Here is an 86,990-nt window from a genome sequence, read left to right as displayed (position 1 = left end):
AACAGCCTGCTGCCGGTGCTGCGCCCGCTCATTCCGCCCAACAACACCATCAACGTGAACCCGGGCAACAACTCGCTCGTGATCACCGACTACGCGGACAACATGCGCCGGCTGGCGCGCATCATTGCGGCGCTCGACGTGCCCAATGCGTCGGACATCGAGGTGATTCCGCTCAAGCACTCGGTCGCCACCGACATGCTGCCCCTGATCTCCCGCCTCGTGGACGGCAGCGGCTCGGGCACGACACCGGGCGCAGCGGCGCCGGGCGCGGCCGACGCGTCGTTCCGCACCACCCTCCTGGCCGATCCGCGCAGCAACGCGCTCATCCTGCGCGCGGCCAATCCGGCGCGGGCCTCGCTGGTGCGCACGCTGGTGGAGAAGCTCGACCGCGCCCCGGTCGAGACCAGCAACGGCGCGGCGGGCAACATCTACGTGGTCTATCTGAAGAACGCCGACGCAGTCCGCCTGGCGGCCACGCTGCGCGCCGCCATGGCCGCGAACCAGTTGCCCGGCATCCCGGGCACGCCGGGCGCCGCGGGCGGCGTTGGCCAGGCGCAGCAGCAACAGTCCAACATCCCGCAGACCATGCAGCAGGCCAGCCTCGGCGGACAAAGCGGCTCGCCCGCCGCCAATGCGCCGCTGAACAATGCGAACCAGCCTTCGACCGGTGGCCAGATCCAGGCCGATCCGTCGACCAATTCGCTGATCATCACGGCGCCCGAGCCGCAGTACCGGCAAATGCGCGCGGTGATCGACAAGCTCGACGGCCGGCGCGCCCAGGTCATGATCGAGGCACTCATCGTCGAGGTCAGCGCCAAGAAGGCCGCCAACTTCGGCGTCCAGTGGCAGAGCGCGCTCGGCAACAACGCGGTCATCGGCACCAACTCGAGCCTGGCCAGCGCCAACATCCTCGCGCTGACGCAGGCCCTGGCCACGCGCGACGTGGCCAACGTGCGGCCRTCGACGGGCCTKAACCTGGGCATCGCGGGCAAGATCGGCGGGCAGTACATCCTGGGCGCCATCGCCAACTTCTTCAACAGCGACGGCGATGCCAACGTGCTCTCCACGCCCAACCTGCTGACGCTGGACAACGAAGAAGCCAAGATCGTCATCGGCCAGAACGTGCCCTTCGTCACCGGCCAGTACGCGAGCACYTCGGGCTCCGTGGGCATCAATCCGTTCACCACGGTGGAGCGCAAGGACGTGGGCCTCACGCTGCGCGTGCGCCCGACCATCAACGAGAACGGCACCGTGAAGATGACCATCTTCCAGGAGACCTCGACGGTCGACCAGAACACGGTCAACAACCCCAACGGCCCGACCACCAACAAGCGCTCGATCGAGTCCAGCGTGCTGGTGGAAGACGGCGGCCTGGTGATGCTCGGCGGCCTGCTCTCGGACGACTACAACAACACGATCGAGAAGGTGCCCCTGGCCGGCGACATTCCGGTGTTCGGCAACCTGTTCAAGAACGAAGTGCGCTCGCGCACCAAGAGCAACCTGATGATGTTCCTGCGCCCGGCCGTCATGCGCGACGGCGCCTCCACCGAAGCGTTTTCGTACGACCGCTACGACGAGATCCGCGGCATGCAGCAGCGCGCGCAGCCGAACACCGACAACATCATGCTGCGCGGCGTCGACTCCGCGCCCGTGCTGCCGGAAGCACCGCTCCTGTTCAAGAACGAAGTGCGCTCGCGCACCAAGAGCAACCTGATGATGTTCCTGCGCCCGGCCGTCATGCGCGACGGCGCCTCCACCGAAGCGTTTTCCTACGACCGCTACGACGAGATCCGCGGCATGCAGCAGCGCGCGCAGCCGAACACCGACAACATCATGCTGCGCGGCGTCGACTCCGCGCCCGTGCTGCCGGAAGCACCGCCGCCGCGTTCGGCCGACCGCACGAGCAGCAGCAGCGAGCGCATCCAGGGCACGCAGCTTATTCCGCCGCCGCGCCCGCCGGCCGACACGCGCACCCTGCGCCCGAGCCCGCTGCGCGGCGCCCTGCCGCCCACGGCCGACCCGACCACCTCGCGCGAACTGCCCTGAGGCCATCCCGCCGCTCCGACGAACACGCACCGCTCACTCCGCCCATGCGCCACCCCCTGCCTTACGCGTTCGCACGCAGCCAGCAACTGCTGCTCGAGGAAGCCGACGACGGCCGCTGCACGCTGTGGATGTCGAACCACCCTTCGCGCAGCGCGCTCAGCGAGGTCACGCGCAAATACGGCGTGCAGGCCTTCGAGGTGCTGGCCGACGGCCCGCTTGCGCAGCGCATCAGCGCGGCTTATGCGCAGGGCGAGTCGAGCGCTGCCGCGGTGGTGAGCGAGGTGCAGAGCGATGCCGACCTCTCGCGGATGATGCAGGAGCTGCCGGCCGTCGAAGACCTGCTGGAAAGTGCTGGCGACGCGCCCATCATCCGCATGCTCAACGCACTGCTCACGCAGGCCGCGCGCGACGGCGCGAGCGACATCCACATCGAGCCCTACGAGCGCACCTCGTCCGTGCGTTTTCGCATCGACGGCACGCTGCGCGAAGTGGTGCAACCCAACCGGGCCCTGCACGCCGCGCTGATCTCGCGCCTGAAGATCATGGCCGATCTCGACATCTCCGAGAAGCGGCTGCCGCAGGACGGGCGCATCAGCCTTCGCATCGGCACGCGCGCGGTCGACGTGCGCGTTTCCACGCTGCCAAGCGCCCACGGCGAGCGCGCGGTGCTGCGCCTTCTGGACAAGACCGAATCGAAGCTCACGCTCGAATCGGTCGGCATGCAGGGCGACACGCTCGAGCGCTTCGAGCGCCTCATTGCGCAGCCGCACGGCATCATCCTGGTGACCGGGCCCACTGGGTCGGGCAAGACCACCACGCTGTATGCCGCGCTGGCCCGGCTCGACGCGGGCCGCAGCAACATCATGACCGTGGAAGATCCCATCGAATACGAGCTGCCGGGCGTGGGCCAGACGCAGATCAATGCCAAGATCGAACTCACCTTCGCAAAGGCCTTGCGCGCCATCCTGCGGCAGGACCCGGACGTGATCATGATCGGCGAAATCCGCGACTTCGAAACCGCGCAAATCGCCATCCAGGCTTCGCTCACCGGCCACCTCGTGCTGGCAACGCTGCACACCAACGACTCGGTCAGTGCCGTCACGCGCCTGACCGATATGGGCGTGGAGCCTTTCCTGCTGAGCTCGTCATTGCTGGGCGTGCTCGCGCAGCGCCTGGTGCGCAAGGTCTGCACCAGCTGCGGCGGTGCCGGCTGCGAGGCCTGCGGCCAGACCGGCTACCAGGGCCGCACCGGCATCTTCGAACTGCTGGTGGCCAATGACGAAGTGCAGGCGCTCATCCATGGCAAGGCCGCCGAGAGCAAGCTCTTCGAAGCCGGCGCGCGCGGCGGACTGCGCTCGATGCGCGAAGACGGCGAACGGCTGGTGCAGGCCGGCATCACCTCGCGTGCCGAGCTGTTGCGGGTCACGCGCGAATAGTTTTCCCGCTCTGCCATGCCCGCCTATTCCTTCGAAGCCATCGATGCCAGCGGCCAGTCGCGCGAAGGCGTGCTGGAGGCCGACACCGCGCGCAGCGCACGCAGCCTGCTGCGCGCGCAGGCACTCATTCCGCTGTCCGTCACGCCGGTCGGCAGCAGCCATGTCAACGGCACCGGCAACGGCGGCCTGCGCCGGTGGCTCGGCGGCGGCGCCAGGATATTCAGTACCACCGGACTCGCGGTGTGGACGCGCCAGCTCGCCGGCCTCGTGTCCTCCGGCCTGCCGCTCGAACGCGCATTGACTGCGCTCACCGACGAGGCCGAGACCGAGCCGCAGCGCAACCTGGTCGCGTCGCTGCGTGCCGAAGTCAACGCGGGCTCGCCCTTTGCACGCGCGCTGGCGGCACATCCGCGCGAGTTCTCGCCCATTTACACCGCGGTGATCGGCGCGGGCGAGCAGAGCGGCAATCTCGGCCTCGTGCTCGACCGGCTCGCCGACGATCTCGAAGAGCGGCAGGCGCTGCAACAGAAGTTGATTGGCGCCGCGCTCTATCCGGCGATCGTTACGCTGGTGGCGATCGTGATCGTGATCTTCCTCGTGAGTTATGTGGTGCCGCAGGTGGCGCAGGTGTTCGCGGGCACCAAGCGGTCGCTGCCCTTTCTCACCACCGTGATGCTGTCGCTGAGCGCCGCGGTGCGCAACTACGGGTGGTGGATGCTGGGCGGCGCGGTGTTTGTCGCCATCGCCGTGCGGCTCGCGCTGGCGCAAGAGGCTTTCCGGCTGAAGTTCGATGCCGCCTGGCTCAAGCTGCCGCTGGTCGGCAAGCTCGCGCGCGGCTACAACGCGGCGCGTTTTGCCAGCACGCTGGCGATGCTCGCCACGGCCGGCGTGCCGATCCTGCGCGCGTTGCAGGCGGCCTCGGAAACGCTCGGCAACCGCGCCATGCGCGCGGATGCGCTCGATGCGCTGGTGCTGGTGCGCGAAGGCGCGCCGCTGGCCTCGGCGCTGGCGCAGAAAAAGCGCTTCCCGGGACTGGTGTCGATGTTCGCCCGCCTGGGCGAGCAGACGGGCACGCTACCGCTGATGCTCCAGCGCGCGGCCAACCAGCTTGGCGCCGAAGTGCAGCGCCGCGCGATGCACCTGGCGACCATTCTCGAGCCCTTGCTGATCGTGGCCATGGGCGGTGTGGTGATGCTCATCGTGCTGGCGGTGATGCTGCCTATCATCCAGCTGAACCAGTTCGTCAAGTAACGCCGCCAGGAAACACCGCACCCCATGCCCGTCACGCTCGAAGACAAACTCGTGGTCGCGATCTCCTCGCGCGCGCTGTTCAACCTCGAAGAAGAAAACAGGATCTTCGAGGCCGGCGACAACGAGGGCTACATGAAGCTGCAGCTCGACCGCATCGACGTGCCGGCCGCGCCGGGCATCGCGTACTCGCTGATCCGCAAGCTGCTGCGCTTCAACGACGACGGCGTGCAGCGCGTCGAGGTGGTGATCCTCTCGCGCAACGACCCGGTTTCGGGCATGCGCATCTTCCGCTCCAGCGCGGCCGCCGACATCAAGCTGCAGCGCGGCGTGTTCACGCAAGGCCGCCCACCCTTTGGCTACCTGCGCCCGCTGCGCGCGCACCTGTTCCTGTCGGTCAACGCAGAGGACGTGCGCGAGGCCCTTGTCGCGGGCTTTCCGGCCGCGCGTGTGCTGGTCGAATCGGTAAAAGCCAGCGATGCTTGGCCCAACGAAGTGCGCATTGCCTTCGACGGCGACGCGGTGCTGTTCTCCGACGAAGCCGAGCGCGTGTTCCAGGCGCAAGGCCTCGACGCCTTCCAGGCCCACGAACTCAGCAAGGCCGACCTGCCCTTGCCCGAAGGGCCTTTCAAACCTTTGCTGACCGCGCTGCATCGCCTGCAGATGGCCGGCAATGCGCAGATGCGCATCCGCACCGCGCTGGTCACTGCGCGCAGCGCGCCCGCGCACGAGCGCGCGATCCGCACGCTGATGAAGTGGAACATTCGCGTCGATGAAGCCATGTTCCTCGGCGGCCTGCCCAAGGGCGAGTTCCTGCGCGAATTCGAGCCCGATTTCTTCTTCGACGACCAGACCGGCCACGTCGACGCCGCGGCACGCCACGTGCCTGCCGGCCACGTTTCCAGCGGCATCAGCAACGAGCATTGAGCCTCGTCGAGGGCGGGCACCTTCGCAGTGCTTCCCTCCTGGCGCCTGCGGCGCCTTTGCCTTGTCATCGCTCGTTCATGGCGATGTAACGGGTTCTCCCTAGTCTTGTGACCGCCCGGTGCGCGGTGCCTTTGGTGGCGCCATTTTTTTGCCGCATCGAGTGCCGACACGCGACAACTCCTAGGAACCCACCATGCGACTTTCTTCCCTGCCCGTGCGGCTCGTGCCCGCATTGGTCCTGGCCTTCGCCCTCTCCGCCTGCGGTGGCGGCGACGGCGGCGGCTTCTCCGGTTTCCTGCCTGGCGTGGCGGCTCCGACGCCGACCACCCCCGCCGCACCGCCGACGGACACCAGCGTCAAGCCCGAGATGCGTTGCGCGCCCTGAACACCACGTAACGCCAGAACAACACCATGAACTCACGCCGCAAATTTCTCGCAGGCACGGCCACCACCGGTGCCGCCGCGCTCGCCATCGCCGCCTTTCCGCCAAGCATTCGCCGTGCGCTGGCCATTCCCGCCAACAACAAGACCGGCACCATCCAGGACGTCGAGCACATCGTCATCCTGATGCAGGAGAACCGGTCGTTCGACCACTACTTCGGCACGCTCATGGGCGTGCGCGGCTTTGGCGACCGCTTCACCATTCCGCTGCCCAAGGGCCGCAGCGTCTGGCAGCAGGCCGATGCCACGGGCAACCCGGTGCTGCCCTACCACCTGGACAGCCGCAAGGGCAACGCACAGCGCGTGAGCGGAACGCCGCACTCGTGGAGCGACGGCCAGAACGCCTGGGACGGAGGGCGCACCTACCAGTGGCCGCGCTACAAGACCAACGCGGCCATGGGCTACTACAAGGAGGCCGAACTGCCCTTCCAGTTCGCGCTTGCCAACGCGTTCACCTTGTGCGACGGCTATCACTGCAGCATGCACACCGGTACCAATTCGAACCGCATGTTCCTCTGGACCGGCACCAACGGTCCCACCGGCGCGAACGTAGCCTCGGTCAACAACGAGTGGGACTCGATCGACAGCTCGGCCAAGGGCTTCGAGTGGAAGACCTATCCGGAGCGGCTGCAGGAAGCCAAGGTGAGCTGGATCGTCTACCAGAACATGCCGGAGAACTTCGGCGACAACCCGCTGGCCGGCTTCAAGCAGTACCGGCTCGCCAACGAGGCCTCGGGCAAGCCCGTGAGCAACGACGTGGCCTCGCCGGCCTACGACCCGGCCAGCGACGACGCTGGCAATCCGCTTTACAAGGGCATTGCCAACACCATGCCCGATGGCGGTTTTCTCGGGCAGTTCCGCCAGGACATCAAGAACGGCAAGCTGCCGCAGGTCTCGTGGATCATCGCGCCGGCCACCTACTCCGAGCACCCCGGCCCGTCGAGCCCGGTGCAGGGAGCCTGGTACATCCAGGAAACGCTGGACGCGCTCACCTCCGTGCCCGACGTATGGAGCAAGACCGTGCTCTTCATCGACTTCGACGAGAACGACGGCTACTTCGATCACTACCCTTCGCCCGCGGCGCCTTCGCTCAATGCCGACGGTACGGCCGCCGGCAAGACCACGCTGCCCGAATCGGACGTCGCCTTCGAGCGCTTCAACCATCCGAACCCGCCCGGCACCACCGACCAGCCCGCACCCGACGGCCGCGTCTATGGCCCGGGCGTGCGTGTGCCAATGTACGTCGTGTCGCCCTGGAGCCGCGGCGGCTGGGTCAACTCACAAGCCTTTGACCACACCTCGGTGATCCGTTTCGTCGAAGCGCGCTTCGGCGTGAGGGAGCCCAACATCGGCGCCTTCCGCCGCGCGGTGTGCGGCGACCTCACGAGCGCCTTCAACTTTGCCAACCCCAACAGCGAGGCACTGCCCACGCTGGCGGGCCGCAAGAGCAAGGCCGAAGCCGACCAGCTGCGTGCGGACCAGGAGGCACTGGCGCAGGTTGCGCTGCCGCTCGATCCGCAACTGCCGCGCCAGGCCACAGGCACGCGCCCTTCGCGCGCACTGCCCTACGAGCTGCACACCAGCGCCCGCGCCGATGGCGTCGGCGGCAAGGTGCAGCTGCTGTTCGCGAACACCGGCAAGGCGGCGGCGGTGTTCCACGTGTACGACAGGCTCAACCTCGACCGGCTGCCGCGCCGCTACATGGTCGAGCCCGGCAAGACGCTCGACGACGCATGGAACGCGACCACGGACAACAGCGGCTTCTACGACCTGTGGGTGCTCGGGCCCAACGGCTTTCACCGCCACTTCAAGGGCGACCTCAACCGGCTGCGCGCCGGGGATGCCGCCGCGCCCGAGGTGCGCGTGTGCTACGACATCGCCAACGGCAACGTGTACCTGGAGATGCTCAACGGCGGCAAGAACACCTGCAAGTTCACCGTGCGCGCCAAGGCCTACCGAAGCGACGGCCCGTGGACGGCAACCGTGAAGGGCGGCGCCAAGGCCGAGCTGCACTGGGATCTGGCCTCGAGCGGCGCGTGGTACGACTTCGAAGTGGCCTGCGATGCCGACGCGGCCTACGTGCGCCGATTTGCGGGCCGCGTCGAAACCGGCAGGCATACGGTGAGCGATCCGGCGATGGGCCTGGCCGATCTCTGACGGCGCTACGTCGCGGCGGTGCGAAGCTGAAGATGGCGGACCCTGAACAGCAGCATCGCCGCGATGCTCACGTTCAGCAAGTTCCATCCGATGCCGTTCAAGAACGCCGCGTGGTAGCTGCCGGTCAGGTCGAACACCTTGCCCGACATCCAGCCACCCAGCGCCATGCCGAAGAGCGTGAACATCAGCACCGTGCCCACACGCGCGCCCGCCTCGGCGGGCGGAAAGTGCTCGCGCACGATGATCGCGTAAGAGGGCACGATACCGCCCTGGAACAGCCCGAACAGCGCCGAGATCACGTACAGCGGCACCAAACCATCGAAGGGCAGGAACAGCAGCAGCGCCACGCACTGCAGCACGCCGCCCAGGAGCAGCGTGCGCAGGCCGCCGATGCGGTCGCAGATGGCGCCCGACACCAGTCGGCTCACCACGCCAAAAGCCAGCATCAGCGACAGCATCTGCGCGCCACGCGCGGCCCCATAACCCAGGTCGCTGCAATAGGCCACGATGTGCACCTGCGGCATCGACATGGCCACGCAGCAGGCAACGCCGGCCACGCACAGCAGGCCTTGCGCAGTGCCCATGCTGAGGCCGAACGGCCGCGTCATGTCGCGCTGGCGCACCGCTCCCATGGCAGGCGCCAAACCGGCAGGCTCGACAGCGATGCCCGGCGGGCGGGCTCGCATGAAGAGCGCAAGCGCCGCCATCGCCAAGCCGCAGAACACACCCATGCCGATGTAGGTCTGCCGCCAGCCCACCGTCTCGATGAAATGCTGCGCGATCGGCGGCCAGACCGCACCGGCCACATAGTTGCCGCTCGCACACACCGCGACCGCAATGCCGCGCCGCTTCACGAACCAGAGCGAGGTGTCGGCCACCAGCGGCGCAAAGGCCGCGGCACTGCCAAGCAGGCCGACCAGCACCGCCTGCGCCACAGTGAAGGCCACGATGCCGTCGGCCATGCCGCAGGCGACGTATCCAAGGCCCAGGCTGACGGCACCGCCCAGCAGGGGCCACATCACGCCGAAGCGATCAGCAAGGCGCCCCATCAGCACGCCGCCGATGCCAAAGCCCAGCATCAGCAGCGTGTAGGGCAGCGAGGCATCGGCGCGAGCGACGCCGAACTCTGCCTGCACCGCGGGCAGCATCACCGAGACGACGTACATGCCGCTGCTGCCCACGGTCATGATGAGCAGGGTCAGGCCCAGCCGAAACATGGCGTAGCGTGAATCGGGCTGGTGATCGGTGCGAGGCGATGCCTTCATTGGTGATTTGCGTGCAATGCACGCAAGGAGTGTCTCCGCATCGAGGATAACTCCGTCACCCGGGACGCAGCGCCCCGCCGCGTCGCATGGGACGCGGAGGCCTGCCAGACGCGCAAAGCGTCAAAGCGACTGCAACGCGTGAACCGCCGAAGCCTTCGGCAGCGGGCCGCCGGGCTTTGGCTTTTCGTTGCAGCCGGCGGCCAGGAGGCCGAGGCAGAACAGAAGAACAAGGGTTGCGCTTCTCATGGAGCGCAGGCTACGCCCGGGCGGGCGCAGGTCAAGTCGGACGCGGCGCCATTCTGGCTGGAGATTGCGAAAACCCCGGGCCCACGAGTAATGCACCGCGGTTGCCGTTTCAGCGCCGCTTAAGGTTGGCTCGCTCCGAGCGGGCTACGATGCACGCGATGCGCCGTCCGGCGCGCTTCGCCCCACTTCATCGCCATGGCCAACGACTCCCGCATTGCCCAGACTTTCTCGACCCTGCGGCGCATCTTTGCGCTCGCGGCCCCCTACTTCCGCTCCGAAGAAAAATGGCGCGCGCGAACCATGCTGGTGGGGATCGTTGCGCTGAATCTCGCCTACGTCTATGCGCTGGTGCTCTTCAACCAGTGGTACGGCCGCTTCTACGATGCACTGCAAAACAAGGATGCAGGAATCTTCTGGCGCGAGGTCGGCGTGTTCGGGTGGCTGGCATTCGCCAACATCGCGATCCAGGTGCTCAAGTTCTATGTCACGCAGCTGCTGCAGCTGCGCTGGCGTGCCTGGATCACGCGCAGCTATCTGTCGCGCTGGATGGCCGATCGCACCTTCTATCACCTCGAGCTGGCGCGCTACGCGCAGGACGAAGGCCGCACGCCGGACAACCCCGACCAGCGCATCCAGGAAGACATGCAGATGTTCACCGATGCAACGATGACCCTGTCGATGGGCCTGCTGAACGCCGTCGTCACGCTGGTGAGCTTCGTGGGAATTCTCTGGGGTCTCTCGGGCATCGTCGATTTCACGCTCGGCGGAACCACCTATCAAATGGCAGGCGCGATGGTCTGGCTGGCGGTGGTGTACTGCGTGGTCGGCACCGTCATCACGCACTACATCGGCCGGCCGCTGATCGGACTCAACTTTCGCCAGCAGCGCTTCGAGGCCGATTTCCGCCATCACCTGGTGCGCGTGCGCGAGTACAGCGAAGCCATTGCGCTCGATCATGGCGAAAAGGTCGAGCGCGGCCAGCTCGACCTTCGCTTTGGCGCAGTGCTGCGCAACTACCTGCAGCTCATCAAGCAGCAGAAGAACCTGGTGACCTTCACCGCCTTTTTCGGCCAGGCCGCCGTGATCTTTCCGTTCATCGTCGCCGCGCCGCGCTTTTTCAGCGGCGCAATCCAGCTCGGCCAACTGATGCAGATCTCATCGGCCTTCGGCAAGGTGCAGGATTCGCTCAGCTGGTTCGTCGACAACTACGACCGCGTGGCCGTCTGGCGCGCCACCACCGACCGGCTCACCAGCTTCGACGACGCGATGCGCGCCCATGCGGCCCGAGCCCAGCAACTGGATCGCGATGGCGCTGCGCCAGCGCTGCAGACCGGCGACCTCGCCGTGGCATTGCCTAACGGCACACCGCTTCTGGCGGGCGCGGCGCTGGCGGTGAAGCCGGGCGACAGCGTGCTGCTGCAAGGGCCTTCGGGCAGCGGCAAGTCGACGCTGTTCCGCACCTTCGCCGGCATCTGGCCGTTTGCGCGCGGCCATGTGAAGGTGCCGGACGGCGCGGTGTTCATGCCGCAGCGGCCCTATGTGCCGGACGGCACCTTGCGCAATGCGCTGGCCTACCCCAATCCGGTCGAGAACTACAGCGATGCCGAGCTGCGCCAGGCCCTCGTGGACGCGATGCTGCCTGACCTGGTGAATCGGCTCGACGACAGCGACGTGTGGAGCCAGAAACTCTCGGGCGGCGAGCAGCAGCGCCTGTCGATCGCGCGCGTGCTGCTGAAGAAGCCGTCATGGCTCTTTGCCGACGAGATCACCAGCGCGCTCGATGCCGAGGCCGAGGGCGTGCTCTACAAGCGGCTTTCCGACCGGGTGAAGGCCGCGGGCGGCGCCATGGTGTCGATTGCACACCGCGCGGCGGTGGGCGACTTCCACAACCAGCGCTGGACTCTGGTCCCCCAGCCGGACGGCGCACCGGCCGGCGGTGCACGCTACCGGCTCGAAACCTCAGCCTCTCCGGCCGCCTAGGCGCGGGACGCGTAGCGCTCCCAGCCCTTCTTGCGCAGGTCGCAGGCAGGGCATTCGCCGCAGCCGTAGCCCCAGGCTTGGCGATGCTCGCGGTCGCCGAGGTAGCAGGTGTGGGTTTCCTCGATGATGAGGTCCACCAGCGGCTGGCCACCCAGTCGGTGCGCCATCTGCCAGGTCTCGGCTTTGTCGATCCACATCAGAGGCGTCTCGATCACGAGACGGCGCTCCAGCCCCAGCGACAGCGCGAGTTGCATCGCCTTCATGGTGTCGTCTCGGCAATCTGGATAGCCCGAGAAGTCGGTCTCGCAGACGCCAGTGACGATCACCTGCAGGCCGCGACGGTAGGCCAGCGCACCGGCCAGCGTGAGAAACAGCAGGTTGCGTCCGGGCACGAAGGTATTGGGCAGGCCGTCGGCTTGCATTTCGAACGCCACCTCTTCCGTCAGCGAGGAGCCGCCGAGCTGCGCCAGCGCCGCCAGCGTGAGCACGTGGTCTTCGCCCAGGCGCGGCGCCCAGTCGGGAAAGCGCTCGCGCATTTTCGAGAGGATGGTGCCGCGCACGTCGAGTTCGACACGGTGTCGCTGGCCGTAATCGAAACCCAGCGTCTCGACGCGCTGGTACTTGGAAAGCGCATCGGCGAGGCAGGTGGTCGAGTCCTGGCCACCGGAAAACAGGACGAGGGCGGTGGTGTGCAGGGGCATTTCGCTTCAACGGAGGGCCGTTGCCGGTTCAAAAGCTGCGATTTTCGCAGCCTGCGCGGTACGGCGTCCGCCTTCGCCTGCTCGCCCAGCCCGGCTGTTTGCTAGAGAAAGCGCTCGAGCAGCTTGCGCGAGGCGCGATCGAGCACCTTCACATCCGGAATGCGGAACTGCACGCCATGCGCGCTGGCGATCAGCAACGCGCCTCCTTCGAGCCGGCGGATGTCTTCCTCAGCCTTGAGCACGAAGCTGGTGTCGCCGCGGTCGGTGCTCACCGTCCAGGTGCTGGGCACGCCGAAGCTCGAGACGGCGTGCAGCTTCAGCAGCGTGGGCGCGAAATCGCGCACCGCCAGTTCTTCCTCGATCAAAGTGCGGGTCTGCGGCGGGAGCGCTTCGACGCGGTCGATCCAGATCAGTTCGCGGCCCTCGCTGCCGACCAGCGACACGCCTTCGCCGGGCGCGCTGAGCGGAAAGGCCCGCACCGGCGTCACGCCGGCGTGGCGCTCGCCTTCCGCATCGGTCAGCACCAGGCGGCCGAAGCTGTCGCGTTCCAGACCGAAAGCGGGAATGGGGGTGTTGTCGTCGTTGCTCATCACACGTCTCCCGCCGGGTGGGCCGCATGGCTGACCAGCGGCAACTGGGCGCCGGCGCGTTCGTCGATCGCACCTTCGCTCGCTTCTTCGTCGGCCTGGCGCAATTGCGCCTGGTAGAGCCGCCAATAAGCTCCCTGCTTCGCCATCAGCGTGTCGTGCGGACCCACCTCGACCACCTCGCCCCGGTCCATCACCACCAGCCGATCGGCCTTGCGCAGCGTCGACAAGCGGTGCGCAATGGCGATGGTGGTGCGGCCCTGCACGAGGTTGTCGAGCGCCTTCTGGATCTCTTTCTCCGTCTCGGTGTCCACGGCCGACGTCGCTTCGTCGAGGATCAATATACGCGGGTCGATCAAAAGGGCGCGCGCAATGCTGATGCGCTGGCGCTCGCCGCCCGAAAGCCCCTGGCCGCGCTCGCCCACGAGCGAGTCGTAGCCGTGCGGCAGACGCAGGATGAAGTCATGCGCATGCGCGGCGCGCGCGGCCGCCACCACTTCCTGGCGCGTGGCGTCGGGCTTGCCGTAGGCGATGTTCTGCGCAATGGTGCCGAAGAAGAGAAACGGCTCCTGCAACACCAGCCCGACGTGGCGCCGGTAGTCGGCCACGGCAAAGCGGCGGATGTCGGTGCCGTCGACCTTGATGGCGCCATCGGTCACGTCGTAGAAGCGGCAGATCAGGTTGACCAGCGTGCTCTTGCCCGAGCCGCTGTGGCCCACCAGGCCGATCATCTCGCCGGGCTCGATGGTCAGGTCGAGGTCGCGGATCACGGCGCGCGACCCGTATCGGAAGCCCAGGCCGCTCATTTCGATGCGCCCCTGCACGCGCTCGATCTTCACCGGGTTGGCCGGCTCAGGCACGTTGCTCACGTGGTCGAGGATGTCGAAGATGCGCTTGGCGCCGGCCGCCGCTTTCTGCGTGACCGACACGATGCGGCTCATGGAATCGAGCCGCGTGTAGAAGCGGCCGATGTACGCGATGAACGCGGTGAGCACACCCACGGTGATGCTGCCGCGCGCCACTTGCCAGATGCCGAAGCCCCAGACCACGAGCAGGCCGATTTCGGTCAGCAGCGAAACGGTGGGCGTGAACAGCGACCAGGTGCGGTTGAGCTTGTCGTTCACCTGCAGGTTGTAGGCGTTGGCCACGCGAAAGCGCTCGGCCTCGCGGCGCTCCTGCGCAAAGGCTTTCACCACGCGGATGCCGGGAATGGTGTCGGCAAGCACGTTGGTCACCTCTGACCACACACGGTCGATCTTCTCGAAGCCGGTGCGCAGGCGGTCGCGCACCACGTGGATCATCCAGGCAATGAAGGGCAGCGGCACCAGCGTGACCACCGCGAGCAGTGGGTTGATAGAGACCAGGATGACCGCGGTCATCACGATCATCAGCACGTCGTTCGCAAAATCGAGTGCGTGCAGCGACAGAAAGACGTTGATTCGGTCGGTTTCGGAGCCGATGCGCGCCATCAGGTCGCCCGTGCGCTTGCCGCCGAAATAGTCGAGCGGCAGCGTCAGCAGGTGTTCGTAGGTAGTGGTGCGAAGGTCGGCGCCGATGCGCTCCGACACCAGCGCCAGCAGATAGGTGCGCGCCCAGCCCAGGCCCCAGCCGACCAGCGCCGCGCCGAGCAGCCCGCTCAGATAGAGGCCCACCCGCGCCGGATCGATCTTCTGCCCGTTCTGGAACGGAATCAGGATGTCGTCCATCAGCGGGATGGTCAGGTAGGGCGGCACCAGCGTTGCGGCGGTGGAAATCAGCGTCAGCAGAAAACCCGTGATCAGCTGCTTGCGATAAGGCTTGGCAAAGCGCCCCAGCCGCAGCAGCACCCAGGTCGAGGGAGGTTTTTGCAGCTCGGCGTCAGCGCCGGCCATCTCGTCGCCGTCGGGCTCAGCTGTCACCTCGGCGACAGTGCCGTTTTCGCGCTGGCCAAAAAGCTTGAGCAGGCGCAGCGCGGCCGGCTGGTTGGCGAGCGTGTACCGCCAGCGCGCCAGAAGCCCGTTGGCACCCACCAATTCGAGCGTTCCGACGCCCGAATGGTCGCTCAAATGCACATCGAGGGTGGAATCTGATAGTGTCCACTCACACCACTGGCCGCCCGGTTGCAGCGCGAGCAGGCGCCGATCCGTGAGGGCCACGAGCCCAAAGGTAAACAGAAGTTCATCGTCGAGGTCAACCGGTAATGTGACCAGAACGTTTTCCGCGGCTGCGAGCCGGCTTTTCAGCGCGTCTGAGGCCGCCTCGGTTTCGCCCTCCCGGGCGCCGACTGGATCGTGATGTTGCATTGTGTTTCTTTGACTCTTGCCCGTCGCGGGCCGCATGGACCGCTTCATGGTGTCCTTAGTCGGGCGCCGATTCTGACTGATCATCATGGGCGCGCTTGAAGGCGCCGTGGTGCTCGGCCAAAGCACATCGAACGTTTGCATGACCCGTTTCGACGACATTCGCCTGCTGCGCATCAATTATTTGCGCGGTCCCAACCTCTGGACCTACCGGCCCGTGCTGGAAGTCTGGCTCGACCTGGGCCAGCTGGAGGACTACCCGTCCAACAAGATCGACGGCTTCACGGACCGCCTCACGGCCTTGTTGCCGGCGCTGATCGAGCACCACTGCGGCGTGGGCGAGCGCGGCGGCTTCATCGAGCGGCTGACCGAAGGCACCTGGTCGGGCCACGTGCTCGAGCACGTGGTGATCGAACTGTTGAACCTTGCCGGCATGCCGACCGGCTTCGGCCAGACCCGCAGCACGTCGGAGCACGGCGTCTACCGCATGGTGTTCCGGGCGCGCGACGAGCAGGTGGCCCGGGTGGCGCTGGCCGAAGGCCACCGCCTGCTGATGGCCGCCATCAACAACGACCCCTTCAGCGCCAATGACGTGCAAAAAGCCGTCGATTCGGTCAAGGCCAAGGTCGAAGACTGCTACCTCGGCCCGAGCACCGCGGCCATTGTGGCCGCCGCCACCGACCGCGGCATTCCGCACATGCGGCTCAACCAAGGCAACCTGGTGCAGCTGGGCTATGGCGCCAACCAGCAGCGCATCTGGACCGCCGAGACCGACTACACCAGCGCCATCGGCGAATCGATTGCCAGCGACAAGGAACTGACCAAGTCGCTGCTCGCGAGCTGCGGCGTGCCGGTGCCCGAGGGCCAGGTGGTGGCCAACGCCGAAGAAGCCTGGGAAGCCGCCGAAGACATCGGCCTGCCGGTGGCCGTGAAGCCGTCGGACGCCAACCATGGCCGCGGCGTGTCGCTCGAGCTCACCACGCGCGAAGAAGTCATGGCCGCTTTTGCGGTCGCCGAGCCCGAAGGCAGCGACGTGATGGTCGAACGCTTCATTCGCGGCCACGAACACCGCCTGCTGGTGGTGGGCGGCGAGGTGGTGGCCGCTGCGCGCGGCGAGATCATCACCGTCACGGGCGATGGCAAGAGCACCGTCGCCGGGCTGATCGAAAAGCAGCTGAACAGCGATCCGCGCCGCGGCGCCGAAGAGGAGTACCCGCTCGACCTGATCGTGCTGGACACCGACGCCAAGCTGCAGCTCGAACTCAAGCGCCAGGAACTCGACGGCGCTTCCGTGCCGGCCGCCGGCCGCGTGGTCACGATCCAGCGCAACGGCAACATGGCCAACGACTGCACCGACCTGGTCCACCCCGAAGTCGCGCATGCCGCCGTGCTGGCCGCGCGCGTGGTGGGCCTCGACATCGCAGGCATCGACCTCGTGGCGCAGGACATCAGCAAGCCGCTCGGTCCGCAGCGCGGCGCCATCGTCGAAGTGAACGCAGGCCCTGGTCTCCTGATGCACCTGAAGCCGGCCGTCGGCTCGCCGCGCCCGGTGGGCCGCGCGATCTGCGACCACCTGTTTCCCAATGACGCGCCGGGCCGCATTCCGGTGGTCGGCGTGGCCGGATCGCAAGATACCGCCGTGCTCGCGCGCCTGGTCGCCTGGCTCATCAACCTGGGCGGGCGCCACACGGGCCTGGCCTGCCGCGACGGCCTGTTCCTGGAGCGCCGCCGCGTCGATGCGCGCAACAGCGCCAACTGGGACGCCGGCCACCGCCTGCTCGTGAACCGTGCCGTGCAGGCTGTGGTGATCGAGAACGGCGCCGAGACCATCCTGCGCGACGGCCTCGCCTACGACCGCTGCGAAGTCGGCATCGTGACCGACCTCGAAGGCGCAGAAGCGCTGGCCGACTACGACATCACCGAGAGCGACCAGTTGGTGAAGGTGCTGCGCACTCAGGTCGACGTGGTGCTCGGCGAAGGCACGGCCGTGCTGAATGCGGGCGATCCGCGCGTGGCCGGCCTGGCGCCGCTGTGCGACGGCGCCGTCATTCTTTACGCCGCCGATCCGCAAGCCGCCGCGCTCACCGCGCACCAGGCCGCCGGCGGCAAGGCCGTGCTGGTGCGGCAAGACCGCGTGGTGCTGGCCAACGGCAGCAGCGAATCCTTTTTGCCGGGTCTCGGCCGCCTGACCATTTGGCGCGCCACCCACGCGGGCGTCAGCCTCGAGAGCCTGCTGGCCGCCGTGGCCGCGGCCTGGGCGCTCGGCATTCCGCTGAACCTCATCGGTGCGGGTGTCGAGGCTTTCGAAGCCGACCTGCAGGCGGCGCTGGCTTCGCTGCAGCTCTCGCAGACGCAGCCGCTTTCGTCCCAACCACAATTTGCCTGATGCGCGCCGCCCCATGAAAGTCACCCGTACCCGAGCCCTGCGCGGTCCCAATCTCTGGAGCCGCCACACCGCGATCGAGGCCGTGGTTGCCTGCGAAGGCAACGAGAACGCCATCGGCCGGCTGCCGGGCTTCGAAGCCCGCCTGCGCGCGCGGTTTCCCACCATCGGCGAATTGCATCCGATGGTGCTCGGCCAACCGCTGGCATTGGCTCACGTGCTTGAAAATTCGGCCGTGGCGCTGCAGGCGCAGGCCGGCTGCGCCGTCAACTTCGGCCACACCGCGCCCACCGTCGAAGAAGGCGTCTACCAGGTCGCCTTCCAATACAGTGAAGAAGCTGTCGGGCGCCGCGCGCTCGAATTGGCCGAAGAGCTGATCGCAGCCGCGCTGGCCGACACCGTCTTCGACGCCACCGCCGCCATTACCGAGCTGCGCGACCTCGACGAATCCGAGCGCCTCGGCCCGAGCACCGGCTCCATCGTCGATGCTGCCGTGGTGCGCGGCATTCCGTACCGCCGCCTCACCAGCGGCAGCTTGGTGCAGTTCGGCTGGGGTTCCAAGCAGCGCCGCATCCAGGCAGCTGAAATCGACAGCACCAGCGGCGTGGCCGAATCGATCGCGCAGGACAAGGAACTCACCAAGCAGTTGCTCAATGCCGCGGGTGTGCCCGTGCCGCTGGGCCGCCCCGTCTCCGATGCCGAAGATGGCTGGGCCGCCGCCATGGAAATCGGCCTGCCCGTGGTCGTGAAGCCGCAGGACGGCAACCAGGGCAAGGGCGTCACGGTCAACATCACGACGCGCGAACAGCTCACGGCCGCCTACGACTCCGCCGCGGCATACGGCGAAGTGATGGTCGAGAAATTCCTGCCGGGCTTCGACTTTCGCCTGCTGGTGGTGGGTGACCGGCTCGTGGCCGCCGCGCGGCGCGACCCGCCGAACGTGATTGGCGACGGCAGCTCCACCGTGCGCCAGCTGGTGGACGCCGTCAACCTCGACCCGCGCCGCGGCGAAGGGCATGCCACGTCGCTCACCAAGATCCGGCTCGACGACATCGCCGTCGGCCGTCTCGAAGCCCAGGGCCTCACGCCCGACAGCGTGCCCGAGCGCGGCCAGCGCGTGGTGCTGCGCAACAACGCCAACCTGTCCACCGGCGGCACCGCCACCGACGTGACCGACACCGTGCACCCCGAAGTCGCCGCGCGTGCGGTCGATGCGGCGCAGATGGTCGGGCTGCACATCTGCGGCGTCGACATGGTGTGCGAGAACGTGCTGCGTCCACTCGAAGAGCAACATGGCGGGGTGGTCGAGGTGAATGCCGCGCCAGGCCTGCGCATGCACATCTCGCCTTCGTTCGGCCGCGGCCGCGCGGTCGGCGAGGCGGTCATGGACACGCTCTTCGCACCCGGCGACGACGGCCGCATTCCGGTGGTGGCCGTCACCGGCACCAACGGCAAGACCACCACGGCGCGCCTCATCAACCACCTGCTAGCATCGAGCGGCCTGCGCACCGGCATGACCAACACCGACGGCGTGTACGTCGACGGCCGCCAGACAGACAGCGGCGACTGCAGCGGCCCCAAGAGCGCGCGCAACGTGCTCATGCACCCCGACGTGGATGCGGCCGTGTTCGAAGTGGCGCGCGGCGGCGTGCTGCGCGAAGGCCTCGGCTTCGACCGCTGCGAGGTGGCCGTGGTCACCAACATCGGCAGCGGCGACCACCTGGGCCTGAACTACATCACCACCGTCGAAGACCTCGCGGTGCTCAAGCGCGTGGTGGTCCGCAACGTCGCGCCCGATGGCTATGCGGTGCTCAACGCCGCCGACGCCAACGTCGCCGCCATGGCCGCGGGCTGCCCCGGCCACGTGATTTTCTTCGCCGCCGACCGGCAGCATCCGGTGATGGCCACGCACCGCGCGCAAGGCAAGCGCACGGTCTATGTCGACCAGGACACGCTGGTGGCGGCCGAAGGCTCGTGGCGCGAGCGCATTGCGCTGCGCGACGTGCCCATTACGCGCAACGGAACCATCGGCTTCCAGGTCGACAACGTGATGGCCTCGGTAGCTGCCGCGTGGGCCGTGGGCCTCGACTGGGACACTATCCGCAGCGGACTTGCGAGCTTCATGAATGACGCGGCCGGCGTGCCGGGACGCTTCAACGTGATGGACTACCGCGGCGCCACCGTGATTGCCGATTACGGCCACAACACCGACGCCATGCGCGCGCTGGTGTCGGCCGTGGACACCATGCCGGCCAACAAGCGCTCGGTGGTGATCAGCGGCGCAGGCGACCGGCGCGATTCCGACATCCGCGACCAGACCGCCATCCTGGGCCAGGCCTTCGACGACGTCATCCTGTACCAGGACGCGGCCCAGCGCGGCCGCGCCGACGGCGAGGTGATGGCACTGCTGCGCCAGGGCCTGCAGGGCGCGGCGCGCACGCGCCAGATCGACGAGATCCGCGGCGAGTTCGTTGCCATCGACACCGCGCTCGCCCGGCTGCAGCCTGGCGACCTGTCGCTGATCCTGGTCGACCAGGTCGAAGAAGCGCTGGCGCACCTCGCGCAGCGCATCGCGGCGGGCTGACCCGCCACGGGCCGGCCACCGCCGGCCCCATGCCGGACACGTCCCACACACATGGGCGAGTCTGGCCGGGTCTGCTGTCTGTGCAGTCCCACACCCCGCAGGGGGTGCACCGGACCACACTGCGGGTCCGGTCGCGCTTTCGGAGGGCGCGCCTCAATCAGGAGCACCCGATGACAACAACAGTTCGTTCCAGCCTTTTTGCTGCCGCGCTTTTTGCAGCAAGCAGTTTTCTTCTCTTGCCCGGCGCATCGTTTGCGCAGGCACAGGCACCCGAGCCAGGTTCCGCCGCGCGTGCGCAGCAGGAGCGCGCCACCTGCGACGGCGTGCAGCAGGACCGCGCCGCATGCCTGCGCGAAGCCGGCGCCGCGCGGCAGGAGGCCGCCCGCAATGGCCTCACCAGCGTCGGCCCCGGCCGCGCCGATGCCAATGCCATGGCGCGTTGCCGCGAACAGCCAGCGGCCGACCGCGCCGATTGCGAAGCCCGCCTGCAGGGCGGCGCCCGCACCAGTACCGAAGGCAGCGTGATGGGTGGCGGCATCATCCGCGAAACCGTGACCCCGCTGCCGCCGCAACCCGTGACACCCACGCGTTGAACATCGGCCGCGCGGAATTTTGGCGCGGCCTGCCCGGTCCAACAAATTTGTCTTGGTTTCAGGTCACTCCAAGGAGCACACCATGAACAACACCACCCGTTCGATCATTGCCGCCCTGATTGCCGTGGGCGGTATTGCCGCAGCCACGACGGCCTCGGCCCAGCCGCGCCGCGGTGATTCCACCTACCAGCAGGAACTCTCGGTCTGCGGCCGCAACCAGCAAGACCGCGCTGCCTGCATTCGCGAGGCCGGCGCCGCACGCCATGAGGCTGCGCGCGGCGGGTTGACCAGCGCGCCCGACTACCGTCGCAATGCCCTTGCGCGCTGCAGTTTGCAACCTCCTGCTGACCGCGCCGACTGCGAAGCCCGCGTGCTCGGCGGCAGCGGCAACACCACCGGCAATGTCGATGGCAGCGTGATGGGCGGCGGCGTGATTCGCGAGTCCGTCACCACCGTGGTCATGCCCGCACCCGCCGTGATGCCGGCACCGGAACCGGCGCCTTCAAGGGTGCCGCCACCGGCCATGGCGCCGATGACACCTATGGCACCGATGCAGCCAATGGCTCCCGCGCCGATGCCGGCGCCGATGACGCCTGTTCGCTGATGCACAGGGCTGCCTGTTCAATCAGCACCGCCGTCCCCTGGTGAGGACGGCGGCGTGCGTCCCACGCGCTGCGTTCCGCGATGACCCTGCTTGTCACGGAACTGTCATAAAGCACGGCCGCATGCTAGCTATAGTTCCCGGTCTCTGCCTACCGAGGAACTCTTTTTCATGAATGCCATCAAGGTCGCTCGCCGATTCATTGAAACGGACCCGGCCAACGAATCGGCCAAGATCCTGGCGCAGCTCGTGTTGGCGCTCGAATCCGAACGCAGCTTCGAGCTGGTCACGCTCTACAACCTCGACTACAAGAGCTTCGAACTGGCCATGGACATCCTGAAGGAATGGCGGCTCGATCGCTATTACGCGAGCAAGTCGAAGCTGTTCGATCTGTCGCTGCAGGTCAGCGAACTCGAGAAGAGCTGAGCGCTCTTCTCTTCCATTTCTTTTTCCTTCAACGCGCCCAGCGCAGCACCAGCGGGTCGAGCCGTTTCGCGGTTTCGATCAGCCCTGCGCGCGTGTCCGGGTGCATCGCCGGCAATGGGTGCCGCGGTGCCTCGCAGGCAATCACGCCGCCTTCCTTCATGAGCGACTTGCAGGCCAATAGGCCGGCTTGGCGGTTCTCGTAGTTGATGAGCGGCAGCCACTGCTGGTAAAGCGCGAAAGCCTTGTCGCGATCGCCTGCACGGTGCGCCTCGATGATGGGACGGATGCCATCGGGAAAGCCGCCGCCCGTCATCGAGCCGGTGGCGCCCGCATCCAGGTCGGGCATCAGCGTGATCGCTTCCTCACCGTCCCACGGACCTTCGATGGCATCGCCGCCGAGGCGGATCAGCTCGCGCAGCTTGGACGCCGCACCGGCGGTCTCGATCTTGAAGTACGCGACGTGCTCGATCTCCTTGGCCATGCGCGCGAGGAACGGCGCCGACAGCACCGTGCCGCTCGCCGGTGCGTCCTGGATCATGATCGGAATGTCCACCGCATCCGAAAGGCCGGCATAGAACTCGAAGATCTGCGGCTCGGGCACACGGAACGTTGCGCCGTGATAGGGCGGCATCACCATCAGCATGGCGGCACCCATGTCTTGCGCGCGCCGGCTGCGCTCGGCGCAGATCCGGGTGCTGTAGTGGGTGGTGGTGACGATCACCGGCACGCGGCCCGCCACATGCTCGAGCGCCGTGCGCGTGAGCACCTCGCGCTCTTCATCGGAGAGCACGAACTGCTCGGAGAAGTTGGCAAGAATGCACAGCCCGTCAGAGCCCGCATCGATCATGAAATCGAGACAGCGCTTCTGACTCTCGAGGTCGAGCGCGCCCTGTTCGGTGAAGGTGGTGGGCACCACCGGAAAGATGCCGCGGTATCTGGGAGTCATGTTGAATCAGTGTGAATGACGGGGAACGGCGGAGCCTCTGCACCCCACCAGAAAGTCGAAGTCGCAGCCTTCGTCGGCCTGCAGCACGTGGTTGACGTAGAGCTTCTGATAGCCGCCGCCGCGCGTGCTCATCGGCTGCGCGTCGGTGCTGGTGAGCGCAGCCAGGCGCGCCGCCAGTTCTTCGTCGCTGATGTCCAGGTGCAGCCGGCCCGCATCGCAGTCGAGCTCGATCCAGTCGCCGTCGCGCACCGCCGCCAGCGGTCCGCCGTCGGCCGCTTCGGGCGCCACGTGCAGCACCACCGTGCCGTAAGCCGTGCCGCTCATCCGCGCGTCCGAGATGCGCACCATGTCCTTCACGCCCTGGCGCAGCAGCTTGGGCGGCAGGCCCATGTTGCCGACTTCGGCCATGCCGGGGTAGCCCTTGGGGCCGCAGTTCTTCATCACCATCACCGAGCTGGCGTCGATCTCGAGGCTTTCATCGACGATGCGTGCCTTGTAGTGCTCGAGGTTCTCGAACACCACCGCACGGCCGCGGTGCTTCAGCAGTTCGGGCGAGGCGGCGGAGGGCTTGAGCACGGCACCGCGCGGTGAAAGATTGCCGCGCAGGATGCGAATGCCGCCGTCGGCGATCAGCGGCTTGTCGAGCGGGCGGATCACCTCGTCGTTGAGGCTCGGCGCCTCGCGCACGTTGTCCCAGATCGATTGCCCGTTGACGGTGAGCGCGCCCGGGTGCGGCAAGAGGCCGTTCTCGCCGAGGCGCCGCAGCACGGCCGGCAGGCCACCCGCGTAGTAGAACTCTTCCATCAGGAAACGGCCCGAGGGCAGCAGGTCGACGATGGTCGGCGTGTTGCTGCCGATGCGGGTCCAGTCTTCCAGTTCCAGCTCGACACCAATGCGCCCCGCAATCGCCTTCAGGTGGATCACCGCATTGGTCGATCCGCCGATGGCCGCGTTGACACGAATGGCGTTCTCGAAGGCCTCGCGCGTGAGGATCTTCGACAGCGTGAGCCCCTCCTTCGCCATTTCGACCGCGCGCATGCCCGACATCTGGGCGAGCACATAGCGCCGCGCATCGACTGCCGGAATCGCGGCGTTGTGCGGCAGCGAAGTGCCCAGCGCCTCGGCCATGCAGGCCATGGTCGAGGCCGTGCCCATGGTGTTGCAGGTGCCCGCAGAGCGCGACATGCCGCCTTCGGCCGAAAGGAACTGGTGCAGGTTGATCTCGCCGGCCTTCAGCGACTCGTGCAGCTGCCACACGGCCGTGCCTGAGCCGATGTCCTTGCCGTCGAGCTTGCCATTGAGCATCGGCCCGCCCGTGACCACGATGGCCGGTATGTCGCAGCTTGCCGCGCCCATCAGCAGTGCGGGCGTGGTCTTGTCGCAGCCCGTGAGCAGCACCACCGCATCGACCGGGTTGCCGCGGATGGCTTCTTCCACGTCCATGCTCGCGAGATTGCGCGTGAGCATGGCCGTGGGCCGCAGGTTGGATTCGCCGTTGGAGAACACCGGAAACTCGACCGGAAAGCCGCCCGCTTCCGAAATGCCGCGCTTCACATGCTCGGCAATCTTGCGGAAGTGCGCATTGCAGGGCGTGAGCTCCGACCAGGTGTTGCAGATGCCGATGATCGGCCGGCCATCGAACTCGTGGTCCGGTATGCCCTGGTTCTTCATCCAGCTGCGGTACATGAAGCCGTTCTTGTCGGCCGAACCGAACCATTCGGTCGAGCGAAGCTTCTTCTTGGGGTTTTGGTCCGGCATGCGGAAGTTTCCTGAAGGCGAGAGAGATAAAAAGAAAAAGCGTCAGCGCCGGGGCGCACGCGAAGTAAAGAAGCGCTGCAGCAGGCAGAACACGAAGAGCAGTGCACCCACCACGATGCGGGTCCACCACGAGCTGAGCGTGCCGTCGAAGGAAATCAGCGTCTGGATGATCCCGAGCATCAGCACGCCGAAGAGCGTGCCGGCCACATAGCCGACGCCGCCCGTGAGCAGCGTGCCGCCGATCACGACTGCCGCAATGGCATCGAGCTCCAACCCGAGCGCATGCAGTCCGTAGCCCGACAGCATGTAGAAAGTGAAGATCACGCCCGCCAGCGCCGAGCAGAAGCCGGACAGCGTGTAGACGCCGACGAGCGTGGAGCGCACCGGCAGGCCCATCAGCATGGCCGAATGCTCGCTGCCGCCAATGGCGTACACCGTGCGCCCGAACGGCGTGCAATGCGCAATGAACACCGCCGCCAGCAACACCACGATGGCGATCACCGCGCTGATCGACAGCGAAGCCTCACCCCAGATCGGAATGCGGATCTGCGAGACCTCGGAATAGAACGCGTTGGTGATGCTGATCGAATCGATGCTGATCAGGTAGCAAAGGCCGCGTGCCAGAAACATGCCCGCCAGCGTGACGATGAAGGGTTGCAGCCTGAACCGTTCGATGAGCAGTCCCATGAAGGCGCCGAAAGCCGTGCCCATGGCCAGCACCAGCGGAATGACCACGGCGGGACTCCAGCCATGCTTCTCGACCAGCGAGGCCGAGACCATCGTGGTGAGCGCAATCACCGAGCCCACCGAGAGATCGATGCCGCCCGAAAGAATCACGAAGGTCATGCCCACGGCCACGACGATCAGGAAGGCGTTGTCGATCAGCAGGTTGAGAAATACCTGCGCCGAAAAGAAGCCGTCGTAGAACACCGAGCCCAGCGTCGCCATCAGCATGAACAGCGAGATGGTCGCCGTCAACGGCAAGTACTTGGGATTAAGCCCCGCCTTGCCCCCTCTCCCGCGCGCGGGAGAGGGTTGGGGTGAGGGTGCAGTCTCGATCACCGCGCTCATTGGATAACCTCCGTGCTGCGCACTGCGGTGCGAGCCCCCTTCGGAACGGCCGGGCGGGGGCTCATGAACTTGCTCCCTCATGCACCGGCCGCTGCACCAGCGTTCTTACTTCCGCCCTGAACTCCGGCGACTGCAGCAGCATCACCGCAAACACCACCACGGCCTTGACGACCAGATTGATCTCCGGCGGCACCCCCAGCGAGTAGATGGCATAGGTCAGCGTCTGGATGATCAGCGCGCCGATCACGCTGCCCATGAGGCTGAAGCGACCACCCGTGAGCGCCGTACCGCCCAGCGTCACCGCCAGGATCGCATCGAGTTCGAGCAGCTGGCCTGCGTTGTTGCCGTCCGCGCTCTTGACGTTGGAGCTGATCAGAAGGCCCGCAATGCCCGCGCACACGCCGCAGAACGCATAGGCACCGACGACGAGCCGGCGGGCCTGCACGCCCGCCACGCGCGCGGCCGTCGGGTTGATGCCCACGGCCTGGATGAACAGGCCGAGCGCCGTGCGGGTGATGGCCAGGTACAGCAGCACGAACACCGCCGCCACGATGAACAGCGAGAACGGTAGGCCCAGCAGATAGCCGCTGCCCAGGAAAAAGAACGGCTTGTAGTAGATCGTGATGATCTGCCCGTCAGCGATGAGCTGCGCAATGCCTCGCCCCGCCACCATGAGAATCAGCGTTGCGATGATCGGCTGCATGCCGACCTTGGCAACCAGCAGTCCGTTCCACAGGCCGCACAGCAGCGCGATGCCAAGGGCGGCCACGATGGCCAGCCACATCGGAAAGCGACTGACGTCGCTCGCCACGGAGCCGCCGATCATCCAGGCAGCCAGTGCCGCCGCGATGGCGACCACCGCACCCACCGAAATGTCGATGCCGCGCGTGGCAATGACAAGCGTCATGCCCAGCGACACCAGCACCAGCGGCGCCGCGCGATTCACGATGTCGATCAAGCTGCCGTAGAGGTGGCCGTCGCGCCATTCGAGGTGCAGGAAGCTGGCGTTGAATGCGGTATTGACTGCGAGTAGCAGTAGCAATGTGACGATGGGCCAGGCGAGGCGATGGCTGAGCGCACGGGCCAAGAGATTTCTGGCATTGGTCATGTCAGGCTCCATCGAACACAGCGCAACGCATCGGTCTTGCTCCCTCTCCCGCTTGCGGGAGAGGGTTGGGGTGAGGGTGCGGCCCACGCAAAAGCCTGTGGCTTGTCGAAGGCCTCTCCCCTCACCCTAGCCCTCTCCCGCAAGCGGGAGAGGGGACAACACGGAGACAGCGCGTGCATCATCATGCTGCTGCAATCATTTCGTACACCTCGTCTTCGGTCGAACCGCCCGGCAGCTCGCCCACCTTCTTGCGATCGCGCAACACCACGATGCGGTGCGCCACGCGCACCACCTCGCTGATTTCAGAAGAAATGAAGACCACCGCCATGCCCGCGCGTGCGAGCCGCAATATCTCTTCCATGATTTCCTGCTTGGCCGCCACGTCGATGCCGCGCGTCGGCTCGTCGAGGATCAACAGGCGCGGTTCGGTCGCGAGCCAGCGCGCGATCATGGCCTTCTGCTGGTTGCCGCCCGAGAGCAGGCCGATGGGTGTTTCCACACTCGCGGTCTTGATGCCCAGCGACTTGACGAAGCGTTCCGCCATCGCGGTCTGCTCTGCATGCGAAAGGAAGCGCCGCGTGCCGAGACGCGCCTGCAGTGCGAGCGCGATGTTTTCGCGCACGGACAGCTCGGCCACGATGCCGTCGGTCTTGCGTTCTTCGGGGCACAGGGCAAGCCCTTCGCGGACTGCGTCTGCGGGGTTCGAAAAGCTGACCGTCCGGCCGTCGATCTTCAGCACACCGCGGTCGGGCGTTTCCAGGCCGAACAGCAGACGTGCAAGTTCGGTACGCCCCGCGCCGAGCAGGCCCGCAATGCCGACGACCTCGCCGGCGCGCACACGCAAGTCGGTTGCCTGCAGCTGCCCGGCCTGCCCCAAGCCCTCTGCCTGCAGCAACGCCTGCGCCGTTTCGTCGAGCTGAGGGAGCGCAGCAGGCCGCGCTGACTGAGCCGCGAGCTCCCGCCCCAGCATTGCCGCGATCAGCGCCTGCGGTCCAAGATCGGCGGCACGCCACTCGCCCACCCAGTTGCCGTTGCGCAGCACCGTGATGCGATCCGACACCGCATACATCTGATTGAGAAAGTGCGTGACGAAGACAATGGCGAGCCCTTCGCCGCGCAGACGCCGCAGCACCTCGAACAGCTTCTCCACCTCGTCGTCGTCAAGGCTCGAGGTCGGCTCGTCGAGGATCAGCACCTTCGACGACACGCCGAGCGCACGCGCAATCGCCACCATCTGCTGCACTGCCACCGAATAGCTCGACAGCAGCCGGGTCACGTCGATGTCGAGCCCGATGCGCGCCAGCAATTCCTCGGCGCGGCGGTTGACGGCCGCCCAGTCGATGCGAAAACCCTGCGCCGCGCCGCAGCGCGGATAGCGGCCCGCAAACACGTTCTCGGCCACCGAGAGGTTCGGGCACAGGTTGACCTCCTGGTAGACCGTGCTGATGCCGAGCTTCTGCGCTTCGAGCGGCGAGGCCGGATGAATGGTTTTTCCGTCCAGCCATGTCTCTCCGCCGCTCGACGGCAGCACGCCCGTCAGCACCTTGATCAGCGTGGACTTGCCCGCGCCGTTCTGCCCCATGAGCGCATGGATCTCGCCGGGGTAGAGCCGCAGCTGCACGTCGCGCAGGACCTGGATGTCGCCAAACTGCTTGTGGATGCCCCGCAGTTCGAGCACGGGTGAAATGCTGCCGCCCGTCATGCGCTTACTTGTTCTTGTTGTACACGTCGATGAACACAGCGGCCAGCAGCACCAGGCCCTTGATGACCTGCTGGTAGTCGATGCCGATGCCCAGGATCGACATGCCGTTGTTCATCACGCCCATGATGAAGGCGCCGATCACCGCGCCCATCACGCGGCCCACGCCGCCTGAAGCCGACGCGCCGCCGATAAAGCAGGCCGCGATCACATCGAGCTCGAAGCCGAGGCCCGCCTTGGGCGTGGCGGTGTTGAGCCGCGCTGCGAACACCAGCCCCGCGAGCGCGGCCAGGGCGCCCATGTTCACGAAGGTCAGGAAGGCGAGCCGCTGCGTCTTCACGCCCGACAGCCGCGCTGCCTTCTCGTTGCCGCCCAGCGCATAGATGCGCCGGCCGATGGTGGTGCGGTTGGTGACGAAGTCGTACACCACGATCAACACCGCCATCACGATCAACACGTTCGGCAGGCCCTTGTAGGTCGAGAGCAGGTAGCTGAAGAAAAGGATGATGGCCGCGAAGAACAGGTTCTTCACCAGGAAGAACGCATAGGGCTCGGTTTCCATGCCGTGCGCCGCGAGCTTGGCCCGGCCGCGCAGCTTGAAGAACACCAGCGCCGCCGCGGCCAATGCGCCGACCACCAGCGAGGTCGTGCGCAAGGTGTCGCCGCCCAATGGATCGGGAATGAAGCCCGAGCTCAGCCGCTGGAACTCGACCGGGAACGGCCCCACCGACTGCCCCGCCAGCAGCGCCAGCGTGAGCCCCTTGAACACCAGCATGCCCGCGAGCGTGACGATGAACGATGGGATCTTGCGGAATGCGACAAACCAGCCCTGCGCCGCGCCGATGACCGCGCCGGCGGCAATGCTGATGATGGCCGTGGGCACGAAATGCCATTCGTACTCGACCATCAGGACCGCCGCCAGTGCGCCGATGAAGCCGCAGACCGAACCCACCGACAAATCGATGTGCCCCGCCACGATCACCAGCAGCATGCCGAGCGCCATGATGACGACGTAGCTGTTCTGCAGCAGCAGGTTGGTGAGGTTCAGCGGCCGCAGCAGCGTACCGTCGGTCAGCACCTGGAACAGCACCATGATCGCGACCAGCGAGATCAGCATGCCGTATTCGCGCAGGTTGTTCTTCAGGAAGCCGGCGTGCAGCTTGGGGCCAGCCTCCGAGATGGGGACGGCGGCGTTCACTGCCGCGTTGACTTCAGGCTGCGACATGAACGGAACTCCCCGCGCTCACAATGGCGTGCATGATGCGTTCCTGCGAAGCCTCCGCTGCCGTAAATTCGGCCACGAAGCGGCCCTCGTTCATCACATAGATGCGGTCGCACATGCCGAGCAGTTCCGGCAGTTCGGAAGAAATCATGAGAATGCCTTTGCCCTCGCTCGCGAGCTGGTCGATGATGGTGTAGATCTCGTACTTGGCGCCCACGTCGATGCCGCGCGTGGGTTCGTCAAGAATCAATAGTTCGGGCTTGGTGAAGAGCCATTTGCTGAGCACCACCTTCTGCTGGTTGCCGCCCGACAGGTTGACCACCAGCTGTTCCACGCCCGAAGAGCGGATGTTGAGTGCCTTGCGGTAATCGACTGCCACCTTGAATTCGCGCGCGTCGTCGATCACCATGGCTTTGGAAACCGCCTCCAGGTTGGCCAGGCTCACGTTCTTGCGAATGTCTTCCTCGAGCACGAGCCCGAGACCCTTGCGGTCTTCGGTGACGTAGGCAATGCCATGGTCGATGGCCTTGCGCACCGTGCCTACGTCCACCGGCTGGCCATGCATCAGCACCGTGCCGCTGATGCGCTGGCCGTAGGACTTTCCGAACACGCTCATTGCGAGCTCGGTGCGCCCCGCGCCCATGAGGCCCGCGATGCCGACGATTTCGCCTTGGCGTACATGCAGGTTCACGCCCTTGATCTGCTCGCGATCGGCATGCAGCGCGTGGTGCACGCGCCAGTCGCGCACTTCGAACACAGTCTCGCCGATCTTCGGATGGCGCTGCGGATAGCGGTGCGCCATGTCGCGGCCGACCATGCCGCGGATGATGCGGTCCTCACTGATCGGCTGGTTGCGGCAGTCCATCGTCTCCACCGTCGCGCCGTCGCGCAGCACGGTGATCGAATCGGCCACCTTGGCAATCTCGTTGAGCTTGTGCGAGATCAGGATCGACGCGATGCCCTGCCGCTTCAGCTCGAGCAGCAGCATCAGCAAGGCGTCGCTGTCGTTCTCGTTGAGGCTGGCGGTGGGCTCGTCCAGGATCAGCAGCTTGACTTCCTTTGCCAGCGCCTTGGCAATCTCCACCAGCTGCTGCTTGCCCACGCCCAGGTCGGTCACGAGCGTGGTGGGGGGCTCCTTGAGGCCCACCTTGGCCAGCAGGTCGCGGGTCTTCGCATAGGCGGCAAACCAGTCGATCACGCCGCCACGTGCAATCTCGTTGCCGAGAAAGATGTTCTCGGCAATGGACAGCAGCGGCACCAGCGCCAGCTCCTGGTGGATGATGATGATGCCGAGCTTCTCGCTGTCGGCAATGCTCCTGAAGCGGCGCAGCTCGCCCTCGAAGTGGATCTCGCCGGTGTACGAATCGCACGGATAGACGCCGCTCAGAACCTTCATGAGCGTCGACTTGCCCGCGCCGTTCTCGCCGACCACCGCGTGGATCTCGCCCGCGCGCACCGCCAGGTTGACGTCACTCAGCGCCTTCACGCCGGGAAACGTCTTGGTGATGCCGCGCATCTCCAGGATGCGTAAATCCGCTGCCGCCATTGCCATGCTCACTTGACCTGGCTTTCCTTGTAGTAGCCGCTGTCGACCAGCACCTGCTTCCAGTTGCCGCCGTCCACGCTCACGGGCTTGAGCAGGTACGAGGGCACCACCTTGACGCCGTTGTTGTACGTCTTGGTGTCGTTCACCTCGGGCGTCTTGCCCGACAGCATGGCGTCCACCATGGCCACCGTGACCTTGGCCAGCTCACGCGTGTCCTTGAACACGGTCGAGGCCTGTTCCTTGCGCAGGATCGACTTGACCGAAGGAATCTCCGCATCCTGGCCCGACACCACCGGCATCGGCTGCGAAGCCGAGCCGTAGCCCACGCCCTTGAGCGACGACAGGATGCCGATCGACAGTCCGTCGTACGGCGACAGCACGGCATCGACGCGGTCCTTGGAGTAATAGGCCGACAGCAGGTTGTCCATGCGGGCTTGCGCCACCGCGCCGTCCCAGCGCAGCGTGCCGACCTTGTCCATGCCCATCTGCTTGCTGCGCACCACCAGCTTGCCACTCTTGATGTACGGGTCCAGCACCGACATGGCGCCGTTGTAGAAGAAGAAGGCGTTGTTGTCGTCGGGCGAGCCGCCGAACAGCTCGATGTTGAACGGACCCTTGCCATTCTTCAGCCCAAGCGCCGCCTCGATCGACTGCGCCTGCAGCACGCCGACCTGGAAGTTGTCGAAGGTGGCGTAGTAGTCGACATTCTTCGAGCCCTTGATGAGCCGGTCGTACGCGATGACCTTCACGCCCTTGTCGGCCGCCTTCTGCAGCACGTCGGACAGTGTGGTGCCGTCGATGGCCGCGATGACCAGCACCTTCGAACCCTTGGTGACCATGTTCTCGATCTGCGCGAGCTGGTTCGGAATGTCGTCGTCGGCGTACTGCAGGTCGGTCTTGTAGCCCTTTTCCTTGAAGTACTTGACCATGTTGGCGCCGTCGGCGATCCAGCGCGCCGACGACTTGGTGGGCATCGAGATGGCGATCGGACCCTTGTCCTGCGCGTGCGCGAGCGGCGCGATGCCGACGATGGCCAGTGCGATGCCTGCGAGAGAGGCCTTGAGGAAGTTGCGTTTCATGGTGCGATCCGTTGTTGGAGAGAGCTCAATACTTTCGATTCGGGAATTCCTTGGCGGCGACTTCCATCGGGAAGATCGTCTCTTCGGTCACGATGCGCTTGGGCAGCGCCTTGCCGGCCTTGATGTCTTTCACGGCGCTCATCAGCTGGGGCCCGAGCAGCGGGCTGCATTCCACCGACACGTTGAGCTTGCCGGCGATCATGGCTTCGAAGGCGCCCTTCACGGCGTCGATCGAGATGATCGTGATGTCCTTGGCTGGCTTCAAGCCTGCTTCCTCGATGGCCTGGATGGCGCCGATGGCCATGTCGTCGTTGTGCGCGTACAGCACGTTGATCTTCTTGCCTTCGGCCTTCAGGAAGGCTTCCATGACTTCCTTGCCCTTGGCGCGCGTGAAGTCGCCGGTCTGCGAGCGAACGATCTTGAACTTGGGATCGGCCTTGATGATTTCCTCGAAGCCCTTCTTGCGGTCGATGGCCGGTGCCGAGCCCACGGTGCCCTGCAGCTCAACGATGTTCACGTCCGCCTTCTGGTCCTTCATCTTTTCGACCAGCCAGCGGCCCGCCTTGCGGCCCTCCTCGACAAAGTCGGAGCCCATGAAGGTCACGTAGAGCGAATCGTCCTTGGTGTTGACGGAACGGTCGGTCAGCACCACCGGGATCTTCGCGGCCTTGGCTTCGCGCAGCACCGTTTCCCAGCCCGATTCGACCACCGGCGAGAAGGCAATCACGTCGACCTTCTGCGCAATGAACGAGCGGATCGCCTTGATCTGGTTCTCTTGTTTCTGCTGCGCATCGGAGAACTTGAGCTCGATGCCCGCCTCCTTGGCGGAAGACTTGATCGACTCGGTGTTGGCGGTGCGCCATTCGCTCTCGGCCCCGACCTGGCTGAAGCCCAGCACGATCTTCTTCTGCGCCAGCGCGGTGGCCGGCAAGAGACTGCCCAGCGAGGCAGCGGCGAGTGCGATGTTGAGGGTGCGGCGATTGAGTTTCATGGGAATGTCTCCTTCTTTCTCTGTTTGCTTGCTGATGAAAACCGTCCGTGGTGGTCAGGCCAGCATGTAGCCGGTCTTGACCGTCGTGTAGAACTCCGCGGCGTGGCGCCCTTGTTCGCGCGGCCCGTAGCCCGACCCCTTGCGGCCGCCAAAGGGCACGTGGAAGTCCACGCCCGCGGTCGGCAGATTGACCATCGTCATGCCGACCTCGGCATGCCTCCTGAAATGCATCGCATGCTTGAGCGAGTTGGTGCAGATGCCCGCGCACAGGCCCGAGGGCGTGTCGTTGCACAGCGCCAGCGCCTCGTCGTAGTCGGCGGCGCGCAGCACGCAGGCCAGCGGGCCGAAGATTTCCTCGCGCGCGATGCGGTGCCCGGGCTGGGCCAGGAAGAGTGCCGGGCTCATGTAGTGGCCGGCCGTGGCACGCTTGAGCGGCTCGCCGCCCCACACATGCTCGGCGCCTTCTTCGCGCGCAATGCCAACCCAGGCCAGGCTGCGCGCCAGCCGGTCTTCGTCGACCAGTGGCCCGATGTCGATTCCGCGTTCGAGCGCGTGGCCGATCTTCAACGCCTTGAGCCGGTCGCGAAGCCGCGACACGAACACATCGTGCACGGCGGCCTCGACGATGAGCCGGCTCGACGCCGTGCAGCGCTGGCCGTTGGAAAAGTAGGCACCTTGCACCGCGCAGTCGACCGCGTGGTCGATGTCGGCATCGGCCAGCACCACCAGCGCGTTCTTGCCGCCCATCTCGAGCTGCACCTTGGCGCGGCGCGCGGCGGCTGTCTGGAGAATGCGTTCGCCGTTGCGGGCCGATCCGGTGAAGCTCACCGCATCGACCAGTGGGCTGTCGACCAGCGCCTGGCCGGCCTCGCGGCCGCTGCCCATCACGAGGTTGAACACGCCCGCAGGCAGCGCGGCGCGGCTGATGATTTCGGCCAGCGTCCAGCCGCAGGCCGGCACCAGTTCGGCGGGCTTGAACACCACGCTGTTGCCATGAGCCAGAGCGGGTGCAATCTTGGTCGCCGGCACGGCCAGCGGGGAGTTCCACGGCGTGATGAGTCCAGCCACGCCGACCGGCTCGCGCGTGACGTCGACCTGCACGCCAGCACGGAGCGACGCCATGTTCTCGCCGCCGCCGCGCATGGCCTCGCCCGCAAAGAACTTGAATGTTTGCCCGGCGCGCGTGGCCTCGGCCACAGCCTCGGGCAGCGTCTTGCCGACTTCACGCGCCAGCAGCAGGCCCAGCTCGTCCTTGCGTGCCAAAAGCTCGGTGCCGATGCGGTCGAGCACGTCGGCCCGGCGCTGCGGCGTGCTGTGGCTCCAGTGCGGAAAGGCGTCGGCCGCCGCGCGGATCGCGGATTCGACCTGGCGTCGATCGGCACGTGCGTATTCGGCCACCACTTCGCTGGTGTCCGAAGGATTGGCGCTCACACCAGTGGTCGCGCTGGTTTCCCAGCGGCCGTTGATGTATTGCCGCACGTTCTGATGGATCTCGCCGTGAATCACCGCTGCGCCGACCTTTGTCTCTGGTTTTTCGGAAGTGCGGCGAGTCTAGGAACAGAATTGATATCGATCCAATCATTTTTTCGACAAAATGCATATCAATCGCCGGATTCTGGAAAACCCTCTGAGCCCAAAGCTCTAACAAATCACGAGACATGACCAACTACAACCACTGGTTCATCCGGGCCCGCCTCAAGACCCGGCAGCTGCTTTTGCTGGTGGCCTTGGCGGAGGAAGGCAACATCCACCGCGCGGCGCAGGTGCTCAACATGACCCAGCCCGCCGCCTCCAAGCTGCTGAAAGACCTGGAAGACGTGCTGGAGGTGCCGCTGTTCGACCGGCTGCCGCGCGGCATGCGCCCCACCTGGTACGGCGAAACCATGATTCGCCATGCCCGCGTGGCGCTGGCCAGCCTGAACCAGGCGCACGACGAGCTCACCGCGCTGAAAGCGGGCCGCTTCGGCCAGGTGGGCGTGGGCGCCATCACCGCGCCCGGCCTCACGCTGATGCCGCCGGCGGTGGCGATGGTGAAGCGCGAGCAGCCCGACCTGCGCGTGTCGCTGGAGATCGAGACCAGCGCGGTGCTGATCGAGCGGCTCGAACAGGGCAAGCTCGACATCCTGGTGGCGCGGCTTTTCGCCGAACACGACAAGTCGCAGCTTCGCTACGAAGCGCTGGCCGAGGAGCCGGTGTGCGCGCTGGTGCGCCCCGGCCATCCGCTCCTGGGCGTGAGCGGCCTCACGCTGCGGGACGTGGTGGGCGCCGGCTGGATCGTGCCGCCGGCGGGCAGCGTGCTGCGCCACCGCTTCGAGCTGATGTTCCAGGAAGAAGGCCTGGTGCCGCCGAACAACATCATCGAAAGCTCGGCCCTGCTCTTCATCACGCGCATGCTGCAGCAGAGCGACATGGTGGCCGTGCTCGCCTCCGACGTGGCGCGCTACTACGCCGCGCACGGCATCGTGTCGCTGCTGCCGCTGGACATGCCCTGCCACATGGACGCCTTCGGCATCATCACCCGCACCGACCGGCTGCCGTCGCCGGCCGCGAAGGTGATGATGAAGGCGCTGAAGACCGCGAGCCTCAGCGTCTACGGACGCAAACTCGAGATGGACTGATCAGGTCCAGCCCGCGTCCACCGTGAACTCTTGCGCGGTGCACATCTTGGCGTCGTCCGACGCGAGGAACAGCACCATGCGCGCAATGTCTTCCGGCAGGAGCTTGTCGGGCAGGCACTGGTTGCGCTTGAGCGACTGCTCGCCCTCGTCGTCGAGCCAGAGCTTCACCTGCCGGTCGGTCATCACCCAGCCCGGCGATACGGTGTTGATGCGGATGCGGTCCTTGCCCAACTCCACGGCCAGGCCGCGCGTGAGGCCATTGACCGATGACTTCGCAATGGCATAGCAAGGGTAGCCCGAGCCCTTGGTCTGCCAACCCGTCGAACCCAGGTTGACGACCGAACCGAAGCCCAGGCGCCGCATGCCCGGCACCACCGACTGGATGGCGAACAGGGCGGGCCGTTCGTTGATGGCCATGCGGTTGTCGTAATAGTCGGGCGTGACCGATTCGAGCGTGTGGCGGTCGTCGCTCGCCACGTTGTTGACCAGCACGGCGAAGTCGCCAAGCTCGGCGGCCGCGTCGTCGATGGCCTTCTGCAGCGCGCCGATGTCGCGCACGTCGCAGGTGCGCCACCACGGCGCCGCAAGGCCCTGCTCGGCGATCTGCTGCGCGAGAGTGGCGCTGGCGCTTTCGGCAATGTCGACGAACGCCACGCGTGCGCCCTGCGCGGCAAAGGCCGCCACAATGGCCGCGCCAATGCCGCTGCCGCCGCCGGTGACGAAGACGGTGCGTCCCTTCAGGCTGGGATGTATCGAAAGCTGCGGGGAATCCTTCAAGGTATGGGTCTCCAGTGCTTTGGCAGTGACATTGCAAAATCAATATCACTTGATGCCATATAGTTTGGTTTCTATTATCAATATGCCTTGATACGATCCGCCGCGTCAAGGACCGAGACAACGAAGGCACAAAACAATGACCCAGAACGGCAGCTCCGAATCCTCCCTCCCACCCCTGGGTGCGCCCACCGTCATCGGCCAACCCGAGTGCCTCTGGCCCGCCGGCGCAACGCTTGGCGAGGGCACGCTGTGGTCGCAGCGCGAACGGGCGCTCTACTGGATCGACATCCTTGGCTGCCGCCTGTACCGCCATGACCCGGCGGGCGGTGCGCGGCAGACGTGGCAATTCGACGAGGAAATCACCGCGCTCGCCGAGCGCGCCGATGCGCCGGGGCTGATCGTCACCCTGCGCCGCGGCTTCGCCTACTTCGACCCGGCCGTGGACGCGCAGCCGCGCTACCTGCACCAGCCGGAACTCGACCGGCCCGGCAATCGCTTCAACGATGGCAAATGCGACCGGCAGGGCCGCTTCTGGGGCGGCAGCATGGACTTCGATTGCGTGGCTCCAACGGGCGCGCTCTATCGCTTCGATGCCGACGGCCGCTGCACGCGCCACGACGACGGCTTTGCCGTGACCAACGGGCCGACCTGGTCGCTCGACGAACGCACGATGTATTTCAACGCCACCGTGGAAGGCTGCGTGTATGCCTACGACTTCGACAGCGCAGCCGGCACGGTGAGCAACAAGCGCGTGTGGCTTCGCTTTGCGAAAGGCGACGGCCTGCCCGACGGCATGACGACCGACGCGGCCGGGCGGCTGTGGATCGCACGCTGGGGCGGCCATTGCGTGAGCTGCCACGACCCGGTGAGCGCCGCCGAGCTGTGCCGCATCGAACTGCCCGCGAGCAACGTCACGGACTGCGCCTTTGGCGGCGACGACCTGTGCACGCTCTATATCACCACCGCGCGCAGCGGGCTCACGGATGAAGAACTGAAGGCGGAGGCGCTGGCCGGCGCGCTGTTTTCGGTGCGCGTCGGGAGTCCCGGCCTGCCGGCTGCCGAATTCGGCGCAGCCGCGGTCGAGGCTTAGGTTGAAATCCCGAAGCGGTGCAGCGTGGTGCTGCTGAACGCTTCACCCGGCCGGAGCACCGTCGAAGGAAACTCCGGCTGGTTCGGCGAGTCGGGATAGTGCTGCGTTTCCAGGCACAGCCCGGCGCCTTGCTTGAAGCTTTCGCCGTCTCGGCCGCGAAGAGTGCCGTCGAGAAAATTGCCCGAGTAGAACTGCACCGCCGGTTCAGTCGTGTGCACTTCCATCACGCGCCCTGAGGGCTCGTGTTCGAGGCGCGCCGCCAGCGCCATGCCGGCGGGCTCGCGGTCGAGCACCCAGTTGTGGTCGTAGCCGCCAGCCACGCGCACTTGCTCGTGCGAATCGTCGATGCGCGCGCCGATCGGCGTGGGCACGCGAAAGTCGAACGGGGTTCCGGCCACCGGTGCCAAGCCGAGTGGAATAAGGCCCGAATCCACGGGGCAGAAACGGCTCGCGGGAATCGTGAGGCGGTGATCGCGCACGGCGCCGGCGCCCGCCAGGTTGAAATAGTCGTGATGGCTCAGGTTCAGCACCGTGGCGCGGTCGCTCACGGCGCGATAGTCGATGCGCCAGGCGTTTTCGATGGTGCTTAGCGCATAGCGCACGGTCACTTGAACCTCGCCGGGAAAGCCCTCTTCGCCGTCGGCGCTGGTGTAGCGGAGGTCGATGGCGACCTCATCGCCATCCCCGCTTTGTGTGGGCACTGCATCGATCTGCCAGTAGCGCGTGCCAAAGCCCTGGTGCCCGCCATGCAGCGAGTTGGCGCCGTTGTTCAGTGGAAGCTGATGCGCCACGCCATCGAGCGAGAAGCGCCCGCCCGCGATGCGGTTGGCGTAGCGGCCGACGATGGTGCCCAAGTGCGGATGCGGCTTCAGGTAATCCTCCAGCGTGCGCAGGCCCAGCACGACGTTGCCGCTTTGCCCATGCCGGTCGGGCACCTGCAATGCGGTGACGATGCCGCCCAGGTTGATGGCGCTGAGGCAGAGGCCGCGGCCATTGTCGAGCCTGTATTCGGTCACGGCGCGCCCATCGGGCATGCGGCCGAACTCGTGGGTGGCGATGCGGGGCGCGGGGTGGCTGGTGGTGCTGCTGTTCGGCAATGGCATTGTCTTGAGGTTTTCCGTTGTTATTGAAGCATGGCTTCGCGTGCGCAGAGCGATGCGGTCTTGAGGCCGATGCGGTCCGTCAGGTCGTGATTTTGCGGCGGCTCGGCTGCGTGAGTCTGGACTTCCACGCGATGGCCGGCCTTGGCCACGGCATCGGCAAAACGCTCCTGCAAATCGAAAGGCGTGTTCCGGTCGTCGCGATTGCCGACGAGCACGATGCGCCGCAGCGGATCGCGCGCAATGCCGTCGATGTGGTCGAGCGGATCGTAGAACTGCATGCTGCCGGTGGTGTCGCTACGGCCGTCGCGCGATTGCCCCAGCCGGCGTGCACGCTCCAGAAGGCCGTAGGCGCCGGAGGTCAGCACCGCGCAGGCGATGCGCGTGCGGCCAAGCGTGAGCAGCGCCGCGCCCGCGGTGGCGCCGCCACTGTGGCCGATGATCACGATGCGCTCGATCCGATGCCGCTGCATCAGCGCGTCGAGCGCCGCATCGAGCGCGTGGAACTCAGCCAGTTCGCGGCGCTTGCGGTGGTCGCCCGATGAGCCGTAGGTGCCGGGCCGCGCCATGAAGATCCACGGCACGCCCGCGCGATCGCGGCTGCGCTGGGCATCGAGCATGCGCAGTGCCTCGGTGTTGCCGGGAATGCGCGTGGGCGCCTGGTTCATGACCCCGTCGCGGTCGCCCGAAAACTGCACGATGGCCATGCGCGCGTCGTCGATGTCGCTGCTTGCAAAGTACCGGATGCAAGCCGGCCCTTCGACCGGCTGCACCCACAGGTAGCCGGTGCGGTCGGGGCAGTTGGCGCGCACGGCGGGCTGGTTCCATTGCAGCGTTGCGCCGCCGGCTGCAAGCGCGGGGGGCTGTGGCTGCGGCTCCGGGCCGCCGCGCTGCGCACATGCGGTCTGCGCCAGCGCCAGCAACGCGAAGGGAACGAGCCTCCAGCGCCCGGCCATCACGCCTTCGGTTCCGTTGGAGGTGACGTTCTCGCGCGTCATGCCGCCACACGGTCCGGCCGCGCCGCGAAAGAAACATGCCTCGGCAGCGGGACACGGTCCACCCGGCCGGCAGCACCCACCAGGCCGATCTCGATCTGGAGTTGCGCATCGTGCAGCCGTTCGGCAACGGGTGGCCGCAGGCCATGAAAGTCGCGATAGATGCGGCCGGGCTGCCAGCGGCTGGTGGGCCACATCCAGTCGCAGGGGTCGTGGTCCATCGCGACGCCCCAGGTCGGCATGGTGGCCGGCGCTGGCGGCACGGCACGGATGTCGAGCCGCCAGTCGGTGCCGGTCGTCTCGTCGATCTGCCAGAAGGTCTCGACATACAGCATGGCCCGGCCCGCCATGGCCGATGGCGTGGTCCGCACGCCAAGGAGCCGCAGCGGTCCCAATGACAGAGGCTGTGCGAGCGCCGCTTCGATCGGAACCATCGTTGCCAGCCATTCTTCCCGCGGCTGCATCAGAGGCTGGATCGCATCGAACTTGCGCACTGCCAATGGCAGGATTTGCAATGGCTTTGGCGCTCTGGCGGGCGGGTGCAGGTCGAGCGTGCACCGGCCGTCGGGTGCGCATGTGAAATGGGAGCCGAGCGAGGCGGATTTCTGCTGAAAGCGGTCAGCCGCTGCCAGCGCCCGTTCGCCTTCGAGCTGCAGCGTCTGGCCGAATTCTGTGGCGATTGGCGTGAACTCCACGCGCCGCACGCCTTCGGCGCCCAGGTGCAACGAGAACACGCCGCTTTCATCGCAGTCCTTGCTGCCGCGGCCGATGGCATCGAACAGCAGGTCGCCAGCATCATGAATGATGGGCCTGCCCTTGTGGATCTCAACGCCCTGAACCACATGTGCCGAAGCACCCAGCACCGCGTCGGCGCCGGCTTCGATGATGGCGTGGCCCGCGGCGATCTCTTCATCGCCGGGGCGAGGCTCCCGGTTCCTGCCCCAATGCACGGCCACCAGCACCACGTGGGCTTTGTCGCGCGCGGCGGCGATGCGGGGCGCGAGACATGCCGTCCATTCGGAAGGCGATGACAGCGGCAAGTACGCATTGCCGGCCTTGGTTTTGCCAGCGGCAAAGCGCCGCTGCGTGGCGTCGACGGCGAAGATCGCCACGTTCAGGTGGCCTGCGCGCCGCAGCACGGGCGTGAGCGCGGCATCCAGGGACGGACCGGAGCCTGCGTGCCCGATGCCCGCGGCGTCGAGCAGGCCCGCCTGCTCCGCGAGCGCCTCGGCACCGTAATCGCCGCTGTGGTTGTTTGCGGTGGCCACCACGTCGATGCCGGCCTCGGCAAGCACGCGCAGCATTTCGGGTCGCGCGCGGTAGTAGTGGGGACCGGTCTCGCCTTTCGGCACCCCCTGCTCGCCGCTGCACGCAACCACGCATTCGAGATTGGCGATACGCAGGTCCGCCTCGGCCAGCACCGGCACGCCGCCGAGCACCGAGGGCACGCCGAGTTGCCGCGTCCGGTAGTGCTGCCTGCGGCCGAGGTTGACGTCGCCGCCCCATGCCACGACTACTGCCACGGCTGTGTTTCCATCCGCATGAGCGGCGTCATCGCGGGCGCGTTCGCTCTCCCGCGATTGCAGGAATTTGAGGTAGGACACGTAGCCCGAGAGGTAGTGCTCCACGTCATCGATGCGCACGCGAAAGCTGTGGTGCTTGATGAAGAACGAGCCGGCAATACGGTCCGGGTTGCGGAAGAACATCGCCAGCTCGGGCCAGAAATAGCCGTTGGCCAGGTAGCGAGCCCGGTGCTCGAGCGCGCGGTCGAACTTGCCGCGGTCGAAGCCTTCCAGCAGTGGGCTCAGCGCGGGGTCGGCGGCAAGCCGCGCCACCATGTCCCGCGCGGCCATCATCAGCTCCAGCAGCGTCGGAAAGGTGGTGATGCGCTCGAGCACGAAGTCCAGGTAGTCGGCCACGTTCTGCAGGCCGAAGCGGTAGTAGCGCGTTTCGGGCCGATGGCGCGTCAGCTCGTTGACGCAATAGCTCAGCCAATGGTCGTGCGCGCGCCAGTGCTCCGCGGCAATGAAATGGTCGAAGGCTTTCTCGACGATCGCGAGCCAGCGCGGATCGCGCGTGAGACCGTAGAGGCGCATGAGGCCGAACGCCGCTTCCCCGTCGTAGTAGATGACGCGGAACGCATCCTTCACGTCCAGCGCCGGATGGTTGAGCACGTGGACGAAGCGCCCGCTCGCCGGGTCTTGCATGGCCTGGATCCCGAGCGCGAGTTGCTCCATGAGCGGCAGGTACTGCGTGTCGCCCGTGAGCTCCGTGTATTTGACGAAAGCCAGCAGACACACCGCATTGCCGCCGAGCTTGATCTCATGGCCGACGTCGAGCAGATAGGCGGCGCGGGTGCCGTCCGGCAGCTCGGCCTGGCGGATGAGCCGCGCCGTGAGGAAGCCGAGCGATCGGTCGATGGCCGCCTTCTGCGCCTCGCTGCGGGTCAGCTCCCAGGCTTCGAGCAGCGCATAGGTCGAGCTGGCGTGGCGCAGGGTGTTGTAGGTGGGAATCGCGCGGTCGAAGCACGGGAACCAGCCGTAGTGGAACTCGCCCGTGGGCTTGACCTGCGCGGCGAGATAGTCGCTTGCCGTGTCGACCATGGCACGGACCGGCCTCGCACCCCAGTCGTCCAGCCGGCGATAGCCTGCAGCCTGCCCCTTGGCCGTGAGCGACCAGACACCCTGGGCATCGGCATAGGCGCCCCGGGTCGCAAAGCACCACACCGGCGCCGCATCGTCGGACGGAAAATCGGTCTCGGCGCCGAAGCGCCTCCGGGCATGCAGGCGCAGGTTGCCGGGGTTGGGCTCCGCGTGCTCCACGGTGCCGTTGTAGAAGATCGCGCTGCCGTTGATCTCCTGCGCGAGCAGCGCCACTTCGAACTTCGCGTCGAACGACAGGCCCTGGTTGAAGTAGTTGCGCTTGGTCCGCGAGAGGCGGGCCTTCAGCACGCCCCAGGCCATGGCCTCGACCTGTTCGACGAGCTCCACGCGCACGCGGCTGGGCTGCATGCCGATGCGCTGGACAAGTGCGAGCGCCGAACTGCATGCCTCGCGCCAGGCTTCCTCGGCGCTGCCTCCGCGTCCCACGACCACGCGTGCGCGGCTCGCATGGTCGCCGAGGGCAATGAACACCACGCAGCCGGCTTCGGGCGTGGCGGCGGCGCACTGCAGCGTGCCGCCCGTGCCCGCCAAAACCTGCTTGGCGCGATTCAACAACAGATCGATGAGGGGCGTCGGTTCTTGGGTCATGCAGCCTGGAATGATGACAGGCTGCGCCGCGTCCGCAAATCCCGGGTTACCTCATTTGTGGCGCCACGCGCTAGACCAGCGCGCGATAAAAGTAGGTGGTGTCGCACGGCCCGCCGTCCGGCAGCAATGCAAAGTCCGGGATCACGCCAACGCGCGTCCAGCCCAGACGGGCATACAGCCGCTCGGCCTCGGCACTGGACGTGTCGAGCACGAGCAAGGTCTTTCCGCGTTCGCGGCCGAGCTGCTCGGCGGCTTGCATGAGCATCGCACCGAGACCCTGGCGCCTGGCGCGGCGGTGCACGAGCATCTTTGCCACTTCGGCGCGATGCGGCTGGTTCTCCGGCATTTCGAGCAGGAGCTGCACGGTTCCGACGATGCCCTGCGAGTCTTCGGCCACCAGCAGCAGACGGTCGCCGCGCGCCACGCCCCCTCCCACGCGGCGCCAGAACGCCCAAGCGCGCTCGCGGGTCAGCGGCAGCATGAAGCTGACCGAAGCGCCGCCCTCCACGCAATCGACGAGCACGTCGGCCAGCTGGCGGGCATGCGCGTCGTCGACGCTGGAAAGAACGCGAATGCGTGGCGCAAGGGTTTCGGCGTCGGTCGTCAATGTCATCTCCACGAAGAGGGCGCGGTTGCAATCACGACGGCATAGCGTGCGGCCTGCCGGGTGGGGTTGTAGTAGCTCATGGGGCGGTCGAGCACCAGTGCCAGGCAGTCGCCCGCGCCGAGCCGATGGTGGTCTTCGCCGACGGTGACTTCGATGCTTCCTTCGAGCACCCATACCTGCTGGTGAACCTGGGGTTCCCGCGCGCCGGTTTCGTAGGCCACGCGCGCCTTGGGTGGAAACAGCACTTCGACGATGTGAATCGGCGATGCGGTGCCGCCGGGCGACACGTTCCGACGCACATAGCCCGAATGCGGATCGCGCCATTGCGGCTGGTCGGCCAGGCGGGATACAGGGCCGGCTTCGGGCCGAGGTGCCTCGAACAACGAGGCCAGCGGGACACCGAGGCCCGTCGCCAATTTTTCGAGCAGCACCGCCGTCGGGCTGCTTTCGCCCCGCTCGATAAGCGAGATCATCGAGCGGCTGACCCCGCAATGCCCGGCCAGCGCGTCGAGAGAAAGGCCGCGGTCGGCGCGCAGGTCTCGCACTCGCTGCGCGATGCGTTCGTTCAGGCTCTGTGTGGTTGTTTCCATGATGTCGGATAAATGTCCAACATCATGGATGCAAAGTCAAGGCCGGCTATTTGCCGCTGGGTCGCCTCGGGGTTTCGATGAAGGCTCCCACGAGTCGGGCGTGGTCGCGACCAGCTCCTTGAGGTTGGACCATGGCTTAGCGCCCGGCACGCTGATACCGCCCGCAATCGCCACCTTGGCGAAGGCAACCATCCGCTCGCGAAGGTACTGCCGGTCGGTCTCGGGCCAGGTCTCGATCGAATGCGGACCGCGGGCCACCACGATCTCGCGCGCACCGCGGATGCGGTCGTAGGCGGCGACAGTGCCTTGCAGCGTTTCCGCGCGGTCCCACAGGCCCTTGCCGAAGAATGCGGCCGGCCACGTGTGCATGCCCGCGAGGGGTGCCGAGTTCGGATAGAACACGATGTGATGGTCCGCCGCCATGCCGCCGAGAAACAGGTTGCGGTCAGCCAGGTCGGGCGACGATGGCACGTAGCCCGCGCCGCTGGCAAACGAAGACAGCAGGATGGCGCCCTTGATGTTCGAGAGTCCTTTGGGCGGCACGCACTCGGGCACCGGCATGTCGTAGCTGCACGAGCCCGAGAAATTCTTGGCCATGGCCCATGCGGTGGACATCGAGCCGCGCGAATAGCCGCCGAGCAGGATCGGAATGCGCGTCGAGCCCATGCCGCCGAGCAGCTTGCCGGCGGCGTCCCTGCCTTCGAGCACGCGGCCGTCGGGCGTGAGAACCCGCAGTCCGTTGCCGCTGTCGAACTGCGCCAGCACGCGAAAGACGTCCTCGCCCTGCTCCAGCGTATTCGTGTCGCTGAAGCCACCCGAGATGCCCTCGCCTCGCCGATCGTAGGCCAGCACGTCGAAGCCCGCATGGTTCAGCGCATCGAGGTTCGCGCGCCACCAGCGCTGGCCCATCGTTTCCGTCGTGGCGTTCGGAAACCGGAAGTCGACCGTCTTGCCGGTTGCCGGGTCGATGCGGTAGGCCTTCTCGTCGGGGTGCTGGATCGCGGTGAGCTGCCCGCCGCCGCCCGGCGCCATCACCACCAGCGCGCGCGTCTTGCCGCCCTTGCCGTCGTCGACGCCGCGGCCTTCGATGTACCAGCCGCGCAGCTTGACCGGGTCGGTCATCTTCAGGTCGATGCGCTCGAAGGTGTCGCGCGGCACGGTGAACTCGACGACGAAGGTGCTGGCATCGGCGCGCGCAATGCCTTCTGAGTAAGGCGCCCTCGCGAAGAAGGCGGGACGACGGATCTGCCGCAGATCCACGGGACCCTCTGGATCGATCCTCCCCGAAGGATCGACCGTGCCGGTCGATCGCGTCGAACGCGCCTTGTTCGGCGGCAGCCAGCGCTGCATCTGCGCATCGATGCGCGCGAAGCAGGCGGCGTCGGCCTTGCATGCGCGCCAGCGCTCCTTCAGGCGCGCATCGGTGAACTCTTCGACGTAGTAGTCGCCTGCGGCATACCCTGCGGGCGGACGATAGGCGTTGACGCCAAGCGGCACGCACACGGTCCGGCCATTGGTTTGCAGCAAACGGTAGCCGGGCAGTTCGTGGTTGCGGTCGGCGCCGACCCACGCGCGGCAATCGGTGGCCGGCGGCTCCGGCCTTGCACTGACGGAAACAGGAACCGCATCTCCATGCGAAGCGCAGCCGCCGACGGCCAAAGACGCGAGCACCGCGGCTGCGGCAATTCCGGTGCGAGAGAACGTGCGCATGTTCCTGTCGTCTCCTTCCTTCCGCGCCCAGCGCGTGGCTGCCTCTACAAAAGCATGAATGCCGCCGCCGCAACGGCCGTGGGCCCGAGCGCGCCCAACAGCAGTCCGCCGGCGCCGATGGTCTCGTCGGAGAAGCCGCGCTTCAGAAGCGCAACGCCTGCGGGATTGGGTGCGTTGGCAATCACGGTCAGTCCGCCCCCCGCGACCGCGCCGGCCACGAGCATGTATTTCGACTCTTCCGAGATGGTCGCGATCAGCGAGCCAAGGTAGGTGAGCGCCGCGTTGTCGGTGATGGCCGTGAGGCCCAGCGCACCAAAAAACAGGGCCAGCGGCTCCAAGCTGGAGACCACTGGCTCGAGCCACCAGCGCTGCATGCCGCCGAGCACCACCAGCCCGGCAAGAAAGAAGCCGACGAGCAGCGCCTCCTTGATGATCAACGGGCTCTGGTGGCGCTCATAAGCTTGGGCGAAGCCGAGGAACATCAGGAACAGGCCGAGGAAGGCCACCGGATGATGCGCGAACAGCACGATGCCCGCAAGCAATACCAGGTGCGTCAGTGCGACGGTCGCGGGTACGGGGTCTTCAGCCGGCGTTGCATCCACGGCCGGCGCGGCGATCAGATGCTTGCGCAATACGAAGGTCGCCACGGTGGCATTGATGATGACGGCCACGGCGGCCTTCCAGCCGAATGTGGCCAACATGAAGGCGCTGTCCCACTGCCAGGTCGAAGCCACCATCAGCACCGGTGGCGCGGCATAGGACGTGAGGGTGCCGCCGATCGACACGTTCACGAACAGCACGCCGAGTGCCAGGTACTTGACTGGCTCGGGCAGCTGCGGCTTGAAAATCTGGGGTGCGAGCATCAGCGCCGCAATCGTCATGGCGGCCGGCTCGGTGACCAACGATCCCAGCAGCGGAACCACTGCGAGCCCAAGCCATGCCGCGGCAACCGGCGTCGGCAGCGGCAGTACCCGGGCGACGATAGCCACCCCCGACATGACCGTGCGCAGCACGGGCCGCGAGGCCGCCACCACCATCACGACGAAAACGAACAGCGGTTCGGTGTAGTTGCGCGACTCCGCATAGCCGAGCGCGTCTTCGCCCCCGACCACCAGGCCCATGGCAAGCACGAGCACGATGGCCCAGAACCCGAAGACGACCTCGACCTCGCCCAGCAGGTGGAACAGGCCGGCGTGGCGGGGAAAGCGATGCGACAGCCGCTCGAACTGCTTGGCGGCAAAGGTGTGGACAAGGGCCACCGCAAAGATGGCTGCGGCGATGTACTGGATGACGGGTTCTTGCATGAGATGGGCGTAGCAGGTCCGCGAGGCGGCCCGACCATCGCATGAACCTGCGAGACCACTTGAAAAAACAAGCGGCTCCGCACCCGGTCCCAGTTTAGCTGGCGAGCGCTACGGCTGTTGCAGCCGCAGCAGCAGCTCCGCGCTCGGATACCCGTCCGCGGGCAAGCCGACGCTGCGCTGGTAGCGGCGCAGCCCCTCGCGGGTGGCGGGACCCATCACGCCATCGGCCGCGCCGGTCGCAAAGCCGCGTTGACTGAGCGCGGTCTGCAGCTCGACCACCTGGCTGCGCGAAAGCGCTGCCGTGTCTCTTGGCCACGGCGCCTGCACGCCCGGCCCACCGCCCAGGCGCTGCGCAAGCAGGCTCACGGCGAGCGCGTAGTTGGTCGAGTTGTTGTAGCGCAGGACGGCACGAAAGTTGGGCCCGACCAGGAAGGCCGGACCGCGTGCGCCCGCGGGCAGCAGCACGCTGGCGTCGGCCAGTTCGGGCAGCGGCTGGCCGTCGATGGCGCGCAGCCCCTCGGCCGCCCATTGCGCGCTGGGCTGGCGCACGGCCATGTCGGCACGCCCGTAGTCGAAGCCCGCCGGCAACTGCACCTCGACGCCCCAGGGCGCGCCCGCCTGCCAGCCCGAACGAACGAGAAAGTTCGCGGTCGACGCGACGACGTCGGGCATGCTGCCCCAGATGTCGCGCCGCCCATCGCCATCGGCATCGACCGCATAGGCCAGGAAGTTCGACGGCAGGAACTGCGTCTGGCCCATGGCGCCGGCCCAGGAGCCGATCATGCGTTCGCGCGCGATGTCGCCGCTGTCGAGAATCTTCAGCGCTGCAAGCAGCTCGTGGCGAGCCCAGTCTTCGCGCCGCCCTTCGAAGCCGAGCGTTGCCAGCGCGTCGACGACGGGGGTGTTGCCGTAGTTGCCGCCGTAGTTGCTTTCCATGCCCCAGATGGCGACCACCACGGCGGGCGGAACGCCGTAGCGCGCCGCGGCCGCATCGGCTTCGGCTCGCACCTGCTGCAACTTGTCCTGTCCGGTGGTTACGCGCTGGGGCGTGACTGCGTTGTCGAGATAGTCCCAGGTGGTGCGCGTGAACTCGGGCTGCGCGCGATCGAGTTCGATGACGCGCGGCAGGTACTGGACCTGGTCGAACGCGCTTCGCAGCGTGGCCTCGCTGATGCCTTGCGCGCGCGCGGTGATGCGGAAATCTGCAACCCACTTGGCGAACCGCGGCTCGATCGCCGCGTCGTCCGGGGCGGCCTGTTTTGGCACGGTCGGCGCGGGCCGTACCGCTGTTGTCGATTCCTTCGGCTTGGTGCCTGGAGTGGCCAGTGTCGATGGAGCGGACGCGCAGCCCGCCAGTAGCGCGGCCATGGCCGCCGACACGGCGAGGAGCGCGAACAGGCCACGCCGCGAGAAGGTGATGCTGGATGAATGCATCAATCGATTCTCACCGCTGGCTCGCGCACGCTGTTACGAGACGCTGCTCTTGCCTGGCGGGTCTGCCGGGCGGGCACGGGGCGCACGAATTCGGGCTGGAAACAACGCTGGCTTCCGTCGGCGAATTCGATGGTGACCGAAACCGCATCGGCGCCCACCACGCTGCCGACGCCGTAGCGTGGAACGCGGACGGAAGCGCCACGTGCAAACGCCACGCGCGGCGGTGGCGCCTGCGCCGCATCCGCCTCTGAAACCTGCGCTTGCGCGGCCTGCTCGCGCTCATGCCTTGCAAGCCGCACGCAGTTGTCGCAGGCACCGCAGCGCGCCGCGAGCTCATCGCTGCCGAGACCCGACAGCAGCACCTGCCAGCGGCACATGCCGGTGGTCGCGTAGAAGGTCATGCGCTCCAGCGCCTCGCGATCCTGCTCGCGCTTTTCACGATGGTCTTTCAACAAGGCGTCGAGCTGGGCGTCTTCGAGGGGTGGGTTCTTGCCCCAACGCAGCAATCCATCGCCGTCGCGCTCCACCAGGCCCTCCTGCCGCAACAGGCTCAGCAACACGCGGAGCTTGCCGCGCGGAAGGTGCGCTCGCTGCTGGAGCTCCGCCGCCGACCAGCCCGGCCGCGCATCAGGCGGCGCACTCGACAAGACCTGCTGCAGGGCGCGCAGCTCGGCCGCCTCGGGCAGCCAGCCGGCCAGGAAGAACTGCTGCACGGCTTTGTCTTGCCGCAGGTAGAGCAGCACGCAATCCGCGCGCTCGCCATCGCGGCCGGCACGGCCCGTCTCCTGGTAATAGGCGTCCAGGCTCGACGGCATCTGGTAATGCAGCACGAAGCGGATGTCGGGCTTGTCGATGCCCATGCCGAATGCGTTGGTGGCGACCATCATGCGAAGACTTGCAGCCATGAAGGCGTCTTGTGCTTCGTGCCGCTCACCCGCGCGCAGCTTGCCGTGGTACAGGCCGACGGATTCGCCGGTGCCGACCAGCTTGGCAAAGAGCGCCTCGGCCGCTTTCACGGTCGCGGTGTAGACGATGCCGCTTCCCTGCAGACCCTTCACCAGCGCAAGCGCACGTCGCAGTTTGTCCTCCTCGCGCATCGCGGGCTCGACGGCGTAATGCAGGTTGGGCCGATAGGCGCCGGTGTCGATCAGGCCGGTGCGTGGAATGCCGAGCTTCTGCATGATCTCTTCGGCCACCTCATCGTTGGCAGTGGCCGTGAGCGCCAGCACCACCGGGTTGCGCAAGGCGCGAACCGCTGCACCGATCTCGAGAAACGCGGGCCGGAAGTCGTGCCCCCACTGCGAGATGCAATGCGCCTCGTCCACCACCAGCAGCGACGTGGACCGCCGCTGCAGCAGTTGCAGGAAGGCCGCATCGGCCAATCGCTCCGGCGTGCTGAAGACCACGCGTGCGGTGCCGTCGGCAATGGCCTTCTCCGCGGCCTCGATCTCATCGGCGGAGCACTGGCTGTTCAGCTGCACGGCGCGCACGCCGTTGGCTTCGAGCTTTTCGCACTGGTCCTTCATGAGCGCGATCAACGGCGAAACCACCACGGTCTGCCCAGGCGCCAGCACCGCGGGCACCTGGTAGCAAAGCGATTTTCCGGCGCCCGTGGGCATGACGGCCAGCGTCGATTCACCCGCCACCACACGGTCGATCACGCGGCGTTGCCCGGGTCGCAGCCGCTCATGGCCGAACACGTCGCGAAGCACCCGGTCCACATCGGATTCGGTTGCATGGGACCGGCTGCGCCCGTGTCGGGCCGTGGCGGCTCCATGCGAATGAGCAGGAGATCCCCGTGGAGTTTGCGGGCTCATCCGCGCGGGTGGCCACTCAGGCCCGACGCTCATTGGCCTTTGCTCGGGCGACTACACAGCGGGCTTGCCCAACTGGGTGGCCAGTTCGTCGAGGATGGCATCGTCGGACATGCCCAGTTCGGCGCCGGTCGGCGGATTGCTGGCCGGGTCGGACGCTGTCCTGACAGCCATGGCCTCCACAGCGGCCTGTTCTTCGGCGCTGAGTTGCACCGAAGGTTCGCCGGTGTCGCCATCCACCGCCATTTGCTGCTCGGGGTCGTCGACGTATTCCCATTTTTCGCCCTGATTCCACGGGCCGCGCACCTCGCCGTCCTTGGACAGGTCGAAGTAGACCTTCGTGAACTCGGGCATGCCGGGCAGCTTGCCCGGCGGGAAGTTCGGCTGGATGGCGTAGAGCGCCTTCTCGAACGACTTCTGGTGCGCGATCTCGCGCGTCATGAGAAAGCCCAGCGCCTCTTTCACGCCCGGATCGTCCGTGAGGTTGATCAGCCGCTCGTAGATGATCTTGGCGCGCGCCTCGGCCGCGATGTTGGAGCGCAGGTCGGCCGTGGGCTCGCCGATGGTGTCGATGTAGGCGGCCGTCCAGGGCACGCCGGCCGAGTTGACGAGGGCCGGGCCGCCGCCATAGAGCACCTGCGTCACGTGGCTGTCGTTGCCCGCGCCGGTGATGGTGCGAAAGGCTTCCGCCTCCGCATCGACGCCTTCGGCAAGGCGCCCCTTGGCGCCCTTGTTGAGCATGGCCACGATGGTGCCGATGACTTCCAGGTGGCTCAGTTCCTCGGTAGCAATGTCGAACAGCATGTCCTTGCGGCCCGGATCGTCCTCGCCCACGGCCTGTGTGAAATAGCGGCAGGCCGCGGCCAGCTCGCCCTGCGGGCCGCCGAACTGCTCGAGCATGAGATTGGCGAGACCGGGATTGGTCTCGCTGACGCGCACGGTGTACTGCAGTCGCTTGTTGTGGGAGAACATGCGTGGCTCCTTCGGCAAGAAAAGTGGAGATGAATGAAGGGAGAAACGAGAAAACAGCTTCCATGGTGCGGGCCGCGCTGCACGCCGAACTCGGTATGCATCCCATGGTGCTGTAGGTTGATTCCGTCTCCATCCGGCCGCGCAGGACATCGCCTGCACCGCGTGCTCTTGCCGTCCGATGTGCCCCTGCAGCCCTGCAGCAGACCATGGCCCCTGGCGATCTACATAGGAGCACCAGCATGACTCGCAAACCTACATCCGCCACGCCAGCGGATCCGGTGACGCGCCAGCCGGCGTCGGGACTTCCACTCGAGGCCGAGGTGCGCGCGAAGGATCTCGAACTGGATGAGTCCGTCGAACTGGATGAGTCCGCCCACCCGGAAGGCACGGTCGACGACGAAGCGCAACCCGGCAAGGGCGAGAACGCACCCGGCTTTTTGAAGCGCCGCAATCCTTGAGATGCGCTGGCGCGGTGAAGGGCGGCGGCAACGAGTGGTTATCAGGCCACAGGTGCAGCTACCGTCCGACAGGGCACGCGGCGTGCCCGGCATAGATTTTTCCTGTGTCGCCGAGGCGAAGGTCCGCTTGCGGACCGGCAAGGAGAATCATGAAATCGCTCGAACCGCTTCTGCGCGCCGTCACGCTCGTAGGCATGGTGGCGCTCGCCGCGGGGTGCGCCGCCCCGCCGGCGCCCGTTGCGCGGGCCGGTGCAACGACCGCCGCGCGAACGGGCGGCCTTCTGGACCCGCAGTTCATCACTGCGGCGGCGGGCAACGGCCGGTACGAGATCCAGGCGTCGCGCATGGCCATGTACCGCGCGGCCAGCCCTCAGGTGCGAAGCTATGCGCAGATGCTCGTCGACCACCACACCCGGGCCCGCAACGAACTCATGGCGCTGGTTCGCGACAGGGGAATGAGGCTCCCCGGCGTGCTGCCGCGCGGCAAGCACGCCAAGCTGCACCGCCTTGCTTCAGCCACGGAGGACGAATTCGATCGCACGTACATCCGGCTCGTGGGCATTGAAGACCACCAGGCGGACATTGCGCTCTTCGAGCGCGCGAGCCGCGAGGCCCGCGATCCCGAGTTGCGCGCCTGGGCAGGCAAGACGCTGCCGACGCTGCGCTCGCACCTGGAGGCGGCCCGCACTCTCAACGCGGCCATGCATTGATCGCCCGTCCGGCTTCGGCAAGAAACCCGGTCAACGACACGCGACATGTCCGAAGAAGTCAACCGCGGAGAAAGAGCAGCAGGCCGTGTCCGCCGACGAGTCGAATCTCACGAGCCGATGCGCTCCTTTCCTACATTCAAGGAGAAATCAATGCCACATGAAACCTTCGCCGCATGCATCGAAGCCTGCAACGGCTGCGCGACCGCGTGCAATCACTGCGCCGCCTCCTGCCTGAAGGAAGCCGACGTCAAGATGATGGCCAGGTGCATCGCGCTCGACATGGACTGCGCGGCCGCCTGCCAGTTTGCCGCCGCCGCCATGGCACGCGGCAGCGAGTCTGCCAAAGCCATCTGTGCCCTCTGCGCCGACATCTGCCAAGCCTGCGGCGAAGAATGCGCCAAGCACAAGCACGACCACTGCCAGGCGTGCGCCAAGGCCTGCAAGGACTGCGCGGCCGCCTGCCGCGCGATGGCCGGCTGAACCGCGCGGCGGACGGACGGGCGGTGCGCCCTCAGCGCTTCTGGCGCAGGAGCTCCGCCTTTTTGGCCAACTCAATCGCTTCGACGATCTGCTGGATGGAAAGCGGCCCGGCCAGGTCCACTTCACCGGCAAGAACGCTTTCCAGCGCGGCGCTTCCCGCAGGCCCGGTCAACCACGTGAACACCGAAGTGATCGAGCCGCCGCCGAACTTGGCATGCAGCGCCTGGGACGCCGCGCGGCTGACCTCGACAAACGCGGCGTGATCGGCTGCGGCCGAAGCTGCGCGAACCACGACACAGAACGCTTCGAGCTTGTCGGCTTCCGCACGCAGGCGACCAGCTTTGGCTGCGCTTTGGTCGGCAAGACCGTTGGGCGTCGGTTCGAGGGGATCGGTGAACTGATCGGGAGACATGGGGGCAATCATTGCAAGGAACCCTTGATTGTCGCGGCACGCTGCGCGTCCAGCGCGCGGCAGCCTCGCTCATCCGACAAAAAGCAGCGCCGGGCATTCGAGCGAAGCCCGCACGGCCTGAATGAATTCAGCCGCGAGCTGCCCGTCCACCACGCGATGATCGAAGGAGGAGGACAGGTTCATCATTCGGCGCGCAACCACCGCGCCGCCTTGCATCACGGGGCGCTGCACGATGCGGTTGACGCCGACGATCGCGACCTCGGGCGCGTTGATGATCGGCGTGGAAGCAATGCCGCCCAGCGCGCCGAGGCTGGTGATGGTGATGGTGGAGCCGCTCAGTTCGTCGCGCGTGGCCCGGCCCGCGCGCGCGGCCTCGGCCAGGCGCGCAATTTCGGTTGCGCTGGACCAGAGGTCACGTGCTTCCGCGTGGCGCAGCACCGGCACCATGAGGCCGGCCGGCGTCTGCGTCGCGATGCCGACGTGCACCGCACCGTGCCGCGTGAGCACGCCCTTTTCGTCGTCGAAGCGGGCATTCACCTGCGGAAAGCGCGGCACCGCCAGCACCACCGCGCGCACCAGCAGCGGGAGCAGCGTCAGGTGCGCGCGCTCGGCGCCCCAGCGTTCATTCATGCGCGCGCGCAGCAGCTCCAGCTCGGTGACGTCGATCTCCTCGACGTAGGTGAAGTGCGGAATGCGGCGCATCGCATCCTGCATGCGCTGTGCAATGCGGCGGCGCACCCCGGTGATTGGCACGGCCTCCTCGTCGTTGCGCTCGGCAGGGGGCGCCGCAGTCGGCGCCATCGATCGGTTCCGGCGGACGAGCCAGGTGTCGAGGTCCTCGTGCAGGATGCGGCCTTGCTCGCCACTGCCCGGCACTTGTTGAAGGTCGATGCCAAGGAGCGTGGCCCGATGGCGCAGAGCGGGCGAGGCGAGCGGCTTGGCGGACGATGGGCGCGTGCGTTCGGCCGGCGCGGGTGTCGGCATTTGCGTGGGTGCAGGTGCAATTGAAGACGCGACTGCGGCTGCTGGTGCCGGCGCGGCACGCGCCGCCTCCGTCTCGCCGCTGGCCTCCACATCGATCCGGATCAGCTCCGCCCCCACAGCCATCTGCCGCCCCACTTCGCCGCCGAGCGCGAGCACCTTGCCCGCCACCGGCGAAGGAATCTCGACGGTGGCCTTGTCGGTCATCACGTCGGCCAGCACCTGGTCTTCAATCACCGTGTCCCCGGGCTGCACACGCCACGCCACCAGTTCCACTTCTGCGATGCCTTCGCCGAGGTCAGGCACCTTGATTGCATGCGTGGCCATTCAGTTCTCCATGGCGCGCCGGAATGCGGCGCCGACCCGTGCCGGGCCTGGAAAGTAGGCCCACTCCTGCGCATGCGGATAGGGCGTGTCCCATCCGGCCACGCGCCCGATCGGCGCCTCCAGATGGTGGAAACAGTGTTCCTGCACCAGCGCCGCCAGCTCGGCGCCGAAGCCGCTGGTGCGCGTGGCCTCGTGCACGATCACGCAGCGGCCGGTCTTCTTCACCGATGCGACGAGCGTCTCCAGGTCCAGCGGCCACAGGCTGCGCAGGTCGATGATCTCGGCATCGATGCCAGTCTCTTTCGCGGCCGCTTCCGAGACGAAGACCATGGTGCCGTAGCTGATCACCGTCAGGTCGGCGCCGGGGCGGAACACCGTGGCCGATTCGAGCGGCACCGTGTAGTAGCCCTCGGGCACTTCGCCGAGTGGATGGCCGGTCCATGACACCAAGGGCCGGTCATGGTGGCCGTCGAAGGGGCCGTTGTACAGCCGCTTGGGCTCCAGAAAAATGACGGGGTCGTCGTTCTCGATAGAGGCGATCAAGAGGCCCTTGGCATCGCGCGGATTGGAAGGCATCACCGTACGCAGCCCGCACACGTGCGTGAACAGCCCCTCGGGGCTCTGGCTGTGCGTCTGGCCGCCGTAGATGCCGCCGCCGCAGGGCATGCGGATGGTGATCGGCGCGGTGAAATCGCCCGCCGAGCGGTAGCGCAGGCGCGCCGCCTCGGACACGATCTGGTCGTAGGCCGGATACACGTAGTCGGCAAACTGCACCTCCACCACCGGACGCAAGCCGTAGGCACCCATTCCGATGGCCGAGCCGACGATGCCGCCTTCGTTGATGGGCGCATCGAACACGCGCGAGCGGCCGTACTTGGCCTGCAGGCCTTCGGTGCAGCGGAACACGCCGCCGAAGTAGCCGACGTCCTGGCCGTAGATGATCACGTCGTCGTCGCGCTCGAGCATCACGTCCATGGCGGAGCGCAGGGCCTGGATCATGGTCATCGAAGCCATGGCGCTCATCCCTCCGACGCCAGCTGCTCGCGCTGCCGCTTCAAGTGCTCGGGCATGTCCTTGTAGACGTCCTCGAACATGGTCGCCGCGCCAGCGACGTGGCCATCGGCCATGGAGCCGAAGCGCTCGGCCTCCTTCAGCGCGGTGTTCACCTGCAATTCCAGGTCCGCTTGCGTGCGGTCGTGCTCCTGCTGCGACCAGGCGCCGATGGACGTGAGATGTTTTGCAAGGCGCGGGATCGGATCGCCGAGCGGAAAATGCGCCCAGTCGTCGGCCGGCCGATAGCGCGAGGGATCGTCCGACGTCGAGTGCGCGCCGGCGCGGTAGGTCACCCATTCGATCAGCGTCGGACCGAGGTTGCTTCGAGCGCGCTCCGCGGCCCAGCGCGAGGCGGCCAGCACCGCGAGAAAGTCGTTGCCGTCCACGCGCAGCGAAGCGATGCCGCACCCCACGCCGCGCGCCGCAAAGGTGGTGGCCTCGCCACCGGCAATGGCCTGGAAGGTCGAGATCGCCCATTGGTTGTTGACCACGTTGAGGATCACCGGCGCTCGGTACACGTGCGCAAAGGTGAGCGCGGTGTGGAAGTCGGACTCGGCCGTGGCGCCGTCGCCGATCCATCCCGAGGCGATGCGCGTGTCGCCCTTGATCGCCGAGGCCATGCCCCAGCCCACCGCCTGGATGAACTGCGTGGCCAGGTTGCCCGAGACCGAGAAGAAGCCGGCCCGCTTCATCGAATAGCACACCGGCAGCTGCCGGCCCTTGAGCGGATCGCGCTCGTTGGACATCAGCTCGCAGATCATCTCCACCATCGACACGTCGTCGCGCACCAGCAGCAGGCCCTGCTGCCGGTAGGTGGGAAAGCACATGTCGCCCGGCTGCAGCGCCATCGCGTGGCCGGTGGCAACGGCCTCCTCGCCAAGGCACTGGATGTAGAACGAGATCTTCTTTTGCCGCTGCGCGATGAGCATGCGGGCGTCGAAGGCTCGCGTTTTCATCATTGCACGCAGGCCGCGGCGCAGCAGTTCGGGGTCGGCCTCCGGCACCCACGGGCCAACGGCGCGGCCCTCGTCGTCGAGCACGCGCACCAGCGTGAAGGCCAGATCACCGGTGTCGGCTGGCAATGCGTCGACGGGAGGCTTTCGCACCTCGCCGGCCGGCGAAAGGTGGAGGTAGGAAAAATCGGTCTCGCGCCCCGGCCGCCCGGTGGGCTCCGGCACATGCAGACGAAGAGATGCGCCCTGGCTCATCGCGTTGTCTCCGCGCTCGATGGGATCGCTCGCCAGCAAAGCCTAGCGAATTTCAGCCGAAAGCGCAGTCGGTCAAGCGCGTATTTCTTTCCATGCGCAGGGGCCGGGCGAGCCCCACGGGGTCGGCGTCACGCCACGGCTTCGAAGAAGGCAAGCTTCCGGGCGCGAGGCAGTGCCTTGACCTTGATCTCCGCCCGCAGCGCACTTCCCTTGTCTGGGTAAGCGCGGGCGGCAAGCACGCGCAACGGCGGACGCGCCCGTGTGAATTTGGCGCCCAGCCCGAAGACATGCTGAAAGAAGCGGCGCTCCACGTCGAGCGCGATCCCCGTGTAGTACACGCCGCCCTCGCATTCGAGGAGGTAGAGCCAGTAAGGCACGGGCCCGGCGTCGGGCAAGGTTGAAGGCATGGGCCCGGATTGTGCAGCGACAATCTGCCGATGGCTCAAGGCAAACGCATCTCGGCGGACATCGACAGCGGCGCCCTCGACGCGATCAAGCGCATGGGTGCGGCCGCCAAGCAGGCGCGCATCGATACCGGCGAAGGCCAGGCCGCTGCGGCCGCCCGGCTGGGTGTGCATGTCCAGACAGTCGCCCGCATCGAATCAGGTGAACCAGGCGTCGCCATCGGACACGTGCTGGGCATGCTTGCGCTCTACGGCATCGAAACGAAGTTGCTGCTTACTGGCGACGACCAGCCCACCTCCTGAGTCTGTTCGTTTGCCGCGTGCTTGCAAGCGGCAGCAGGCGTACAGTCGAGTGATCGAGCCCTCTGGCGCTGGCAGCCGCCGCAGCCCCGTGAGGCTCTCCACGAAGGAGGTCTTAGATGTCCCAGCATGCCATTACCGCTGTTCACTTCAAAGACGGAAAGATCGATCTCGTCGCCATTCACCCGGTTGTGGAGCAGGAGTTCGGTTCGACGGAATTCGCACTCGGCGCGGCAAGGCGAATCAGCATCCGCGAATGCGAGGACCTCCTTGCCGCCGGCGAGGAGGTGTGCCTTGCAAGGCGCACCGAGAGCCATGCCTGGGAAGTCGTATGCGACGTCGGTCTCCTGCCGGACGGAGCCGGCATCACGGGTGTCGACATCGTGGGCCGTCCCAACGATGCGTTGCAGAAGCTTCCTGCGTGGGACTGAGGGCCAACCGGCCTATCTCATGGTTCCCAGATCCCGGACATCGGCTCGGAGAGACACACGGTCGCCTTTGACCAGCGGCAGGTTGACGAACAACTCGAGTCTTCGACGCAGTGCGTAGAGGGCCTGGATCGCGCCGTAGGCCGTCTTTTCTGGATCTCCCAATGCGGCAACGTCCGGCATCGACCAAAGTGCGGTATCCGCTTGCCCCGGCCATGCCGGCTGGGCCCCGATCGTCTCCTCGTCCAGCGTGATGATGAACGCGGCTCTCGCGGCACCCCGTTCCTTCAACCTCTCCCAACTTATTGGAATTCCAAGAGGCGGTCGCATCCGGGCGCTCGCCAGCGCGCCGAGCGCGGCTGGATGAATTTCGCTGGCGAGGTACTTTGGAGAGCCGCACGACAGGGCCGCAAAGCGTTCACCGCCGACGTGTTCGAGACATGCATGTGCAAGAACGCTGCGAAGCGAGTTGCGCTTCGAAACAAAAATGACCCGGACCTTGCCCGCCGTTGACATATAGAGTCGAGCTTAGCGCAGGGGTGGCAGTTCAATCTCGCCGGCAACTTTCCCATCTTTCCTATAAGGACGATTCGATGAGTAAGGATCAAGCTCGCCTGCAGCACCTTCTCGTGCGAATGCAGGCCTTGTACGGAGCAGACGATGCCGATGTTCTTCAGCTTCGTGACGCAGTGCGGCGACTGGAGCTCGACGAGTCCCGCACATGCGGGACCCTGCGCTATTCCAATGCGCCCCTGTTTTCCGACCGGGCAACGCGCCTGGCGCGGGTGAGCCAGAACAGAGGCTTGTTGTAAGGACGGCCGCGAACATCAGGAACCTCAGGATTCGAGGCGCAAATTGCATTCCCTACCAGCGTCCGCGACCGTCAATGCATATCCTCGCATTGCACTCTGACGTGCATGTGACTTCGGCCGCCCGGCGGCAAGATGCGAGGCTCCTGCCGAGCCGACGATTCAATGCGCAGTTTGCAGCTGATCGAGGTCCAGCAGAAGATAATTCGCAGATCGACCTGCTTTCCGGCTCCCGTCGTCGCTGACGATGATGATTCGGTCGACCCCGTCGATGACGGCCGGGCTTACTCCTTCTGCGCGCTCCAGGCCCTGAAGACCTGGAACCGTGACTCGACGCGCTGCGCCACCTCGCTGACCATTCCAGCGCCAGAGGGCAAACTGGCCCGGCTCGCGCGAAATCGGCCCGCTGATGACCAGGTACTCGCCGATGGCGGGGACGTAGGACAACCCACGAATTCCGTGGCCGCCCAGATCCAGCTCATCGAGATCAGCCGCCACCCGGGGGGCCTCATCCGCCTCGAAGAGGCCTTGCGGATTCTCGACGCTGGCGATGATCGCTCGGCCATTGCGCAACGGGCTGCGAAAGCCGATCAGCAGCCGCTGCTGGTCCGGGCCGATCTCCAACGCTTCGATATTGAGCCCGCCACCGGTCTTGACATCGCGGATCTGGGCTGCCGAGGCCAGTTCAGGATGCTTCGCCATCAGGGCGCGCTTCAATCCGTCGACGACTTTGGGGTCCTCGACCCGATTCCCCTCGATCCGAAACCGGACCAGTCGTTCACGTGACTTCTTTTCGTTGCCTTCGTCGTCTCGGGAATGCGATGTGATCGCGTAGACGAAGCCTGCGCGGTCCAAGGCAAGTCCTTCGAGATCATCCAGTTTCCAGAAGTCGCTGAATATTTGAAGCAGCCCGGCAGTGAGCTCGGTGCTGTCGACACTTCCGTCGGCGCCGAGCACGACCAGACTGAAGGGATGCCCCTTTTCGTCCTCGACCACAAGAAAGCGCCCATCCGGCAACTGCTGGATCGCCGACGGCTCATAGATGCCGGTCAGGGGCTGGAAAGCGGGGAGTCTCTTCTGCGCCATGAAAGCATTGTCAACCCACTTATCCGCTTTTCCCAGGCCCTCGTGGCACAGGCATCGCCGATGCCGCGAGAAACGCCGTGCGGCCTTCGGTTGGCCTACTTCTTCGGGCGCCCAGCCTTCAGCGGCGCCAGCGAGTCCAGCGCACCGCGCAGTTGGGTGTCGGTGAGTTGTTGAAGCGCGTGCAGCCCGGCTCGCAGCAGCTCGCTCTTCTTGGCGGGGCGTTTGAAACCTAGCGCGCGATCCTTGAGGACGGCAATCAGACCGAAGTCCTGCTGGGGCATCGTGAAGCTGTCTCGCACGAGCTTGCCTTTGGTCTTGGCCGCGTCGCGGGCGGACTCGGAGGAAGTGGCCTGGAAAGACGTTGCCAATTCCGTGCGGGGAGGAGCGGGCCGGGTGACCTGAGGCGGCGCGACGACGGCCTTCACCGTCTTGGCCTTCAGCGGCCCCGTCTTCTTTGCAACTGTCTTCTTTACTGATGCTTTCTTCACGGATGCTTTCTTCACTGACGTCAACTCTTTGGGTGCGGCGGTGGTCTTGGCGCCGGCTTTGGTCGGCGTTGCCTTCTTGGCGACTGCAGCCTTCTTGGTCACCGCTGCCTTTTTTGCCGAGGACTTCGTAACCACCGGTTTTGCCGGCGTGGCCTTCCGAGGCGAGACCTTCTTGGCGGCGGTCTTCTTGACGGCCGCCTTCTTCGTCGCGGCTACTTTGGGTTCGCGCACTGGCGCCTTCTTGGCCGCCGGCCTTTTGCGTGCAACCGGCTTGGCGATTGGCGGGTTCGACGGCAGCTGTGGTGCAGCAGGCGTTGTCGACTCTGCCGGAGGCTGGACCGCGGAAGCGACCACTGTCGGGTCGGTTGCGTCGCTGGGCGAGGAAGTCATTTCGTTGTTGGTCATGCCAAAGTCAGTCATTGAGGATATTTCGATTATGGTGTAAATGATTTACACCATTATTTTGAACGCAATCGGAGTCTTCTCAAGAGCCTGTCCGTCGATGGACCATCACGTCGAAGCAGGGGCGCCGGCAGCACCCGGATCTTTCCTCTTGTCTTTCCTTGCGCGCATCTTCACGCTCCACCAAGCAGCAGTGGCTTATGAGCAATACGGATCCTTCGCCCCCCCTCCCGGAACCGGGCCGTATTGCGCGGCGGACGAAGGCCGATCAGACCGGGTGGAGCCGCTGGTTGCCGGGGCTGCGCACGCTGCGCGAGTACCAGGTGGCCTGGCTGCGGCACGACATCGTTGCCGGACTGGTGCTGACCACGATGCTGGTGCCCGTCGGCATCGCCTACGCGGAGGCGTCGGGCGTACCCGGCATCTATGGCCTCTACGCAACCATCGTTGCGTTGCTCGCGTACGCCGCGTTCGGACCCAGTCGGATTCTGGTGCTGGGCCCGGATTCCTCGTTGGCTGCCGTTATTCTGGCCGTCGTTCTCCCATTGTCTGGCGGCGACCCGCATCGCGCGGTCGCCCTTGCGGGCATGATGGCGATCGTGTCGGGGGCGGTGTGCATCCTTGCCGGCATCGCGCGCCTGGGCTTCGTCACCGAGCTTCTCTCCAAGCCGATTCGCTACGGCTACATGAACGGCATCGCGCTGGCGGTATTGATCAGCCAACTGCCCAAGCTTTTCGGCTTTTCGATCGAGGGCGACGGACCGTTGGGAAACCTGAGAGCCATCGCTACTGCGGTGATGGATGGCAAGACCCACTGGACCACGTTCATGGTCGGCGCGGGCACACTGGCCGTCATCCTGCTGCTCAAGGGCCGCAAGCGCGTGCCAGGCATCCTGATCGCGGTGGTGGGAGCGACCGCCGCCGTTGGCGTGCTGGACCTTGCGGCAGGCGCCGGGGTGTCGGTCCTTGGCACGGTCCCTCAAGGTCTGCCTGCGTTCACTATCCCGTGGATCACCACTGCCGACATCGTCCCAGTCCTGATCGGCGGTTGTGCCGTCGCTCTCGTCTCGTTCGCCGACACCAGCGTGCTCTCTCGTGTCTATGCGGCACGGACCCGCAGCTATGTCGACCCGAACCAGGAGATGGTGGCGCTCGGCGCCGCCAACCTGGCGGCCGGACTTTTTCAGGGCTTTGCTGTCAGCAGCAGTTCGTCACGCACCCCCGTGGCCGAGGCCGCAGGCGCCAAGACCCAGCTGACCGGAATCGTCGGCGCGCTGGCTGTTGCCCTGCTGCTGGTGGTGGCGCCCGACCTGCTGAAAAACCTGCCCACCAGCGCACTGGCCGCGGTGGTGATTGCATCGGCCATCGGCCTGATCGAGGTCGCCGACCTGCGACGAATCTATCGCATCCAGCGCTGGGAGTTCTGGCTGTCGATCGCTTGTACCGCCGGCGTGGCGGTGCTGGGCGCGGTCGAAGGCATCGGCTTGGCCATCGTGATTGCGGTCATCGAATTCCTGTGGGATGCCTGGCGCCCGTACTCCGCCGTTCTGGGACGCGCCGACGGCGTCAAGGGCTACCACGACATCACGCGCTATCCCGATGCGCGCCTTATCCCCGGCCTCGTCCTGTTTCGCTGGGATGCGCCGCTGTTCTTCGCCAACGCCGAACTGTTCCACGACCGGGTGCTCGACGCCGTGGCTTCGTCGCCTACGCCAGTGCGCTGGCTGGTCGTTGCGGCAGAACCCATCACCAGCGTGGACGTGACCTCCGCCGACATGCTGGCCGAGTTGATCGAAACCCTGCACGCGGCCGGCATTCAGTTGTGCTTTGCCGAGATGAAGGACCCCGTCAAGGACAAGCTGAAGCGGTTCGGGCTTTTCGAGCGGCTTGGGGATGGGGCGTTCTTTCCGACCATCGGTACCACCGTCAGCCGATATCTCGAGACCCATGCGGTGGATTGGGTGGACTGGGAGGACGAGAAGCGCTGACGAATGGCAGCAGCCAACGTCAAGCGCAGGCTATATTGCTCGCTCAGCAACTGAGAGAAATCACCATGGCAAAAGCCTATTGGGTCAGCGCGTACCGCGCCGTCAGGGACGCCGACAAACTTGCGGCGTACGCAAAGCTGGCCGGCCCGGCGATCGCTGCAGGCGGCGGGCGCTTTCTGGCGCGCGGCCTGCCCGCCGAAGTCTACGAGTACGGTTTGCAACAACGCACCGTACTGATCGAGTTCGACAGCGTCGAGCAGGCCAAAGCCACGCACGACAGCCCCGATTACCAGCTTGCGCTTGAGGCGCTGGGCGACGGCGTCGAGCGGGATATGCGGATCATCGAAGGCGTCTGATCGACGGCGCGCTGCGGCGCCCGACCTTGTGCGATCCCTGCGAAAGCACACTGCTGCCGGATAAGCGCAGTGTCCAGCCCACTACTTCTTGTTGCTGAGTTCGCGCTTGGCCGCCCATCGCGTGTCGGTATGACGCCCGCTGTATTCCTGGTCGATCTCGTCGATCAGCTTCTCGGCGTTCTTCGGATCGACCGCGGCAAGGATGGCATCGATCTTGGCCTCCATCCGGTCGTCGCCTTCCTTCGACTGCGGTGAACCCAGGTAGAGCAGAAGGGCCAGGCCGCCCACCTGCCAGAGCAGCTGCAGGAACTCGGACTGCCAGTTCTCCAGGGTGTCGCGCATCATCTCGACCAGGTAATTGCCGAACTCGACAGGATGGCCGAACTGCGTCTGCTCGTTCACATAGGCGAACCATCCGAAGACCCAGTGGCCGAGCAAGGAAATGAGAAAAAAGCCAAGCGTGACCCAGGCGAAGCCATAAAGCTTCCAGATCGATTTCTTCTTCATGCGCGGACCCCCTTGTCGTTCGGTTAGGGGATTGGGCGCCTCCGGCGACGGCAGTCGGGAAGGAGAAGGCCGGCGTTGCGTCGATGGAGCGTCCTACGCCGGCGTGAGGCCCTCACTCCACGGTCACGCTCTTCGCAAGATTGCGCGGCTTGTCCACGTCGGTTCCGCGCGCGCAGGCCGTGTGGTACGCCAGCAATTGCAGCGGCACCACATGCAGGAGCGGCGAGAGTGCGCCGTAGTGCTCGGGCATGCGGATCACGTGCAGGCCTTCGCCACCCTTGATTTTCGTGTCGCCGTCGGCCAGCACATAGAGCACGCCGCCGCGCGCGCGCACTTCCTGCAGGTTGCTCTTGAGCTTTTCGAGCAGCATGTCGTTGGGCGCCACGGCCACCACGGGCATCTCGCTCGTGACGAGGGCGAGCGGGCCGTGCTTGAGTTCGCCGGCGGCGTAGGCTTCGGCGTGGATGTAGGTCACTTCCTTGAGCTTGAGCGCGCCTTCCAGTGCAATCGGATAGTGCAGCCCGCGGCCGAGGAACAGCGCGTTGTCCTTGCGCGCGAAGTCTTCGGCCCAGCCGATGATCTGCGGCTCCAGAGCGAGCACCGATTGCAGCGCAACGGGTAGGTGGCGCATTTCCTTCAGGTAGCGCGCCTCGTCGGCTTCGCTCAGGCGGCCTTTACTCTGCGCAATCGCCAGGGTCAGCAAAAAGAGGCCGGCCAGCTGCGTGGTGAAGGCCTTGGTCGAGGCCACGCCAATTTCCACGCCGGCACGCGTGATGTACGCAAGCTTGCACTCCCGCACCATCGCGCTGGTGGCCACGTTGCAGATGGTCAGCGTCTGCTCCATGCCGAGCGAGCGCGCATGCTTGAGCGCGGCCAGCGTGTCGGCGGTTTCGCCCGACTGGCTGATGGTGACCACCAGCGTCTTCGGGTCGGGCACTGAATCGCGATAGCGGTATTCGCTCGCGATCTCGACCTGCGTCGAGATCTTCGCGATGCCTTCGAGCCAGTACTTGGCGGTACAGCCGCTGTAGTAGCTGGTGCCGCAGGCCAGGATGAGGATCTTGTCGATGTCCTTGAAGACTCGGTATGCACTGGCACCAGTGGCGCCGTCCTGCCCGATACCGTCGAACAGCTCCGGCACGATGCCGGCCACGCCTTCGAGCGTGTCGCCGATGGCGCGTGGCTGCTCGAAGATTTCCTTCTGCATGTAATGGCGGTAGGGGCCGAGCTCCGCCGCGCCGCTGTGCGCTTGCACGGTGCGCACCTGGCGCTCGACGGGCTTGTGGTTGCGGTCGACGATCCAGTATTTGCCGGGCTGCACGTCGATCACATCGCCTTCTTCGAGGTACACGATCTGGTCGGTCACGCCGGCCAGCGCCATGGCATCGCTCGCGAGAAAGTTCTCGCCGCCCTCCTTGCCCGCACCCAGGATGAGCGGCGAGCCCGCGCGCGCACCGACCACGCGCTGCGGCTCGTCGCGGCAGATCACGGCTATGGCATAGGCGCCGTGCAGCTGCAGCACCGCGGCCTTCACGGCCTCGAACAGGTCGCCGTCATAGAGGCTGTCGACCAGGTGGGCAATGACTTCGGTGTCGGTCTGGCTCTCGAACACGTAGCCCTTGGCTTCGAGCGCCGCGCGCAGGGCTTCGTGGTTCTCGATGATGCCGTTGTGCACCAGTGCGATACGGCCGGGCCGCGTGCCCTGCGCATCGGCACCGGGGCCGTGGCTGAAATGCGGGTGCGCGTTGTGCACGGCCGGCGCGCCATGCGTTGCCCAGCGCGTGTGGGCGATGCCGGTCAGGCCTTCCACATGGTCTTCGCGCACCTGGGTGACGAGATCCGCCACGCGCGACGTGGTGCGCGCCCGCGTCAGGCCGCCCGCATGAACCGCCACGCCGCACGAGTCATAGCCGCGGTATTCGAGCCGCTGGAGGCCTTGGACGAGGACCGGAACGATGTTGCGATGGGACGCTGCGCCGACGATGCCACACATGGTGAGCTGCCTTTGGATGAAGAGGAGGCCTGATGGTAGAGAGCAGCGTGAAAAATATGCGCTCGCAATTTCATTGATTTTGAATTTTTATTTCACTCTCTCGCCTTCGTGGTTTTTTATTCCATAATTTGCTCATATATGGAATCAATTTCCCTCGATGCAATAGATCTCCGCCTGCTCGACGCATTGCAGCAGGACGCCTCGCAGACCAATCAGCGCCTGGCCGCCGACGTTGGCATTTCGCCGCCCACCTGCCTGCGCCGCGTTCAGCGGCTGCGGCAAGAGGGGCTCATCGAGCGACAGGTCGCGCTGCTCTCACCCGATCGGCTGGCGACGGTGCTGGGGCATGGGCTTCAGGCGGTGATTGAGATTTCGCTGGACCGGCAGGACGCCGCCGCGCTCGATGCCTTCGAGACGCGCGTGATCGCCGACGACGCCGTTCAGCAGTGCTGGCGCGTCTCGCCGGGACCGGATTTCGTGCTGGTGGTGGCCGCCCGCGACATGCCGGACTACGGCGCGCTGGCGCAGCGGCTCTTTACCGCCGATGCCAACGTGCGCAACGTGAAGGCTTTTTTCAGCCTCAAGCGCGCGAAGTTCGATCCCAAGGTGCCGCTCGCGCCCTGAGCGCGCAGCTTGCCTGCTTCAGGCGTTCAGGCCTTGGGCGTCTTCTGCGGGCGCTTCCAATTCGGAAAGCTCACCTGCTTGCCGCGCGCCACGGTGAGCGCCCCGGGCTGGGTCGACTTGTTGACCGTGGAGCCACCGCCGATGGTGCCGCCCGCGCCGATGGTGACGGGCGCCACCAGCACGCAGTTGCTGCCCACGTGCACATCGTCCTCGATGACCGTGCGATGCTTGTTGGCGCCGTCGTAGTTGGCGGTGATGCTGCCGGCGCCGTAGTTGACGCGCTGGCCCACGCTCGCATCGCCCAGGTAGGCCAGGTGATTGGCCTTGGCGCCGTCGGCCAACGTCGAGTTCTTGACTTCGACGAAGTTGCCGATGTGCACCTCGGCACCCAGTTGGGCGCCGGGCCGCAGCCGGGCGAAGGGGCCGACGAGCGACCTTTCGCCCACGGTCACGCCGGCCTTCTCGCCGTCGATGTGGGTGAAGGGATGGATCACCGCACCCGCTTCGATGCGTGCATTGGCAATCACGCAGTTCGCGCCAATGCGCACGCCTTCGCCCAGGTACACCGCGCCCTCGAACAGGCAGTTGACGTCGATCTCGACGTCGGCCTCGCAGGCCAACGTGCCGCGCACGTCGAAGCGCGCCGGGTCGGCGAGCCGCACGCCTTGCGCCATCAGCGCATCGGCCTGGCGCAGCTGCCACGCCCGCTCGAGCGACGCCAGTTGCGCGGGGCTGTTGATGCCGGCCACCTGGAGCGCATCGCCGATCACATGCGCAACCACGGGCACGCTGTCGGCGGCGGCCAGCTTGACGATGTCGGTGAGGTAGTACTCGCCCTGCGCGTTGCGGTTGTCCAGCCGCGCGAGCCAGCCCTTGAGCCGGCCGGCAGGCACGGCCATCACGCCGCTGTAGATCTCGCGGATCTGGCGCTGCGCCTCGGTGGCGTCTTTCTGCTCGACGATGGCCGTGACTTCGCCGGCGTCGCCCTGCCCTTCGGCGCGGACGATGCGCCCGTAGCCCGAAGGATCGTCGAACTCGATAGTCAGGAGCGCGAGCCGCTCACCCGCGCTGGCGGCGATCAGTGCGCGCAGCGTTTCCTCGCCGATGAGCGGCACGTCGCCCGACAACACCAGCACCGTGCCGTCGTCGGGCAGGAGCGGAACCGCCTGCTGCACCGCATGGCCGGTGCCAAGCTGCGGCTCCTGCCGCGCAAACTGCAAGCCGGCACCCAACGCGCTGGCGGACATGGCGGCCTCGACCTCGGCTGCGCCATGGCCGGTGACCACGACCACGTGGCGGGCGCCGATGCGTGCGGCAGTGTCGGTCACGTGCGCAAGCAGTGCACGCCCGGCCAATCGATGCAACACTTTGGGCAACCGGCTCTTCATGCGCGTGCCTTTGCCGGCCGCCATGATGACGACGTCGATGGGTCCTTGGTTGTCCTGCGGAATCTGATTCATGCTTCTTTCTACCCGAATGAGTGGCGCCAACTTGGCGCGAATTATCGGCGTGCTGCTGGTGGCCGCCGCGCTCGGGGCATGCAGTGCGGTCAAGCTGGCCTACAACAATCTTCCCGAGGTGAGCTATTGGTGGCTGGACGGCTACCTCGACTTCGACGGGTCGCAAACGCCCAAGGTGCGCGACGAACTCGCGCAACTTCAGGCCTGGCACCGCCAGAACGAGCTTCCCCGCGTGGCCAGCCTGCTGCAGGAAGCGCAAGCAATGGCACCGGGCGACGTGACCGCGGCACAGGCCTGCCGCATGGCGGACCAGATCCGCGAGCGCCTGCTGGCCGTGGCCGAGCGCGCAGAGACGGCGGGCACCGAGCTGGCCCTGAGTCTGGGCGAGGCCCAGTTGCTGCAGCTGGAGCGCAAGTACGCCAAGGTCAACGCCGAATACCGCAAGAAATGGCTCGACCGCAGCGCTGCCGAGGTCCAGGAGAAACGCTACGAAAAATACCTCGATCGCCTGGAAGATTTCTACGGCCGGCTCACCCCGGAGCAGCGCGACTTGGTTCGGCGGCAGGTGGCGCAATCGGGGTTCGACCCGCGGGTGATCGATGCCGGGCGCCGCAGGGGCCAGCAGCAGACGCTTGAAATGCTGCGCCGCCTTAACGCCAGCCGGCCGTCGGCGGCCGAAGCGCGCGCCGCCATTCATGCCTGGGTGATGCGCGTCGCCGCCCCGCCTCCTGGGCCTGGTCGCGATCAACAGCAGGCCCTGCTGCAGGAAGGCTGCCGCAACCTGGCGGCTCTGCACAACACCACCAGCGCCAGCCAGCGCGAACGGGCGGTGCGGCGGCTGCAGGCCTATGAGGACGATGTGCGGCAGCTGGCGGCTGCACGATGAATGCGAAGCCGCGCCGCTAGATGAGCGGCGTCGGCCGCAGGGGACGCTCGAAATAGTCGCCCAGCGTTTCGAGCGCGCGCGGCTCCAGAATGCGCAGCCATCCTGCATCGAGCTTGTAGAGCCCGAGGTTCTGCAGCCTTCGCAGTGTCTTGTTGGTATGCACGAGCGAGAGGCCCAATGCGTCGGCCAGGTGCTGCTGGTTGAACGGAAACTCCACCCAGCCATCGCGTTCCATCCCCACGCGCTGGGCCCGGCGGTAGAGGTGCATCAACAGCATGGCCACGCGCTCGCTTGCGTTGCGCCGGCCGGCGGTCACCAGGTTGTCGTCGACCAGCTTTTCCTCGCGGGCGGCAAGCCAGGTGATGGCGTAGCCCAGTCTGGGCTGGGCATGGAACAGCTCCCAGAGCTTGTCGCGCGAAAACGCGCAGAGCGTGGTGTCGGTCACGGCCTCCACGCCGTGCGTCTGGCCGTCGGCAAACTCGTCCTGCAGGCCGATGAAATCGCCGGGAAGCAGGAAGTTGAGGATCTGGCGACGCCCATCGCCCAGCGTCTTGTAGCGAAACGCCCATCCTGCATAAAGCGTGAACAGCTGCGCGCTCGGCCGATGCTCCTCGATGATCGCGCCGCCGGCCGGAACACGGCGGGAACCAACGCGGAAAGACTCGATGGTCTTCAGTTCTTCCTCCGAAGCCGGCAGGAAGGCTTCGAGCTGGCGCAAGGCACAGTCGTCGCAGGGATTCGGGCCCTGAGGCGGCGACGCTGTAGGCAGATAGTCCTCGAATTTCACGCACCACTATAGGCTTTTCGCCTGTGTCTTTTTACATTTCGCAGGGGGCGGGAGCTTCATACACTTCGCACGTTTTCCGCCCTCGTTCGCAATGACAGAAGAACCAGCTCTCCACGAAGTCTTTTATTGCAGCATGCTCACGCAGGACCTGCCGCCAGCCACGGTCGGCTCGATCGTGACCCAGGCCCGCGCGCGCAATGCCCAGCACAGCATCACCGGCCTGCTCGTTTTCGACGGCATGCGCTTCTGCCAGCACCTGGAAGGGCCGCAGCGCGCCGTGGAAACCTTGATGGAACGCATCGCGCAGGATCCCAGGCACACGAGCGTGAGGGTTGTCTATCGCGGGCCCCTGGCAGCCCGCCGCTACTCGGGCTTTGGCATGGGTCTGGCCGAAAGCGAGGGTCCGGACCTCATGGCCGGCGTGCATGCATTGGAGGGTGAAGCCGCGCTCAAGCATTTCCTGGCGCTGCAGCCCAGCTTCGACATCAACGCCTAAAAACAAAAAAGGCGGCCGAAGCCGCCTTTCCGTCTGTGGGAAACCAGGCGCTCAGGCCGGATCCCACGAGTAGGTGGCGCCGTAGCCGTCCCACGCTTCCATGACGATGCGCTGGCCGGCGGCCACGGTCATCGACTCGCCCGGTGCCAGCACCAGGTCTTCGCTGGGGGCGGCCGAGGTGGCGTCCGGCGTGATCCAGACGCGGCCCTGCTTGACCTTCAGCACGCTGGCCGACCGCGCCTTCAGGCTCATCGCCTCGCCGGGCGCAATCTGCCAGGCACCGCGGCGCACGGCCGGCGGAACGGCGGTAGCGGTACGGGCGGCGGGCGCGAGGGTGGCGAGCGATTGGTTGGTGCAGACAGCGGTAGACATATGAAACTCCTTGGCGTTGCCGAATTGCGATGGCACAGACGGAGGCAATAGCGCAGTTCGGGAATGAATGATCGTTTTTGTGCCGTTGGCAGTCCAATGAAAACGAGGTAGCCTACTGATTCCGAATCCGCATCAATCGAAACCGAGGCCGCCCACGCCTTCATCCATGCAGCATTCCCAGACCCACCTGCGCTCCCGGCCCATTTCGGCCGGCCACCTGCGTGCCTTCGAGGCCGTGGCCCGGCACCTGAACTTCCGGGCCGCCGCTGAAGAAATGGCACTCACGCAGTCGGCCGTGAGCCGCCAGATCCAGTCTCTCGAGGAAGAAGTGGGCGTGTCGCTGTTCCTGCGCCACACGCGCGCGGTGGAGCTCACGAGTGCGGGGGCGCAGCTGCTGCTCGCGGTGCAGCAGTCGCTGCCGCGCATCGATACGGCCGTGCGCCAGATTCGCCAGAGCGCCGGGCGCAAGAGCGTGTCGCTCACCACCTTTGCGTCTTTTGCATCGATGTGGCTCATCCCGAGGCTCGAGGCCTTCCAGCGCGACAACCCCGAGATCGACATCCGCATTGATGCCAGCGACGTGGCGGTCGACCTGGACGTGGCCGACGTCGACATTGCCCTGCGCTACGGCCCGCGCGAAGCCATGCCGGCCACGGCGGTGCGCCTTTTCGGCGAAACGCTTACGCCGGTGGCGAGCCCCTGGCTATTGAAGAGCAGCCCGCCCATCAAGACCCCTGCCGACATCGCCCGTTTCACGCTGATCGAGGCCGGCGACGCGCACCGCACGCACCTCGAATGGCTGACCTGGCGGCGCTGGTTCGAAGTGAATGGCCTGGAACGGGCGCAGCCCAAGCGCTGGCTCTATTTCAACTACGCTTACCAGATGGTGCAGGCCGCGCTCACCGGCCAAGGCGTGACGCTGGCGCGCAGTTCGCTCATCGCCGAAAGCCTGGCGAACGGCGACTTGGTCGAGGTGCTGCCGCAGCACCGCATGGATTCGCCGATGGGCTACTGGCTCATCGCCGGGCCGCGCAATGCGCTGCGGCCGGAAATCAAGGCTTTCTGGGACTGGCTGCAGTCCCAGGCCGTCACCACGCGCGAGACCATCGGCGAGGTGCCCGACCCGGACACGGTCGACAACATCGACTGAGGCCGGTCAAGACATTGGCCAGACCACGCCGTTGTCGTTCAAGATCGCGTCGAGCGGCAGGTCGTGCGGCCCCGGCTCGAAATCCTCGAGAAAGCCGTTGGTGAATCCGAGTCCCACGGTGAAGGGGCGTGGCTCCAGCGCCGCCAGCGTGCGGTCGTAGAAGCCGCCGCCATAGCCCAGCCGGTAGCCGCCAGCGCTGTAGCCCACGCAAGGCACGAACAGCAGCGTAGGCACGATCAGTTCGGTGTCCTTGGGCTTGGGAATGCCATACGCGTCTTCCTCCATCTGGCAGCCGGGGTACCAGGCATGGAAGGTCAGCGTCTTGTGCACCTTGTTCATCACCGGCAGCCCGATGCGGCGGCGCTGCGGCTCATCAATCAGCTCGCCGTCTTCCTTCCAGCGGTGCAAGGCGGGGAGCGGATCGAACTCGCCCTTGATCGGCCAGTAGGCACCAATCACGGTTTCGGGCCGGCCGACCAGCCAGATCCGCATCACCCGCTGCAGCAGGTCGGCCCTGGCGAGCCGGTCAGGCATGGCCAGGCGCTGCTCGATCAGCGCTTTTCGCACCTGATCCTTGAGAAAACCCGTGGTCGCCGAGGTGTCGGCATCCTTTGACTTGTCCATAATCCCCCGATGCAGTTCCCAAGCATTTTGGCACCCATGTGCCATCGCCCGCTCCGTGCGGCGCCCGCCCTCGTTTTTTCCGCGGTCTTGTCCCTCGGCGCCCTGCTTTCGCAGCCGCCGGCAAGTGCGCAAACAAACACCAATGACGACGTACTGATCCAGATGAAGCAGGCCTTCCAGCGCGGCGACAAAGGCCGCCTGGCGGCCCTGCTGCCGCAAGCGCGCGGCCATGCGCTCGAACCCTGGGCTGCCTACTGGGAACTCAAGGCCCGGCTGCAGGAAGCCTCGGCCAGCGAGGTGCAGGATTTCTTCGCGCGCTATCCCGGCACCTACCAGGAAGACCGGCTGCGCAACGACTGGCTGCTGCTGCTGGGCCAGCGCCGCGACTGGGACGGTTTCTCGTCCGCCGTGGCGGGCTTCCGCATGGGCGACGATCCGCAGGTGCGCTGCTATGCCGTCCTGGTCGAGGCCCTGCGCACCGGCAGCGCCACCCAGGCCCAGGCCGACGAAGTGCAACGCAGCTGGTTCAGCCAGAAAGAGGCCGACGACGGCTGCCTCACCGCCGCCGACCGCATGATCGCGGCCCGCCTGATGTCGACCAACGATGCCTGGAAGAAGGCGCGCCTGGCCATGGAGGCCAATCGCCCGCAGGCCGCGCGCGGTGCCGTAACCCTCGCCGCACCCGATGCGCTGCCGCTGTTCGAAGAGCTCAACGCCAGCGCGGCCAAATTCCTGACAGGCCGCGCCTTCGTGGCCGCCAAGTCGCGCAAGGAGCTGGTGGTGCTGGCGCTCATCAAGATCGCCATGGCCGATCCGGACCAGGCCGCCTCGCAGCTCGACAGCAAATGGGGCCCGATGCTGTCGGCCGAAGAGCGCAACTGGCTCTGGGGCACCATCGGCCGCCAGGCTGCGAGCAAGCTTTCGCCGCTGGCCGGCAGCTACTTTGCCAATGTCACCAAGAACGGAGACCTGTCCGACGACATGCTCGGCTGGCGCGTACGCGCCGCGCTGCGCGCCGGCAAGTGGAAGGAAGTCGCGCCCGCCATCAATGCCATGAGCGACACCGCCCAGCAAGAGGCGACCTGGGTCTACTGGAAGGCACGCGCACTCAGCGCGGTGGGCGGCGACGACCGGCGTGCCCAGGCGCGCGAGCTCTACCAGACGATCGCCGGCACACGCGGCTTCTATGAAATGCTGGCGCTCGAAGAGCTCGGCCAGCGGGTCGTGGTGCCCACGCGGCCGGCACCGCTCACGCCCGAAGAGAAGAACGCCGCGCGCAGCAACATCGCGCTTAACCGTGCGCTCTATGCCATTGCCATTGGGCTGCGCCCCGAGGGCACGCGTGAATGGAACTACGCCACCAATCTGCACGACAAGGGCGGCATGGACGACCGCGCGCTGCTGGCCGCGGCCGACTTCGCCTGCCAGCGCGAGGTGTGGGACCGCTGCATCAACACCAGCGAACGCACCAAGGGCACGATCGACATGGAGCAGCGCTTTCCCATGCCGTTCCATGACACGGTGCTTCGCAAGAGCCAGGACATCGGGCTCGACCCCGCCTACGTATACGGGCTGATCCGCCAGGAAAGCCGCTTCATCATGGACGCGCGCTCCGGCGTGGGCGCCTCGGGCCTGATGCAGGTCATGCCGGCCACCGCGCGCTGGACCGCGCGCAAGATCGGCATGAACGACTTCACGCCGGGGCAGATCAACGACCGCGAAACCAACATCACCATCGGCACCAATTACCTGAAGCTCGCGCTCGACGATTTCGACGGCTCCATGGCACTGGCCGCCGCGGCCTACAACGCCGGCCCCGGCCGGCCGCGCAGCTGGCGCAATGGCCCGGTGATGGACGCCGCGATCTGGGCCGAGAACGTGCCCTTCAACGAAACGCGCGACTACGTGAAAAAGGTGCTCGCCAACACCACCAACTACGCGGCGCTGATCAGCGGGCGCCCGCAATCGCTGAAAGAACGCCTGGGCCGTGTCGGGCCGCGCGACGCCTCGGAGCCGGAGCCCAACAAGGACCTCCCCTGAAATGAGCTTGATCGCCGAGGTACTCGACACCATCGCGGCCGAGTTCTCGGACGTGGGCGACGTCGCCCAGCTCACGCGCATCGTCGTGCGCCTGATGCTCGCGGCGGTGCTCGGCTTCATTCTGGGCTTCGAGCGCGAGCAGCAAGGCAAGGCGGCCGGCGTGCGCACCCACATGCTGGTGGCCATCGGCTCGGCGATGTTCGTGTTGATTCCGCAGCAGACCGGCATCGTGCCGGCCGACATGAGCCGGGTGATCCAGGGCCTGGTGGCCGGCGTGGGTTTTCTTTGCGCTGGCACCATCCTCAAGCAGGGCCGCGACGAACACCAGGTGCAGGGCCTCACCACCGCCGCGGGGCTGTGGATGACGGCCGCCATCGGCATGGCCTGCGGGCTCGGCCGCGAGGTGACCGCGGTCTTGAGCGCGCTGCTGGCGCTGGCCGTGCTTGCGCTGGTGCCGCGGCTGGTGAACCTCGTCGAACGCATGGTGGGGCCGCCGCGCAATGGCGATGGCAAGGGGGCCCGCGTAATCGCTTCGCCCGACGAAAAGCCGCCGCACTGAGCCGGCATCAATTCGCACCGGCTTCGGCATCAATGCACGCGCACGGCCGCGCTAGCATCAAAGGTTTCTCATCCGATACGCGGGATCACACGATGCGCAAGCTCTACATTGGCAACAAGAACTACTCGTCCTGGTCCATGCGGCCCTGGGTGCTCATGAAGCAGGCCGGCATACCGTTCGAAGAGGTGATGGTGCGCTTCGACTCCTTCGAGGCCAAGTCGCAGTTCAAGAACACCATCGGCGCCCTCAATCCGGTGGCGAAAGTGCCGGTGCTGGTCGACGGCGACCTGGTCGTGTGGGACACGCTGGCGATTGCCGAATACCTGGCCGAGACCTTCCCGGAGAAGCAGCTCTGGCCCCGCGCCGTGGCCGACCGGGCCCGCGCGCGCAGCATCTGCGCCGAAATGCATTCGGGCTTCGGCAGCCTTCGCAGCCTGTGCGGCATGAACATCGAGGCCTCGCTGGCCGACGTCGGCGCACGGCTGCTGAAGGACAACCCCGGCCTGCAAGGCGACGTCGACCGCATTGTGCAGATGTGGACCGGCCTGCTCGACGCCCATGGCGGCCCGCTGCTGTTCGGCGAATTCAGCATTGCCGACGCCTACTTCGCTCCGGTCGGCACGCGCATCAAGACCTACGGGCTGCCGGTGCCTGCCGCCGTCTCGGCCTACATCGAGCGGGTGCAGGCCCTGCCCGGCATCAAGGCATGGATCGATGATGCGCTGGCCGAGAAGGACTTCCTGCAGTTCGAGGAGCCCTACCGCACGGGACGCTGAGCCGCGTCGGCTCCAGGGGAGCCGGCGTATCCCTACACTGGGCGCATGAAAATCTACCTCGTCGGCGGTGCACTGCGCGACCGACTGCTCGGGCGGCCGGTGTCGGACCACGACTGGCTGGTGGTGGGCGCCACGCCCGAAGAAATGGTCTCGCGCGGCTACCTGCCCGTGGGGCGCGACTTTCCGGTGTTTTTGCACCCGCGCACGCGCGAGGAATACGCCCTCGCCCGCACCGAGCGCAAGAGCGCTCCCGGCTACCGGGGCTTCACCGTCCATGCCTCGCCCGACGTCACCCTGGAGCAAGACCTGGCGCGGCGCGACCTCACGGTCAACGCCATCGCGATGCCTGCCGAGTTAGTGCAGGCCGACGGCAGTTTCGAGCCCGACCCCGGCAAGCTGGCCGATCCCTTCCATGGCCGGCGCGACCTGGAGCAGCGGCTGCTGCGCCATGTGACCGACGCCTTTCGCGAAGACCCAGTGCGCATCCTGCGGGTGGCCCGTTTTGCTGCGCGCTTCGACGATTTTTCGGTCGCGCCCGAAACCATGGCCTTGATGCGCGAGATGGTCGAAGCTGGCGAAACCGATGCGCTGGTGGCCGAGCGTGTGTGGCAGGAACTGGCGCGCGGCCTGATGGAAACCCGCCCGTCGCGCATGTTCGAGGTGCTGCGTGCCTGCGGCGCGCTGGCCGTGCTGCTGCCCGAGGTCGACCGGCTCTGGGGCGTGCCGCAGTCCGCCGAACATCATCCCGAAGTCGACACCGGCGTGCACCTGATGATGGTCGTCGACACCAGCGCCAGGCTCGACGCGCCGCTTCCGGTGCGCTTCGCCTGCCTGATGCACGACCTCGGCAAGGGCACGACCGACCCCGACGAGTTGCCGCGCCACCCCGGCCACGAGAAACGCAGTGCCGAACTGCTGCAGGCGGTGTGCGACCGCTGGCGCGTGCCGGTGGACGTTCGCGAACTGGCCGAGGTGGTGGCTCGCGAGCACGGCAACATCCACGGCAGCGGCGCACTCGAGGCGGCGGAGCTGGTGCGCCTGCTGGAGCGTTGCGACGCCTTCCGCAAGCCGGCTCGCTTTGCCGACGTGCTGCTGGCGTGCGAGTGCGACTCGCGCGGCCGGCTCGGATTCGAAGACCAGCACTATTTGCAGCGCGAGCGCCTGCTTGCGGCGCTCGCCGCGGCCGCCGGAGTGGCCACCGACGCGGTGGCGCGGGCAGCGCAGCAGTCGGGCGCCGCCGGGCCGCAGATCGGCGAGGCGATCCATCGCGCGCGGGTCGAGGCCGTGGCGGCGTCGCTGGGCTGAAGCCCACCACCGGTGCGCAGGTGCGCCGGTCGTGGTGCACCGTCTAAACACGTGCACGTGCACGTGCGGGACTTTGGCCGACACGGGAAATGCCGCACCCGTGCTATGGTTTTCACCAATGCCAATGCCTTCTCAGATGCCTCCCCCGCTCGGCCGAGACACCGCCCTCTTTCTCGACTTCGACGGCACGCTGGTCGCGCTGGCGCCCACCCCGGAAGCGATCGAGGTTCCCCCTGCGCTGGTGGCGCTGCTGCAAGACCTGCGCGACCAGCTCGGCGGCGCCCTGGCCGTGGTGTCGGGCCGCCAGATCGACGCGATCGACCGCTTTCTCGCACCGCTGCGGCTGCCGGCCGCCGGCGAACACGGCGTGCAGCGGCGCGACCCGCAGGGCCGCATGCAGGAACAGCGCGCGCCCGACCTCGTGCCCATTCTCGACATCGCCAACGAGCTGGCGCGCGTGCATGAAGGCCTCTTGGTCGAGCGCAAGCACGCGGCCATCGCGCTGCACTACCGGCTTGCGCCGCAGCTGGAGGCCGTGTGCAGGGACGCCATGTCGCGCGCCATCATGGGCCGGCCGTATCTCGAGCTGATGCACGGCAAGTTCGTGTTCGAGGTCAAGCCCACGGGCGTCAACAAGGGAATTGCCATCGAGGCCTTCATGAACGAGGCTCCGTTCGCGGGGCGCGTGCCGGTCTTTGCGGGCGACGACACCACCGACGAGAGCGGCTTTGCCATCGTGCAGCCGCGCGGCGGAATCGGCATCAAGGTGGGCTCGGGGCCCAGCCTGGCGCTGCACCGGCTCGAATCGCCGCGCGCGGTCTTCGAGTGGCTGGTGCAGGCGCGCGACAACCTGGCCGCGCCGCAACACAAGAAAGACGAGTCCCCGAGGAGCCCTGAATGAGCGAGATGCAATTGTCGAAGGCACCCGAAGATCGCGCGGGTGCCTCCATTTCCGGCGCGGCCGGGCCGGCCGAGTCGGCGCCCGTCGACCCACGTGCCGCGGTGCAAGCCGTGCCGCGCGGCTTCGGGCCGCCGGCTGAGCCTTCGCTCAACGTCGGCGTGATCGGAAACTGCGCCTACAACGCGCTCATCGACGCCCGCGGCCGCGCCGTGTGGTGCTGCCTGCCGCGCTTCGACGGCGACCCGGTGTTCAACGCCCTGCTGCACCCCGGCGAAGATGCCGGCGCCTGGGCGATCGAGATCGAGGACTTCGCCTCCAGCAAGCAGTGGTACGAGCCCAATACCGCGGTGCTGCGCACCCAGCTGTTCGATAGCGCCGGCCAGGGCATCGAGATCACCGACTTTGCGCCGCGTTTCTACAGCCGTTCGCGCTACTTCCGCCCGCTCACGATGGTGCGCCGCGTGCGGCCGATTGCCGGCGCCCCGCGCATCCGCGTGGCGCTCGACCCGCGCTTCCAATGGGGTGCCACGGCGCCGCTGGAGGTCACGCGCGGCAGCAACCACATCCGCTACGTGGGGCCGGACGTGACGCTGCGGCTCAACACCGACGCCTCGATTTCGCACATTCTTTCGCGCCAGCCTTTCGTGATCTCGCGCGAATACAACTTCATGTTTGGCGTGGATGAGACGCTGCTCGAAGGCATTGCGGACACGGCGCGCAGCTTCGAGCAGGAAACCATCGCCTACTGGCGCACCTGGAGCAAGCGCCTGGCCATTCCGTTCGAATACCAGGACGCGGTGATCCGCGCGGCCATCACGCTCAAGCTCTCTCTGTACGAAGACACCGGCGCCATCGTCGCGGCAATGACCACGAGCATTCCCGAGGCGCCGGGCAGCCAGCGCAACTGGGATTACCGTTACTGCTGGCTGCGCGATGCCTTCTTCGTGGTGCGCGCGCTCAACTCGCTGAGCGAGGTGGGCACCATGGAAGACTACCTGCGCTGGCTCGGCAACGTGGTGATCGGGTCGCACGGCGAACACATCCAGCCGCTGTACGGCATCGGGCTGGAGCGCGAACTGCCGGAATCGATGGTCGAGAACCTCGCGGGCTACCGCGGCATGGGGCCGGTGCGCGTGGGCAACCAGGCACAGGAGCATTTTCAGCACGACGTCTACGGCAACATCGTGCTCGGCGCGGCGCAGGCCTTTCATGACCACCGCCTGCTCGCCCGCGCGGGCGTGGCGGAGTTTCCGCACCTGGAAGCCGTGGGCGAACAGGCGATCCGCGTGTACGGCACGCCCGACGCCGGCATGTGGGAGCTGCGCACCCGGGCCCGTGTGCATACCAGTTCCGCATTGATGAGCTGGGCCGCCTGCGACCGGCTCGCCAAGATCGCACGTGCGCTGGAGTTGCCCGAGCGCGCCGCGTACTGGCACGGCCATGCCGCGCGCATGAAGGAAGAGATCCTCGCCAAGTCATGGTGCGAGGAGCGCCAGGCCTTTGCCGAAAGCTTTGGCGGCCACGAACTCGACGCCAGCATCCTGCTGATGGTGGAGGTGGGCTTGATCGACGCGCGCGATCCGCGCTTCATCTCGACCGTCGATGCCATGGAAAAGTCGCTCTGCGATGGCCCCTACATGCGCCGCTACGAGGCGGCCGACGACTTCGGCAAGCCCGAGACCGCGTTCAACATCTGCACCTTCTGGCGCATCGACGCATTGGCCAAGATCGGCCGCAAGGCCGAGGCCCGCCAGATCTTCGAGACCATGCTCGCGGCGCGCAACCCGCTCGGCTTGCTGTCGGAAGACACGCACCCCGTCACGGGTGAGATGTGGGGCAACTTTCCGCAGACCTATTCGATGGTCGGCATCATCAATGCCGCCGTTCGGCTGTCGGCACCGTGGGACTCGTGCATATGAGCGCAGCGCCAGGGGTGCACCCATGAGCCGGCTCGTCGTCGTTTCGAACCGCGTGGCGGATCCGCGCAAGCCGGCCGCGGGCGGCCTGGCCGTTGCGCTCGGTGAAAGCCTGCAGCAAAGCGGTGGCCTGTGGTTCGGCTGGAGCGGCCAGATCGTCGAGGACGGTCCCACGGGCGAAGGCGAGCTGCACGTACTGCAGGCCGGCAAGGTCACCCTGGCCACCATCGACCTGAGCCGCGAGGACCACGACAGCTACTACCTGGGCTACAGCAACGACGTGCTGTGGCCGGTGTTCCACAACCGCCTCGACCTTGCCCATTTCGACGCCGGCTTCATCGGCGGCTACCGGCGCGTGAACCAGCTGTTCGCGCGCAAGCTGATGCCGCTCCTGAAGCCCGACGACATCATCTGGATCCACGACTACCACCTGATGCCGCTCGCGGCCGAGTTGCGCGCCATGGGCTGCAGGCAGCGCATCGGCTTCTTCCTGCACATTCCGCTGCCGCCGCAGATCATCATCGCGGCCGTTCCGCAGCATGAATGGCTCATGCGCTCGCTGTTCTCCTACGACCTGATCGGCTTCCAGGCGCAGCAGGACGTGCAGCATTTCGAACACTACGTGCGCAACGAGGCCCATGGCGAATACCTGGGCGACGAGATGTACCGAGCCTACGGGCAGACGGTGCGCTGCAGCACCTTCCCCATCGGCATTGACGTCGACGAGTTCGCGGCGCTCACGCACGCCAAGGAGTCGCGCGACATGTTCGAGACCATGAAGCGCGAGTATTCGCAGCGCCGGTTGCTGCTGGGCATCGACCGGCTCGACTACTCCAAGGGCATTCCGCAGCGGGTGCGGGCCTTTCGCGAGCTGCTGGCCAACTACCCCGAGAACCGACGCAGCGCCACGCTGATCCAGATTGCGTCGCCCACGCGCGAAACGGTCGATGCCTATGGAGACATCCGGCGTGAGCTCGAATCGCTGTGCGGCGCCATCAACGGCGACTACGGCGAGCTCGACTGGATGCCGGTGCGCTACATCCACCGCATGGTGGCGCGCAAGCGCGTGCCGGGGCTGTGCCGTGCCGCGGCGGTCGGGCTGGTGACGCCGCTGCGCGACGGCATGAACCTCGTCGCCAAGGAATACATCGCGGCGCAAGACCCGGCCGACCCAGGCGTGCTGGTGCTGTCGCGCTTTGCCGGTGCGGCCGAGCAGCTGAAGGAAGCGCTGCTGGTGAATCCGTACGACACCCACGGCACGGCCGAAACCGTGCAGCAGGCGCTGCAGATGCCGCTCGAGGAGCGGCGCGAGCGGCACCAGAAGCTGCTCTCGCGCATCCGCGAGCAAGACATCCATTGGTGGCGGCGCAGCTTTCTCGAAGCGCTGCGGCACGCCGCGAGCCAGCGCTAGCCAGAACGCGGCAGCCCGTTCAGGTGCCGGTCAAGAGCCGCACCAGGCGCATCACAGGCCGGATCTCTGCAGGCCGAGCCGCCGGTGCCGGTGCCTGTTGCGGCGCATGAACCCGCAGCCGCACCGGCGTCAGCGCCGACAGCTCGATCCAGCCGCCTCGTTCCAGGCGATGCACGTCGCCTTCGGCCAGCAGGCTCTTCACGGTGAACACGGTGTCGCCGAACCATGACGGCGGCGACACCAGTTGTGCCCGGCCCTCCAGCACTTCGAGCCAGGTCGCGGGGTCGAGCGCGGTGCGCAAGGCCTGTCCCGCCTGCAAGGTGACGGTGTCGGGCAGTGGATCGAGCGTGGCGGGTTGCATGGCGCGGCTTTCGGAGTGGATGCGGCCATCGTAGGAATTCGGCCGCTCAAAAAACAGGCACACGCCAAGGCGATTCGCACCGGAACAGCGAGCGCCGCAGCGCATCTGTTATGGTCGTTTTCCTTTGCAACTGCATCTGTTTTCGGATGCGCGATCGGGGGAGCATCGACGCCATGGACTCGCTACCGCTCTACCGCCAGCTCGCAGCGCACTACGTGGACGCGATCCACACCGGCTCGCTCAAGCAGGGCGACAAGCTGCCGTCGCTGCGCAGCCTCATGCGGCTGCACGACATCAGCCTTTCGACCGCGCTGCAGCTGTGCCGCACGATGGAGAGCGATGGGTGGGTCGAGGCGCGGGACCGCTCGGGGTACTTCGTGCGCCGGCCGCGGCGGCTGGCCATTGCGCCGATGGAGGAGCCCGCCGCCGGCGTGCCGCCGGACCCGGCGCAGTACGTGGGCATCCACGCCAAGGTGTCGGACTTCGTGGCGCGCCGCCGGCAGATTCCCGAGAAGCTCAATCTCTCGATCGCGCGCGGCGCACCGGAGCTGTATCCCGCCGAGGCGCTGCGCAATGCGATGACGCGCATGCTGCGCCAGCAGCCCGAGATGCTGACGGTCGCATCGCCGCTGAAAGGCCATCGCCAGTTCCGCGAGGTGCTCGCGCAGCGCAGCCTGCGCGTGGGCATGGCGATCTCGCCGGACGACATCCTGGTGACCAACGGCTGTATCGAGGCGCTCAACCTCGCGCTGCGCGCCGTGGCTCAGCCGGGCGACACGGTGGCGGTGGAGTCGCCCACCTTCTATGGCCTGCTGCAGGTGCTCGAAAGCCTCGGCATGCGCGCGCTGGAGATTCCGACCAGTCCGCAGACCGGCCTTTCGATCGAGGCGCTGGAGCTTGCGATCAGCACCTACGACAACATCAAGGCCGTGGTGGTGGTGCCGCACTTGCAGAACCCGCTGGGGAGCGTGATGCCCGACGCCCACAAGGCGAGGCTCGCTCAGCTTTGCGAGCGGCATGCGATTCCGCTGATCGAGGACGACACCTACAGCGAACTGATCGACGCCCCGACGCCGCCGCGCGCGCTCAAGTCGTGGGACGCCAGCGGCAATGTGATCCATTGCGCATCGCTGCACAAGATTCTTGCGCCCGGCCTGCGGCTGGGCTGGATCGCGGCCGGACGCTGGCAGGCGCGGGTGGAAATGCTCAAATTTGCGCAGACGCGCAACAACGAAGGGCTCTCGCAAGGCGCGGCGGGCCTCTTCATGGGCACCGGCGCCTACGACCGCCACCTGCGGCATCTGCGCGGTTGCCTCAAGACGCAGCGCGAGCAGACCGCCGACGCGATTGCCAGCTACTTTCCCGCGGGTACGCGCATCAACCTGCCGCCCGGCGGACTGCAACTGTGGGTCGAGCTGCCCGAACGGCTTTCTTCTTCGAGGGTCTTCGATGCGGCGCTGGCCGAGCGGATCGTGGTGGCGCCCGGCACGCTGTTCTCCAACTCGTCGCGCTTCGACCACTACCTGCGCATCAATTGCGGTTGGCCTTACGGTGAAGCTGTCGACACCGGCTTGCGCCGCCTGGGCCAGATCATCGAGACGCTGAGCCGCGGGGCCGGCGCAGGGACGGCATCGCCCCCCTGGCCGCCCGAAGCAGCCCGGCTTCAGTCGAGCAGCGCAAGGGCCGCGTAGTCGCCGACCTTTTCGCCGAGCCCGGCGGGCACCAGCATCACGCCGCGCGTGAGCGGCAGCAGCTTGCCATCGACCTGCGCCTGCAATCGCGGCAGCAGAAACTCGCGGTGGTGCCAGAACACGCTGCCGCCCAGGCTGATGCGCTGGAGATCGAGCGTGGCCACCAGGTTGTAGATCATCCGGCCCATGACGCGGCACAGGGCATCGACGATCTCGACGGCATGCGGTTCACCGCTTGAGGCGGCCGCGAACAACTCGGGCGCAGGCTGCCCCAGGCGGCGCGCGATGGAGTTGCCGGCTACCAATGCCTCCACGTCGCCAAGGTTGCCGCATCCGCAGAGCGCGCCGCTCGCGTCGTCGGCCACGAAGCTGTGGCCCGCATGTCCGGCGTTGCCGTTCTTGCCGCGCAGCGGTCGCCCGTCGACGCACAAGCCCACGCCCACGCCGGTGCTCCAGGTGACATAGGCGCAGTGGTCCAGCCCCTTGAGCGCGCCCCACTGGCGCTCGGCCTCCAGCGCCGCCACCGCATCGTTCTCGACCCGCACGCTGCCGAAGCGCCGGGCCAGCGGCGCTTCGATGATCGCCGTCATCCAGTTGTTGGGGAGGCCGCGCGCCGGGCCTGCAATGCCGCCGCAGATGTTGGGCGTTGCAAGTTCCACCATGCCGTCCTTCAATTCGAAGGGCCCGGTCGAAGACACGCCGACGCGGGTGATCGCGCCGGTATCAACGCCTTGTTCGGCGCAGGCTTCCTCGATCATGCGGATGATCTGCACGGCCACGGCATCGTTGTCGCCGGTCTTGGCAGTCGGCTCGCTGCGGCGGCCGGCCAGCGGCGCATCGCTCGAGGGGGAAAGGCTCACGGCCACCTTGGTGCCGCCGATGTCGACGCAGGCTCTCATCGCGTGGTTCTTCTCTTTTCGGACTTTAGGTTCATCGGTTGCGCTAGATGAAGCGCGCAATCAGCGCCGCGATCATGCTGAGCACCAGAGTGCTGGAGATCGGCAGCTGCCAGTGGCGGCCGAAGGCGCGGAATTCGAAATCGCCGGGCAGCCGCCCAAAGCCGAACCGGCGCAGCCAAGCCGTAAGGCCGCTCATGAGTACCAGGGCAAGGACGACGACGATCAGCCAGCGGATCATTGAAACAGTCTAGGCCGGTTCAAGCCCGCGCGGCGAGGATGGCCATCGCCTGGCCATGGAGTTCGGGCGTGGCCGCGGCAATCACCCGGCCATCGGACTCCAGGCCCAGCGGCTGGCCCTGCCAGTCGGTGATGACGCCGCCCGCGGCCTCGATCAGGCCCGCGGGCCCAAGGTAGTCGTAGGGCTGCAGGCCGGTTTCCACCACGAGGTCGATGGTGCCGCCGGCCAGCTGGGCGTAGCCGTAGCAATCGCCGCCGAAGCGCCGCATCGCGCACTGCCGGCTGAGCCGGTCGAAGGCCTGCCAGTCGGCCGGCGCAAAGATGTCGGGGGAGGTGGTGACGATGCGCGCCTTGGCCACTTCGGTGCAGCCGCTCGCGCGCACCGGCTTTCCGTCGCGCGTCGCGCCTTTGCCGAGCTGGCCGATCCAGCGCTCCTTGAGCACCGGCATGTCGACCATGCCAAGCACCACGCGCGGGCCTTGCAGCACGCCGATCAGCGTGCCCCATAGCGGCGATCCGGTGATGAAGCTGCGCGTGCCGTCGATAGGGTCGAGCACCCAGACGCGCTCGGCGTCGAGCCGTTCGAGGCCGTGCTCCTCGCCGAAGATGCCATCGGCTGCGGCACGCTCGCCCAGGATCTCGCGCATGGCCATTTCGGCGGCGCGGTCCGCCAGCGTGACCGGGCTCGCGTCGGCCTTGGTGACGATGTCGAGCGGCGTGCGGAAGTAATGCATCGATTGCGCGGCGGCCGCGTCGGCCAACGCATTGGCAATCGACAAAAGATCGAGGGTCGGGGGGCTCATGGAGAAATCACGCGTGCCAAAAACTGCAATTAGACCCGAGGCGGGCCGGTTTGACATGCCGGGGCCCCTCGCTCTAGCATGGTCCGGAACTCCTTCTCCTTCTCAGATCCATGTTGTCTTCCTTCCGGTTTCTGCGCACCGCACTGTTCGCACTTTTGCTTGGTGCCGCTGCGGCGCTGGCGCAGGCCACCCCTTCCGCGTCGGAGCAGAAGCTCATCGACACACTGATCCTTCGCGTCTCGAACATGAAGACCATGACCTTCATGCGCAATGGCGACGCGCACAACGCCGCCAACGCCGCGAAGCACATGCAAGCCAAGTTCGACCACTTCAAGGACGAGATCGTCACCGCGGAAGACTTCATCGACCGCTGCGCGTCGCGCTCCGAGATGACGGGCAAGCCCTACCAGGTGAAGATGCCGAATGGCGCGGTGAGGGATGCCAAAGAGTTCCTGACCGCTGAGCTGCGCACGCTGCGCAAGGGCGGTGGCAAGCCTGCCGCCAGCTGAAGGAAGATCGGCCCGTCGTCCCTCTCAGAACGGCGTGTCGCCAGCGATAGTGGTGCGGTTCAGCCGGCGGCGCAGGTGGTCTGGCGTGCCGGCCGCCAAGTGCATCAGCGAGCGGTTGTCCCAGAACACCAGGTCGTGCGGCGCCCATTGGTGCCGGTACACGAACTCGGGCTTCACGCTGTGCGCGAACAGCTCGGCCAGCAGCGCGTCGCTCTCCTCTTGCGGCAGGCCGACGATGCCCGTCGTGAAATGCTCACTGACGAACAGCGCCTTTCGGCCCGTCTCGGGATGCGTGCGCACGACCGGCTGCACGGCGGGCGTGACCTGATCGACCTGCGCCTGCGAGAGCTTCGGCCGCCAGGGGTTCTTGGCGCGCAGCTCTTCGTACTTGGCAAGGTAGCTGTGCTCGGCCTGGAGCGGCAGGATGCGTTGCTGCAGATCCGCGCTCAGAGCTTCCCAAGCGAGGTGCTGATCGGCGAAGAGCGTGTCGCCGCCTTCGCTCGGCAGCTCTTGCGCATGCAACAGGGAGCCGAGGCTCGGCTGGGGCTTGTACGAGAGGTCGGAGTGCCAGTAGGCGCCCGCATCGCCCAGGCCGATGGGCTCACCGTTTTCCTTGATGTTGCTGACGATCAGGATCTCGGGGTGGTTCTTGAGATGGAACTGGTGCAGCACGTGGATTTCGAGCGGGCCGAAACGGCGGCTGAAATCGATGTGCTCTGCGGGGGTGATCTGCTGGTTGCGGAATACCAGGACGTGGTGGTCCAGGTGGGCACGGTGGATGCGCGCGAAATCTTCGTCGTTGATGGACTTGGAGATGTCGAGGCCGAGGATTTCTGCGCCTACGGGGGCGGGGAAGGGGCGCACTTCGAAGTGCTGCGGAGGGGCTTCGGCTTTGCTTTGAGAAGCGGTCATTCAGCCAATGTAGGTTTACTGAGGTAGTTTCTCAACGAAATCTTTGTTGGTAGCTTATTTGCCGTTGTCGGTTGTTTGGGTTCCGAGGCCGGGTGTCGCCCCGGCGGGCGACTCACTTTCTTTGCTTCGCCAAAGAAAGTAAGCAAAGAAAGGCGACCCCTACTGTCTGCGTCCCTCCGCTGCGCTACGGGCAACCTGCGGTGCTCGACTCCGGCGGGGGTCCGCAGAACTCGCTTCGCTCAAACAGCTGCGGCCCTGATCCCGCCTCCATCTGCGCTCCTCGGCGCATACAGAAGGGG

At 66.5% G+C, this 86,990-nt stretch carries 78 protein-coding genes; 34 read left to right on the top strand and 44 right to left on the bottom strand.

All coding sequences use genetic code 11. The annotated features are described in order from the left end of the window. From gspD to ASC78_RS13655, 6 genes are all read left to right on the top strand, one after another. A partial coding sequence (gspD, locus tag ASC78_RS13680) for a type II secretion system secretin GspD (protein ID WP_055802012.1) occupies positions 1-2,046 on the top strand: 2,046 nt, incomplete at its 5' end. A gap of 44 nt (positions 2,047-2,090) precedes the next feature. Further along, positions 2,091-3,482, top strand: a complete 1,392-nt coding sequence (locus ASC78_RS13675; RefSeq protein ID WP_055802006.1) for a GspE/PulE family protein — start codon at positions 2,091-2,093, stop codon at positions 3,480-3,482. A 15-nt stretch (positions 3,483-3,497) separates the two neighbouring features. After that, a complete protein-coding gene (gspF, locus tag ASC78_RS13670; RefSeq protein ID WP_055802002.1) occupies positions 3,498-4,733 on the top strand; it encodes a type II secretion system inner membrane protein GspF in 1,236 nt (411 codons plus the stop codon). Positions 4,734-4,757: 24 nt separating this feature from the next. Further along, the gene (locus ASC78_RS13665) at positions 4,758-5,657 is read left to right on the top strand and encodes a 5'-nucleotidase (RefSeq protein ID WP_055802001.1); all 900 of its coding nucleotides are present in this window, start codon (positions 4,758-4,760) and stop codon (positions 5,655-5,657) included. Between the two features lie 193 nt (positions 5,658-5,850). Then, the gene (locus ASC78_RS13660) at positions 5,851-6,042 is read left to right on the top strand and encodes a hypothetical protein (protein WP_055801998.1); all 192 of its coding nucleotides are present in this window, start codon (positions 5,851-5,853) and stop codon (positions 6,040-6,042) included. Between the two features lie 26 nt (positions 6,043-6,068). Continuing rightward, positions 6,069-8,255, top strand: coding sequence for a phosphocholine-specific phospholipase C (locus ASC78_RS13655; protein ID WP_055801995.1), 2,187 nt, complete (start codon positions 6,069-6,071; stop codon positions 8,253-8,255). Between the two features lie 5 nt (positions 8,256-8,260). On the opposite strand, the gene ASC78_RS13650 is transcribed toward ASC78_RS13655, so the two are convergent. Further along, complete coding sequence (locus ASC78_RS13650; RefSeq protein ID WP_055801994.1) at positions 8,261-9,520, bottom strand: MFS transporter; 1,260 nt, start codon at positions 9,518-9,520, stop codon at positions 8,261-8,263. A gap of 441 nt (positions 9,521-9,961) precedes the next feature. On the opposite strand from ASC78_RS13650, the gene ASC78_RS13645 reads away from it, so the two are divergent. Next, positions 9,962-11,746, top strand: a complete 1,785-nt coding sequence (locus ASC78_RS13645; RefSeq protein ID WP_157634444.1) for an ABC transporter ATP-binding protein/permease — start codon at positions 9,962-9,964, stop codon at positions 11,744-11,746. Here ASC78_RS13645 and queC read toward each other — a convergent pair. The 3 genes from queC to ASC78_RS13630 form a co-directional block, all read right to left on the bottom strand. Continuing rightward, on the bottom strand, positions 11,743-12,447 hold the full coding sequence (queC, locus tag ASC78_RS13640; RefSeq protein ID WP_055801988.1) for a 7-cyano-7-deazaguanine synthase QueC: 705 nt from the start codon (positions 12,445-12,447) through the stop codon (positions 11,743-11,745). The genes ASC78_RS13645 and queC overlap by 4 nt on opposite strands. A gap of 101 nt (positions 12,448-12,548) precedes the next feature. Further along, positions 12,549-13,037 carry a cyanophycin metabolism-associated DUF1854 family protein gene (locus tag ASC78_RS13635; protein WP_055801986.1) on the bottom strand — a complete coding sequence of 163 codons (489 nt, stop codon included), beginning with the start codon at positions 13,035-13,037 and terminating at the stop codon, positions 12,549-12,551. Beyond that, the gene (locus ASC78_RS13630; protein ID WP_055801984.1) at positions 13,037-15,316 is read right to left on the bottom strand and encodes a cyanophycin metabolism-associated ABC transporter; all 2,280 of its coding nucleotides are present in this window, start codon (positions 15,314-15,316) and stop codon (positions 13,037-13,039) included. Before ASC78_RS13630 ends, ASC78_RS13635 begins: the two co-directional genes overlap by 1 nt. A 139-nt stretch (positions 15,317-15,455) precedes the next feature. On the opposite strand from ASC78_RS13630, the gene ASC78_RS13625 reads away from it, so the two are divergent. The 5 genes from ASC78_RS13625 (at position 15,456) to ASC78_RS13605 (ending at position 21,900) form a co-directional block, all read left to right on the top strand. Then, positions 15,456-17,699, top strand: a complete 2,244-nt coding sequence (locus tag ASC78_RS13625; RefSeq protein ID WP_235505083.1) for a cyanophycin synthetase — start codon at positions 15,456-15,458, stop codon at positions 17,697-17,699. Positions 17,700-17,712: 13 nt separating this feature from the next. Next, positions 17,713-20,280, top strand: coding sequence for a cyanophycin synthetase (cphA, locus tag ASC78_RS13620; RefSeq protein ID WP_055801979.1), 2,568 nt, complete (start codon positions 17,713-17,715; stop codon positions 20,278-20,280). A 170-nt stretch (positions 20,281-20,450) separates the two neighbouring features. Then, positions 20,451-20,873: a hypothetical protein gene (locus ASC78_RS13615; RefSeq protein ID WP_055801976.1), complete on the top strand. Its 423-nt coding sequence runs from the start codon at positions 20,451-20,453 to the stop codon at positions 20,871-20,873. 82 nt (positions 20,874-20,955) lie between these two features. Further along, positions 20,956-21,477, top strand: coding sequence for a hypothetical protein (locus ASC78_RS13610; protein WP_055801973.1), 522 nt, complete (start codon positions 20,956-20,958; stop codon positions 21,475-21,477). A gap of 168 nt (positions 21,478-21,645) precedes the next feature. Then, positions 21,646-21,900 carry a hypothetical protein gene (locus tag ASC78_RS13605; RefSeq protein ID WP_055801970.1) on the top strand — a complete coding sequence of 85 codons (255 nt, stop codon included), beginning with the start codon at positions 21,646-21,648 and terminating at the stop codon, positions 21,898-21,900. Between the two features lie 28 nt (positions 21,901-21,928). Here the strand turns inward: ASC78_RS13605 and ASC78_RS13600 are convergent, their stop codons facing one another. The 10 genes from ASC78_RS13600 to ASC78_RS13555 all read right to left on the bottom strand — a co-directional run bounded on the left by ASC78_RS13600 (position 21,929) and on the right by ASC78_RS13555 (position 34,826). Further along, a complete protein-coding gene (locus ASC78_RS13600; RefSeq protein ID WP_055801966.1) occupies positions 21,929-22,846 on the bottom strand; it encodes a dihydrodipicolinate synthase family protein in 918 nt (305 codons plus the stop codon). Positions 22,847-22,852: 6 nt separating this feature from the next. Next, positions 22,853-24,604: an IlvD/Edd family dehydratase gene (locus ASC78_RS13595; protein WP_055801964.1), complete on the bottom strand. Its 1,752-nt coding sequence runs from the start codon at positions 24,602-24,604 to the stop codon at positions 22,853-22,855. Positions 24,605-24,646: 42 nt separating this feature from the next. Further along, the gene (gene yjfF, locus ASC78_RS13590; RefSeq protein WP_055801961.1) at positions 24,647-25,675 is read right to left on the bottom strand and encodes a galactofuranose ABC transporter, permease protein YjfF; all 1,029 of its coding nucleotides are present in this window, start codon (positions 25,673-25,675) and stop codon (positions 24,647-24,649) included. A 61-nt stretch (positions 25,676-25,736) separates the two neighbouring features. Next, a complete protein-coding gene (locus ASC78_RS13585; RefSeq protein ID WP_055801958.1) occupies positions 25,737-26,783 on the bottom strand; it encodes an ABC transporter permease in 1,047 nt (348 codons plus the stop codon). Positions 26,784-26,964: 181 nt separating this feature from the next. After that, positions 26,965-28,485 (bottom strand): sugar ABC transporter ATP-binding protein, encoded by a 1,521-nt coding sequence (locus ASC78_RS13580; protein ID WP_055801954.1) that lies wholly within the window; start codon positions 28,483-28,485, stop codon positions 26,965-26,967. A 4-nt stretch (positions 28,486-28,489) separates the two neighbouring features. Then, positions 28,490-29,707, bottom strand: coding sequence for a multiple monosaccharide ABC transporter permease (gene mmsB, locus ASC78_RS13575; protein ID WP_055801951.1), 1,218 nt, complete (start codon positions 29,705-29,707; stop codon positions 28,490-28,492). Beyond that, the gene (gene mmsA / locus ASC78_RS13570) at positions 29,694-31,256 is read right to left on the bottom strand and encodes a multiple monosaccharide ABC transporter ATP-binding protein (protein WP_055801947.1); all 1,563 of its coding nucleotides are present in this window, start codon (positions 31,254-31,256) and stop codon (positions 29,694-29,696) included. Before mmsA ends, mmsB begins: the two co-directional genes overlap by 14 nt. 2 nt (positions 31,257-31,258) lie before the next feature. Continuing rightward, complete coding sequence (gene chvE / locus ASC78_RS13565; RefSeq protein ID WP_055801944.1) at positions 31,259-32,329, bottom strand: multiple monosaccharide ABC transporter substrate-binding protein; 1,071 nt, start codon at positions 32,327-32,329, stop codon at positions 31,259-31,261. Positions 32,330-32,354: 25 nt separating this feature from the next. Continuing rightward, positions 32,355-33,320: an ABC transporter substrate-binding protein gene (locus ASC78_RS13560; protein WP_055801941.1), complete on the bottom strand. Its 966-nt coding sequence runs from the start codon at positions 33,318-33,320 to the stop codon at positions 32,355-32,357. Between the two features lie 54 nt (positions 33,321-33,374). Beyond that, the gene (locus ASC78_RS13555; RefSeq protein ID WP_055801938.1) at positions 33,375-34,826 is read right to left on the bottom strand and encodes an aldehyde dehydrogenase family protein; all 1,452 of its coding nucleotides are present in this window, start codon (positions 34,824-34,826) and stop codon (positions 33,375-33,377) included. A 152-nt stretch (positions 34,827-34,978) separates the two neighbouring features. On the opposite strand from ASC78_RS13555, the gene ASC78_RS13550 reads away from it, so the two are divergent. Beyond that, positions 34,979-35,938, top strand: a complete 960-nt coding sequence (locus tag ASC78_RS13550) for a LysR family transcriptional regulator (protein ID WP_055801935.1) — start codon at positions 34,979-34,981, stop codon at positions 35,936-35,938. Here the strand turns inward: ASC78_RS13550 and ASC78_RS13545 are convergent, their stop codons facing one another. After that, entirely contained in the window at positions 35,939-36,715 is a 777-nt protein-coding gene (locus tag ASC78_RS13545) for an SDR family NAD(P)-dependent oxidoreductase (protein ID WP_055801932.1), read from the bottom strand. 136 nt (positions 36,716-36,851) lie between these two features. On the opposite strand from ASC78_RS13545, the gene ASC78_RS13540 reads away from it, so the two are divergent. Next, positions 36,852-37,805: an SMP-30/gluconolactonase/LRE family protein gene (locus ASC78_RS13540; RefSeq protein WP_055801929.1), complete on the top strand. Its 954-nt coding sequence runs from the start codon at positions 36,852-36,854 to the stop codon at positions 37,803-37,805. Here the strand turns inward: ASC78_RS13540 and ASC78_RS13535 are convergent. The 10 genes from ASC78_RS13535 to ASC78_RS13490 form a co-directional block, all read right to left on the bottom strand. Further along, positions 37,802-38,839, bottom strand: coding sequence for an aldose epimerase family protein (locus ASC78_RS13535; RefSeq protein ID WP_235505089.1), 1,038 nt, complete (start codon positions 38,837-38,839; stop codon positions 37,802-37,804). The genes ASC78_RS13540 and ASC78_RS13535 overlap by 4 nt on opposite strands. Positions 38,840-38,928: 89 nt before the next feature. Beyond that, on the bottom strand, positions 38,929-39,903 hold the full coding sequence (locus ASC78_RS13530; protein ID WP_235505082.1) for an alpha/beta hydrolase family protein: 975 nt from the start codon (positions 39,901-39,903) through the stop codon (positions 38,929-38,931). Further along, positions 39,900-43,151 carry a CapA family protein gene (locus ASC78_RS13525; RefSeq protein WP_200934303.1) on the bottom strand — a complete coding sequence of 1,084 codons (3,252 nt, stop codon included), beginning with the start codon at positions 43,149-43,151 and terminating at the stop codon, positions 39,900-39,902. Before ASC78_RS13525 ends, ASC78_RS13530 begins: the two co-directional genes overlap by 4 nt. A gap of 70 nt (positions 43,152-43,221) precedes the next feature. Next, positions 43,222-43,764: a GNAT family N-acetyltransferase gene (locus tag ASC78_RS13520; protein WP_157634443.1), complete on the bottom strand. Its 543-nt coding sequence runs from the start codon at positions 43,762-43,764 to the stop codon at positions 43,222-43,224. Next, positions 43,761-44,348 (bottom strand): helix-turn-helix domain-containing protein, encoded by a 588-nt coding sequence (locus tag ASC78_RS13515; RefSeq protein WP_055801921.1) that lies wholly within the window; start codon positions 44,346-44,348, stop codon positions 43,761-43,763. Before ASC78_RS13515 ends, ASC78_RS13520 begins: the two co-directional genes overlap by 4 nt. A 36-nt stretch (positions 44,349-44,384) precedes the next feature. Next, positions 44,385-46,058 carry a hypothetical protein gene (locus ASC78_RS13510; RefSeq protein ID WP_055801920.1) on the bottom strand — a complete coding sequence of 558 codons (1,674 nt, stop codon included), beginning with the start codon at positions 46,056-46,058 and terminating at the stop codon, positions 44,385-44,387. A gap of 44 nt (positions 46,059-46,102) precedes the next feature. Further along, positions 46,103-47,362 (bottom strand): putative Na+/H+ antiporter, encoded by a 1,260-nt coding sequence (locus ASC78_RS13505; RefSeq protein WP_055801917.1) that lies wholly within the window; start codon positions 47,360-47,362, stop codon positions 46,103-46,105. Positions 47,363-47,470: 108 nt separating this feature from the next. Then, positions 47,471-48,796 carry a lytic murein transglycosylase gene (locus ASC78_RS13500; RefSeq protein WP_055801913.1) on the bottom strand — a complete coding sequence of 442 codons (1,326 nt, stop codon included), beginning with the start codon at positions 48,794-48,796 and terminating at the stop codon, positions 47,471-47,473. Beyond that, positions 48,796-50,613 (bottom strand): RecQ family ATP-dependent DNA helicase, encoded by a 1,818-nt coding sequence (locus tag ASC78_RS13495; RefSeq protein ID WP_082517519.1) that lies wholly within the window; start codon positions 50,611-50,613, stop codon positions 48,796-48,798. Before ASC78_RS13495 ends, ASC78_RS13500 begins: the two co-directional genes overlap by 1 nt. A 51-nt stretch (positions 50,614-50,664) precedes the next feature. Then, a complete protein-coding gene (locus tag ASC78_RS13490) occupies positions 50,665-51,582 on the bottom strand; it encodes a manganese catalase family protein (RefSeq protein WP_055801906.1) in 918 nt (305 codons plus the stop codon). Positions 51,583-51,821: 239 nt separating this feature from the next. Between ASC78_RS13490 and ASC78_RS13485 the strand changes: the two genes are divergently transcribed. The 3 genes from ASC78_RS13485 to ASC78_RS13475 all read left to right on the top strand — a co-directional run bounded on the left by ASC78_RS13485 (position 51,822) and on the right by ASC78_RS13475 (position 53,230). Further along, positions 51,822-52,040 carry a hypothetical protein gene (locus tag ASC78_RS13485; RefSeq protein ID WP_157634442.1) on the top strand — a complete coding sequence of 73 codons (219 nt, stop codon included), beginning with the start codon at positions 51,822-51,824 and terminating at the stop codon, positions 52,038-52,040. A 149-nt stretch (positions 52,041-52,189) separates the two neighbouring features. After that, positions 52,190-52,750 (top strand): DUF4142 domain-containing protein, encoded by a 561-nt coding sequence (locus ASC78_RS13480; RefSeq protein ID WP_055801901.1) that lies wholly within the window; start codon positions 52,190-52,192, stop codon positions 52,748-52,750. Between the two features lie 150 nt (positions 52,751-52,900). Next, positions 52,901-53,230, top strand: a complete 330-nt coding sequence (locus ASC78_RS13475; RefSeq protein ID WP_055801898.1) for a four-helix bundle copper-binding protein — start codon at positions 52,901-52,903, stop codon at positions 53,228-53,230. Positions 53,231-53,261: 31 nt separating this feature from the next. Here ASC78_RS13475 and ASC78_RS13470 read toward each other — a convergent pair whose 3' ends face one another. From ASC78_RS13470 to ASC78_RS13450, 5 genes are all read right to left on the bottom strand, one after another. Beyond that, a complete protein-coding gene (locus tag ASC78_RS13470) occupies positions 53,262-53,654 on the bottom strand; it encodes a hypothetical protein (RefSeq protein WP_055801895.1) in 393 nt (130 codons plus the stop codon). Positions 53,655-53,711: 57 nt separating this feature from the next. Beyond that, complete coding sequence (locus ASC78_RS13465) at positions 53,712-54,950, bottom strand: dihydrolipoamide acetyltransferase family protein (RefSeq protein WP_055801892.1); 1,239 nt, start codon at positions 54,948-54,950, stop codon at positions 53,712-53,714. Beyond that, positions 54,951-55,964 carry an alpha-ketoacid dehydrogenase subunit beta gene (locus tag ASC78_RS13460; RefSeq protein WP_055802212.1) on the bottom strand — a complete coding sequence of 338 codons (1,014 nt, stop codon included), beginning with the start codon at positions 55,962-55,964 and terminating at the stop codon, positions 54,951-54,953. Positions 55,965-55,969: 5 nt separating this feature from the next. Then, positions 55,970-57,211, bottom strand: coding sequence for a 3-methyl-2-oxobutanoate dehydrogenase (2-methylpropanoyl-transferring) subunit alpha (locus ASC78_RS13455; protein WP_055802209.1), 1,242 nt, complete (start codon positions 57,209-57,211; stop codon positions 55,970-55,972). Between the two features lie 128 nt (positions 57,212-57,339). Then, positions 57,340-57,618 (bottom strand): GIY-YIG nuclease family protein, encoded by a 279-nt coding sequence (locus ASC78_RS13450; protein WP_055801888.1) that lies wholly within the window; start codon positions 57,616-57,618, stop codon positions 57,340-57,342. 30 nt (positions 57,619-57,648) lie between these two features. Here ASC78_RS13450 and ASC78_RS13445 point away from each other — a divergent pair, with 30 nt between their 5' ends. Then, on the top strand, positions 57,649-57,918 hold the full coding sequence (locus ASC78_RS13445) for a helix-turn-helix domain-containing protein (RefSeq protein ID WP_055801885.1): 270 nt from the start codon (positions 57,649-57,651) through the stop codon (positions 57,916-57,918). 116 nt (positions 57,919-58,034) lie between these two features. Then, positions 58,035-58,346, top strand: a complete 312-nt coding sequence (locus ASC78_RS13440; protein WP_055801882.1) for a hypothetical protein — start codon at positions 58,035-58,037, stop codon at positions 58,344-58,346. A gap of 12 nt (positions 58,347-58,358) precedes the next feature. Here the strand turns inward: ASC78_RS13440 and ASC78_RS13435 are convergent, their stop codons facing one another. The 3 genes from ASC78_RS13435 to ASC78_RS27050 form a co-directional block, all read right to left on the bottom strand. Beyond that, positions 58,359-58,859, bottom strand: coding sequence for a protein-tyrosine-phosphatase (locus tag ASC78_RS13435; protein WP_055801879.1), 501 nt, complete (start codon positions 58,857-58,859; stop codon positions 58,359-58,361). A 455-nt stretch (positions 58,860-59,314) separates the two neighbouring features. Then, positions 59,315-60,238, bottom strand: coding sequence for a DUF3616 domain-containing protein (locus ASC78_RS13425; RefSeq protein WP_055801872.1), 924 nt, complete (start codon positions 60,236-60,238; stop codon positions 59,315-59,317). A gap of 95 nt (positions 60,239-60,333) precedes the next feature. Beyond that, positions 60,334-61,131 carry a hypothetical protein gene (locus ASC78_RS27050; RefSeq protein WP_235505081.1) on the bottom strand — a complete coding sequence of 266 codons (798 nt, stop codon included), beginning with the start codon at positions 61,129-61,131 and terminating at the stop codon, positions 60,334-60,336. A gap of 197 nt (positions 61,132-61,328) precedes the next feature. Here ASC78_RS27050 and ASC78_RS13410 point away from each other — a divergent pair, with 197 nt between their 5' ends. Both ASC78_RS13410 and ASC78_RS13405 read left to right on the top strand, forming a co-directional pair. Beyond that, positions 61,329-63,116 (top strand): SulP family inorganic anion transporter, encoded by a 1,788-nt coding sequence (locus ASC78_RS13410; protein ID WP_055801864.1) that lies wholly within the window; start codon positions 61,329-61,331, stop codon positions 63,114-63,116. Positions 63,117-63,181: 65 nt separating this feature from the next. After that, positions 63,182-63,472, top strand: coding sequence for a DUF1330 domain-containing protein (locus ASC78_RS13405; RefSeq protein ID WP_055801861.1), 291 nt, complete (start codon positions 63,182-63,184; stop codon positions 63,470-63,472). An 81-nt stretch (positions 63,473-63,553) separates the two neighbouring features. On the opposite strand, the gene ASC78_RS13400 is transcribed toward ASC78_RS13405, so the two are convergent. Both ASC78_RS13400 and glmS read right to left on the bottom strand, forming a co-directional pair. After that, positions 63,554-63,979 (bottom strand): DUF6766 family protein, encoded by a 426-nt coding sequence (locus ASC78_RS13400; RefSeq protein WP_055801860.1) that lies wholly within the window; start codon positions 63,977-63,979, stop codon positions 63,554-63,556. A gap of 112 nt (positions 63,980-64,091) precedes the next feature. Next, positions 64,092-65,972, bottom strand: a complete 1,881-nt coding sequence (gene glmS, locus ASC78_RS13395; RefSeq protein WP_055801855.1) for a glutamine--fructose-6-phosphate transaminase (isomerizing) — start codon at positions 65,970-65,972, stop codon at positions 64,092-64,094. A 138-nt stretch (positions 65,973-66,110) separates the two neighbouring features. Here glmS and ASC78_RS13390 point away from each other — a divergent pair, with 138 nt between their 5' ends. Further along, on the top strand, positions 66,111-66,596 hold the full coding sequence (locus ASC78_RS13390; RefSeq protein WP_055801852.1) for an Lrp/AsnC family transcriptional regulator: 486 nt from the start codon (positions 66,111-66,113) through the stop codon (positions 66,594-66,596). 26 nt (positions 66,597-66,622) lie between these two features. Here the strand turns inward: ASC78_RS13390 and glmU are convergent, their stop codons facing one another. Further along, entirely contained in the window at positions 66,623-68,056 is a 1,434-nt protein-coding gene (glmU, locus tag ASC78_RS13385; RefSeq protein WP_055801850.1) for a bifunctional UDP-N-acetylglucosamine diphosphorylase/glucosamine-1-phosphate N-acetyltransferase GlmU, read from the bottom strand. On the opposite strand from glmU, the gene ASC78_RS13380 reads away from it, so the two are divergent. After that, a complete protein-coding gene (locus ASC78_RS13380; protein ID WP_235505080.1) occupies positions 68,055-68,942 on the top strand; it encodes a DUF6279 family lipoprotein in 888 nt (295 codons plus the stop codon). The genes glmU and ASC78_RS13380 overlap by 2 nt on opposite strands. Positions 68,943-68,958: 16 nt before the next feature. Here ASC78_RS13380 and ASC78_RS13375 read toward each other — a convergent pair whose 3' ends face one another. Continuing rightward, entirely contained in the window at positions 68,959-69,660 is a 702-nt protein-coding gene (locus ASC78_RS13375; RefSeq protein WP_235505079.1) for a Crp/Fnr family transcriptional regulator, read from the bottom strand. Positions 69,661-69,820: 160 nt separating this feature from the next. Here ASC78_RS13375 and ASC78_RS13370 point away from each other — a divergent pair, with 160 nt between their 5' ends. Next, a complete protein-coding gene (locus tag ASC78_RS13370; protein ID WP_055801845.1) occupies positions 69,821-70,225 on the top strand; it encodes a BLUF domain-containing protein in 405 nt (134 codons plus the stop codon). 51 nt (positions 70,226-70,276) lie between these two features. On the opposite strand, the gene ASC78_RS13365 is transcribed toward ASC78_RS13370, so the two are convergent. Then, positions 70,277-70,597 carry a DUF2917 domain-containing protein gene (locus ASC78_RS13365; RefSeq protein ID WP_055802205.1) on the bottom strand — a complete coding sequence of 107 codons (321 nt, stop codon included), beginning with the start codon at positions 70,595-70,597 and terminating at the stop codon, positions 70,277-70,279. Positions 70,598-70,763: 166 nt separating this feature from the next. Between ASC78_RS13365 and ASC78_RS13360 the strand changes: the two genes are divergently transcribed. Further along, positions 70,764-71,747, top strand: a complete 984-nt coding sequence (locus tag ASC78_RS13360) for a LysR substrate-binding domain-containing protein (protein WP_055801842.1) — start codon at positions 70,764-70,766, stop codon at positions 71,745-71,747. Between the two features lie 6 nt (positions 71,748-71,753). Here the strand turns inward: ASC78_RS13360 and ASC78_RS13355 are convergent, their stop codons facing one another. Next, the gene (locus ASC78_RS13355; protein ID WP_055801840.1) at positions 71,754-72,371 is read right to left on the bottom strand and encodes a 5-formyltetrahydrofolate cyclo-ligase; all 618 of its coding nucleotides are present in this window, start codon (positions 72,369-72,371) and stop codon (positions 71,754-71,756) included. Between the two features lie 9 nt (positions 72,372-72,380). Here ASC78_RS13355 and ASC78_RS13350 point away from each other — a divergent pair, with 9 nt between their 5' ends. The 7 genes from ASC78_RS13350 (at position 72,381) to otsA (ending at position 81,279) form a co-directional block, all read left to right on the top strand. Beyond that, positions 72,381-74,411, top strand: a complete 2,031-nt coding sequence (locus ASC78_RS13350) for a lytic transglycosylase domain-containing protein (protein ID WP_082517517.1) — start codon at positions 72,381-72,383, stop codon at positions 74,409-74,411. Between the two features lies 1 nt (position 74,412). Further along, positions 74,413-74,970, top strand: coding sequence for an MgtC/SapB family protein (locus ASC78_RS13345; protein WP_055801837.1), 558 nt, complete (start codon positions 74,413-74,415; stop codon positions 74,968-74,970). Positions 74,971-75,062: 92 nt separating this feature from the next. Beyond that, positions 75,063-75,746 carry a glutathione S-transferase family protein gene (locus ASC78_RS13340; protein ID WP_055801834.1) on the top strand — a complete coding sequence of 228 codons (684 nt, stop codon included), beginning with the start codon at positions 75,063-75,065 and terminating at the stop codon, positions 75,744-75,746. Between the two features lie 45 nt (positions 75,747-75,791). Next, the gene (locus ASC78_RS13335; RefSeq protein ID WP_055801830.1) at positions 75,792-77,051 is read left to right on the top strand and encodes a multifunctional CCA addition/repair protein; all 1,260 of its coding nucleotides are present in this window, start codon (positions 75,792-75,794) and stop codon (positions 77,049-77,051) included. 124 nt (positions 77,052-77,175) lie between these two features. Next, positions 77,176-77,952, top strand: a complete 777-nt coding sequence (gene otsB / locus ASC78_RS13330) for a trehalose-phosphatase (RefSeq protein ID WP_055801827.1) — start codon at positions 77,176-77,178, stop codon at positions 77,950-77,952. Continuing rightward, positions 77,949-79,871 (top strand): glycoside hydrolase family 15 protein, encoded by a 1,923-nt coding sequence (locus ASC78_RS13325; RefSeq protein WP_082517516.1) that lies wholly within the window; start codon positions 77,949-77,951, stop codon positions 79,869-79,871. Before otsB ends, ASC78_RS13325 begins: the two co-directional genes overlap by 4 nt. Positions 79,872-79,893: 22 nt before the next feature. Beyond that, on the top strand, positions 79,894-81,279 hold the full coding sequence (gene otsA, locus ASC78_RS13320) for an alpha,alpha-trehalose-phosphate synthase (UDP-forming) (protein WP_055801824.1): 1,386 nt from the start codon (positions 79,894-79,896) through the stop codon (positions 81,277-81,279). A 19-nt stretch (positions 81,280-81,298) separates the two neighbouring features. Here the strand turns inward: otsA and ASC78_RS13315 are convergent, their stop codons facing one another. Beyond that, a complete protein-coding gene (locus ASC78_RS13315; RefSeq protein ID WP_055802199.1) occupies positions 81,299-81,640 on the bottom strand; it encodes a hypothetical protein in 342 nt (113 codons plus the stop codon). 173 nt (positions 81,641-81,813) lie between these two features. Here ASC78_RS13315 and ASC78_RS13310 point away from each other — a divergent pair, with 173 nt between their 5' ends. Then, positions 81,814-83,331, top strand: coding sequence for an aminotransferase-like domain-containing protein (locus ASC78_RS13310; RefSeq protein ID WP_055802197.1), 1,518 nt, complete (start codon positions 81,814-81,816; stop codon positions 83,329-83,331). On the opposite strand, the gene ASC78_RS13305 is transcribed toward ASC78_RS13310, so the two are convergent. From ASC78_RS13305 to hisN, 3 genes are read right to left on the bottom strand one after another with little or no spacing between them, the layout of a single operon-like run. Further along, the gene (locus tag ASC78_RS13305; RefSeq protein ID WP_055801822.1) at positions 83,304-84,230 is read right to left on the bottom strand and encodes an ROK family protein; all 927 of its coding nucleotides are present in this window, start codon (positions 84,228-84,230) and stop codon (positions 83,304-83,306) included. The genes ASC78_RS13310 and ASC78_RS13305 overlap by 28 nt on opposite strands. Positions 84,231-84,273: 43 nt before the next feature. Next, entirely contained in the window at positions 84,274-84,468 is a 195-nt protein-coding gene (locus ASC78_RS13300) for a DUF2905 domain-containing protein (RefSeq protein ID WP_055801819.1), read from the bottom strand. Between the two features lie 19 nt (positions 84,469-84,487). Then, on the bottom strand, positions 84,488-85,270 hold the full coding sequence (gene hisN, locus ASC78_RS13295) for a histidinol-phosphatase (RefSeq protein WP_055801817.1): 783 nt from the start codon (positions 85,268-85,270) through the stop codon (positions 84,488-84,490). Positions 85,271-85,380: 110 nt separating this feature from the next. On the opposite strand from hisN, the gene ASC78_RS13290 reads away from it, so the two are divergent. Further along, entirely contained in the window at positions 85,381-85,779 is a 399-nt protein-coding gene (locus tag ASC78_RS13290; RefSeq protein ID WP_235505078.1) for a DUF5329 family protein, read from the top strand. Positions 85,780-85,803: 24 nt separating this feature from the next. Here ASC78_RS13290 and ASC78_RS13285 read toward each other — a convergent pair whose 3' ends face one another. Then, positions 85,804-86,691, bottom strand: a complete 888-nt coding sequence (locus ASC78_RS13285) for a TauD/TfdA dioxygenase family protein (RefSeq protein WP_055801813.1) — start codon at positions 86,689-86,691, stop codon at positions 85,804-85,806. Positions 86,692-86,990 lie beyond the last annotated feature (299 nt).

It is taken from the genome of Variovorax sp. Root318D1 (assembly GCF_001424835.1).
GTDB lineage: Bacteria > Pseudomonadota > Gammaproteobacteria > Burkholderiales > Burkholderiaceae_C > Variovorax.
This window is presented reverse-complemented; position numbering and strand designations above follow the sequence as displayed.

Excerpts from the sequence above, each read along its gene's own strand:
- ASC78_RS13675 (WP_055802006.1), top strand. The coding sequence starts at position 2,091 with ATGCGCCACCCCCTGCCTTACGCGTTCGCACGCAGCCAGCAACTGCTG.
- gspF (WP_055802002.1), top strand. The coding sequence starts at position 3,498 with ATGCCCGCCTATTCCTTCGAAGCCATCGATGCCAGCGGCCAGTCGCGC.
- ASC78_RS13665 (WP_055802001.1), top strand. The coding sequence starts at position 4,758 with ATGCCCGTCACGCTCGAAGACAAACTCGTGGTCGCGATCTCCTCGCGC.
- ASC78_RS13660 (WP_055801998.1), top strand. The coding sequence starts at position 5,851 with ATGCGACTTTCTTCCCTGCCCGTGCGGCTCGTGCCCGCATTGGTCCTG.
- ASC78_RS13655 (WP_055801995.1), top strand. The coding sequence starts at position 6,069 with ATGAACTCACGCCGCAAATTTCTCGCAGGCACGGCCACCACCGGTGCC.
- ASC78_RS13650 (WP_055801994.1), bottom strand. The coding sequence starts at position 9,520 with ATGAAGGCATCGCCTCGCACCGATCACCAGCCCGATTCACGCTACGCC.
- ASC78_RS13645 (WP_157634444.1), top strand. The coding sequence starts at position 9,962 with ATGGCCAACGACTCCCGCATTGCCCAGACTTTCTCGACCCTGCGGCGC.
- queC (WP_055801988.1), bottom strand. The coding sequence starts at position 12,447 with ATGCCCCTGCACACCACCGCCCTCGTCCTGTTTTCCGGTGGCCAGGAC.
- ASC78_RS13635 (WP_055801986.1), bottom strand. The coding sequence starts at position 13,037 with ATGAGCAACGACGACAACACCCCCATTCCCGCTTTCGGTCTGGAACGC.
- ASC78_RS13630 (WP_055801984.1), bottom strand. The coding sequence starts at position 15,316 with ATGCAACATCACGATCCAGTCGGCGCCCGGGAGGGCGAAACCGAGGCG.
- ASC78_RS13625 (WP_235505083.1), top strand. The coding sequence starts at position 15,456 with ATGACCCGTTTCGACGACATTCGCCTGCTGCGCATCAATTATTTGCGC.
- cphA (WP_055801979.1), top strand. The coding sequence starts at position 17,713 with ATGAAAGTCACCCGTACCCGAGCCCTGCGCGGTCCCAATCTCTGGAGC.
- ASC78_RS13615 (WP_055801976.1), top strand. The coding sequence starts at position 20,451 with ATGACAACAACAGTTCGTTCCAGCCTTTTTGCTGCCGCGCTTTTTGCA.
- ASC78_RS13610 (WP_055801973.1), top strand. The coding sequence starts at position 20,956 with ATGAACAACACCACCCGTTCGATCATTGCCGCCCTGATTGCCGTGGGC.
- ASC78_RS13605 (WP_055801970.1), top strand. The coding sequence starts at position 21,646 with ATGAATGCCATCAAGGTCGCTCGCCGATTCATTGAAACGGACCCGGCC.
- ASC78_RS13600 (WP_055801966.1), bottom strand. The coding sequence starts at position 22,846 with ATGACTCCCAGATACCGCGGCATCTTTCCGGTGGTGCCCACCACCTTC.
- ASC78_RS13595 (WP_055801964.1), bottom strand. The coding sequence starts at position 24,604 with ATGCCGGACCAAAACCCCAAGAAGAAGCTTCGCTCGACCGAATGGTTC.
- yjfF (WP_055801961.1), bottom strand. The coding sequence starts at position 25,675 with ATGAGCGCGGTGATCGAGACTGCACCCTCACCCCAACCCTCTCCCGCG.
- ASC78_RS13585 (WP_055801958.1), bottom strand. The coding sequence starts at position 26,783 with ATGACCAATGCCAGAAATCTCTTGGCCCGTGCGCTCAGCCATCGCCTC.
- ASC78_RS13580 (WP_055801954.1), bottom strand. The coding sequence starts at position 28,485 with ATGACGGGCGGCAGCATTTCACCCGTGCTCGAACTGCGGGGCATCCAC.
- mmsB (WP_055801951.1), bottom strand. The coding sequence starts at position 29,707 with ATGTCGCAGCCTGAAGTCAACGCGGCAGTGAACGCCGCCGTCCCCATC.
- mmsA (WP_055801947.1), bottom strand. The coding sequence starts at position 31,256 with ATGGCAATGGCGGCAGCGGATTTACGCATCCTGGAGATGCGCGGCATC.
- chvE (WP_055801944.1), bottom strand. The coding sequence starts at position 32,329 with ATGAAACGCAACTTCCTCAAGGCCTCTCTCGCAGGCATCGCACTGGCC.
- ASC78_RS13560 (WP_055801941.1), bottom strand. The coding sequence starts at position 33,320 with ATGAAACTCAATCGCCGCACCCTCAACATCGCACTCGCCGCTGCCTCG.
- ASC78_RS13550 (WP_055801935.1), top strand. The coding sequence starts at position 34,979 with ATGACCAACTACAACCACTGGTTCATCCGGGCCCGCCTCAAGACCCGG.
- ASC78_RS13540 (WP_055801929.1), top strand. The coding sequence starts at position 36,852 with ATGACCCAGAACGGCAGCTCCGAATCCTCCCTCCCACCCCTGGGTGCG.
- ASC78_RS13535 (WP_235505089.1), bottom strand. The coding sequence starts at position 38,839 with ATGCCCGATGGGCGCGCCGTGACCGAATACAGGCTCGACAATGGCCGC.
- ASC78_RS13530 (WP_235505082.1), bottom strand. The coding sequence starts at position 39,903 with ATGACGCGCGAGAACGTCACCTCCAACGGAACCGAAGGCGTGATGGCC.
- ASC78_RS13525 (WP_200934303.1), bottom strand. The coding sequence starts at position 43,151 with ATGACCCAAGAACCGACGCCCCTCATCGATCTGTTGTTGAATCGCGCC.
- ASC78_RS13520 (WP_157634443.1), bottom strand. The coding sequence starts at position 43,764 with ATGACATTGACGACCGACGCCGAAACCCTTGCGCCACGCATTCGCGTT.
- ASC78_RS13515 (WP_055801921.1), bottom strand. The coding sequence starts at position 44,348 with ATGGAAACAACCACACAGAGCCTGAACGAACGCATCGCGCAGCGAGTG.
- ASC78_RS13510 (WP_055801920.1), bottom strand. The coding sequence starts at position 46,058 with ATGCGCACGTTCTCTCGCACCGGAATTGCCGCAGCCGCGGTGCTCGCG.
- ASC78_RS13505 (WP_055801917.1), bottom strand. The coding sequence starts at position 47,362 with ATGCAAGAACCCGTCATCCAGTACATCGCCGCAGCCATCTTTGCGGTG.
- ASC78_RS13500 (WP_055801913.1), bottom strand. The coding sequence starts at position 48,796 with ATGCATTCATCCAGCATCACCTTCTCGCGGCGTGGCCTGTTCGCGCTC.
- ASC78_RS13495 (WP_082517519.1), bottom strand. The coding sequence starts at position 50,613 with ATGAGCCCGCAAACTCCACGGGGATCTCCTGCTCATTCGCATGGAGCC.
- ASC78_RS13490 (WP_055801906.1), bottom strand. The coding sequence starts at position 51,582 with ATGTTCTCCCACAACAAGCGACTGCAGTACACCGTGCGCGTCAGCGAG.
- ASC78_RS13485 (WP_157634442.1), top strand. The coding sequence starts at position 51,822 with ATGACTCGCAAACCTACATCCGCCACGCCAGCGGATCCGGTGACGCGC.
- ASC78_RS13480 (WP_055801901.1), top strand. The coding sequence starts at position 52,190 with ATGAAATCGCTCGAACCGCTTCTGCGCGCCGTCACGCTCGTAGGCATG.
- ASC78_RS13475 (WP_055801898.1), top strand. The coding sequence starts at position 52,901 with ATGCCACATGAAACCTTCGCCGCATGCATCGAAGCCTGCAACGGCTGC.
- ASC78_RS13470 (WP_055801895.1), bottom strand. The coding sequence starts at position 53,654 with ATGATTGCCCCCATGTCTCCCGATCAGTTCACCGATCCCCTCGAACCG.
- ASC78_RS13465 (WP_055801892.1), bottom strand. The coding sequence starts at position 54,950 with ATGGCCACGCATGCAATCAAGGTGCCTGACCTCGGCGAAGGCATCGCA.
- ASC78_RS13460 (WP_055802212.1), bottom strand. The coding sequence starts at position 55,964 with ATGGCTTCGATGACCATGATCCAGGCCCTGCGCTCCGCCATGGACGTG.
- ASC78_RS13455 (WP_055802209.1), bottom strand. The coding sequence starts at position 57,211 with ATGAGCCAGGGCGCATCTCTTCGTCTGCATGTGCCGGAGCCCACCGGG.
- ASC78_RS13450 (WP_055801888.1), bottom strand. The coding sequence starts at position 57,618 with ATGCCTTCAACCTTGCCCGACGCCGGGCCCGTGCCTTACTGGCTCTAC.
- ASC78_RS13445 (WP_055801885.1), top strand. The coding sequence starts at position 57,649 with ATGGCTCAAGGCAAACGCATCTCGGCGGACATCGACAGCGGCGCCCTC.
- ASC78_RS13440 (WP_055801882.1), top strand. The coding sequence starts at position 58,035 with ATGTCCCAGCATGCCATTACCGCTGTTCACTTCAAAGACGGAAAGATC.
- ASC78_RS13435 (WP_055801879.1), bottom strand. The coding sequence starts at position 58,859 with ATGTCAACGGCGGGCAAGGTCCGGGTCATTTTTGTTTCGAAGCGCAAC.
- ASC78_RS13425 (WP_055801872.1), bottom strand. The coding sequence starts at position 60,238 with ATGGCGCAGAAGAGACTCCCCGCTTTCCAGCCCCTGACCGGCATCTAT.
- ASC78_RS27050 (WP_235505081.1), bottom strand. The coding sequence starts at position 61,131 with ATGACCAACAACGAAATGACTTCCTCGCCCAGCGACGCAACCGACCCG.
- ASC78_RS13410 (WP_055801864.1), top strand. The coding sequence starts at position 61,329 with ATGAGCAATACGGATCCTTCGCCCCCCCTCCCGGAACCGGGCCGTATT.
- ASC78_RS13405 (WP_055801861.1), top strand. The coding sequence starts at position 63,182 with ATGGCAAAAGCCTATTGGGTCAGCGCGTACCGCGCCGTCAGGGACGCC.
- ASC78_RS13400 (WP_055801860.1), bottom strand. The coding sequence starts at position 63,979 with ATGAAGAAGAAATCGATCTGGAAGCTTTATGGCTTCGCCTGGGTCACG.
- glmS (WP_055801855.1), bottom strand. The coding sequence starts at position 65,972 with ATGTGTGGCATCGTCGGCGCAGCGTCCCATCGCAACATCGTTCCGGTC.
- ASC78_RS13390 (WP_055801852.1), top strand. The coding sequence starts at position 66,111 with ATGGAATCAATTTCCCTCGATGCAATAGATCTCCGCCTGCTCGACGCA.
- ASC78_RS13380 (WP_235505080.1), top strand. The coding sequence starts at position 68,055 with ATGCTTCTTTCTACCCGAATGAGTGGCGCCAACTTGGCGCGAATTATC.
- glmU (WP_055801850.1), bottom strand. The coding sequence starts at position 68,056 with ATGAATCAGATTCCGCAGGACAACCAAGGACCCATCGACGTCGTCATC.
- ASC78_RS13370 (WP_055801845.1), top strand. The coding sequence starts at position 69,821 with ATGACAGAAGAACCAGCTCTCCACGAAGTCTTTTATTGCAGCATGCTC.
- ASC78_RS13365 (WP_055802205.1), bottom strand. The coding sequence starts at position 70,597 with ATGTCTACCGCTGTCTGCACCAACCAATCGCTCGCCACCCTCGCGCCC.
- ASC78_RS13360 (WP_055801842.1), top strand. The coding sequence starts at position 70,764 with ATGCAGCATTCCCAGACCCACCTGCGCTCCCGGCCCATTTCGGCCGGC.
- ASC78_RS13355 (WP_055801840.1), bottom strand. The coding sequence starts at position 72,371 with ATGGACAAGTCAAAGGATGCCGACACCTCGGCGACCACGGGTTTTCTC.
- ASC78_RS13350 (WP_082517517.1), top strand. The coding sequence starts at position 72,381 with ATGCAGTTCCCAAGCATTTTGGCACCCATGTGCCATCGCCCGCTCCGT.
- ASC78_RS13345 (WP_055801837.1), top strand. The coding sequence starts at position 74,413 with ATGAGCTTGATCGCCGAGGTACTCGACACCATCGCGGCCGAGTTCTCG.
- ASC78_RS13340 (WP_055801834.1), top strand. The coding sequence starts at position 75,063 with ATGCGCAAGCTCTACATTGGCAACAAGAACTACTCGTCCTGGTCCATG.
- ASC78_RS13335 (WP_055801830.1), top strand. The coding sequence starts at position 75,792 with ATGAAAATCTACCTCGTCGGCGGTGCACTGCGCGACCGACTGCTCGGG.
- otsB (WP_055801827.1), top strand. The coding sequence starts at position 77,176 with ATGCCTTCTCAGATGCCTCCCCCGCTCGGCCGAGACACCGCCCTCTTT.
- ASC78_RS13325 (WP_082517516.1), top strand. The coding sequence starts at position 77,949 with ATGAGCGAGATGCAATTGTCGAAGGCACCCGAAGATCGCGCGGGTGCC.
- otsA (WP_055801824.1), top strand. The coding sequence starts at position 79,894 with ATGAGCCGGCTCGTCGTCGTTTCGAACCGCGTGGCGGATCCGCGCAAG.
- ASC78_RS13315 (WP_055802199.1), bottom strand. The coding sequence starts at position 81,640 with ATGCAACCCGCCACGCTCGATCCACTGCCCGACACCGTCACCTTGCAG.
- ASC78_RS13310 (WP_055802197.1), top strand. The coding sequence starts at position 81,814 with ATGGACTCGCTACCGCTCTACCGCCAGCTCGCAGCGCACTACGTGGAC.
- ASC78_RS13305 (WP_055801822.1), bottom strand. The coding sequence starts at position 84,230 with ATGAGAGCCTGCGTCGACATCGGCGGCACCAAGGTGGCCGTGAGCCTT.
- ASC78_RS13300 (WP_055801819.1), bottom strand. The coding sequence starts at position 84,468 with ATGATCCGCTGGCTGATCGTCGTCGTCCTTGCCCTGGTACTCATGAGC.
- hisN (WP_055801817.1), bottom strand. The coding sequence starts at position 85,270 with ATGAGCCCCCCGACCCTCGATCTTTTGTCGATTGCCAATGCGTTGGCC.
- ASC78_RS13290 (WP_235505078.1), top strand. The coding sequence starts at position 85,381 with ATGTTGTCTTCCTTCCGGTTTCTGCGCACCGCACTGTTCGCACTTTTG.
- ASC78_RS13285 (WP_055801813.1), bottom strand. The coding sequence starts at position 86,691 with ATGACCGCTTCTCAAAGCAAAGCCGAAGCCCCTCCGCAGCACTTCGAA.